This window comes from uncultured Winogradskyella sp. (assembly GCF_947501905.1).
GTDB lineage: Bacteria > Bacteroidota > Bacteroidia > Flavobacteriales > Flavobacteriaceae > Winogradskyella.
Genome location: NZ_CANMXL010000004.1, coordinates 1 through 115343, shown reverse-complemented (window position 1 = coordinate 115343; position 115343 = coordinate 1). Strand labels below are relative to the sequence as shown.

Here is a 115343-nt window from a genome sequence, read left to right as displayed (position 1 = left end):
ACAACTACTTTATTTATTTTCAATTAAAATATAAACAAAAACTAGGGCCGTTTACTCCTAGAATTTAATGTAAATTTGCTGCGTTTTTAACGCTATGGAAAAATTTAAAAAACGTTGGGAAATTACCCAAGATTGGCAATTATTATTTCCTTTTCTAGGAATTATTGCTTTAGCCTACACATCATATAAAATATCAAATGCTGTAATTAGTAAATTTGGGGTTATCGCTACAGTTATATTTGCAGCAGCTTTGTTTTTTGTATTACTTAAGTTTATACTATTTCTATTCAAAAAACTAGAAAAAAAGTGGATTCTTGACCAGAAATGGGAAATGATACGTGTTTTTATAGTCTTTGCCATTACTGGTAGTTCTTCAATGTTTATAGGCAGGCCAATTATAAAGCTTATAGGAATTACTAAAGAAAACCTAAACCCTTTTATATATTGGGTATTATTTATTATCATTGGGCTAATTTTTTACCAAATCCTTTTAGTTATCTTTGGGTGGTTATTTGGGCAGTTTCAATTTTTCTGGAATTTTGAAAAGAAAATGTTGAGACGCTTTGGTTTAAGTCGATTTATAGATTGAGAATAAACACAGAACATATCTGCTTCAAAATTATAGCTTTAACACTCGTTATTGCTATAATTACTCCTGCTTTAGTGAAATTCTCTCATGGATTTCAAAATCATGAGCACGAAGTGTGTTATGGTGAATCTACATCACATTTACACGAGTTAGATATAGATTGTGACTTTTACAAATTTAAACTCAATACACAATATGTTCATTTATTAAAGCCTATAAATGTTCTAGAAATTGAACAAGTAAGACTTGAGATAAAATCACAGTATACTTTTATAAGCGATTATCAAAGGCTTCAAACTTCTCTCAGAGGCCCACCTACTTCAGTTTAATTAAAAACTGAAATTCATTCTTTTAAAACATCATATTAGAGGTGTTTTAATTACACATTTATTATTTTTTTAATGAAGCGATTTTTTATAATAGTAGCTTTAACATTCTTTTATTCAGGATTTTCCCAAGACTGCAATAATATATTTCTTGGAGAACTTATTGATTTTCATGATAAGACACCAATCATTGGTGCGACTATATATATCAAAACTTTAGATAAGTATACGACGTCAGACATTGATGGAAAGTTTAAGATTGAAAATCTTTGCAATGGTTCATTGACATTAATTATTTCTCATGTAGGTTGTGAAACAAAAACACTTACATATGAGATTAATGGAGATATTTATAAACTTATAGATTTAGAGCACCATATTGAAGAATTAAATGAAGTTTCTATAAAGACGCAGGGAAATAAAAAAGAGACATTAACAGCTCAAGAAACCATAATAAATTCTGAAGCGTTAAAAAAATACAGTAGCTTAAGCCTTGGTGATGCATTAAAAGAAGTGCCTGGTGTTTCTTCTATTAATACTGGAAATACTATTGTAAAACCTATGGTTAATGGCATGCATAGTAGTCGTCTGCTAATTGTTAATAACAATGTGCGCTTACAAGACCAAGAATGGGGTATTGAACATGCACCGAGTATAGATATTAATTCTGCTAATCAGATTTCAGTTATTAAAGGTTCTGGTGCCTTACAATATGGTGGAGATGCCATTGGAGGTGTAATTGTTATAAATCCTGTTCGTGTAATCTTAAAAGACACACTTTATGGCAAAACGGCTATAAATGGACAGACAAACGGGCGTGGTTATAATATTACGTCTTCTTTAAACAAAACATTTCAGAGTGGTTGGTTTGCTAATGTTCAAGGTACTGTAAAGCAAAATGGTGACTTCGAAGCTCCAGATTATGTTCTAACAAATACAGGCATAAATTCTCAAGGATTTACTATTAATGGTGGTAAGAAAACTTTTGAATCTGGTTTTGAAGTCTTTTATAGTTACCTGAATAATGAAATCGGAATTTTAAGGTCAGCTCATATAGGAAATATTCGCGATTTGGTTGATGCCATAAACTCACAAGAGCCTTTTATAGTAGAAGATTTTAGCTATGATATTAATTCTCCAAAACAAGAGATTACACATCATTTAGCAAAAGCTTTATATTATAAACGTTTTAAAAATTTTGGAAAGCTAAATTTACAATACGACTACCAGAATAATCAACGTTTTGAGTTTGATGTTCGTGTAGGTGAAGATAGAGATACACCTGCATTAGACTTAAACCTGCAAACGCACACTATTATGGCAGATGTTGTGTTAGATGCTAATTTAAAACGAAAAGTCACTTTTGGTTTTATGGGAAGATATCAAAACAATTTTGCCAATCCAGATACAGGTGTAAGACGATTGATTCCAGATTATGATAAGTATGATTTTGGTGTTTACGGTACCACGGAATGGGTAATTAATGATGACTTGACTTTAGATGCTGGTTTACGTTACGATTTCAATAGAATAGATGCAAAGAAATTTTATCAAATATCTCGTTGGAATGAACGTGGTTATAATGCAGATTTTGCTGATATAATTATTGATGATTTAGGAACGCAATTACTAACTAATCCAGTATTTGACTATCACAATATATCGGCATCTGTTGGTGTTATGCATAACCTAAATGATGATAGTTATCTATTGGCTAATTATGGTTTATCTAGTAGACCTCCTAATCCTTCTGAGCTTTTTAGTGATGGTCTACACCACTCTGCAGCTCGAATTGAATTGGGTGATTTACGCTTAAACCAAGAAATATCCAATCGTATTTCTCTGACTTATAATTTATCGAAATCAAAATTCAATCTAAACATAGATGCCTTTTATAATAGAATCAATGATTTTATGTATTTAAGACCATCTGGGATTGAACAGACGATAAGAGGCGCTTTCCCTGTTTGGGAGTTTACACAAACGAATGCTGCTTTCTTTGGTATGGATTTGTCAACTAGCTATGCATTTACAAATAATTTTCAATGGTCTAACCTCTCTGCTTTTATTAAGGCAAAAGACACAAAAGAGAGTCAAGCCATAATTGATATTCCTGCGTTTAATACAAATAATACAATAACCTTTACTAAACCTGAATGGAATAACTTTTCGGCTAGCTTAAAGTCCGAATGGGTGTTTGAACAGAATGAATTTCCAGATTTTAATTTTGAAACCTTTATTGCTTCCACTAATGAAACTATCTTAGTAGATATCAGTACGCCACCACCTGCATATCATCTATTACATTTTTACAGTGAGGCCACTTTTCCTATATCTAAAAAAGTAGCATTAAATGTAGGATTAAGTATAAACAACTTATTAGATACTAATTACAGAACCTACCTAAACAGATTGCGTTATTTTGCAGACGATTTAGGCAGAAATATTATGCTACAATTACAATTAAATTATTAACAATCAAAAAAATACAAATATGAAAACTTTAAAAATATCTTTCTTAACATTACTTGCTTCTTTATTTATTGTCTCTTGTTCATCAGACGATGACAATCCAGATCCAGTAAACGAAGAAGAAGTAATAACGACCCTTCGTTTAACACTAACACCTCAAGGTGGTGGAGCTAATGTAGTAATGTTATCACAAGATTTAGATGGAGATGGTCCTAACCCACCAGTAGTAACAAATGCTGATTTAACTGCAGGTGTAACATACAATGGAACTGTTCAAGTATTAAACGAACTTGAAACACCTGCTGAAAACATAACATTAGAAGTTGCTCAAGAAGATGATGAACACCAATTTTTCTATGAGTTTACAGGATCTGCTAATTCATCATTTGCATACGCTGATACGGATGGAAATGGCGACCCAGTTGGTATTACTATTACATTAACTGCTGGAACAGCTTCTACTGGTAATACTTTAACAGTGACATTAATTCACGAGCCAATAAAAGATGCTGCAGGTGTTAGCAATGGTGATATTACTAATGCAGGTGGAGAAACAGATGTTGAAGTTACGTTTACTTACAATGTTAACTAATAACATATTTATATATAAAAAAGCACCTTCTAAGGTGCTTTTTTTGTTTACTTCCTTTTTATAATATAAGTATAAATCCACATGATAGTAAATGTTGGTATAACATCACTAAAAGGAAATGCTTCCTCTAAAAAAGCGATTACACCAGCAATTTTTCCTGCTTTGCCTTTATAAAGTTTTGTCATTATAAAGCCAGAAAACGGTGCCCAGATAACATCTGAAAACTCACCAATTCCTGGAATAATAAATGATAGATAGCCCATTGCATCTAGCAAAAGACTTAAGAATAGTTTTGGGTATTTCTTCATTAAAAAAATTAAATATTAACTAATAATCTTAGAACAATAAGTATTCCAAATTTGATGTTGTCAGATTTTTCAATAATGCATATTAACAACTCTTAAACCTTTTTAACTTTTAATTAAGAGCACCGCATATCATGAGAATGTAGATTTGTGCTGTTAAGGTGTAACAATCGCGTAATAATTACATCTTTTATACATTACTAACTATCATCAGTCAATCAATTATGAACGTACGTTCAATTTTTATTCTACTTCTTTTTATTAGTGTCTTTAGTTTTACTTTCTCTCAAGAAGTTAACATAGACCCAGAAAATAAAAAAACATTAAACATACAGCGAACAAGTACAGCTCCAAAAATTGATGGTGTTTTAGATGATGCTGTATGGGAAAACGCAGAGATAGCTTCAGACTTTACACAATTTAGACCAGAAATGGGTGTAAAACCATTAGATTATCAAAAGACAATAGTAAAAATGGCTTATGATGATAATGCCATATACATTTCAGCATATTTATATGACAAACCAGAAGAGATACAAAGACAGTTAACAAGCCGTGATAATTTTGGACAATCGGACTTCTTTTTAGTAGTTCTCAATCCAAATAATGATGCACAAAACGATACAGAATTTTTCGTTTTTAGTTCTGGTACACAAGCCGATGCTATTGCCAACCCTAATAATGGTGAGGATTTTGGATGGAGTGCTGTATGGGATAGCGCAGTAAAAATTGTGGACGATGGGTGGATTGTAGAGATGAAAATCCCCTACAGAACGTTGCGTTTCTCAAAAGATGTTAAAACATGGGGAATGCAATTCCATAGACGATTTCAGGTCAATAATACCCAATACACATGGAATCCATTAGACAGAACAAAAGGCAATATTGGCTTATATCATGGAGAGCTTAAGGGAATAAAAGATATTGAACCACCTGTAAGACTTAATCTTTATCCATTTGCATCTACAGTTTTTGACAACTTCGATAAGCCAACATTTAAGCTTGGAATGGATGTTAAATACGGTATTACAGAAAATATCACTTTAGATGCTACATTAATTCCTGACTTTAGTCAAGCAGGCTTCGACAATTTGGTACTAAATCTAGGCCCTTTTGAACAAACTTTTGGAGAACAGCGACAATTTTTTACTGAAGGTGTAGATTTATTTAATAAAGGTAATTTATTCTTCTCAAGAAGAATTGGTGCTGCACCAAGAGGTAGTATTGACATCACTGATGAAGAAAGTGTAAGTAATGTCCCTGACAATGTTAAAGTGCTTAATGCATTAAAAATTTCTGGAAGAAATGAAAACGGATTAGGTATTGGTATTTTTAATGCTGTAACCGAAAAAACAGAAGCTGTTGTTACTAATAATGTCACAGATGAGAGCAGAAATGAGATTATAGAACCACTTACCAACTATAATATATTTGTAATCGACCAGCAGTTTAATGGTAATTCTTCAATAGGTATTGTAAACACAAGTGTTTGGCGTAATGGGTCAGAGTTTAGAGATGCGTATTCAGGTGCATTAGTTGCAAATATTAACAACAAACGTAATACTTATAATATCAGAACTGACCTTAAAGTTAGCCAGACAGAGTTTGATTTAGATGGCGAATTTGGTTTTAATTCATTTTTTAGAATTGGTAAATCTCACGGAAAATTCAGATATAGCTTTGATCATAGTTTTTCTAATGATAAGTTTGATATAAACGATATTGGTTTAAATTTTAGAAACAACTTCAACAATTTTGGAATTGATATTAATTACAGAATATTTGAACCTACTGAAAAGCTAAATAGTTTCTTCGCGAATTTCTACGTCAACTACAGACGACTTTACAAGCCAGGTGAATTCTCAGGAACAAATTTTGGATTCTTTGTAAATGCACAGACAAAAAAGTTATTGAGATTAAGGGGAAGTATTAATTTTGAACCTGGCAAGCAATTCGATTTTTTTGAGCCAAGAGATTTTGAGAATAAGCGCTTTTTTGTGTTTGAGAATATTGGTTTTATTCGTGCTGACATTAACACCAATGAAAATAAATTACTATCTGTTGGATTAGGTGCAAATACATTCCATGCTTTTGATAGCGAAAGAGATCTTTTTGGGTATAGATTTAATGTCTCTCCTGCCCTTCGTCTGAGTGATAAATTTAGATTAGGTTTTAATTATTCGTATCAAAATAACAAAGGTAGTCGAGGATTTGCTAACAATTCTAATAACATTGATGGAGAAATCATTTTTGGAGAAAGAGACATCATAACAATAGAGAATTCTTTGTCTGGCAGTTACACTTTTAATCCTTTTCATACGGTATCATTAACCTTAAGGAACTTCTGGTCTACTGTGAATTATGATAATAACCCATATTTCTTGCAAGAAGATGGTACTCTTGTTGAGCAAGCTAATACATGGGATGAATTAGGATTAGGAGATTCTAATGTGAATTTTAATACATGGAACTTAGACTTAAATTACACATGGCAAGTTGGACCAGGAAGTTTTTTAACTGCATTATATAGAAATCAATTATTCAATGCTGGAACAAATTCTGAAGACAATTATTTTGAAAGTTTAGGTGATTTATTTGATCAAGACATTAATCACATTCTGTCTGTAAGATTGCAGTATTTCATTGATTATAACAGTATTAAAGGTATATTCAAGAAAAAAAATAATAGCACCAAAGCTCTTGGTTTGCAAACACAAATGCATAATGAAACTTTAAGACGTAACGCAATGATAGATAATTCTTATATTGACGGTTATAATTACAACTCATATCAATAATTAGTGACGCACTCAAAGTCTATCATTTCAGCTAAGCAAATTTTTAAAGCTTATAAAGAGCTACAAGTCTTAAAAGGTGTAGATATAACCATAGCGGAAAGTGAAATCATATCTATTGTTGGCGCTTCTGGAGCAGGTAAAACAACGCTATTACAAATTCTTGGCACCTTAGACAAACCTGATTACAAAGATGATACGCAGCTTATAATCAACGGTACGGCAATAAATCAACTTAATGATAAAGCTTTGGCTCAATTTAGAAATACTAATATTGGGTTTATCTTTCAGTTTCATCAGTTGTTACCAGAGTTTACAGCTTTAGAAAATGTTTGCATACCTGCTTTTATAAACAGAATACCAAAAGCTGATGCCGAAAAACGTGCAAAAGAGTTACTCTCCTATTTAGGATTATCAGAACGCATACATCATAAGCCAAATTCTATGTCTGGTGGTGAGCAACAACGCGTAGCTGTAGCAAGAGCGTTAATAAACAACCCTAAAATTATATTTGCTGATGAGCCTTCTGGAAATTTAGACAGTGAATCTGCAGAACAGCTACATCAACTCTTCTTTAAACTTCGAGAAGAGTTTAAACAAACTTTTGTTATTGTTACTCATAACCAAGAATTAGCAGCTATGGCTGACAGAAAACTAACAATGGTAGATGGTAAAATAATAGGCTAGATAAATTTAATTATCCAGCCCAATTTGTTGTAAAAAATTATTTAACTATTCTTTTTTTGTTGCTTTAAATACGCCATTTGGCTGTATAAACTTTACATCTGTAATTTTATCATCAGTTTCAATAAATTCAACTTTATAGCCATCAAGAATCTTAAGATTAAACTTATGCTCAGCAGTTGGTACAAGTTCATATTCTGGTTGACCTTCTAAGAAAGCATAGAGTACATTTTCGTCTTTGATATACATCTTGATTTCTGTACCAGCTAAATCATATTTACCAACATATTTTGCTAAAGTTTCAGTATCTACATCTATAGTATTTGGCGTACGCTTAAAAACAATAGCATCGGTAGTCGGTTCTATAGACGTTGATAATGATTCTATATCACCTGCTTCACTAGTCTTGAAATTGACCTTTAAAGAGTTACCAATTGCTGTTGAATCTACCTTGCCATCAGAGTAATCTATCATTTCAAATGTGTCGTAATGGAAATGATGAATATATTGACGTTTATTGTTCAAAGTCGTTACTAATGAATCATTTTCCAGTTTTATTTCAAACTTACCATAACCCTTATTTTCATAAAAACCTGTATAATCTAATTTTGCATGAGATGGTCTTGTGTTTTTTACATTAGAAAGTTCTTTATCTTCATTCACTTTCTCTTGAGCTTCAATAGCTTTAGCCATATCTTCTTTATGCTTTTTTGCCCATTCTGTTTTTTCAACTTTAAGCATATAATCTGCTACAGTATTTCTAACTAATCTTGGCACTGCTGACCCATTTTGATTGGTTAGGACGACAACTCCTATTTTATCGGAAGGATAGAAACCAACACTCGCTGAAAAACCATCAATATTACCACCATGTTCTACCATATAATGGCCTTTGTATGAATGCAAAAACCAGCCGTAACCATAATTCGCAAAATGCACTCCTGGCAACTCTTCACTTGGCCTTGCACTTGCAACTACAGCTTGAGAACTCATCGCTTCTTTAATATAATCTTCTGGGATAATTTGTTCGTCGTTATATTTTCCATTGTTTATCCAAGTGATTAACCACTTTGTCATATCATTAACACTACTATTTATGCTTCCAGCGGGTGACATACCTGATATATCATAATAGTCCATTTTCTCAATACTACGATCTTCATCAAGAGTATAGCCTATCGCAGCGTTAGAGCTTTCTTTCATACCAGAGATCATTGTCTTAGAACGATTCATACCAAGAGGTTTGAAAAATTTATCTTCTATATTTTCTTCCCATGACTTACCAGTAATCTTTTCTGTAATGACGCCTTGAAGTAAAAAACCAAAATTGTTATAATACCATTTTTGTCTAACCCCTGTAAATGGTTCATGATGCTTTAATCTTGTAATCAAACTGTCTTTATTTTTGCTTGGAAAAAAATACCACGCTCCGTCATGTCTTGGCAATCCTGTCGTATGACGCATTAAATCTTTAATAATAATACCATTATTCATTTCATCATTAAAAAACTCTAAATCTGGCACATATTGTCTTGGGCTATCATTAAATGAAAGCTCTTTATCTTCTCTCAGTAATCCCAATAACGAAGATGTAAATGCTTTTGTAGATGAACCAATAGCATATAATGTATTGGCATTTGCGGGAATTTTATTTTCGTAATCGCTATAACCAAAACCTTTGGCATAAATTACTTTATCTCCTTCTACAATAGCAACTGCAAATCCTGGAGCTTTTGTACTTTCGAGTATAGAGTTAAAATGTTTTTCAATACCTTTTAAGCGCTTATCGGTTTGCGTATATATACTTATTGTAAAAAGTAAAAGTATTAGACCTAGAATATAATTTTTCATTTTGGATTGGTTTAAGGATGTATGACAAGTTAGTATACAAAAACCATATTATGTTACTGAATATTGAAAATAAGAGTTTCTAAATTCTCTATTTTTTTAAAATTCCTAAATAAGCTTCCCATGGTCCAACATTAGATTTGTATTGTTTAGCCATGACTCTAGAGATTTGAGCAATATGTGCTAAATCATGCACTACCCAAGTAGAAAGTAATTGCTCTAGTGTGACTTCTCCTAACTCAGGATGCTCGCCTTTAAGTTTTAAATCTTCCGGTTTAATATTTAATGATTTTAATTCTATCAGGTTATTTTTTCTTAGAATTTTGAATTCATTAATTAATTCTGAAACAATTGTATTTTGGTTTTCATTAAACTGTGCAAATCGGTCAAATGGCTCAAATAACTTACGCTTTGATGGACTTAAAATTATCTTGGCTCTAACTATCCAATCGGTTTTTTCACCAAATATAAGATGTCCAAGAATATCATATGGACTCCAAGTTTTTCACCTTCATTAGACTTTAACCAATCGTTAGATAGATTTTCAAGGAAAGATTCTAGAATAACAGGAGTCTTTTCTAATAGTTCTATTGATTTATTTAAATCAAACTTCATTTATATTAACTTTTCAAGCTTATAAATATATAGCAAATCTACTCAATCTGCTCTCCATGCTGACTTAAGTCAAGACCTCTCTCCTCTTGGTCATCCCTTACTCTCATTTTTAGTAGCTTATCAACCATAAAGAATAATAGATAACTACCACCAAACGTAAATACAGCAGTTATAAATAAGGCTATTATATGGTAATAAAAAGTTGTCGTCTCACCATAAACCAAACCGACATTGGCTGCAAAAACAGCTGTTAAAATCATCCCTACAACACCGCCTATACCATGAGACGGAAAAACGTCTAATGTGTCATCTATACTGGTTTTATTTTTGAGATGTATCATCCAGTTTGATATAATAGCTGCAACAAAACCAATAAGGATAGATTGCCCGATGTTAACAAATCCTGCTGCAGGAGTAATCGCCACAAGCCCAACAACAGCACCTATGCATGCCCCAACTGCAGACATTTTACGACCCATAAAGCGCTCGTAAAATAACCACGCTATCATAGCAGTTGCGGAAGCCACATTAGTATTGGCAAAAGCAATAACGGCATCTCCATTAGCACCTAACGCAGAGCCAGCATTAAAACCAAACCAACCAAACCAAAGCAGTCCAGTACCCAAAATAACATAAGGCACGTTAGCATGACTTTCTTCAGCTTTTTTGCGCTTACCTAAATAAATTGCACCTGCCAATGCAGCAAAGCCAGCAGACATATGAACAACTGTACCACCAGCAAAGTCAAGTACTCCCCAATTTCGGAGTAAACCATCTGGATGCCATGTCATGTGAGCCAATGGACTATATATAAATAGGCTGAATAGCACCATAAATAGAATATAACTTCTAAATCTAATTCGGCCTGCAAAACTTCCAGTAATTAGAGCTGGAGTTATTATGGCAAACTTTAATTGAAATAAAGCATACAATAGAAAAGGTATCGTTTCAGAAAAATCCGGATTAGGTTCAATACCAACATTTTTGAAATTTAGATACGTCAATGGATTACCAATAATACCTCCCATACTCTCTCCAAAAGCTAAGCTAAAACCTACTAAAACCCAGAGTACACTTATAACACCCAAGGCTACAAAACTTTGAAGCATGGTTGAAATAATATTTTTCTTGTTTATCATCCCCCCATAAAAGAAGGATAAACCTGGTGTCATTAGTAGCACAAATGCACTTGCTACAAGCATCCAAGCAGTATCTCCCTTATCAATTGTAGAAGATAATTCTTGATAACTCGTAGCTGTAAATGCACAAAAAATAACAATAAGTGTTAGGACAATGAAGTTGATTTTCTTTCCCATTTGGAGTAATAAAATAGTTAGTTAGTGTTACGTCATATAGATGCTAGCAAATTACTTTTTATGTACTTGAAAATCAATGCATATTTCATAAAAATAGTTTCACTTTTTTCAGAAATCCATAATTTGCACTTAAATTTTTCAGCAGCTATTCGTGGTAAAAACATACGATTAGTTGTACCTTTGCATTAGTACAAAATAATCAACATCTAAGATGAGTTACAGAATAGAAAAAGACACAATGGGCGAAGTAAAAGTGCCTGCTGACAAACTTTGGGGCGCACAAACTGAACGCTCTAGAAATAACTTTAAAATTGGCACTCCAGCTTCTATGCCTTTAGAAGTTGTTTATGGTTTTGCTTATCTAAAAAAGGCTGCAGCTTATACAAATTGTGAGCTTGGCGTTTTAGCAGAAGAAAAACGTGATTTGATTGCTCAAGCTTGTGATGAAATTTTGGACGGGAAGCATGACGATCAATTTCCATTGGTAATTTGGCAAACAGGTTCTGGTACACAAAGCAATATGAATGTTAATGAGGTTATTGCCAATCGTGCACATCAAATAGCTGGCAACATTATAGGTGAAGGTAAAAAAACCATTCAGCCAAACGATGATGTCAACAAGTCACAATCATCTAACGATACATTCCCTACAGGTATGCATATTGCAGCTTATAAAAAAGTTGTTGAAACTACCATTCCTGGAATCATTCAATTAAGAAATACACTTCACAAAAAATCTTTAGAATTTAAAGATTGTGTAAAGATTGGACGTACGCACCTTATGGACGCTACACCTTTGACCTTAGGTCAAGAATTTTCTGGTTATGTATCACAATTAGACCACGGTATTATAGCTTTAGAGAATACGTTAAAACATTTAAGTGAACTCGCATTAGGTGGAACTGCCGTAGGTACTGGATTAAACACACCAGTAGGCTATGATGTTTTAGTGGCTAAATATATTGCAGAATTTACCAATTTACCATTTGTTACTGCTAAAAATAAGTTTGAAGCTCTTGCAGCACATGACGCAATAGTAGAGACTCATGGCGCTTTAAAACAAGTTGCCGTGTCTTTAAATAAAATTGCAAACGATATAAGAATGATGGCTTCTGGTCCACGTTCTGGTATTGGCGAAATTATAATTCCTGCTAATGAACCAGGAAGCTCAATTATGCCTGGAAAAGTAAATCCAACTCAATGTGAAGCTTTAACCATGGTATGCGCACAAGTTATGGGTAATGATGTTGCAGTAACTGTCGGAGGTACACAGGGGCATTACGAGCTTAATGTATTTAAACCTATGATGGCAGCTAATCTTTTACAATCTGCTCAGTTAATTGGTGATGCATGCGTGAGTTTTGATGAACATTGCGCTACTGGTATTGAACCAAACCACAGTGTTATAAAAGAACTCCTAAACAACTCTTTAATGTTAGTCACTGCTTTAAATACTAAAATAGGTTACTATAAAGCGGCTGAAATTGCAAACACAGCGCATAAAAACGGAACCACTTTAAAAGAAGAGGCTGTACGTTTAGGGTATGTAACTCCTGAACAATATGACGAATGGGTGAAACCAGAAGACATGACAGGAAGTTTGAAATAATAATCACTAAATATATAATTAAACTGCCATTTTAATCTGTATTAAAGTGGCAGTTTTCTTTTATAAGAATCCTAAAGAATTTTTGTAACTTTAAATCCTTTTCAAACCCTAAACTTCCAACCATTGTCTATACTCATCAAAAACATAAAACAACTTGTTCAAGTTCACGAGAACAGTGTAACCATTGTCAAAGGTGAGGATATGAAAAAGCTTCCAATAATTGAGAATGCTTATTTATATATACAAGACGATACTATTGTAGAATTTGGTACTATGGATTTTTGCAAAGGTATTGATGCAGAAACCATAATTGATGCTACTGGTAAAATTGTCTTACCATCTTGGTGCGATTCTCACACGCACATTGTTTATGCTGGTAATCGTGTTCCCGAATTTGTAGACAGAATTAATGGTATGAGTTATGCTGAAATTGCTAATCGAGGTGGTGGAATCCTTAACTCTGCAAAGCAACTTCAAGACACTTCTGAAGACGACTTATATGAGCAATCAATACAACGTTTAGATGAAATGATTGCCATGGGTACTGGTGCTGTGGAAATTAAAACAGGATATGGACTTACAGTTGATGCTGAGCTAAAAATGCTAAAAGTTATAAAACGTATTAAACAGGATAGTTTAGCAAAAATTGCGCCTACGCTTTTAGCTGCTCATGCTATTCCTTCTGAATATAAAGGCGACAAAGAAGCTTATATTAATAAAATCATTAAGGAGTTAATACCGAAAGCTTCTGCGCTTCGAGTTGCAAAATATATTGATGTCTTTTGTGAAGAAGGTTATTTTTCGGTTGAAGACACTAAGAAAATTCTGGAAACTGGGAAAAAGCACCATCTAATACCAAAAATACATGTTAACCAATTTAATATTCTAGGCGGTGTAAAACTTGGTGTTGACTACAAAGCTTTATCTGTCGACCATTTAGAAGAATTAAATCAAGATGATATTGATGCTTTAAAATCGAGCCATACAATGCCAGTTGCTTTGCCTGCATGCTCTTACTTTTTAGGTATCCCTTATACACCAGCAAGAGCTATTATTGATGCTGGACTGCCATTAGCTATAGCTACAGATTACAATCCAGGGTCTACACCAAGTGGTAATATGAATTTTGTGGTAAGCTCAGCGTGCATAAAATTAAAAATGACTCCAGAAGAAGCTATTAATGCTGCCACAGTAAATGGCGCTTACGCCATGGGTTTCAGCAATATGTATGGCAGCATTACACGTGGTAAAAAAGCCAATATCATTATTACCAAACCAATGGATAGTTATGCACAAATTCCTTATGAATTTGCACATAATCCAATTGATACAGTAATTATCAATGGACAACTCCTTTAGTTTTCAGCTTTCAAAAGATAAAACATTATCTAAGCTTGTTATTGATTTAGGTATTACTTCCTTTATTGATTTGTACAAGCATGTTCATCAATTACCTTATGGTCGCAATTCTAATAGGTCTGATTTAGAGCTTGTTATTAAAGAGAAAATGGGCACTTGTTCTTCTAAACATGCCTTTTTAAAACAAGTCGCTATTGAAAATGATTTTGATAAGCTATCACTATGGATTGGCATTTATAAAATGAATGCAAAAAACACAAAAGGCATAAATTCTGTATTAGATGAATACAATCTGGATTATATCCCAGAAGCGCACTGCTATCTAAAGTATAATAACAAACGTTATGACATTACTTTTCCTGAAAGTACAAGTCTAAAATTTGAAGATTCTCTTTTAATTGAAGAAGAAATAGTCCCTGAACAAATAGGCATTTATAAAGTGAAAATGCATCAGGAATATTTAAAGAAATGGGTAGAAACATCCAATATTCCATATTCTTTTGGAGACATATGGCAGATTAGAGAAAACTGCATTCTAGCTTTACAAAACAAAAAAGCCTGATGTGTTCATCTGCATCAGGCTTTTTCAATAAACTAACCAACCAATTTATAATTTCTATCTCAGTGTAAACTCAGATGTAGAAATTAATTCGCTTTCATTAAATACATTGACTACGTAGCGTCCTTTCTCGAATTTTTCATCACCAGCAGGGGCAACAAACTCGCATATATTTAAGTTTCTGTTTTCATAATTAAAACGACTAATCAAACTATAGTTAAGCACTTGCTCTTCAAATTCTACTTGATTATTAGCACCCAAAACATTGTCTTGTGGATCAATTATTTGCACATATAGTTCTTTATCTCCTGCATCTGCTAAAGCATTTTTTGCAACAGTATAGCATACTCTTATTTTGTCACTACGTCTTGCGCGCTCAGTAGGAATAAGTTTTCCACTGCTTCTTTCTATAACACCAAAACCTTTAAGACCAATTGTCTGTAATGCACCAGCATCTTTTACAACATCTGCCAATTCAGTATTTTGTACTAAAAGAGAATCTGTAAATGCAGAACGTTCTGCTAATTGAATTTGCGTACTATCAAGTGTAGTCGCTAATAATTCATTTTCAACTTTTAAACGGTCATTTTCTTCTAATAACACATCCATTTCTTCCTGTAAAGCCAAGTATTTTTTCTTATACCTCCATAAGCTTCCAACACTATTCTGAGACACTTTTAAAGAATCCATTAAGCCCTGGATACGCTCTCTAGCTTCAACAAGTTTACCGTTTGCAATTTCATTTTCACCAATTGCAGAGTCATACTGCTTAGCCATGACATTTAAGTCATTCATCACTTGTTTTTTCTCTTTTACAAGAGTAGCTTCAGTTTCCTTTTTTTCACTGTAAAGCTTAGAGGCATAAAATCCTGTTCCTAAAAATAAGGCGAGTAAAATCCCTAACCCTACTTTTAATCCTATGTTATTGCTTGTTCCGCTCATAATTCTAGTTTTTAAGTTATTTTAATTCTTGTTTTTTTAATCTTTAATTAAGGTCTATAACAGATTAAACTGTAATTTTATTTAAATTTTGAATCTTAAATGCAAAATCTAATTCAATTTAAATCAGAAGACCGTAATCTGTTTGTCAAAACTCGCAAAGGCGAGACCAAATTTGGTGAACATGTTCGGCTGATTAACAACCTCACTAACATATACGACGACATTTTAGCATTGGATGTTGACTATGTTATTTTTGGTATTTCTGAAGATATCGGAGTGATTGCAAATCACGGTAAATCAGGTACATACAAGGCTTGGGAAGCGTCAATAAAAATTTTGTTAAATACACAAAGTAATGCCTTTATTAATCCAAAACGTATCTTAATTTTAGGTCATTTGGATTATACAGAGCAATTAGAACAAGTAAAAGATGTGTCTTTATCTAATAAAAAACGGATTGCTCTTGCTAGAAAGCTGACAGAAACTGTAGATGCAGATGTATCTCATCTAATGTTTTCAATAATCAAAGCTGGCAAAACACCTATTATAATTGGTGGAGGCCATAACAATGCATATGGCAATATAAAAGGTGCTTCTTTGGCAATAAATCAACCAATGAATGTCGTTAACTTTGATGCGCATCATGATTTTAGACCAGAAGAAGGCAGACATAGTGGTAATGGCTTTAGTTATGCTTATAACGAAGGCTTTCTGAAAAATTACTTCATCTTTGGTTTACATGAAAACTATGTTTCTCAAAACAGTTTAAATACCTTAAACGAAACAAAATCTATTGCGTATAATACGTTCGAAGCTATTAATGTTAGGAAAGAAGTGCGATTTAAGTCTGAAATTACACGTGCATTATCTCATGTTTCCAAATCAAATTTTGGAATTGAAATCGACTGTGACGCTATAGAAAATGTACCTAGTAGTGCAATGACACCTAGTGGGTTTTCTACTACTCAAGCTAGACGTTTTGTAAATGAATTTGGTTCAAATAAAAATGCAACTTATCTGCATATATGTGAAGCTGCGCCAATCAAAAAGACTGAAGCTATGGTCGGAAAACTCATTTCTTATCTCATTACAGATTTTATAAAAGCTCATGGAGGTTGAAATAATTGGTTACAATACTAAATACAAACAGTACTTCTACGATTATAATATAGAATGGCTGGAGACTTTCTTTTACGTAGAACCCTATGATAGAGAAGTCCTTAGCAAACCTGAAATTTACATTATAGATAAAGGTGGACATATCTTTTTTGCGAAAAATGATGTGGCAATTCTTGGCACTGTAGCATTGATGCCAACTCATGAAGATGGTATATTAGAATTAACAAAAATGGCTGTATTACCCGAAGCTCGTGGGCAAAAGATTGGGCAAAAATTATTACAGCACTGTATAGATTTTGCTAAAGAACAACAATTAAAAGCACTACTGCTCTACTCAAATACCAAATTAGAAAATGCCATATATCTCTATCGCAAATATGGTTTTATAGAATTGGAATTGGAAAAAGATAATCCTTATGAACGTGCAGATATTAAGATGCTGCTGAAATTTACCTAATTACCCAAAGCTTTTAATGAATCTAACTTACGTTGTAAAGCTTCAATTTGCTCGGAGTTATCATTAATTTTTGGTTCTATCTTTAAAGAGTCAATGCTCTGCTGTAAATCTCGGTCATCTATAGGTTTCTCATTAAAATAATAACCAATACCTTCACTAGAGCGCCATGCTTCATTTAGCTGGCTATATACCATTTCGTCCCAAGTGCTAGGATGCTTTACATCTATCCATATAACATCACGATACTCGCTGTCAATTAATACTAAATCTGGAGTAGCAGAGCCATCAAATTGTTCAGCATTGGTATCGCTTATTGAAGAGATAGTTCCAAGAAAAAACATGCGTTTACGACCAGCTATCTCTTTAATGTAAGGTCTAAATTCAACAGGTGTACTTGCTTTCCAATCATATTCTTTACGAGATTCTTTAACCTTTAATGGCATCGCAGAAACACCCGCATAACCTTGTTTTTTACTCGCATGATCATAATAAAACAAATTATCAGAACCATCCGCAGGTATAAACACACTATAACTTAAACTTGTGCGCTCTAATCCAATTGGTTCTAAACCAAACCAATGGTATAAGCCACTGTAGGCATTTGTATTGCTCTCTACAAAGTCAAAATCTGTAACATAAGGCTGTTGATTTTGGTCTTTTGGCATGTCAGGAATTTTTACAGCTGTTTCCATGTTCCATGGCAATGGGTCACTAAAACCACCTAAAAACTTCAAAGACTCTGCTTGTAGCTGAGATACTTTTTCAGACAAGGTATTTTGCTTGTTTAAAAATGGGTAATTCTTAATGTCATCAGGACTCACAAAAGTACCTTTACCAATAGTAATACGCTCCAAATAATCATTAAAATCATGCTCACCATTATCTACAATCATCACACCTCCAAAGGTTGGATATGGAAAGAAAAAACCTTTCCATTTAATCAAACTTACCACTTGTACCCAATCGCCATTATCGTTCTTCATGTAAAAGGTATCACTAGGTTCATAATTGAATAACATCCAAGGATTAAAACGCTGTACCACAGCATTATAAGTATTCCTACTAAACTTTAAAGTTTCACCTATAGAAAATGTCACAGGTATTCTGTTTTCATTAGAAAAACGAGGAAACGGTGTTGTACTACTTACAGAAAATACTTCTTCAGTATTATCACTAATACGTTGCATGATATATTTTTCTGAAGGTTGTATAGCCATGGTCCATTTGTTCTCATCATCTACTCTAACTAAGTGAGGCAAGGACACATCTTTGGTCTCTCCTACACTTTCATTAGCCATAGAAAATATATTTCGCAATGGCTGTATACGTTCGTTTTGCGTAAGTGGTAGTTCGTGTATTTCAACTTTATTCAAATTATTGAAAACATTATACGTTTTCATATAATCGTACATACCATAATGCCATCCAAAAGCGTATAAAATTCCAAAAAAGACAATGAGTAAACCTAATATTCCTAAACGTCCACCAGTACTTGCTGTTTTACGAAACTTGCGTAAACCTAAAATCAATACCAATAGGCAAATAACAATTATGAAAATGTATTTTCTTAAAAAAAGCAATACAGGTTGGTAGTCATCTCGTAAAACAAAAAGCGCAATAAGTAGCACTAAGCTCAGTATTACAGTAATGATTTTTTGTTTTCGCCCTTTTTTCCAGTATGATTTTATCATAGTTTGTCTTTTGTCATTCTGATTTTTATTTCAGAATCTTGTACTAAACATTAACTTAATGAGATACTGAAACAAGTCCAGCATGACACTGCATATTACATTAAACCCTTATCCTTAAGGCGCTCGCGAGCAGATTTTTGGTCTACTTCTATATTCTCTTTTGATTCATTTACTTCTTCAACAACTTCTTCTTCAATTTTTGTGTCTTTCGATTTTAAATCTTCGATAAAGTCTTTTCCCTTTTCTACTGCGTCTCCAACCATATCGCTTATGGAGTCACTTTTCTCTTCAATAACTTCAGTAGATTTTATGACGAAACTTGCTAAATACGTCCCAATTAATGTTCCTACAGCAAATGAAGAAAAAGCAGAAATACCATTATAACTTGAAAAAACAGCTAAAGGCGTAAGAAACTCAACAATTAAAGCCGCTATTAAAACTAGAGTGACTACAAAAATAATTCGCGGTAAAATACTTTGCTTATATACAAAACCCTTAGGGTCATCTGCAGACATCTGCAATTCTTTGCTATTTACTATTTTATTTAATGCTCGATATAAACCATTGCCATTAGACTCTCTCCAGTACAGAAAAATACCAAAAAGAATTGCAACGATAAAAATTATAAGTTCAAGTCCCATAGGCTCTTTATTTATTTGACACCTAAATTAGATGAATGTTACGCGTCTAACAAATTTAATTATTTTATGTTTCTATATTAGATTATATTAGCGAGAAATTATTTGAAAATAAATCAAAATATTATGAAGAGAAAATTACTTTTTTTAGCATTCATTTTTAGTATTTTTATTAACGCTCAAGAAATATCAGCTCCACTAAAAATTGGTGATGAGGTTGAAGTCGACTTTACATCTAATAGTGAATACAACAATACAGATTCAGGAATAGTATATTCTAAAGAATTTAGATCTATTGGTTCTGGATATATAAAGGTGTATTTTGAAAATTTTGATTTAAATGATAATGACTACGTAAGAGTTTATGGAGAGTCTACTAATCAAGAGTTTATATACTCAGGTGCAGGTAAAATTATAAACCGTAATCAAGATACTATTGATAAGTTCTGGTCTAGAACAATTTTTGACGATCATATTATAGTAGAACTTCATAGTCAAAATGGAAATCAAAACCATTATGGATTTGATATTACTAAAGTAGCCTATGGATATCCTATAAATAAAATTACTGGTGCATTTGAAAGTAATAGCCAACAACTTGAAACTCTCTGTGGTGCAAATGACAGAGAACAAGCTGCTTGCTATGACGGTACAGAAATAGGTAGAAAATCTAATGCAATTTGTAGACTAGTAATAGGAGGTGCGAGTCTTTGTACAGGGTGGTTACTTGGTTCAGAAGGACATGTCATGACAAATAACCACTGTATAGGTAGTGCAGCTGATGCATCCAATACGGAGTTTTGGTTTAACTATCGTAATACAGATTGTACAGGGAATATTCCAGATGCTACCGATATTGTAGCTACCACAGCTACTTTTATTCAAACTAATGGTACTTATGACTATACATTAGTACAATTACCAGTTAACCCAACAGATACTTACGGGTATCTAAGTCTTGCCTCTACGCCTCCAGCTGTTGGAGAACGAATATACCATCCTCAACATCCAGGTGGTGTTAGAAATGAAATAGCCGTATTTACTGACGTTAACCCAGGACCTGGTGGATATACTACGGTTACTAATGCTGGTGATGGTGGTGCTAGAGTTGAATATTTTCATGATACTGCTGGTGGTAGTTCGGGATCGCCAGTATTGAGATTTGATGATCACTTAGTAATTGGACTTCATAATACTGGTGGTTGTCCAAATGGCGCTGCAGGTCGATCTGATGAAATAATAAATGACCTAGGTACTGTTCTTACTGCGATTGATGGTGCAATAGACGACCCTAACCCTGATTCACCAAGAATTAGCTTTGGTCTTACTCCAGGAGAAACTTCTGAAAGTACTAGTTGTGATTATCAAGAACTTACTTTTGATTTAAGGATTGCAATGCCTCCATCAGAAAATGCTGATGTAACTATTAGCACAACAGGAACAGCAACTGAAGGTAATGATTTTGAGATATTAAATGCAAATCCAATAACATTTTTAGCTGGAGAATCTGAAAGTAAACAGATTACACTTAGAATTTATAATGATGGCTTTATTGAAGGCAATGAAGAGTTTACACTTAACTTATCTTTAGATGCAAATGATGGAGATGCTATCTTAGCTGAAAATAGTAGTCTTACACATATTATAATGGATGACGATTTTACTCCTGATGTTGGAAGCGAATCCACAGTAATGTCAGATGACTTTGAAATAGACTTATCAAGTTGGGTTGTAACTGGAAATGGCGGTACTAATTTTGCAATTGGAAATGAAACAGATGCTTCTTCAGCAAACTGGAATGCTAATGGTAATAACTCTAGTTTTATTTTTGTTAATGATGATGCTTGTAACTGTGATATGAGTGAAGAACGCATTCAGTTTGCCACGCCAATAGATTTTTCTAACACAAACGATGCTTTTTTAAATTTTGATATAATATATCGTGATTCTAATGACCAATATGCTTCTGATGCATTTGTACAAACATCAATCGATAATGGTGCTACATGGCAAAATGCAGGTAATGAAATTCCTTCATTCAATAGTTGGGGTAGTATGAGTGTGGATTTATCTTCAGTTATTGGTCAACCTAATGTTCTTATTTCCTTTTTATATGACGATTTAGGAAATTGGGCATACGGAATGGCATTAGACGACATCTCTGTGACTGGTTTTGGAGAAGCGCAAATACAAACAAGTACTAATACAGATGATAACATGAATGAATTGCCTTTAAACGGCCCAGGAATTATGTATGCATACGGTTCTATGTCAGGCAATATTATGTCAAGTCTTACAAACAATAACAATGACGACTATGGGTGTACTACAATATTTGTTTCTAGAGAAGGAACTGGCGGAGAGTCATATCAAGGCTCAACAGGAGCAGATTTAGCAATGGACAAACAATTTAACATTAGCTCAACTGAAGATGTTACAAATGGAGATGTTAGTATCACATTCTACTTTAGTGAAGCTGAAATTGCAGGATGGGAAAATGCAGTAAGTGCAGCTGGGGGCACATACACTAGGGACGATTTATTTATTAACAGGAAGCCAAGAAATGGTACTGGAGAAAATACTTCTGCTACTTTAGGAACATATAATAATGGTGTAACTCTAACTGGTAATTTTACTAAGATAGATGGTGTATATACCTTTGCACCTCAAAAAGTTTTAAGCACTTCAGAAAATAATTTAGTCAACTTTAATGTATTTCCAAATCCAACAAAGGATATCTTAAATATAGAATCTAGAGTTGATTTTGATAAGATTGAATTATACAGTATTACTGGTAAAAAAATAAGAACCATTAGTCTCAATGAAAATAAGCGCTCTACTCAAATTAATATGAAAGATTTGAATATGGGTCTTTATTTCATAAAGCTGTTTCAATCGAATAATAGCCAATCTTCTGTCTTAAAAATAATGAAGAATTAGAGTACTAATAATATATAATTCAAAAAGCCGCATAAAATTACGCGGCTTTTTGAATTATATATTAGATGTTATTTCATTAATAACCCAATCTCTAAAAGATTCATCCCAAGTATCATAACTCTTATAAAACTGCTCTTTATCATACCAATATAAAAATAGCACGTCCTTCGGTGCTATATTAACTAAAAGCTTCCAAATTAAATCTTGATGCTGTACTGATAGTGAAGAATGAGGCTGATGCAAGGCAAAATACATCTGCTTGTCTACCATATCTTCTAGTTTATAGGCATTACTACGTTCCAGTTTTTCAAGATATAATTCAACACTCATGACCTGTTTACGCGATTTTATATCAATCTTATTAAGATAGCTCTTAAATAGCATGTTATCTGATAAAATATCATTAATAGGGTGCTGCGTATCAGTTAATATTTGCGCGAATTCATACCTTTTAATTCTCTCGTATTTACTTGTACTAACTATATCATCTAGGTTACATTCTATTATAATATGATCTCGAAGTTTTTCAACAAGTTCAGGATGCGATACATGATACATCAATACATCATGAACAGTATCTTTTATAGCTTCTTTGTAAGACGTCATGTCTTCAAAAACGACGATAGTCTTAATGAAATCTCTTAAAACATAAACACCACCATAAGCTTTGGTGTAAAAAGATTCAGATTGAAACTTAAGGTTTGGCAAATCCAAGTCTCTCCCTCTTAAATCACCATAAGCTTTAGCAGATTCTAGAATTTGAGCTTGTAATTCTTCATCAATAAAATTATGATTGGTTTTGAATTTTTCAATTAGCTGGAATTGCTCTCGTTGCTGATGGTACAAATTATCCATAAGATGAAAATTAATTGTAATCTCATCGTATTTAAGTACATCTAAAGGCTCATAAAATGTGTCAATTTTCTGGTCAAAATCTATAATTATAGCAGAATCTCGAGTAATATCATTAACCTTTTTTGAATACGTCTTAAAAATCAACTGCATCATGTCTCTATCAAAAGAATGATAAGGCGAATAGACAGGTTTTCTGTTCTGTAATGGTGAGATAATAATTCCGTGTGGATTAGATGGCCCGTTACAGAGATAATTATCATCTTTCTTCTCTTCAGCGACTTCTGGGCTCCAACCTACACCATCTATAGAGAATTTTTTGAGCTTAGTTGCTGTAAATCCTAGTTTAAGTAAACACTTGTTATAACGCTCAACGAGTTTACCACTTACCGGGATAAGCTCACTTCTATATAAATTTGCTGCTTTTAGTTTTTGCATCAGATTACTCTAATCTTTAGTCTAATTTACCAAACTGCTCACGCGCTTCGGTTTCAATATTTAACTGATTAACTCTTGCATCTACCTTGCGTTTAAAATCAGTATCAGCTATAGTGGCAACATTATCTAAATAGCGAATAACCTCTTGACGACGAATATCAGAGAAGTTTAACCCTTTCATGTTGGCCTTCATTAATTCTTGCAACATATTAAATTTGGTGTCGTAATCCTTTTTGAAATATTTGTCAGGATTTTCAAACCAATCTGGTTCCAAATCAAAATCTGTTAGGCGCAAAGATATTGCCGATTGTATGTTCCTAACATCACGCGATGAAAAGAATGGAAATATCTTCTGAATCTCTTTATACAAAGTCGCATAAAACATGTGATCTGTTGACTGATGCAATTTTTCGACCTTAGCAAATGTATCATGAACACGTTCTTCTGTTGGTTTTTCAACAGCATTTAAAATTTCTCCCATGCTTTTTGCCAAACCTTGGTCATCCAAATACTCATAGCCTTCAGGATTATTCATATTCACAAAGTCCGGCATGGTATCTTGAAGTTTTCGCCACCACAAATGGTCTTGATCTAAAAAATCATGTTCTGTACGCGCACCATCAATCTTAAAACGTCCTTGTACACGTGAAATCACAGCTTTGTCTAGCATTTCTGGTAAATTAGTAAATAATCCTACTGAACTATTACCATAGTTTACCGCATAAGCACCTTCGGTATATCTCAAAAACACACCAATAACTTCTTTTACACCAGCAGAAACACCTTGTGCCGTACGCTCTTGCAAATTATTTTCGGCATCATCAATAGGTGCAAAAATGAGTTTAGTTGGGTCTTGCAACGGTTTCATCCATTCTACCATTTTCTCAGCAGAACCACCTTGAAATGTACTAATCAACGTATCTGGCATTGGGTGAAATAAAAATGGAATATCAAGATTATCGCAGTGCTCTTTTAATCGTGTAGCTATTGCAGCAATAAGCATACTTTTACCTGTTCCAGGAATACCATACCCCATAAAAACTGGCATAAAACCGCCCAATTCCTGAAATGGATTTTTCTTAGCTTCAAAATCGTAACTCAGCATACGTTCTGTTAAACGACGTGCAAAATGCTTAGCATCTCTGTTACCAACAATCTGCTCGAACTGTATTTTGTTAAATTCTACACTTTTTGCAGTGCCTTCAAACGTATTGCTCCAACCGTCTATAGCAAAATCACTGTTTTCGAGCTTATATGCTCTATCACCTATAGTTTCTGTATACTCTAATGTACTTTTTCGTAGTTGAATTTCAGAAATTAAAGCTTCAAAATATACGACAGTGAAGTCTATAACATCTTTATCTGTCTTTATTATTTCAGGATGCCCAAGATATTTATCATAATAGAATAAGCTACACGAAATCCCTTTTAAAGGTGTCAAAAATGACACTTCTGGTATTCCAGCAAACTTCTGTTTCATCACACTTAAATCGTCTGAAGCAGTTGGTTTTAAATCATGTAAAATCTTATATGCTAACGAAAACAACATAAAAGCCGTTGCCGTATGCATCTTACTTTCATATTCCCGTTTTCCATTATTATCAAGTGCCGATTTATTCTCTATCAAAGATGATAATCCTGAAGCATCATAATAGCTATCTCTAATCCATAAACCCAAGCCAATACCTTCTTGAACAGCATAGAGTGTGTTATTAAGATGGACTGGAAGCGCAACAGACTCTGGTAACAAACGTTTTTTTAGCTCTAAAATGGTTTTTGAAACCGATGTCACTTCTAAACCACCATTACCTTTTGCTCTAGATAAGTACAATAAAATAGATTCATCCTTAGCATCTTTATCTTTGTTACGGGCACGCTCACCCTGCTCCCATTGAATACTTTTTATATAGGATGTTGCTTCATCACGAAGCATATCAAGTTCAGCTTGTTTTATAGGAAATGTTGAGTTGTGTTCCATATTCTAGATGTTGGCTTTTAGCTTATAAATCCGAAACTTGAATGGGCGGTTTAGCCAATTTGTCAATAACTTCGGGTGTTTTGTTATATAATAATTGAATAATACGATGTGGTGCCAAAACATATTTTTGCTTTATCACTTCACTCCAACGTTGAAAAGTTTGTTTGCTAAAGAAGCTACCTTCTTTAAACTCAGACGTGGATTTTATCTCATCTATTTTTAATGAAAACGCATAACTCTCAAGAGGAATTTCTTTTCTAGAAATGGCGTCTAAAATAGCATGTGTTATTTCATTTTCGTCTTTTGCAAAAACATTATGCAATGGTCCTAAATCAATTCGTTTTAAGTGCTTTGGTAGTATTTCTGGTAATTTTCTGTCTATAGCATATGCCATGGCGTCTAAATTCATTTTCCGATCAGCAGATTGCTTTATAGCTTGATAGATTTCAGCTTTTTCCTTATTTGGATCTCTTCCATCATAATTAAAGTACATAAAGCAAATAAAAGGTCTATTATGAGACACATCATAAAAGCTCCAACTGGTCATGTAATCTGCTATTTCAGGTTTTGGAGATTTTAGAATTTTACCTTGTACGAAACGATTAAAAATAAATTGCTGTTTTACATTAGTGTAATAAACAATTGATGCTGCTTGAAATAAACGCGATTTTTTAATCGGCTCTTTCTTCCGCATCAGCGTGTCTAAAAATTCATCTTGTAGAACATTGATATCTGTAAGCCTATTTAGATATTCTTCTCGAAGTGCTAAATCATTAAACAGATAACGAAACTCTAAATAATTAGGAAAACCTGAATCGGTTAAATCTATTTTCATGTTATCCTCATCATCATACATGTATTTTACACGCATTGCTTCAATGGAATACAGTAACAAATCACAATACTGCTTAAAAAACACCAATTCTTGCTCAGCACATAGCTGTTGCTGTTGCATTTTTACAATAAGCTCCTTAACTGTAAAATCTACCATCCGATGGTAAAACTCATACTGCTGTTTGGAGTCTAGTTGTGCTGAATCTAATGGGGTTACAATCATTTTCTTGTGTTCGGTAGACAGTAAATAGTAAGCAGTCTATAATATGCATTCATTAACATACTGTAAACTGCCGACTTAATTACTGAGTTACAAATTTATTATCCTAATAAATCGTCTTCTGCTTCTGGTTTTGGTTCTGGGTTATCTCCTCCAGAATTATCACCATCAGGGTTTGGCACCGTATTTTCGGAGTTATAGTACTCATCAAAGATTTCTTTCATATCAATCCCATAACGGTCTGCAAAATTTTTCTGCAATTCTATATCTTTATTTCTTATCTCTTTAAGTGCTTCTGCATAACTACCGTAAATACCTTGCATAACTTTCTCATGAACTGGAATGTTATCCATCATGTCCTGTCGTGCCTTAGCACTAGCTGTATGCATTGCGGCAAGCGTCTCTCCAATATGTTCATCGGTTTTAACACCTAAATGCTCTAATATTGCAGCAAACTCTTGGTCTGTACGAGCTTTTAACGCTACAACATAACCATCGTAGTATTTTAATCTTTCGTCAGTATCAGACTTTAATTTAGCACGATGAGTTTGTAGATTACTACGTAAAGACGTTAACACCTTAATTGTTAAGTTGTGTTTGTGTACAAAACTATCTTTTGATGCTGCCAATGTTGTATAGGCATTTTTAAGACCTTCCAATTCTTCAACAGATTGCTCTAACTTGGTAACTTTAGATAAAGCTTCTGAATATTCTGTAGATTGCTTATCTGCTACATCGGTTAATGCTTGACGCGCTTGTTTTAATAATGCATATTCTGCTTCTAGTTTATCTTCTACTTCTGCCTTCTTTTCTAAAGCCTTAGTGTGATTTTTACTAGCTTCGACAATTGCATCTTGTAATTTATCTTCTACTTCTTTAATTTCGACTTCACGATCTTTAAGACGCTTAATCGCTGCTTGACTTTTAAATGATAACTCATTTAGCAAGGTTTGTACATCGGCTGTCTCAATACGCTCTTGAAACATCGCTTTGGCTTTGTTATCAGCAGCGTCGCGCTCCTTTTGAGCAGATGCCAATTCACTTTCAGCATCTTTAATCTTTCCTTTACGTCCCCAAAGATTATTCCACCATGTATCTGGCTTATTCTTAGCATCTTCTAACTCGACTTTTGCACGCTCTAAACGTTTAATAGCGTCGTCAATGATTTTTTGTTCTGCTTTATTTAATGCTGAAAATCCTTCGAACATAATACCAACCTCATCTTGATAGTCAGTTAAGTCCTTTATAGCATCTAGAAGTGTAGTTCTATCTTTTTCTGCCATGTCAACAACATTATCTAATGTCGCATTAAGAATTTTTTGACGACTTTCTGGGTCATCTTCTTGAGCTAACTTAGATTTCATTTGGTCAATGGCTTTACCCCAATTGACATCAACTTTTTCAGGTTTTTCTTGTGAATTGGTTTCTAGTAAGTCAAAATCATCAGACATATTTTATAGTATGTTTTAAGGTTGTACAATTATGGTTAAGCAATTTCGTCATTTTTTATGATTATAAAAACTTTCCCAGCAAAATATAAGTATACCTATTATTAATATTGTTACATCTATTATAGATTGGCTAAATATCAAGTAAATACATGCTGTTTATCCCATATAGTAAACACTTAATCGTTAAAATGTTAATAAATAAATTGTAAAATATTTATTCTGAATAAGTTATAAATTCGACTTTTTTACTATATTCGCACTATATCCAAGTCTAAATTAATCAAAGATGAAAGGAATTTTCCTACTTAATTCTTCAGCTGTAAGTACTCATCAACTTACACTTATTCTCTTAACAGTATGCTTTGTTTTTATTGTTTTGATTGCTATTGCAGTAATTAAGATGTATAAACTTAAGGCTCAGAATAAGAAGCTTATGGAGACAAACGCTTTTAAAGAAGTTGATGAATCCTATAAAGATTTTACAAGTGGTCATCTATATGATGATGTATAAAAAATATTTTTAACAAAAAAACCAGCCTTAGGGCTGGTTTTTTTGTTTTTATGGTAAGCTAATTTATCTGACTAGTTTTTTATACTTAATACGCTTTGGCATTAAATCGCCGCCTAAACGCTTTTTCTTATTTTCTTCATAATCTGAAAAACTACCTTCAAAGAAATATACTTGTGAATCACCTTCAAAAGCTAAGATATGAGTACATATTCTATCTAAAAACCATCTGTCGTGACTAATTACTACAGCACAACCCGCAAAGTTTTCTAAACCTTCTTCCAATGCACGTAATGTATTAACATCTAAGTCGTTGGTTGGCTCATCTAATAAGAGTACATTACCTTCTTCTTTTAGAGTCATTGCTAAATGCAAACGGTTACGTTCTCCACCAGATAAAAGACTTACTTTTTTATTCTGCTCGCTACCAGAAAAATTAAATCGACTCAAATAAGCTCTAGAATTGACTTGCTTTCCGCCCATCATCACCAACTCTTGCTCATCACTAAAATTTTGCCAAATGGTTTTATTCTGGTCTATATTAGAATGTGATTGATCAACGTAAGCTATTTTTGCAGTTTCTCCCAAAGTAAACTCGCCTTTATCAGGAGTTTCTTCACCCATTATCATTCTAAAAATTGTAGTCTTTCCAGCACCATTAGGTCCAATGACACCTACAATACCTGCTTGAGGCAGATTGAAGTTTAAATCTTCATAAAGCAGTTTATCATCATATCCCTTACTAACACCTTTGGCTTCAATAACATTTGTTCCTAAACGTGGTCCGTTAGGTATATATATTTCAAGTTTTTCGTCAAGCTGTTTTTGGTCTTGACTCATTAATTTATCGTAATTCTTTAAACGTGCTTTTTGTTTCGTCTGACGACCTTTTGCACCTTGACGCACCCATTCTAACTCACGTTCTAATGTTTTTTGGCGTTTAGAAGCGGTTTTACTTTCTTGAGCCATACGTTTAGATTTTTGGTCTAACCATGACGAGTAATTTCCTTTCCAAGGAATACCTTCTCCTCTATCTAATTCTAAAATCCAACCAGCAACATTATCTAAGAAATATCTATCGTGAGTAACTGCGATAACTGTCCCTTTGTATTGTGCTAAATGATGCTCTAACCAATGTACAGATTCTGCATCTAAATGGTTTGTTGGCTCATCTAGCAATAGAACATCTGGTTCCTTTAATAGTAAACGGCATAACGCCACACGACGACGCTCACCACCAGAAAGCACTCCGATTTTTTTATCACCATCTGGAGTTCTTAAAGCATCCATTGCTATTTCTAGCTTTGTATCTAACTCCCAAGCATTTGATGCATCAATTTGGTCTTGTAACTCAGCCTGACGATTCATTAGCTTCTCCATTTTATCTGGGTCACTATATACTTCTTCTAATCCAAACTGATCATTAATTTTATTGTATTCATCAAGAATAGCTACAGTTTCTGCTGCACCTTCTTTTACAACCTCAAGTACAGTCTTATTTTCATCTAGTAATGGTTCTTGCTCTAGATAACCAACTGAGTAATCTTGAGAAAAAACAACATCGCCTTGATAATTTTTATCTACTCCAGCGATTATTTTTAACAATGTAGATTTACCTGAACCGTTAAGACCTAGAATACCAATCTTAGCACCATAGAAAAAGCTTAAATAAATGTTTTTTAAAACTGGTGTATTAGCAGATTGAAATGTCTTTGTTACACCAGACATTGAGAAAATTACCTTCTTATCGTCACTCATTATACTCTACCTTTTAATGCATTAAAAACCCACGCTATACAAAAGAATCCACCACCTACAGCCGCAAATCCCCAGCCAGCAACATCATCATATCTGAATGCTCCTAATCCAATTAAACATAATCCAACTATTATCATAATAACTGTAGCCCAAGCCAACACTGTATTTTTATTCATTGCCATATTTCAAAATTTTAAGGGAAAGACAAATATCGTATTTTTAGCCGAAAAAAGCATTCTTATTAAGAATGCTTTTTATCATTTAATTACCCTATTCTGTTTATATCATTGGTACCTCAATAATGATTACATCAGAAGTTACATTAGCCAGAATCTCTATATTTTCTATCTCATAAACACCTATAGCATCTCGTTTGCTCAAAGCTTCATTTGCCACTGTGATATTACCATCAGTATTGAAAATATAAAACCCATTCTGCTCTGATTTAAGCTTTAGCTCTATAGAATTACCAGGCTCCAAAGTAGCTCTGTATATATAAGCTTGCTGGCTTATTGGCAAAGCATCACCTTCTAATTTATCTTTAGGAGCAACAACCGTTTCGAGTAGATTCTTTTTACCTGTGTCAGAAAATTGACGTTGTTCATAATTAGGCTCAACATTCTTTTTTTCTGGCACAATCCATAATTGCAAAAAATTAACTTCTTCTGTTTTGCTGTCATTAAATTCTGAATGAGTTAAACCAGTTCCTGCACTCATAACCTGTATCTCTCCTACTTCAATTGCACGCTTATTACCCATACTATCCTTGTGAGATAAAGCACCTTTTAATGGAATAGAAATAATTTCCATGTTTTGGTGTGGATGCGTACCAAACCCCATTTTTGGTTTTACAACGTCATCATTTAAAACTCTTAATGCTCCAAAATTCATTCGTTCTGGATTCTGATAACTTGAGAAGCTAAAGGTATGATATGATTGTAACCAACCATGATCTGCATATCCTCTTGTGTTAGCTTTGTGGACTATTGTTTTCATAATATTACTTGTTTTTTTAGTTAAGAAGCTGGTAGAAATCCCATTTTTCCCATTTGGTAATCTCTTAAAGCTTCCATGATTTCAGTTTGAGTATTCATTACATAAGGGCCGTAAGTTTTCACTGGCTCATTAAATGGCTCTCCTGAAAGAAATAATAACAAACTATCCTCAAATGCTTCTATAGAAAACCCATCGCCATCTTGGTTAAACTGGATGAACTGATTTTCATTCAATTCTAAAACTTCTTTCCTATTAATCTTCGCTTTACCCTTTAACAAGTACAACATACCTTGATGCGAATTTGAAAAATGAATTGTCTCTGAACCATATGCCTTAGCATCAACTATAAAAGCATTAACTGGTGTTTGCGTTGCTATCTTTCCAAATTTATTATTAAGCTCTCCAGCAATTATTCTGGTTTCTATCATATCATCTTCAGAAAGAATACTATTAAAGTCATCATATTTTGCATGTTGATAATTTGGCTGAATCATTTTCTTTTCAGCAGGTAAATTCAACCAAAGCTGAATACCTTCTATAGTTCCGCCTTTTCTAACAAAATCTTTAGTTGGACCTTCTGCATGTATAATTCCACGACCAGCTGTTGTCCATTGTACATCTCCAGCTTTGACAATGCTTTCATTTCCTAAAGAATCACGATGTAACTGTTCTCCCTGAATAAGAAATGTAACTGGCTCAAAGCCACGGTGTGGATGTGGACCTAAATCAAATGGATTGCTTCTTTCATTAATTATATAAGGCCCATAATGATGCAATAATATAAATGGGTCTACCATATCTATCTGCTGAGTTGGTAATGGCTGACGTAAACGTATTGGTCCCATATTTACCATATCACTTCTCCCAACTCTTTTTATTGTATTTTGTTTCATGATGTTATGATTTAATATTTTCCATGGAAAATATATGATTAAAAAAATGCCTAACGCATTTTATCAAGAAGATTACTTAATTGCTCAGCTTCTGCTTCATTTAAATTTTTTAATAAATTTCTATTTAAATTTTTAGGAATAGAATTGAGTAATTGTAATCCTTTTTCTGTAATAACAATTTTAACTACTCGTCTATCGTGTTCTGATGGTAAACGATCTATATATTCTTTAGCACATAACTTATCCATTAGACGTGTAGCATTAGGTGAACGTTCTAACATTCTGTCTTTAATAGTCTGTACTTTCAACGGTTCATTTGCGCCTCTTAGGATTCTAAGAATATTATATTGTTGAGGAGATATCCCAAAGGGTTTAAAAAACTCATTTTGACAACTCGAAATCCAGTTTGCTGTATATATAATATTCAATAAAGCTTTCACTCTATTATTATCAAATTTTGAATTTATATCTTTTGATAAATCTCCCATTGCACAGATATTATAAACTATCTTTTAATTGCTTTACTTGTTCTAGTAATTCTGAATTTAATGCTACATCTGTAATTTTTCCATTAGAAAAGTTAGTTCCAAATGAAGGTAAAGAAAATTTTCCTACCACGTTTGCTCCCATATGCGGAAATGTGCTTGTTGCTGTTTGCAATACAGAAATACCTCCCCGACCTCCAGGTGATGTTGCCATTATAAGCATTGGTTTTTCTTGCCATAACTTTCCTTCTAAACGTGATACCCAATCCATTACATTTTTGAATGCTACTGCATAAGACCCATTATGTTCTGCCAACGATAATATTATACCATCTGAGTTTTTTAAATGATTAGAGAATGTATTTGCTTTGTCTGGTATGCCATTTTCATTTTCCTCATCTATACCATACATAGGCATTAGATAGTCATTTAAATCTAACTCTTCAATCTCGGCTCCGTGAACTAAACTAGATGCATAAACTGCTAACTGCTTATTTATTGATGCTTTACTATTACTTCCTGCAAAGGCTACTATTTTTTTCATGTCTTATTATTTTGATGATACAAATCTATGAAAAAAATATTTATATTCCAAGGAATATATTTCCATGTAATTAATATTTAACATTTCATTTGGAACTTTCAATAAAACAAAAGCATATTCTTTTGTAAATTCGCTTCAAACTTGAAAAGCACGATGGATATAAAATTCAATAAAAACGAAGACCATAATAAACTTCTAGTATCTGAACTTAAAAAGCGTTATGCGAGAGTAAAACTTGGCGGTGGGCAAAAGAGTATTGATAAACATCATAGTAAAGGAAAACTCACTGCTAGAGAGCGTATAAATTATCTTTTAGATACAAAAAAAGAATCTATTGAGATTGGTGCATTTGCTGGTGAAGATATGTATCCTGAATATGGCGGATGTCCTTCTGGTGGCGTTGTGGTTAAGATTGGTTATATAAAAGGCAAGCAATGTATTGTTGTTGCAAATGATGCTACAGTAAAAGCAGGCGCATGGTTCCCAATCACCGGAAAAAAGAATTTACGTGCTCAAGAAATTGCTATAGAAAATAGGTTGCCAATTATATATTTAGTTGATAGCGCTGGTGTATTTTTACCTATGCAGGATGAAATATTCCCTGATAAAGAACATTTTGGTCGCATTTTCAGAAACAATGCTGTAATGAGCAGTATGGGTATTACCCAAATTGCTGCTGTTATGGGGAGTTGTGTTGCAGGAGGAGCTTATTTACCTATTATGAGTGATGAAGCACTTATTGTGGATAAAACTGGAAGTATCTTCTTAGCAGGAAGTTATCTTGTAAAAGCTGCTATTGGTGAAACTATTGATAACGAAACCCTTGGCGGTGCCACAACGCATTGCGAAATCTCTGGTGTTACTGATTATAAAGCCAAAGATGACAAAGATGCACTTGACAAAATTAAGAATATCGTTGATAAAATAGGTAGTTTTGATAAAGCTGGTTTTAATAGAATTGATTCAAAAAAACCAAAAGAAAATCAAGAAGACATTTATGGTGTTTTGCCTAAAAGTCGTTCTGACCAATATGATATGAACGACATTATTAGGCGCTTGGTTGATAATTCAGAATTTGAAGAATATAAAGCAGGATATGGACAAACAATTATTACAGGATACGCACGTATTGACGGTTGGGCTGTTGGTATCGTTGCTAATCAGCGTCAGATTGTAAAAACAAAAGGTGCAAAAACTAAACCTGCCGAAATGCAATTTGGAGGCGTTATCTATAATGATTCGGCAGATAAAGCTACCCGTTTTATTGCTAATTGTAATCAGAAGAAAATTCCATTAGTATTCTTGCAAGATGTCACTGGTTTTATGGTTGGTAGTAAATCTGAACATGGGGGTATCATAAAAGATGGCGCCAAAATGGTGAACGCTGTTAGTAACTCTGTTGTGCCAAAATTCACAATTGTTATAGGGAACAGTTATGGTGCAGGAAACTATGCCATGTGTGGCAAAGCCTACGACCCAAATCTTATCGTTGCATGGCCAAGTGCAGAGCTTGCAGTAATGAGTGGTAAATCTGCTGCGCAAGTTTTGCTTCAAATTGAGAAAGCTTCATTAAAAAAGAAAGGTGAAACTATTACAAAAGAAAAAGAAGAAGAGTTATTTAATAAAATAAAGTCGAGATACGACAATCAAGTATCGCCATACTATGCAGCAGCTCGACTATGGACAGATGGCATAATAGATCCATTAGATACAAGGACGTGGATAAGCATGGGAATTGAAGCCGCAAATCATGCTCCTATCGAAAAACCTTTTAACTTAGGGGTTTTACAAGTATAGTATGAAAACCAACTCATCTCAAAAACAGCCTCTGTATGTTATCATCTTATTGATACTAGCTGCAGAGGCTGTTTTTATTTTGCCATTTGTTCTGCAGCGTATTTTTAGAACTACTTTTTTAGAATCGTTTTCAATTTCTCAAACTGAATTAGGTAGTTGTTTTTCGGCTTATGGTATTGTCGCATTATTTTCTTATTTATTTGGCGGACCATTAGCAGATAGATTTAAACCTAACCAATTAATGTCTGTGGCTCTTGTTCTAACAGGGTTGGGTGGTTTATACTTAGCTACTTACCCTAATCTTTTTAAGCTCCATGTTTTATATGGATTTTGGGGGTTTACAACAATCTTCTTGTTTTGGGCGCCAATGATAAAAGCTACTCGTATTTGGGGCGGCAAAAATAAACAGGGTATTGCTTTTGGGTTTCTTGATGGTGGTCGTGGCTTAGTAGCTGCACTTTTTGGCTCTGTAGGTGTTCTGATTTTTTCATTATTTATTACAAAAGATATTGAATTGACTACGATTGAAGAACGCCAAATAGCTTTTAAAGAAGTAATTACGTACACATCATATGCAGTCATTGTAGTTGGTATTATTGTTTACTTCTTATTAAAATTAAATATTGAGAATTCTGAAAAGACAGAACAAAATGCGAAACTCATTACTATTGAGAATTTTAAAATAGTTATGAAATACAAAGCCGTCTGGCTATTGATGATTATTATTCTATGCGCATACTATGGTTATAAGATGACAGATCTTTTTAGTCAATATGCGGAACAAGTAATGAATTATAACAAAATTGAAGCTGCTAAAGTTGGTACATACCTACTTTATTTACGACCTGTAATTGGAGTGACTATTGGTTTACTTGCAGATAGAACTAGAGCCTCATTATGGATTATTATTGGATTCTTATTAATGACCATAACGAGTTTAATTTTTTATCTAGGTATTATTGATGATTCTAAAACGCTTTTATTTACGCTTTCGATAGGAACTATGGCATTGGGGGTTTACTCAGCTAGAGTTTTATATTTTGCAACACTTGAAGAAGCTAAAATTCCATTAGCTGTTACTGGAACCGCTGTTGGCTTTATATCTATAGTAGGTTATACTCCAGATATTTTTGCAGGTTTACTAATGGGTTACTTCTTAGATGCCAACAAAGGCGCTATTGGCTTACAACATGCTTTTGGTATTATGGCACTTTTTACATTTGTTGGTTTAATAGCATCATATCTATTTTATAAACATTCAAAATCTAATTCCCCTGATGGTCTTTAACTCTAGGAATCGTTAATAGTTTTGTTTGCCGACCATTGACATATCTAAATCCATTTTCGTCCCAAAAACCAGCCTCTTCAAGCATAATACGAATGTCTCGCTTCCACTCAGGAATAGTAACAGTTGTATTTAATTCTATAGCATAAACCGTGTTTTCTTGCAGCGGATAATCGCCATTTACAGGAACACCTTCTTGCGAATCCCACATGCCTAGTGTTGTACCCGAGGAATGCCCATAAGTACCTAACGGATGTGTATATATGGCAGGTCTTAGACCTTCAGCTTTTCCTTCACTTAAAGATTCTGCTAATATAGCATTACCTGTTTTTCCCGTTTTAAAATTATCCGTAAAAATATCTTGAACTCTATTTCCGTCCTTTAATGCCTCTTGTAAGAATTTAGGAGCTGCTTTTTCGTTTGGTTTCAAAACATAAGCTAATTCTTGACAATCTGTATTTAATCGCAAATAGGTAATTCCAAAATCACAATGCAATAAATCTCCTGGTAAAATAACCATATCTTCAGGACGGTTAGAAAATGCATACAAATGATTCCCTAATTTTTCCGCAGTACGTTGCACATCTACGGTTGGATGAAACCAAGTCTCTAAACCTAATGCTGTTACTTTATCTCGCATCCACCACTCTACGTCTGTGGTTGTTGTAATTCCTGGGGTAATAATTTTTTCAGAAAAAGCTTCTGCAATAATATCGTGAGTGATATCTACCAATTGGTTATAGATTACCATTTCTAATTCTGTTCGTGTTTCTATCCAACTTATAGCCAATTTTTCAGCTGATTTTATTTTAGGTTTATAATTATCAGGCAAATTACTCATGAAGGCCTCATAATCTGTTTTTACAATACCATCACAGATATTAAAATTATTCGAGTAATTCAATCCAATAGTTTTGGGCTTTCGCTCTCCAATAATTTGCATCAAACGCTTCCATTGATTTGGCTCTTTATCTTTATCCCAAGCTGAAATTATATTTTCTCCAAAATTATAGCGTGTCACAGCTAATTTTTCGATAGTATTCTTTTCTTTGTTTCTGTAGAAAACTAAAATTGTTCTTCGTCTGGCATTTAACCATGTTGCTGGCAACATTGTCTTTAAAACTGGGTCTTCGTTATACTCTCTAGAAATCAATATCCACATATCAAAACCAGTATCATCCATTAATTGAGGCAATAGATTATTAAACCTGTCTTTTAGAATATTATCTACAACTTCAGCACGGGCTCTTTCAGGAAGAATCTGTTGAGCATTAATATTTATTGTGATTAATAAAAGTAAAGCAGAAAGAAATCTCATAGTAACAATTTAGATTACTAAATTACCGAAATAATAGGCATAAAAAAAGAGCTCCCATAGGAACTCTTAGCTATATATTATAAGTTTTTGGTGAAACTATGCTTCACGTTTAGCTTTTCTTTCTGCCATTATTTCTTTGAAACGCTCAATAGATGAACCAAACACCCAGTAAGGAATTACAAATGTTAATAAGAATATCATTAACCAAAATCCTATAGTAAGAATGGTTAAGAACGCTAAAAATCCTAAATACTGGTCAAATTCGAACATAATTGGGTTGTCTTTTATTTTAAGATACCGCAAAGATAAAACCAAAATATGTGTTTTACAATAGCAATATCAAGAATTATTAACAGAATATTAAAAGAAATACAATTATAAGTTTTTTATGTGGTAATCAACCAAGCCATCTATAGGCCGTCTTACAAAATTACCTACAGTATATCCATACTCTTTTGCAACTTCAATAATTTCATCCTTAGCAAAAAAGGCTATTGAACCAGCAAAATGTACTGGAGCAGTTTTAATCTCTTCTTTAAATTGAAGAATCATATTTTCTGAAAATACACGAATACCATTTTTTATAATATTTACAATGTATTCAGAATCTTTATTTAAAAACATAAACTCCGCAAAACTTGCTAAATAAGCACTTGGGTTTGCTTGTTTATATAAATTATACTTTATAAAATCTGCCTCTAGATTATGTTTATGTTCAAATGCTAGTCTTATAGTATCTGGCATCTTATTGAAGTAATAATCACGAATGAGTTGTTTACCATAATAGTTACCGCTAGCATCATCCATAAGCATATAACCCAAACTATCAATTTTTTGGTGTAATTGTCTGCCATCAAAATAACTACAGTTAGAACCTGTACCCAAAATACATACGATTGCCGCTTCATCTACTGAGTTTATAGAAGCTCTTACAGCTGCATAAGTATCTTCTCTAACTTCTACTAATGCATTTGGAAAATTAATTTCTAAGACACCTTTGAGCAGATGTCTTGGTTTTTCGGTACCACAACCTGCACCATAAAAGAAAATATGTGTGACCTCTGAAGCAATTTTCATCAAAGCCTTTTTCTTTTTAATAGTTTTATTAAGCTTTTTTTCTTCAATTATGGCAGGATTCAAACCTTTAGTTCTAATTTTTTCTGCTGCTTGATTACCATTACTATCTATTGCAATCCAGTCGCATTTAGTAGAGCCGCCATCGGTAATTAAAATCATAACTTATATTTTAAAAACAAAATTCCGTAGGTTAAGAAAATACGAATCCTACGGAATCTTATGTGAAGTATTCTTAAGGTTTTATAGTGAATTTACTTTTTGAGCTAAATCAACTAATTTATTAGAATAACCAAATTCATTATCATACCAAGATACTAACTTAAAGAATGTTGGGTTTAATTCTATTGAAGCTTCAGCATCAAAAACGCTTGTTTTTACTTCGCTAACAAAATCTTGAGACACTACTGCATCTTCTGTATATCCCATAACACCATCCATTGCACCACTAGAAGCTACTTTTATAGCAGCTTTTATAGCGTCAATAGATGTCGCATTTTTTGTCTTAACAGTTAAGTCTACTACAGATACATCTGCTGTTGGGACTCTAAATGCCATACCCGTAAGTTTACCATCTAATTCTGGAATAACTTTACCTACTGCCTTTGCTGCTCCTGTAGATGTTGGTATAATATTATTAATGGCACTACGTCCTAATCTGTAATTTTTACGTGATGGTGCATCAACAGTAAACTGTGTAGAAGTTGCCGCATGAATCGTTGTCATTAATGCTTCTTCAATACCAAAATTATCTTCAATAACTTTAGCTAAAGGCGCTAAACAATTTGTGGTACAAGATGCATTTGACACGATATTATGGTCAGATGTTAGTTTATCATCATTAACACCCATAACAAACATAGGTGCATCTTTACTTGGTGCAGAAATAACAACTTTCTTTGCACCACCTTCAATATGGTAATTTGCGGTATCCATAGTTGTGAAAATACCTGTACATTCTGCGACTACTTCAGCTCCAGCTTCGTCCCATTTTAAATTTTTTGGATCACGTTCAGCAGTAACTCTAATCGTTTTTCCGTCTACAACTAGATGACCATCTTTTACTTCGACAGTACCATCAAAACGTCCATGAACAGAGTCGTATTTTAATAAGTATGCTAAGTGATTAACGTCTAATAAATCGTTAATTGCAACGACATCAACATCTGCACGCTTTACTGTTGCTCTGAATACGATTCTTCCAATTCTTCCGAAGCCGTTAATTCCTAATTTTAAATTTGCCATTTTCTATCTTGTTTGTTTATTGTATTAAATTGTCATTATATCTGAAACTCTAATAAGTTCCATGTTAATTTTTGATTTTCCTTTTACAGCTTGATCAAATGGTGTTAAGTCCATAACATCATTTTTAAGACCAACCATATAGTTACTTTTACCATCGAGCAGACTCTCAACCGCCTTTACTCCCATTCTACTTGCTAAAACTCTATCAAAGCATGATGGACCTCCACCACGTTGCATATGGCCTAAAACGGATACTCTAACCTCATATTCCACCATATTTTCTTCAACATAATCAGCAAGTTCAAAAACATTCTTACCAATTTTATCACCTTCTGCAACTACAACGATACTTGATGATTTACCAGATTGCTTACTTCGTCGTAATGACTCTAATAACCTGTCTAAACCTAAATCCTCTTCAGGAATTAAAATTTCTTCGGCACCAGCACCAACACCAACATTAAGAGCTATATGACCTACATCACGTCCCATAACTTCAATAAAGAATAATCGGTTATGAGAACTCGCCGTATCTCTAATCTTATCGATAGCTTCGACTGCAGTATTTAATGCTGTATCATAGCCCAAAGTATGTGTGGTTCCAAAAATATCGTTATCTATGGTTCCTGGGATTCCCATTACTGGAAAACCATATTCTTGGTTAAACACCATTGCTCCAGTAAAACTACCGTCACCCCCAACAACTACAAAAGCATTAATTTCAGCTTTTTTAAGTTGCTCATGTGCCTTAGCTCTACCCTCTTTAGTTCTAAATTCTTTAGAGCGAGCAGACTTTAAGATTGTACCTCCTTTATTAATTATGCCTTTAACACTACGCGCGTCCATCTTAACAAAATCGCCTTCAATCATGCCTTCATAACCTCTATAAATCCCATAACATTCTATGTCATGAAAAGCGCATGTTCTAACAACAGAACGAATGGCTGCATTCATTCCTGGAGAGTCCCCTCCAGACGTCATTACGCCTATTTTTTTTATTGTATTGAGCATTTACATTTTTTATTTACAGTAAAATTAGGAAACTAAACACACAATGTTATGACTAAAATCATAAAAAAAAGATGCTGAAAGCATCTCAAACGTTATAGTTAATAATTATTTTAGTCTTTTACTGGTTATATGATAATTTAAGGGTCTTAATTTTGCTTTTTCTTCACTGACATGAAGTCTGGCATTACATCTTCCTCACTCTTTTTAGGGTCGTCTTTTACTTTGTTTTTATCTTTTTTATCCTTCCCTGAAAAGATTTTTTGTAAGAGTTCTTTAAAAGTGTCAAACTCTACATTATATGTTAGACCCAAACCTTGTGTGAACCCAATTTGGTCTCCAAAATTTTGAATAGTATTTTCTCTATTAAAAACTGTTGCTCTTAACGTACCATCATCATTTAATAGCCAATCTATCTGTACATCACCAGCTATAGTTGTTTGAGTAGTGCTACCAAAAGGCACCCCTACTTTACCATTTACAATAACCTTGTCTGAAAGCTTAGTCTGAAGTGTTACGGCAACCCGACTTTGAGTTTCAAAATTTGGGTTATTCTGTGCTAAGTCTAAATCTACGCCAACTTTAAAATTATCATTGCTCTCACCAAAAATACTACCTATTATGCCATTAAGACGTTCTGAAATGGTACCAGATATATTTAAATCTGCCAGACCACTTGCAAAGCCTCCAGTTGCTAACAGGTATAGTGCTTGATTATCTCTATCTTCTTTTGAAGACAATCGATAGTCTAACTCAGATTTAATCGTAGAACCGACATTTGGAAAATCGAATGTAAAATCTGGTATTGGTCGCTCTAATGGTCCTGTTAAGTTAATCTCTAGATTAACTGGGATTGAACGATTTATTGGCGCATCTAATAAAACTGATGGGTTAGTCGTTGTCGAATACAAAGCTTTTAAATTAATTTGAGCTCCTAAAGGCTCTCCTGACCACACAATATTTCCACCTGGTTCTACAGTAAACTTCTTTTCTGCAAGACCACGATACTTAAAATTATAAATGCCTTCAAAAATTGAGAAGTCACCATACATCTCAAACTTTCCGTTGGTATTAATAAAAATACCTAAAATACCTTCTCCTCTACCTTTAATAGTACTACCAGAGTCTTTATCGATAACTATTTCAATTTCAGCATTAGGTTTTACATCCAAATTAAATTCAAGATTTAAACCTTTTATTTCGGTTTGAGTACTTATCTCTCCTTTTGCTCGTTTAAGCTTTTCATCTGGGCTAAGAAACTTTATATATGAGTTATCTCCAAAGCTCTCCGCATCATTCAATGGAATATTAAATACTGTGCCGTCTTCTGTCCTTCCTTCAACAGCAATGGTAAGGTTATCTGTATAACCTTTTATATCTGCTTTACCAGAAACAAATCCTGTCCCGTAATATAGCTCATCTTCAGATTCTTCAGTGTCTAAAACCAATAACCTATCAGTGGTTAAATCCAGACCTAATTGCCAATCACTAAAATTGTTATGCTCTATAAACCCATTTAAAAAACCAGTAGAAAAATATCTAGAATCTGTAAGTGCTACATTATTAAAAACAAATTGTTGTTGTCTTAATGTCACTCGTGAATCAAAGTCGAAACTATAATCGACATTAAGATAAGGTATACCAAGACCTGCCTTGTCTAATAATAGTTCTCCATCAATACTAGGTTTTTTTAAGCTTCCGCTAACTTTTGCATTTCCAGAGACTAGACCCCTTATGTTACTAATCACACCTTCTCCCAATGGGTTAAGCGGATCAATTAAGAAATCTTCGAAAGCCACATTAACATTAATATTTGGATTTCTTTTATTAACATCTACAAAGCCTGTGGCATCTAATGTTTTTACATTTGTGTTTTGTAGCTCAACATCAATACCGTATTTAGTTAAAGAATTATCACCCTCAATAATAGCTTTTAGATTGCCTAAGTTATACTGATTGACATTAAATTGTTCTATTTCTATATCTGATTTTGGAAGGTAAATACCATCATTTTGCAATAATGCTAGCTTTCCATTTACACGACCTGCTAATGCTAAACTATCTATTCTTGGTGTAATTTTAACAAGTTGTACATTTTTAAAGTCTAGATTTAAATCTTTATAAGTAGAGTCTCTTAATACACCTGCTAGCAATATCTCTTCATCGCCTTGATTAACTCTAATATCATCTATCTTAAAATTATTAAAATCACTGTCAAACGTTATTTTATTAAGATTGTCTTTGTTAGAATTTACAAACCAATCGAAGCCTTTGAATTTAAGTTCTGATTTTTGAAAACCTACTACAGATTTATTTTCATCTGAAATCGTATAAAAAAGATTCATATCATAATCATCAGCATTATTCTCTCCGCCTTTAAACTCAGATTTTATAAAAAGAGTGTCACGTTTTGTAACATTAATCAGACTGAAATCTGAAACATTATAAATATCAGAATCTAATTTTTTAACTTCTAAGAATGTGTTATAAACAGGATTACTATTATCGACTTCTAGACTAACGTCAGTAGCTATATAATCTTTGAATGATATTCTAGGTGAGTTAAATTCAAGTTCAAAACCTTTTTCATCAGTCTCAACACGACCTTTAACTCTAGTATTTGGGCCTATATTGAGGTTTTTATCAAACACAGCAGCGATTTGATTGTAAATCTTAAAATTGAAATCTAAATACTGCCCTTCTGAAATATCATGCGGCTTATAATTGGTGTAAATACTACCTAGTGCATTTTCGGAAAGCTTAACAATCTCTTCAATATTAAATTTTCCTTTTACTTGGCCATTAATTATATCTGGTGAGTTAACTGCAATAGTTCTGATATCTTCATTAAAGGATGAGACAATATCAAAATCCTTGAAGCTATAATTTTTGTCTTGATTTATATACGTAGTGTTTTTTACGTTTATTTTTCCACGGAGATTGTCATAAGTAGAACCTGTGACAGCCATATCTACAAAACCTCGAAACTCTGAAACACTATCTCTAGTAACAAAATTTAAAGCTCTAAGATTGGCATAAGTTACATTCGCTTTAAAGTCAAATTTCCTTATCTCTTCGGACATATCCGCAAGACCATTAAAGTCCAAGATAATATTAGGGTCTTTGGTATTAAGCTTACCATTAAAAATGTTCTTTCCGACATCTCCAGATACGTCAATACCTGAGTATCTGTAGTTATTGTAATCTAAGTAAGAAACATTTCCCTTAATGTTAGTTTCAATATCTTCTAAAGCAAAATTCTTTCCTTCTACATCAAGATTTAATGATGTATCACCAACAAGTGGGTCGTTAAGCATACTACCAATATCAAAATCTTCGAGAATAATATTCCCCACATAATTAGCATTATCGATATCATCTATATTAGTTAATTTCAAATTAGACTTCACAAAGCCTAGTTCTGTAGTAATGTCTAAATCAGCATCAATAACTTCGTTTGTAATTACTGATGTTCCTGTTAATCTAAAGTTACCAACCTTAGTAAACACAGTAGGAATAGATTTTCCAAGCACATTAGGAAGCAATGCTGTTAAGTCTCGATAATTTGAAGACAGGTTTCTGTAACGTCCTTCTAATACAAAGTTATCTTCGGCACTATTAAACAAGTTCTTTAGCTTTATATCCCCAATTATTTTGGTATTTCTCGTAGTGCTAATATTCAGATTCTTGGCATATAAATCGTTTAATGTACCTGATAAGTCAACACTAAGACTGGCTTTCTGATTGGTGCCAAATTCATTATAAAAAGCATTTAGCTCACTCAATTGAACATGAGAATCTTTGAAATTAGCAGACACTTTTACTTTATCTGTGAACTCTTTAAAATCTTTTCTGTCATAATCAAAACGAAGATTTCCTATTAAGTTTGACGAGTTTGTTTTTATGTCTAATTGCTCAAAACTCATATGGTCGAGCGTATATTCAAAATTAGCCATGAGGTTTTCTACTCTAACATCACGAGCATCTAAAAAACTAAGTTTATTAATTCGTGTTCTTACTTCAGGTCCATTAATTAAAAAGTCTGTCGTATTTGCATTAAGCTCAGTAAATTCTATAATTTCTGGAGTCTCCTTATTCTCATCAATTAACCTAAAAACACCATCATAAATAGAAATATCACTAGATGACAACAAAAAACTACTTGGCCCTTGTCGAGGATTGTCATCCTCAAAACGCTCAACAAAAATATCTAAATTGGTATCAGTATCGTCTTTATATGTTTTAAGATTAAATACCAAATCTTCAATATCTATATCACCAAAAGTTAGTTTGCCATTATATAGATTATTAACACTGATAATTGATGTATTCAATTCGCTAATAGCAAAAAGCGTATCTAACTTATAGTCTTTTATTAAAATCTCTTTGAGTTCTACATCGCCATTGAACTGAAGCCCAACTTTACCAATGTTGATATTTGTTTTGTAATCTTCGTTTATACGTTTGGTAGCATACTTACCAAGTTTAGTCTGTACAGCAGGAATAGAAAGAATTAATACCAAAATAATAAAAAGCAGCACTATGATTGCTGCAATTTTCCCTATTATTTTTAAGACTCTTTTGATAGTTTCTCTTCTTAATTGATGTGTGTAAAACCTTTATATTTGCACTTGATTATACGATTTTGTTTAAGGTTTTGGACTATGTATTTCAAAATTAACAATTATTGTGCCTAATCATAATTAATGAGCAAAGAAAATATATACATTCTCGGAATAGAATCTTCTTGTGATGACACATCAGCTGCTGTACTTTGTAACGCCAAAATTTTAAGCAATGTTGTGGCTAGCCAAAAGATTCATGCAGAATATGGTGGTGTTGTACCAGAATTAGCTTCAAGAGCGCATCAATCTAACATCGTTCCTGTAGTTGACCAAGCCCTAAAACAAGCTAATATTACTAAAGATCTGCTGCATGCTATTGCCTTTACTCGTGGTCCAGGTTTAATGGGTTCTTTGTTAGTAGGTACTTCTTTTGCAAAGTCACTAGCTTATGGCTTAGATATTCCTCTGATTGATGTTAATCATATGCAAGGTCATATTCTAGCACATTTTATAGAGGAAGATGGTTACAGCAAACCGCCTTTTCCGTTTTTGGCAATGACTATTTCTGGTGGGCATACGCAAATTGTAAAAGTCAACAGTTATTTTGATATGAACGTTATTGGCGAAACTATCGATGATGCTGTTGGTGAAGCTTATGACAAAAGCGGAAAGATTCTTGGGCTTGGATATCCGGCTGGGCCACAAATTGATAAGTTAGCGCAAACTGGAAACCCAAAAGCATATCAATTTACCAAACCCAAAGTGGATGGCTTAAACTTTAGTTTTTCGGGGCTTAAAACAGGAATCCTATACTTTGCACAAAGAGAGACAAAAAACAATCCTGAGTTTGTAAAAGAGAACTTAGCTGATATCTGTGCCTCCATACAATACACAATTATTGGGATTCTTATGGATAAACTAAAGTCGGCTGTAAAGCAAACTGGTATTACACATATTGCTATCGGTGGTGGCGTTTCAGCTAATTCAGGTATTCGCGGCGCACTTAAAAATGCAGAGCAAAAACATGGGTGGACAACATATATTCCTAAATTTGAATACACAACTGATAACGCTGCAATGATTGCTATTGTTGGCTATTTAAAGTATTTGGAAAAGGATTTCTCGGATTTTAATGTGATGGCTACTGCTAGATTGAAGATTTAATATCATGAAAGTTTTAACAAAAAAACCACATTTTTATTTTTTCATAACATCAATATTCATTCTTACTTGTGGTTATTATAATTATATAAAATTAAGTGATTCAGCATTAGATATAAATGTTCACGACACCTATTTTGTAATTGCACATTTTCATTCTGTAATTGTTCTTTTTAGTTTTTATGGGCTAATAGGTATTATATACTTTGTATTTAAAGTTTTAAAAATACAGCTTAAGACATTGCTTACAACAATACATACTACTGTAACTGTAAGTGTAGTTTATATTTATCTCATAATCAATTATTTTTTATCAGATAGTATTGAAAAAGAACTCATTCATGGTAATATACAGAGTCAAAACAATTTAATTCTGTTTTTAAGTATTTGTGTTTTTGCTGCACAAATTCTATTTATATTTAACCTAATAATTGGTTCAATAAAACATTTCAGAAAGAGAAATGAAATTTGAATTAGACCTAAACTAAACATGAAATACTACTTTACCTTATTAATATTTGTTCCTTTTTTATGCTTTTCTCAAACAAAGCTTGAAGCTTCCATTGATAGTATTTCTACAAAAGAAGAAGCAAAAATTTTCTTGAAATCGCATAAAAATGAAACAAAAGGAAAACTTATAACTTTCAATAAAGAAAAGCATAAAACTAAGTTAGCAACAGAACTTTTTGAATTATCTAAAGGAGGAAAGAAAGTTATTAAATCTGAAAATGGAAAAACCATATACAAGCTCATTGATAAAAAAAATGCTTCCCATTACAAAGCAAGCATCATGTTGTTTGATAGTAAAAAAACTACTATTGCCGAAATAAATTCTTTGCGTTCATTTATATTAAAAGGCATACAAAATAAAGAACATAAATTCGAAAACCTAGCTCGTGTCTATTCTGCTCATCCAACTGCAAAAACTGGAGGTGACTTAGGCTGGATAAAGAAAGGGACATTCTCTAAACGTTTTGAAAAAGCTATTGCTGATAAACGTGTTGGGCAGGTTTTTAGTTTTGATGAGCACCGTGAGAAAAAACACTATGTTATTATGAAAACTCAAGAGAATCAGGATATTGAAGAAATCATTGTTCTAAAAATTACTGAGCTTAAATAATGCAACTTTTTTTTAATCCTAACATATCCGATAGTGATGATATCTTTACTTTTGACAAAGATGAAAGTCGACATATAGCAAAAGTACTACGCAAAAAAATTGGAGACACATTACACATTACAAATGGAAAAGGCTGGCTGTTTACTTCAGAATTAATTGTTGCTGACCAAAAGCAATGCTCAGCTAAAATCATTTCAAAAAAACTGCATAAAAAAAGAGATTACAAGCTTCATGTTGTTGTAGCACCAACAAAAATGAATGACCGTTTTGAATGGTTTTTAGAAAAAGCAACAGAGATTGGTATCGATAGCATCACTCCTATTTTATGTGACCATAGTGAGAGAAAGGTTATAAAAACAGAACGATTTGAAAAGATTATACAATCTGCAATGAAACAATCTCTTCAATTTTATTTACCAGAATTACATCCTTTAATTTCTTTTAAAGAGTTTATAAAGCAAGATACATCTGGACAGCGTTTTATTGCCCATTGTGAAGAAACCGAGCGTAAATCTTTAAAATCTGAGATTAAAACCAATTCTGATATCACTATCTTAATTGGACCTGAAGGCGATTTTAGCACAAAAGAAATTGAAACTGCAATAGCTGTCGGTTTTGTACCAGTAATCTTGGGGGAAACACGTTTACGTACAGAAACCGCAGCTATTGTGGCTTGCCATTCAGTGGCTTATGCCAATGAACAATTATTATAGTTTTGTTTGTGTTGCAGCATTAATATCTAACTCATCATTTTCTAAAATAAGTACCAACGATAAATTGTCTTTGTCTTCAACTATTTCAGGGATAATTATTGAGCCTTTACCTAAAGTTTTTTCAATTTTAAATTTTTGCTCGACTACAACAATATTACTATTGACCAGTTCTCTATTTCTATTCTCACCACGTTTTACAGACGTTTTTCTTTCGTCAATTACTAGCACGACTCTAAGGTTGCCATTTGATTGCAAACCATCAATCTTATAATCAAAACTGACAATAGCGTCCTCTTTCTTTACCTCTGATAAACTTATATTACTCTTAGACTTTTGTTTAGAATATTGGGCAATCTTTTGCTTTAGTTTTTGCTTATTAGAGCCCACAAAATGCTCTCTTCCGTTTACTACCAACTGAGGTGTATATATTGTACTGCTATAAAACTTAGAGCCATATTTACGTTGCTTATTTGTAAATTCCTCTTTACTAAAAGGGTCTTTCCATCCTATATAATTCCAATAATCTACATGATATGACAATGCAATAACATTATCTGATTTCACTTGCTTTAATAACTCATCTGCTGGCGGACAACTAGAACATCCTTGAGAAGTAAAAAGTTCTAAAACAATTGGATTTTCCTTAAAAATAGTTTCCTTTTCTGATTGAAATGTGGTGCCTAATAAAAACGGAATTATAAATAATGTTAAGACTGTAGATTTCATAAACATTCTTTTTTAAATTTGAACATATGAGATTTAGTACGCTTAAAAATAAAATGCTTACGCTTTCTGTAACTATTATGATAGGTTTAACAGTAGGTGTTGTTAACGCACAAGATGTTGCTGTATTAAAATATAGTGGCGGTGGCGATTGGTATAGTAATCCAACCGCTTTGCCAAATTTGGTGAAATTCTGCAATGATAACATTTCAACAAATATTAATGAGACAATAGTTAATGTAGAAGTTGGTAGTATTGATATTTTTCAATATCCATTTTTACACATGACTGGGCATGGCAATGTCTTTTTTAGTGAAGACGATGCCGAAAACCTTAGGAAATATTTAATGTCTGGTGGTTTTCTTCATATTGATGATAATTATGGGATGGAACCATACATTACAAAAGAGTTAAAAAAAGTGTTCCCTAATAAAGAGTTATTAGAAATTCCTAAAACACATCCTATTTTTAATTCGGCATATAGCTTCCCAAATGGTTTACCAAAAGTCCATGAACATGATGGCAAAGCCCCGCAAGCCTTAGGTGTTTTTCATGAAGAGAGATTATTATTGCTTTTTACTTTTGAAAGTGATTTGGGCGATGGCTGGGAAGACCAAGAGGTACACAATGACCCTGAAGATGTAAGACAAAAAGCACTAAAAATGGGCGCTAATATTATGAAGTATGTTTTTATAAATTAGTATTTGAATGAGAGAAATTGTCGAATTATTATATTCACTTCTTACTCCTCTTTTTGATTTCAACACACTAGATAAAACAAAAATGCAAAAAGTTAAAGATGCTTTTGTAGGATTAATAATTTTCTTTTTATGCATTAGCATTTTGATAATTGGTCTTATTTTGATAAACAAATGATAATTTAAATTTCTAACGTCTAAAATTGCAACTCAACCACTACAATTCAGCATTTAAAAAACAAAAATTTTCTATCACTTTAATTTGTGATGGTGTTACTAATGCACCAAATATTGGAAGTTTACTAAGAATTTCGGATGCATTAGGAGTTGAAGAACTTATTTTTTGTGGTGATAACGTTCAGCTTGGTAAACGGATAAAAAAAACATCGCGGTCTACAGAAAAATATGTGTCTCATAGAATTGAAACAGACATTCTTACAGTTGTTTCAGACTTAAAAAGAAAAAAATATTTTATCATAGCATTAGAAATTACTGATACTAGCATAAGATTAAATGACTATGAACTAATCACAAATCAACCCGTTGCATTAATTATTGGTAATGAAAATTTTGGTATTTCTGAAGAGGTTTTAAAACTTACTGATGCAATAGTGCATATAAATATGTTTGGTGAAAATACAAGCATGAATGTTGTACAAGCTACTTCTATTACATTATATGAACTAATAAAACAGATTCAAAAAATCGATGATTAAGCAAAGTCATTTGCCTTGCTGAAATTATTTCAGCATCTTTGAATAAAACCAACCAATGAATTCAAAAACTATAGCAAACGGTATTTTAAGAGCAATCGGTATTTTAATTGCTGTTGCTCTTGTTTTATACTTCTTATACCAGATACAATCAGTAATTGTATATATAGCTGTAGCGGCCGTTATATCACTTATAGGAAGACCTTTAGTTCTTTTTTTAAGACGGAAACTAAAGTTCAATAACACTATAGCTGTAGTCGTTACAATGATTTTATTTATTGGTTTATTATCAGGCTTAGTTGGTTTATTTATTCCTCTAATTGCAGAACAAGGACAGAATTTAGCTTTATTAAATATTGATGAATTGCAAGGCAATGTGCAGGATTTGTACAACCAGGTGGTTACTTATTTTGAATTTAATAATATTGATGTAGAACAATCCATTAAAGATTCTGGTCTATTCTCAAAAATTGATTTTGCGCTTATTCCAGATTATCTGAATAAGATTGTAAGTGGGCTTGGAAGCTTCAGTATAGGACTGTTTTCTGTTTTATTTATAATGTTTTTCTTTTTAAAAGACAGTAAATTATTTGAAGACGGTATAATGACATTTGTTCCTAACGGGAATGAAATGCGAACAAAGCGTTCTTTCAATAAAATAAAGGACTTATTATCACGGTATTTTGTAGGCTTACTTCTTCAGATATTAATTCTATTTGTAGTCTATACCATCGTACTTCTCATTTTTGGTATTGATAACGCCGTAGTTATTGCTTTTTTATGTGCATTGCTGAATCTAATCCCTTATGTTGGTCCTTTAGTTAGTTGCTTCTTGATGATTTTACTAAGTATGTCCAGTAATTTAGGGCAAAGCTTTAGCGAAGTCATATTGCCTAAAACCACCTATGTTATGATAGGCTTTGTAATTGCACAATTGATAGATAATTTTTTAAGTCAACCTATTATTTTTTCAAAAAGTGTAAAATCACATCCGTTAGAAATTTTCTTGGTTATTATCATAGCTGGAATTTTATTTGGAATAGTTGGTATGATAATCGCTGTGCCAACATACACAGCCATAAAGGTGATTCTAAAAGAGTTTTTATCGGAATATAAAGTGGTCAAAAAACTCACAAAAGACTTGTAATATCTTTTGAATTCTTCAATTTTAAATACTGACGTCCAAGATTACATCAATAATAATCTTAATGAGGATATTTCAAGATTACTTTTAAAAGGAATTTCTTTTCCAAATGTTGAAGCAAAATCTATAATAGAGCAAATTGAAGCTAAAAAGCGTTGTGAAAAAAAACTACCAACATGGTATAATGCTCTAGGAATATATTTTCCAAATAAGTTAAATATAGAGCAAACATCATCCGAAAAAGCTGCAGCATATAAGTCTAATTTGGTAAAAGGTGAATCACTTATTGATTTAACTGGCGGTTTTGGGATTGACAGTTATTACTTTTCAAAAAGAATAAATAATATCACGCATTGTGAAATTAACCGTAACCTATCTGAGATTGTAAAACACAATTATAATATACTAAGCGTTAAAAACATTACTTGTCTTAATGAAAGTGGAATTGATGCTTTAAAACGTATTGATAAGCCTTATGATTGGATATATATTGACCCTTCAAGACGTGATGATGCAAAAAACAAAGTATTTCTACTTTCAGACTGTACGCCTAATGTAAAGACATTTCAAAGTTTGTTTTTAAAGTATGCCAAAAATGTAATGATAAAAACATCGCCGTTATTGGATATTTCAGCAACGCTTAATCAATTAAATAATATGAAGACAATTCATATAGTGGCTATAAATAACGAGGTTAAAGAGTTGCTTTGGATTTTAGAAAAAGATTATGCAGGGTCAGTAGAAATAAAAACGGTAAATATTCAAAAAAATAATACGCAAGTTTTTGATTTCAAATATGAGGACGAACCAAACGTAAATGTAAGCTATAATTCCCCTCTTGATTATTTATATGAGCCCAACGCTTCTGTTTTAAAAGCTGGCGCGTTTAATTCGGTTTGTAATTTAAGTGTCCACAAGCTCCATAAGCACTCACATTTATATACTTCAAAAGAGCTTATGGATTTTCCGGGAAGGCAATTTAAAATTGAAAAAATAGTACCATTTAATAAAAGGGTGTTTTCCAAAGAAAAAATTACAAAAGCGAATGTTACCACACGTAATTTCCCTTTATCTGTAGGAGATATAAGAAAAAAACTTAAAATAAAGGACGGTGGAAATGTATACTTATTCTTCACTACCAATATAGATGAAGAGAAAGTAATTTTGGTTTGTATTAAATAAAAAACCTGTCAAACTTAATTAGTAGCTTGACAGGCTTATATTTTAATGTTGCATCTATTTATTTGTTATCTAAAATTGCTACATCATAATTCATATTCTTATTTTTTGACTCTAAAGCATAAATATAATCGCTTAGCTCCATTAAATTATCTTTCTTCTTTAAGTTAATTTTATTCTTCTTAATAAAGGTTTCTATATCCTTAGCTAAAGTTGGGAAGTTTTTTACGATGTCCTTTTTACGCTTATCGAGTTTAATTAATTGCTGGTTATAATTTCTGTAAAAATAGCTAGTTGTTTCTATATATTTTGCTGGAGAATCAGAGCCATAACTATTACTTGATCTTTTTGCAGCAACATATTTATAATCAGTCTTTTGAAAAAGATTTCCGTTGTTCTGATTACTAAAGTAAGCTAAACTTACACCTCCAGATTTATTTGTGTATGGCAGTATCTGATATACATTTTTGGAGTCGGGAAAATCAATAACTAAATCATTTACTTTTTTTAAATACATAATATTATTGTTACTGTCTTTTACTTCAATCTCATTGATATATGGATTGAAACGTGCCAAGTACGTTATAGATTCTCCACCACTAATAGAAATTTTTGCGCTTTGAAATGCTACATTACTTAACTTACTTCTAGACATATCTACATTGTCTCTCTGCGCTGCAGCTGCAGCACGAAAGTAATTATTACCATCATTTAATTGGGGACCTTGTATTATACCTGAAGGAATTTCACAACCGGTATGAACTTGCCCAAAACTATCATAATCCTGTCCGTAACTCAATAAACAAAAAGAAAAAGCCAAAAACGTAAATACATACTTCATAATTTCAAAAATTTTAAGATTCACATAAATATACAATGAATTCATTCACAACTTACAGATAAATAGGTATTTAACATAAAAAATAAATAATTCTGCAAATATTTAACAATACTTATCATATTATTAAAAAAAGGATTTAATTTTAATCATTCGTTAATTAAAATTAAGGCAATAAAACAAAAAACCCTTACTATTACTAGTAAGGGTTAATGTGAGCCCGATAGGATTCGAACCTATGACCGCCTCCTTAGAAGGGAGGTGCTCTATCCAGCTGAGCTACGAGCCCGTAACTCTAAATTTGTCGGGGTGGCAGGATTCGAACCTGCGGCCTCCACGTCCCAAACGTGGCGCGATAACCGGGCTACGCTACACCCCGAAACAGTTATCATTTTAATACTGCGGAGAGACCGGGATTCGAACCCGGGCAACACTTACGCGTTGACAGATTAGCAATCTGCTCCATTACCACTCTGGCACCTCTCCAATACAATAAATTAAGAACGTTCCTTAAAATTGCGGATGCAAATGTAACTTTTAGTATTAAAGAACGCAACAATTTTTTTGAGTTTTTTATAATAAATTTTAACTTATTGATTACATGAATTTAAGAGAGTTTACCTGTCTTATACATTACAAACAAAATAACAATAGGTACAGCTAAAAGTGCTACATAAGTTAAATTAGTTTCCAGTAAAGAAGGCTTAAGTAATAATGTAATAAAATAACCACCAATGGCGCCTCCAAAATGAGCATCATGACCAATATTTCCAATTCTTTTCTTCATTCCGTAGATGGAATATAACAAATAACCAATCCCAAATACATATCCTGGAATGGGCACTGGGACAAAAAACATATATAAACTCATATCTGGGTCCAAAAGTATTGCAGAGTAAAGTATTCCTGTAACGGCACCACTTGCACCTATGGCGCTGTACCAATATTCTTCCTTATGAAAATACAGTGACAGTAAGCTCCCAAAGAGTAAACTTGCAATGTAAATAATCACAAAATTGAAATTTCCTAATGGCTGGATTACTGCTTCAGCAAAAAAATACAATGTGAACATATTAAACATCAAATGCATCGTATCTGCATGCAAAAAACCTGATGTAAACATGCGTTCATGCTCATTTCGCCTTATACTTCCCACATTAAACTTATAACGCTCAAAAAAAGAACGATCCTCTAAGCCTTTAAGTGAGGTGATTACGTTAGCTGCAATGATTATAATAGTGACTAAACTTAAATTGAGCATATATGTTCCTGTTAAACTTCAAATATAAATATATTTGCACTTTAAAACTGAAATAAATGCAACTACTCGCTTACATCTTATTATATCCTGTACTATGGCTAATTTCAATTTTGCCATTTCGATTGCTTTATGGACTATCAGATGTAGTGCATTTCTTTATGTACAGAATTTTTAAATACAGAAAGAAAGTAGTGAAGTCTAATTTAAGACTTGTTTTTCCAGAAAAATCGGCACAAGAGATTGAAGATATTTGTTCTAAGTTTTACCACCACTTATGTGATATGATTTTAGAAGCTATAAAATCTATGACCATTTCTGAAGCCTCGATGAAAAAACGCTACAAGTTTACCAATCTAGAGTTGATTCATGATTTAGAGGCAAAAAAGAAAAGTATTATGCTTATGTGTGCTCATTATGGCAGTTGGGAGTGGATTTTTATCCTTCAGACACACATAAATCATAAAGGTTATGCCGTGTATAAAAGACTTGCCAATAAATATTTTGATAAATTGGTAAAACGAATTAGGGCAAAATACAACTCGCATCTTATTACTACTAAAGAGACATATGGCATTCTTGGTGAGTCTCAAAAAAAGGGTGAACTTACTATAAATGGTTTTGTATCAGACCAATCTCCGAAAGCGCACAAAGCATTACATTGGAATGAATTTATGGGAGTAAAAGTACCAATGTATGTAGGTGCAGAAACTATTGCTAAAAAATTTGATATGGCTGTTGTGTTTTTTAGTGTAAAACGCATTAAACGTGGTTATTATCAAACCACTTTTGAGACTATAACTGAAACGCCAAACGAGTTTAAAGATTTTAAAATTACAGATAATTTCTTCAAGCTTGTTGAAAAGCAAATTCACGAAGCGCCACAATATTATTTATGGACACACAAACGCTGGAAACATAGAGATAAAGTTCCAGCAGAGTTTCAATAGATGAGTTTTAATCTAAGTTAAACCAGTCCTCAACAGACGTTGCATTACACGGCTTGTCAATTTGAGATTTGTGAACAAACTCATTATTACATCTAGAATATTCGTAATCCAAAGCCCATTCTTCATGATTTAGAGCTAATTGAATAATACTATCACAAACAAATTCAATTTCTTGGTTTGTCGTAGTTGGATGAATAGACATACGCAACCATCCTGGCTTACGTACCAAATCGCCAATAGTTATTTCGTCTGTTAATTCTTTAGAAGTTTTCTGGTCTACATGCAATAAAAAATGCCCATACGTACCCGCACAGCTACAGCCACCTCGAGTTTGCACACCAAATTTATCATTAAGCAACTTAACACCTAGGTTGTAATGCAAATCATCAATATAAAATGAAATAACACCTAGTCTATCTTTATGCTGTCCAGCAAGGATATTTATGCTTTTTATAGGTTGTAGACGCTTAAAAATAGTATCAACTAATTCGTGTTCACGTTTCAAGATATTTGAGACACCCATTTGCTCTTTCAATTTAATAGAAAGCGCCGTTTTTATAGTTTGAAGAAAACCTGGTGTACCACCATCTTCACGCTCTTCAATATTATCTATATATTTGTGTTCTCCCCAAGGATTAGTCCAACTTACTGTACCGCCGCCTGGACAATCAGGCACCATATTTTTATATAATTTTTTACTAAAAACCAAGACTCCTGAAGTCCCTGGTCCACCTAAAAACTTATGCGGTGAAAAGAAAATAGCATCTAAACGTTTATCTTGATCTTCTGGATGCATATCAATATCTACATAAGGTGCAGAACAAGCAAAATCTACAAAACACACACCTCCATTTTTATGCATCAATTTTGCAATGTCATGATATGGTGTTTGTATACCTGTAACATTAGAACCTGCAATTACTGATGCAATTTTAATGGTACAATCTTTATGTTTTTCAAGAAGGCTTTCTAAGTTTTCTAAACTAAATAAGCCATCGTCTCCTGGAGGAATCACCTCAACCCTAGCCATAGTTTCTAACCATGAAGTATGATTAGAATGATGTTCCATATGAGAGACAAATACTATTGGACGCATCTCTTCAGGTATATTAGTATAATCTCTCAAGTTTTCAGGTACTTTTAATCCCAGAATACGTTGAAATTTATTAATAACACCTGTCATTCCATTACCAGAAACAATAAGCACATCATCTTCATTACAATTAACATGCTCTTTTATAATATTCTTAGCTTTATGATAAGCTTTAGTCATTGCCGTACCAGAAACCGTAGTCTCGGTATGCGTATTAGCAACAAAAGGCCCGAAATCATTAAGCAATTTCTCCTCTATTGGTCTATACAAACGACCAGAAGCTGTCCAATCTGTATAAACTATTTTTTGTTCACCATAAGGCGAAACAAAAGTTTGGTCATAACCAATAATATGCTCACGGAATTTATCGAAGTAAACTTCTAATTCTGTTTTTGATTGAGAAATTGGTGTTGATATCATTATTAAATTAATAATTATTTGATTGTAAAAGTACTAAATATTAGCGATGGCTTTAATCTCACCAATTATTCTATCAGCAAGTTTATCGGCTTCATTTTGAGAAGGTGCCTCAGTATATATTCTAATAATTGGTTCCGTATTACTCTTTCTTAAGTGCACCCAACTATCTGCAAAATCTATTTTAACGCCATCAATAGTGGTCAAATTCTCGTGACCATAATTAGATTCCATAGTATTTAAAATACCATCAACATCCAAGCCTGGTGTTAATTGTATTTTCTTTTTACTCATAAAGTAGTTTGGGTATGAAGCTCTAAGTTCGCTTACTTTAATTCTTTTTTCAGCTAATAAGCTTAAAAATAAAGCAACACCTACTAAGGCGTCACGCCCATAATGTGATTCTGGATAAATGATACCGCCATTTCCTTCTCCACCTATTATAGCGTTGTTCTTTTTCATTAAATCTACAACATTCACTTCACCAACGGCACTCGCTTCATAATTACCGCCGTGTTTAACAGTAACATCTCGCAATGCTCTAGTAGAGCTCATATTACTTACCGTATTTCCAGGTGTTTTACTCAAGACATAATCTGCACAAGCTACTAAAGTATATTCTTCGCCAAACATTTCACCTTTTTCATCCATAAATGCCAAACGGTCTACATCTGGATCTACAACGATTCCAAAATCAGCATGGTTATCTACAACAGATTTTGCCAAATCTCCTAAATGCTCTTTTAAAGGTTCTGGATTATGTGGAAAGTATCCAGTTGGGTCGCAATATAACTTAACAGGCTCCACACCTAAACGCTCTAATAACAGAGGAATGGCAATACCTCCTGTTGAATTGACACCATCTACTACAACTTTAAAATTTGCAGCTTCAATAGCATCTTTGTTTACCAATGGCAAATCTAAAACCTCATCGATATGCAAATCAATGTAAGCTTCATTTTTAGTAATCTTTCCTAAATCATCAACTTCTGCAAAAGTCATATTTGATGATTCAGCAATATCTAATATTTTTTTTCCTTCAACACCATTCAAAAATTCACCTTTAGCATTCAATAATTTTAATGCATTCCATTGCTTTGGATTGTGACTTGCAGTGAGTATAATGCCACCATCAGCATGTTCCATAGGTACAGCTACCTCAACAGTTGGTGTTGTTGACAAACCTAAGTCTATGACATGAATTCCCATACCAACTAAAGTATTCATGACTAAACTCTGTATCATTTCTCCAGAAATCCTAGCATCTCGTCCGACAACCACACGATAATTATCTTTATTGCGCTGTTGCTTAAGCCATGTTCCGTATGCTGCAGCAAATTTTACAGCATCAATAGGTGTTAGATTATCTTCAACTTTTCCGCCAATTGTGCCTCTAATTCCTGATATAGATTTTATTAATGTCATGTATTTTCTGTTTTAGGCAAATATAATTAGTTAATAGCATTTTGTGAGTATGAATTTGTAAATTCGAGCAATGAACTTTTTGGCCCATATTTACCTTTCTGGCAATAATAAGTTACTTACCATTGGTAACTTTGCTGCTGATGGTATAAGAGGAAAACGTTTTTCTAAATACCCAGAAGCCATGCAAGCGGGAATTATTTTGCATCGTTTTATTGACTCTTACACTGATAGTCATAAAACATTTAGGCAAAGCACAAAACGATTACATAAGGCTTATGGCCATTATAGTGGTGTTATTGTAGATATCTTCTATGATCATTTTTTAGCGAAAAACTGGAAAGATTACTCCGATATACCAATAGAAGATTTTATACAAGATTTTTATAGCAATCTTAATGAGAATTTTGAAATCCTTCCTGAACGATTTAAAAGATTATCACCATATATGATTGCCGATAATTGGCTGCTAAGTTACGCATCAGTAGAAGGTATTCAAAAAGTCTTAGATGGTATGAATCGTCGTACCAAAGGTCGCTCAAAAATGAATGAATCTACTAAAGAACTTAAACTTTATTACAAAGCGTTTGAAAACGATTTTATTCAATTTTTTAAAGATTTAATAGAAGCAACTAACGCTAAGCGAATTGCTTTAGAAAAAGAATATAATCTATGAAAAACCTATTTTTCTTAACACTACTGCTATTATTTTTTAATTGTCAGGAAGCATCTAAAAAGACTAAATCTATGTCTAATAATCGTGGACTTGTTACCGAAAAAGCAATGGTAGTCAGCGCTCGTGAGGAGGCCTCCAAAATAGGAACTCAAATCCTAGAACTTGGCGGGAATGCTTTTGATGCTATGATGGCTACAGAAATGGCGCTTGCTGTTTCTTACCCTTATGCTGGTAATTTAGGAGGTGGGGGCTTTTTAATTTACAGACTTGCGGATGGAGAAATTGGTGCCTTAGATTATCGTGAAAAAGCACCATTGGCAGCAACAAAAGATATGTATCTAGACAAAGATGGTAATGTTATTAAAGGCAAAAGTACAGTTGGTACATTGGCAATAGGAGTTCCAGGCACTATTGCAGGAATCTTTAAAGCACAAGAACGTTTTGGTAAACTCGATGTAAAAACAATATTACAGCCCGTTATCAATTTGGCAAATAATGGTTTTTATGTAACTAAGCAACAAGAAGAACGTTTTGCGAGTTATGATAGTATTTTTAAAGCAGTTAATGGACAAAAGCTATTGTATAATAACAATCTAAAAGAAGGTGATAAAGTCTTCAATTTTTCTCTAGCAAATACACTAGAAAGAATTGCAAATAACGGTAGAGATGAATTCTATAAAGGTGAAACTGCTAAGGCACTAGTAGATTTCCTTCAAGATAAAGGAAGTATAATTACTCTTGAAGACTTAGCAAAATATGAAGCCAAATGGCGAAAACCTATTCAATTTATGTATGATGATTTAACCATAACATCAATGTCACCTCCATCTTCAGGCGGTATTTGTTTGAATCAAATTATGACGATGATTGAAAGTTTTGATTTAAGTAGTTATGGGCATAATTCTTTAAAAACAATTCAGGTATTAGTAGAAGCAGAAAAACGGGCATATGCTGACCGAAGCTATTACCTTGGTGATCCAGATTTTGTAGATATTCCTATTGAAACTTTAACTAGCAGTGTTTATTTAGATGAACGTATGAATAATTTTTCATTTGAAATTGCAACTGCGGTTGACTCAATTTCTCATGGAAAAATTATTGACTATGAAAGTGAAGAAACCACACACTACTCTATTGTTGACCAATTTGGAAATGCCATTGCTGTAACCACAACCTTAAATGGTGGATATGGTTCAAAGGTCTATTCAGGTGACTTGGGTTTCTTTTTAAATAACGAAATGGATGATTTTAGCTCTAAGCCAGGTGAGCCAAATTACTATGGGCTTATCGGTGCTGAAGCTAATAGTATCGCTCCAGAAAAAAGAATGCTAAGCTCTATGACGCCTACTATAGTAGAAAAAGATGGTGAATTATTTATGACACTTGGTACGCCTGGTGGCTCTACTATTATTACTTCTGTTTTACAAACAGTTTTAAATGTTCATGAATTTAATATGACTATGCAAGAAGCCGTAAATGCTCCAAGATTTCATAACCAGTGGTTACCAGACGAAATTAGGATGGAACCGAATTCTTTTAGTCCAAATTTAAAAAATCAACTAGAAGCCAAAGGCTATATAATTAATGAAAAGCGTACTCCGGTTATAGGAAAAGTAGACGGTATCTTAATTTTAGAAAATGGTAAATTAGAAGGAGGTGCAGATAAACGTGGTGACGATACTGCAGTTGGGTTCTAAATGATTTAATATTATAATTTTATAGCTTAAAACCTATATATCGTGTTTAGATTTAAAAAAATAAAACCATTCAGTAAACTTACATTAAAACAAAAACTATTCAGAATATTAAAATTCATAGGTGGATTAGTCATTTTTATAACATTACCAACACTACTCTTTTTTGGTTATATCTATCTGAAATATGACGAAGAATTACCTAATGGCAAAACTGGAATCGAAGCCGATCAATTAGCAACAAAAATGTTAAGTGCATTGGATTATGAAGCTTATAAAAATACAGATTATTTAGAGTGGACTTTTAAAGGTCAGCATAGCTACAAATGGTATAAGTCAGCAGATAGTTGTGAAGTCTCATGGAAAGACTTTAAAGTAATGCTGAAATTAAAAACCCCTGATAAATCTAAAGTATTTGTGATAAATCAAGAATATAATGGTATTGAAAAACAAAAATATGTTGACAAGGCTTTAGCCTATTTTAACAATGATTCCTTTTGGTTGGTAGCTCCATATAAAGTTTTTGATACAGGAGCTGTTAGAAAGTTAGTAAAGATAGAAGATAACAAAGAAGCATTACTAGTTACTTACAGATCTGGAGGAACTACACCAGGAGATTCTTATTTATGGCATTTTGATGAAATTGGAAAACCGACTAGTTATAAAATGTGGGTTGATATCCTTCCCATAAGAGGACTTGAAGCTTCATGGAATGACTGGACAACTACTAAGAGTGGAGCACAATTACCCACTTTTCATAAGCTGTTATTTTTAGGATTAGAGCTAACAGATATAAAGACCTTATAACTTACATTGTTATTTATTAAATAATTATCCTAAAATCTTGTAAATTTATAGTTCTAAAATTTAATTCTCATGAAAAAGATTTACTTATTACTTTTAATTCTACCATTATTAGGCTTTTCGCAAGAAAAATCGTTTTGGTCAAAAACTGACACAAATAGAATTAAGCAAGACCAATTAGTTGAACGAAATTCTACGCCTTCAAAATTTGATGTTTACAACCTAAATTTTGAAGATATTAAAGGCACTTTAGGTAATGCTACTAGCAGAAATTCTAATGACGTTTCTAATGTTTATGTTAAGTTCCCCAACGCTAATGGTGAAATGGAACGCTATCAAATTTATGAAGCTTCAGTAATGGAGCCTGAATTTGCTGCTAAACACCCAGAAATACAATCTTATGTTGGTATTAACATAGATAATCCAGGTACAACAATGCGATTTAGTACAACAGTATTTGGTTTTCATGCTTCTATCTATACTATTGGAAAAACCTATTACATAGATCCTTATACATCTGATTTAAACACATATTTATTGTATGCTAAAGAAAACTTGTATTCGGATATAGATCGTATAGGATGCCAATTAACTGAAGATATTGATACTGGTAGAGTTTATGAAAGAGATTTAAATACAAATAGTTTAAGAAATGCAAATGACCAAACTTTAAGAACCTATCGTCTTTCTATATCGTCTACTCAAGAGTACTCAAATTTTCATATTGATGCTTCTCCTCAAACAGAAACCACTGATGCTGAAAGAAGAGCAACTGTATTGGCGGCAATGAATGTAACTATGACTAGAGTTAATGGTCTTTTTGAACGAGATATGTCTTTAACTATGCAGTTAGTTGAGATTATTAACCCCCCATTTTCTGGAATTAGCACTATATCTCTTGTCGAGCCAGATGGATTTACTGATAATGACCCCGGAGCTCTTTTAGGTCAAAACCAATCTATAACTGATACAAGAATTGGTACTGCTAATTATGATGTGGGACATGTCTTTACAACTGGTGGTGGAGGTGTGGCAATTTTAGGAGGTATTTGTTTTAGCAATACCAAAGCAAGAGCTGTTACAGGATTACCTAGTCCAGTTGGCGATCCTTACGATGTAGATTTTGTTGCTCATGAAATGGGCCATCATTTTGGCGCCAATCATACCTTTAATGGTAGCCAAGGAAATTGTTCTGGCGCTAATAGAAATGCTTCCACATCAGTAGAGCCTGGAAGTGGTACAACAATTATGGCTTATGCAGGAATTTGCGGAGGTGATAATATTCAACCAAACAGTGATGATCATTTTAGCGCTATAAGTATTGATGAAGTTTTTGCTAGAATTACTTCTGCACCAACATGTTCTGTTAATACATCTAATGGAAATACGCCTCCTACAGTAAATCCAGGTGCTAATTATACAATTCCATTCGGAACAGCATTTACTTTAACTGGTACTGGTAGTGACCCTGATGGCGGTACGGTTTCTTACAACTGGGAACAAATAGACAATGGAGCTATTATAGGTGCAGGTCAACCTTCTCCTGCTAATCAAAGTGGCCCAATGTTTAGATCTAGACCTTCTCAATCAACTGGTGATAGAACATTCCCTCAATTAAGTGATATTTTAGATGATAATCTTACGCCTCAATGGGAAGTGATACCAAATGTAGCACGCACTATGAATTTTGCCCTAACTGTTAGAGATAATCAATCTCCTAATGGTGGTCAGACCAATAGAGGTGATATGGTAGTAACAGTTGCAAACACAGGTCCTTTTCAAGTTACTACACAGTCAACACCTGTTGTTTTTGCAGAAAATTCATCAACAACTGTAGAATGGGATGTTGCCGGTACCACAGCAAATGGAATTAATACATCACAAGTAAATATTTTGCTTTCTACTGATGGTGGATTAAATTTTAATACAACTTTAGCCGCAAACACTAGTAATGATGGGACTGAAACAATTACTTTTCCTTCTGGAGTAACCTCTGGTGATTGTAGAATAAAAATTGAGGCTGTTGGGAATATTTACTTTGCAATAAATAAATCATTTTTTGCAATTGGTAATTACACAATAGTTAATAATGAGACGTGTGACGATTACACTTTTAATATAAATCAAGCAATACCACAAGATTCCGGAACATATACAGGTTATGGTTTAAATGTTAACGACTCTGTTACCATAACAGATGTAGATGTTACTGTAAATACAACGCATCCAAATAATGGAGAAGTGTTTACAGCAATAATAAGTCCTCAACAAGCTTCTGGTTTTCAAGAATTAAGTAATGGAAGTTGTACAGGAACTGCCAATACTGATTTTACATATGATGACGAAGCTGGAACCATAAACTGTGCAAATTTTAACTCTGGTGGTTCAGGTCAACCTGCCGAAACATTATCATTATATGACGGACAGGATTCTAATGGTCAATGGGTGTTTCTTATTACAGATATTAGTGTTAATGGAACTACTGGTACAATCAATACGGTAACAATAACTATTTGCTCAGGCACAACCGAAGCTGTACTAGGAGATAATGATTTCGAGTTGAATGACTTTGCCTTATTCCCAAATCCAAATAATGGAGATTTTACGCTACAGTTTAATTCTAATTCAGGTAAGGATATTAACTTAAACGTTTATGACATCTCTGGGAAACTTGTGTATAACAATAATTATGATTCAACATCTAGGTTTGATAAACAAATCAATCTCAATAATGTAAGTGCTGGTATTTATATCATGAAAGTAAATGATGGTGATAAAAGCGTTACTAGAAAACTTATTGTAGAATAAATATTCTTTGAATAGATAAAACAAAAACTCCGAAGCATTTAGCTCCGGTGTTTTTGTTTTCAGAAGAACCATTAATTATTTTGAAGACTGCCCTTTAAATTGCTGACTCTTCAGCTTAAACAATACATTAAAACTGGTTAAGCTACCATAACTACGTGTTATATATTGCTGCAAGTCAATCTTTTCTTGTTCATCCAAATTTTTACTAGAATTTATCTTCTGCTCCATAACACGAAGCCTATCTCTAACCATTGTTATTTTATGAAAGAACTTATCAATAGGCAATTCGCTAGACTTCAAATTCTCATCACCTGGTTGCATGATTAGCTTTCCGCCTTTCCATTTATCTCCAATAGAGATAACCTCGGAAACATCCGACCATTTTTTCAAAATATCTCTCAAGCTCTTCTCAACTTCATAAAAACTTACCGTATCAACATCATCTTCGGCAGCATCTATCACTTCAAAGTTGTCATCTATATCCAATGTTTCCAATCCATTATCTATAAAAGTTACCCAGTAATGTTGTGATGTCACATTGGTTACCACGCCTTTACCATATTCTGGGTGATTAATTCTTGAGCCTATTCCTAATAATTTCATAGTATTTCGTTTAAATTTCTAACACAATTATAATAATTCTCAAGCAAACCTTAGTACTAAATTAACAACTAAAAATTGTACCTTTGCAACTTTGCCAGTTTACGATTCAGATTAACTAATTTATGACAACATCCGACGATTCTATTGAAGTAAAAGGTGCTCGTGTTCACAACCTTAAAAATATTGATGTTACTATTCCTAGGGAAAAATTAGTTGTAATTACTGGGCTTTCTGGTAGTGGAAAGTCATCATTGGCTTTTGATACCATTTATGCGGAAGGTCAACGTCGCTATATTGAAACATTTTCGGCTTATGCACGTCAATTTTTAGGTAATTTAGAACGTCCAGATGTAGATAAAATTGATGGGCTTTCTCCTGTGATTGCCATAGAACAAAAAACAACTAGTAAATCACCGCGCTCGACAGTTGGTACAATTACAGAAATTTATGATTTCTTGAGACTCCTTTTTGCTAGGGCTGCTGATGCATATAGCTACGAGACTGGTGACAAAATGGTCAGTTACAGTGACGAACAGATCAAAGATTTAATACTTGAATCTTTTAAAGATAAACGTATTAATATCCTAGCGCCTGTGATTCGGTCTCGTAAAGGACATTATCGAGAGCTTTTTGAGCAAATTGCTAAACAAGGTTTTGTAAAAGTACGTACGGATGGTGAGATAGTAGACCTCGAAAAAGGTATGAAACTAGACCGTTACAAAACACACGATATAGAGATAGTTATAGACCGTTTAAAAATTGACGATTCTAAAGACAATGAAAAGCGTTTAACGGAGTCTATAAATACAGCGATGTATCATGGCGAAGATGTACTAATGGTTATTGACCAAAACAATCAAGAACCACGCTTTTTTAGTCGTAATCTAATGTGTCCATCATCTGGTATTTCTTACCCAAATCCTGAGCCAAATAATTTCTCTTTCAACTCACCAAAAGGCGCATGTCAAAAATGCAATGGCATAGGAGAATTATATGTGGTTAATGATAAAAAATTAGTCCCTGATGAATCTCTTTCTATCAAAAATGGCGCTTTAGCACCTCATGGCCCTCAGAAAAAAAGTTGGATTTTCAAACAGTTTGATACCATTGCGCAACGCTATGATTTTTCTTTAAATGATGCATGGAAAGACATCCCCGAAGAGGCTAGACAAGTTATTTTGTATGGCGGAAAAGACAAGTTTACAGTTGAAAGTAAATTGCTTGGTGTTGCAAGAGATTATAATATCGATTTTGAAGGTGTTGCTAACTTTATTGAAAGTCAATACAAATCTAACTCAACATCTTTAGTCCGTTGGGCTAAAGAATATATGGACAAAGTGGAATGTCCTACTTGTAATGGTTCAAGATTAAGAAAAGAATCATTGTATTTTAAAGTTGATGAAAAAAACATCGCTGACTTAGTTAAAATGGATATCATTGAACTTGGCGAATGGTTAGAAAACCTTACTGACAGACTTTCTAACAAACAACAGAAAATTTCTGCAGAGATTATTAAAGAAATAAAGAGTCGTGTTCAATTTTTGTTAGATGTAGGCTTAACGTATTTATCACTTAATAGAAGTTCTAAGTCATTATCCGGTGGAGAAGCCCAACGTATTCGTTTAGCAACGCAGATAGGCTCTCAGCTAGTAGGTGTGCTCTATATCTTGGATGAACCAAGTATAGGTTTGCATCAACGTGATAACGAAAAACTAATTAACTCTTTAGTATCACTTCGTGATGTTGGCAATTCGGTTATTGTTGTAGAGCATGATAAAGACATGATTGAACGCGCTGACCATGTTATTGATATTGGGCCTTATGCCGGAAAACATGGAGGCGAAATAATCAGTGAAGGCACACCGAAAGAATTATTAAAACATCATACACTTACTGCAGATTATCTTAATGGACAAAAAGAAATTGCCATACCAAAAAAGCGTCGTAAAGGCAATGGTAAAAAATTAGTTCTTAAAGGCTGCACAGGTAATAACCTTAAAAATGTAGATGTAGAGTTTCCATTAGGCAAAATGATTGGTGTTACTGGTGTTTCTGGAAGTGGCAAATCGACTTTAATTAACGAGACGCTCTACCCAATTCTTAATGCCCACTATTTTAATGGTGTAAAAAAACCTATGCCCTACAAAAGCATTAAAGGATTAGAACATATTGATAAAGTAATTGACATTAACCAATCGCCTATTGGAAGAACGCCACGAAGCAATCCTGCAACATATACAGGTGTTTTTAGCGAAATCAGAAGCTTGTTTTCAAAAATACCAGAAGCTATGATACGTGGTTACAAGCCTGGACGTTTTAGCTTTAATGTTGCTGGCGGACGCTGCGAAACCTGTCAAGGAGGAGGTCTTAAAGTTATAGAAATGAACTTCTTGCCTGATGTTTATGTAGAATGCGAAACTTGTCAAGGTAAACGCTTTAATCGTGAAACATTAGAAATAAGGTATAAAGGAAAATCCATTAGTGATGTATTAAACATGACTATTGAAGAAGCTGTAAATTTCTTTGAGCATATTCCTAAAATTTATAGAAAACTAAAAACTATCAAGGATGTTGGCTTAGGATACATTACATTGGGACAACAAAGTACAACATTATCTGGTGGCGAAGCGCAACGCATAAAGCTAGCTACAGAGCTGAGTAAAAGAGATACTGGAAACACCTTTTATATTCTAGACGAACCAACGACTGGCCTTCACTTTGAAGATATTAATGTCTTGATGAAAGTATTAAACAAACTTGCAGATAAAGGCAACACAGTATTAATTATTGAACACAATTTAGATGTAATTAAAACCGTTGATTATATTATTGATATTGGCTATGAAGGAGGAAAAGGTGGAGGTCAATTAGTCGCTAAAGGTACACCTGAGCAAATTATAAAAGATAAAAAAAGTTATACGGCAAAGTTTTTGATAAGAGAATTAAACTAAATCTCCTTATAATTGTCAAAATGAATAAAGACTAACAACTAAACACTATATGAGAAAAGAAAAACACTACAAAGGCTGGAACGAGATAAAAACAAATGACTCATGGGCAATTTTTAAAATCATGGGAGAATTTGTAAATGGCTATGAGAAACTGAGTAAAATAGGGCCTTGTGTATCAATATTTGGTTCTGCACGTACAAAGCCAGACCATGAATATTACAAATTAACCGAAGAAGTTGCTAGTAAAATTGTCGATAGTGGTTATGGTGTAATTACTGGTGGTGGTCCAGGTATTATGGAAGCTGGTAATAAAGGTGCCCACATTGCTGGAGGAACCTCAGTAGGTTTAAATATCGAATTACCTTTCGAGCAGCATGATAACCCTTATATAGACTCAGATAAAGTCTTAGATTTTGACTATTTCTTTGTACGCAAAGTCATGTTTGTAAAATACTCACAAGGATTTGTAGTTATGCCTGGTGGTTTTGGCACTTTAGATGAGTTATTCGAAGCTATTACTCTTATTCAAACTCATAAAATAGATACATTTCCAATTATTTTAGTTGGTACAAAGTTTTGGAGTGGTCTTATGGATTGGGTTAAGAATACACTACTCACTGAAGGTAATATCAGTGCAAAAGATTTAGACCTAATCCATGTTGTAGATACAGCAGATGAAGTCATATCAATATTAAATGCATTCTATAAAGAATCTGAATTAAGCCCTAATTTCTAATAAAAACTTGAATAGAAAACCGCTCATATTTTTTGGCTTCCTACTATTTGTTGTTCTTACTTATGGACAAAACACAATAGATGTTGTTGGTACTGTAAACCCAACAAAAAAGTCTATTAGTATTAAGCAAACTATTGTCTATAAAAATGTAACCAAAGATACATTAACTGTAGTGTTTTTAAACGATTGGAATAACAGCTATTCTTCAAAATCTACAGCATTAGCAAAACGTTTTGAAGAAGAATTTAGCACCAAGTTTCACTTAGCAAAAGATAGACAGCGAGGTTTCACTATTATAGATTATATAAAAGATAGCGGTAATAACACACTTGTATCTGAGCGACTTAAAGATCAAATTGATATTGTAAAAGTAAAACTGAAAAAACCTTTACTACCTAATGAATCCTATGAGATAAAATTAGAGTACAATATTGTCTTACCAGATGCGGTATTTACAAGTTATGGTTATACCAAAGAAGCTAATTTAGAATTAAAATATTGGTATCTATTACCCGCAATATATGATGGGCAGTGGCAATATTATAGCAATAAAAATATAGATGATTTATTTATTCCTAAATCTGACGTTTCAATAACACTTAGTTTTCCTAAAAATTATAACCTCACTTCAGAATTAAATACTGAAAGTGAAACTGAAAGCGGAACACTAAAAACAGTAACTTTAAAAGGCAAGGATAGAATTGACACCTATCTCTCATTAAATCAAAACAGAACCTATAATCAGGTTACAACTGATGATTTTACGCTAGTATCAGATATTGAAGAGAAGGGTTTATCATCTCAAGAAAAAGCAATAGTAACAGATAGAGTGACCAAGTTTTTAACTGATAATCTTGGTACATATCCGCATGAACGCTTATTAGTTAGCCAAATAGATTATGACAAGAATCCACTTTATGGACTTAACCAATTGCCAAGTTTCCTTAGACCTTTTAAAAACGATTTTCAATACGAGCTCAAATTACTTAAGACCGCATTAAACAAATACATCTCTAACACGCATTTAACAAATCCTAGAAAGGAACACTGGCTTAATGATGGTTTGGCTATTTATTTTTTAATGAAATATGTGGAAGATTATTATCCAGATACCAAACTACTAGGAACATTGGCAAATGTTTGGGGTATTAGATCGTTTCATCTTGCTGATTTAGATTACAATTTTCAGTATTTCCTATATTCTATGGAAGCTGCAAGGAAAAACAACGATCAACCCATAACTATCCCAAAAGATTCGCTTACTAAGTTTAATGCCAATATTGCCGGAAGATACAAAGCTGGTGTAGGTCTAAATTATTTAGACGAATATGCTGAGGATATCAATTTTAGAAACTTAGCTAAAGATTATTTAAAAGATAATCAGCTTAAAATAGTTTCCCTTGATAATTTTGAGAGCTTTATAAAATCCAAGACAAACAAAAATATTGATTGGTTTTTTACGGATTATATTAATACTCGTAAGAAAATTGATTTTAAAATCTCTAAAGTTAAAACTACTGAAGATTCAATTCAGCTTACTATAAAAAACAAACGAAATAATAGTGCGCCAATATCATTATTTAGCTTGCGAAATGATAGTGTGGTTAATAAATTATGGATAGATAGTATTGGTAAATCCAAAACCTTGACAATCCCAAATTATAATACAAAACGACTTGTCTTAGATTACGATAATGTGGTGCCAGAATTTAATCAAAGAGATAATTACAAATCTACAAATGGTCCCAAATTCTGGTCAAAACCTCTGCAATTCAGATTGTTTAAAGATGTCGAAGACCCTTATTATAATCAGGTCTTCTTTATGCCACTTGCTCAATTCAAAAATATATATGATGGCTTTACATTGGGCGCAAAAGTGTATAATAAAACCATACTTAGAAAGCGATTGAATTATAAATTCTCTCCTCAGTATGCATTAAATTCAAAAGCTATTACTGGTTCTGGTACACTTTTTTATACACATAATCTTGAAGACACAAATCTCTTTAACATCACATATGGTATAGATGCGAGCTACCAGTCCTTTGCCCAGGATGCATTTTTTAGACGTATAAGACCAAACATATCTTTTGGTTTTAGGGATAAGGATGACTTAAGGTCAGATAAGCGTCATCTTATTCGCCTACGATATGTAGATATCGCAAGAAATATTGGGCCAGATGCTATCTTAGAAGAGATTGAAGAAGAACCAGATTATGGCGTTCTTAATCTTAGATATGTAAGATCTAGCCCTGGAATTATTAACTTCTCGAGGTTCTTTGCAGATTTTCAAGTCGCTAGCAACTTTAGTAAATTTTCTATTAATTACGAATTTAGAAAGCTGTCAAAAAATAATAGAAACTATAACTTCAGATTTTTTGCCGGTACATTCCTTAATAATAATACTGACCCAAATTCAGATTTCTTTAGTTTCGCTTTAGACAGGCCAACAGATTATCTTTTTGATTTTAATTATTTAGGACGTTCTGAAGCTGCAGGGATATTTAGCCAGCAAATTATTATAGCAGAAGGAGGTTTTAAATCGCAATTAGACACGCCATTTGCAAATCAATGGATGACAACAGCAAACTTTAGTACTTCTATTTGGCGCTATATTCAACTCTATGGTGATGCTGGTTTGGTAAAAAACAAATTCAGTAAAGCAAAGTTTGTTTATGATTCAGGTATTAGACTCAATTTAGTTGAGGACTATTTTGAAATATTCTTCCCGCTTTACTCTAATAATGGATGGGAAGTTGGCCAGCAAAATTACGATGAAAAAATCCGATTCATGTTTACTGTTGACCCTCAAGTACTTCTAGGGCTATTTAGACGTAAATGGTATTAACATATTCTTACTGAAGTGTTAAATTTTAGTATTAATTTATAATATTCTTAAAATTAATTCGATTTACTAAGAATTATTCAACAATATAACACTTTTCTACATTGTGTAACTTCTTGAGATGTTGTACTTTTGCAAGGCAAAATTTCGATATATGAAGCCAAATACAAACACAAAAACTGAGATTACTTTTGAAGATTTTAAAACTGAAGTTTTAAATGATTACAAAACTGTAGTGACCAGTCGTGAATGTAGCCTTTTAGGACGTCGTGAAGTACTAACAGGCAAAGCAAAATTCGGAATCTTTGGAGACGGTAAAGAAGTACCACAAATTGCTTGGGCAAAAGCCTTTCAAAACGGGGATTTCCGTTCTGGATATTACCGTGATCAAACCTTTATGATGGCTATTGGTGAGCTAACCATTGAGCAGTTTTTTGCAGGATTATACGCCAATACCAATTTAAAAGACGAACCTATGTCTGCTGGCCGCCAAATGGGTGGTCATTTTGCAACGCATAGTTTAGATGAAAATGGTGAATGGAAAAATCTCACTGAGCAAAAAAACTCAAGTGCGGACATCTCTCCTACTGCTGGACAAATGCCTAGACTTTTAGGTCTAGCTCAAGCGTCAAAAATATACCGAAATGTAAAAGGTATTGATACCACCAAATTTTCTAAAGAAGGTAACGAAGTCGCTTGGGGAACTATTGGCAACGCCAGTACAAGTGAAGGTTTATTCTTTGAAACTATTAATGCCGCAGGTGTATTACAAGTCCCAATGGTAATTAGCATTTGGGATGACGAGTATGGTATTTCTGTACATGCAAGACACCAAACCACTAAAGAAAACATTTCTGAAATCTTAAAAGGTTTTCAAAGAGACGAAAATAATAACGGTTACGAAATTTTCCGTGTCAATGGCTGGAACTATGCTGAATTAATTGACACTTATCAACGTGCTGCTCAAGTGGCGCGTAAAGAGCATGTACCGGTGATGATTCACGTTAATGAGTTAACACAACCTCAAGGGCATTCAACTTCTGGTTCTCATGAGCGTTACAAAGATGCAGACCGCTTAGCATGGGAAGCTGAGTATGATTGTAATGCGCAGATGCGTCTTTGGATGATAGACAATAATATAGCAACTGACGAAGAGCTAAAAGCTATTGAGAAAGGCATAAAAAAGGCTGTAAGAGACGGTAAAAAAGCCGCTTGGTCTGCGTTTATAGACCCTATACAAGCAGAAAGAGCTGAAGCCGTTTCGCTTTTAGAGCGCATAGCTAATTCTAGTACTAACGGCGTTTTTATTTCAAAACTTAAAAATGATTTAGCGGCTATTGATGAGCCTATTCGTAAAGATATATTAACAGCAACGCGTAAAGCATTACGTTATGTGCTTTCTGAAAGTTCTGCTGAAAAAACAGAATTACAAAACTGGATTACAAACTATATCGAGACTATACAATCAAAGTATAGCTCTCACCTATTAAGTCATTCAAAGAAGAAAGCACTAAATCAAACTGAAGTTTTACCAACTTACGATGCAAATGCTGAGGATGTTGATGGACGTCTCGTCTTAAGAGATAATTTTGATGCTATTTTTGGCAACTACCCAGAAGCCTTAATTTTTGGTGAAGATGCCGGGCATATTGGCGATGTAAACCAAGGTTTAGAAGGCTTACAAGCCAAGTATGGCGAGCTTCGCGTATCAGATACTGGTATTAGAGAAGCTACTATTTTAGGCTCTGGAATTGGTATGGCTATGCGTGGCTTACGACCAATTGCTGAGATACAATATTTAGATTACATCTTATATGCTTTACAGTTAATGAGTGATGATTTGGCAACCGTACATTACCGTACCAAAGGTCGCCAAAAAGCACCACTAATTGTAAGAACCCGTGGTCACCGTTTAGAAGGTATTTGGCATTCTGGTTCTCAAATGGGAGGTATTCTTAATCTGGTGCGTGGTATACATGTGTTAGTGCCAAGAAATATGACTAAAGCCGCTGGGTTCTACAATACACTTTTAGAAAGTGACGAACCAGCACTTGTTGTAGAGTGTCTTAATGGTTACCGACTTAAAGAAAAAATGCCAAGCAACATTGGGAAGTTTAAAACACCAATTGGTGTTGTAGAGACTGTAAAAGAAGGTGAAGATATTACTTTAGTCTCTTACGGTTCTACATTGCGATTAGTTGAGCAGGCCGCAAAAGAATTACAAGAAGTTGGCATTAATGCCGAAATTATTGACGTACAATCACTTCTTCCGTTTGACATTAATCATGATATCGTAGAAAGTGTTGCTAAAACCAATCGCATGATGGTCATTGACGAGGATGTTTCTGGTGGTGCTTCTGCATATATTTTAGACGAAATATTGAACAAACAGAACGCTTACCAATATCTGGATAGCCAACCAAAAACCTTAGCGGCTAAGCCTCATAGACCTGCTTATGGTACAGATGGTGATTATTTCTCTAAACCTTCTGTAGAGGATATTTTTGAAGCCATCTATAATGTGATGCACGAGGCAAATCCTGTAGATTTTCCGAGACTGAGATAGTAAAACATTTATATATAAAACTAAGCGCCTTTGATTTTAAATTAGAGGCGTTTTTTATTATTTAAATAAAAACCCACCTGAAAACAAACGATTGAAATACTAAAAGCACATTTGAATAATAAAAAATCATTTATTAATATTGGTAGTCATTAGAAAAGAATAATTTATGCTGAGAAAACCTATCAATATCTATAACCTATTACTTATCACATTAACGCTTCTTTTTTGTACAGATAAACTACATGCACAATTCTATATTACAAGTAGAAGTCTAAAAAAAGAACAACCTAGAATAGTTTTTGATTCATTGACCTACACATCTCTTAATAATGAAACTGTATCAGGTTTTGGCTTTGTTAATCCTATAGATGCCAAATCAATAGTATTTGTAAAAGAAAAACCTGAAGAAAACGTTGTTAAAGATTGGAAAGATATAAAAGTGAAATCAGCAACAATATATACTTCAAAGCTCAAAGAGTTATCATATAGAATGCTTGATCTAGACCCTAACCTAGATGATATTCAGAAAAAAAGAATATTATCTAAAAATTATACCATAGATGATACTGTCAATGTGTTTTTTCTAAGAAACATAAAAGGTGCTATAGCAAATAATCTACGTACCTTATACTATGAAAATAACAAGGCTAGAATTTTTAAAGATATATCTTCAAATTATTATGCCACTTCGCAGATAGTTTACTTTCAAAAGCAAGAAAAACCAGTTTATGAAAGCGACACCTATTTTCTAAATTATAATAATCATAAAGCATTTAAAAAATCTGTAAAACGGTTCTTTAAAACCTGTTCAAGAATTGTTGAAAATGCTCAAAATGGGGATTACTTTCCAAGAAGTGGAAAAGCTTTTAGAAAAATAGCTGATGACTATGAAAGTTATTGTGAAAATTGATGGAATTACTTCCATAGTTTGGGTTTGAAACAATTTGAGCCATATTCATTTTTCAATTCTCTAAGAAAATAGATACATTTAGGTTTTAAACTAAACACATAATGTTTCCAGATTTTAACCGTTGGAGTTTACCACTTTTAATTTTGGCTTTACAAGGCCTTGTCTTCGTGTGTCTTTTATTCGGTAGGTATTTTAAAAAACGTCTTCTTTCAGATTTATTTTTGGGATTCATTCTGTTATTAACGAGTTACTCGCAAACATGTTACACGTTGGGTTTTATGGGCTGGTACGATGCTTTTAGAACTACAAAGATTAATTATTTTCTTATAAATATTGGTATTGCATTGGCACCATTAATTTACTTGTATGTTAAGTCTGTAACCACTTCAAATTTTAAGTTCAAAAAAAGTTATTGGTGGCATTTTGCGTTAGCCATAGTATTTGTAGTCTATAGATTTTCAATTTACACATACGACGCCTTACAACCGGGTTTTAATGATACTCAGAACGGTGTGCTAAAAATTTCTCTAGACGAAGAATACATTTTGGGCATTATGTCTTATATAGAACCGCCGTTTATGCTATTGTATTTGGCATTTACATTTCAGTTATTTTATAGTTACCGTAAAAAGATTATACAATATTTTTCAAATACCTATAAGCTAGAACTTAATTGGATTTTAACCTTTTTGGTACTCTTTAGTGTCTTGTTTCTCTACGGTGCCGTTCAAGATATTATTGGTTCGCGCTTTGTAGAATTAGGATATCAAGAACGTTGGTGGCTTAATCTACTAGTAGCTATGGTAACCCTGTTTGTTGGAATCAAAGGTTACTTTACAGACACCACAAAACTGAATAAATTAGATTTCAGTTTTTCTCCAAAAACCATCGGTATTCCGGAGGAAACAGATAATATAGAACACAAATCTGTTTCTGAAGAAGATATTGCTACCGTAAATCATTTAATGGTAGACCAAAAAGCCTATTTAAATCCTGAGCTTAACTTATCGGACTTAGCGAAAATGGGAAATATGACACGTGGTCAATTATCGGAAACTATAAACTCTGGATTTAACAAAAACTTCAACGACTTTGTAAATGGTTATCGTGTTGAAGCTTTTAAAAACATGCTCAAAGAAAATAAGCAACAACAATTATCCTTACTAGGTATTGCTCAAGAATGTGGATTTAATAGCAAAGCCACTTTTAATCGTGTCTTTAAAAAGCTTACGAGCTTCTCTCCTACCGAATATTTAAAAACGCAACTAAAATAAGACGTCTCAAATCGTATTTAGGACGTCCTTGTACGCTTTAAGTCGTCCACGGAACGTTTGTGTCGCAAATTTGTGTCATCAATCTCGCTGATGTATGTCAGCCTTTAAAACACAAATACAATGACACGTTTAAAGTCTTTCCTCAAATTTTTAATTACACCTACCGTTCAGAAAAACTGGCTTTCAGACTTCGTTTTCTTTATTATCAGATTCGGATGCGGCATTGGACTCTCTATTGGTTTTGGAGCCGATAAATTTGGTGTACCATGGACACCAGATAGTCAAAACTTAAATCTATTTGAAGTAGCCGCATGGTTCCCGGAAGACGTTAAAGCTTACGGAGGCATCTTTGCTATGTTCCCAATCTTCTTTGCTTGGATGGGTGCATTTAGTGAAGCTGTAGGCGGAATTCTATTGGCTCTAGGTATTGGTACTCGTATCTCTTCTTTCTTGATTATGTGTACCATGCTCGTTGCTATTTTTCTACAAAAATGGAATGGGCCAGCTTGGAATATGCTACCAGCAATGGGCTTTTTATGGGTGGCCATTTATAACCTAGCTCTTGGTTCTGGTCGCTTCGGACTTGACTTTCTCATCAGCAAAAAATTAAAATAATCATTCAAAACAACATATTATGAAAACTCTATTAACAACATTCGCTTTACTATTCATTGCAATATCTATCAATGCTCAGAATACCATTTCGCTTTCAGATTTTGAAAGTATGAACAATACCAGCTGGAAAGGCACTTTGACTTACAAAGACTACCAATCTGGCAAACAACAAACTATTGATGCCACTATGCAATTTAAAATTGAAGATGACAAAATAATTTCTAATGTACAATACACTTACGAGCCTAGTAAAAACCATAAAGGCTCTGTAAAAATTAAAAAAAATGGTAGCTACTTTGGCAATGAGAAAGTTCTAAGTTTTACTGAATATGATGGAGCTAAAACTCTCGTGACCACCTACCAAAGCAGAGATAACGGAAAAAAAGCCGACATGTTTATCACACATACTTTAACAGATTCTACATACACCGTGACTAAAGAAGTCTCTTATCTAGACAGCGATGAAAAATTTGTAAGAAACACCTATAGTTACACTAAACTTTAAAACATAGAAATTATGAAAAACTATAAATCAGTTCTCTTTCTAATCGCAATCTTAGTTATGACAAGTTGTGTGCAAGAAACCCATCTCAAAACCATTAATTTTAAAGTAGACATGCGTGGTCTAGATACTATTAGTAATCCTGGTGTGAGAGGTCAATTTACAAGTCCAGCTTGGAAAGAATTAGTATCACTTACAGATGAAAACAATGACAGTATTTATGAAGCAAAAATAGAATTCCAAGCAGCGCAATACGATATCAAATTCAAATTTGTAAATAATGATGAGTACGAATTACAAAATCAGCCAAATCGCTCCATAAAATTTGAATATCAGTCAGAAAACTTCACCTATGAAGTTGTTTACAATAATCCTGAAGCAAAAACCACAAAAAAATAATTCTCAAAATGAAAAAGTTAAGCTTATTGCTAGTACTTGTAGGATTCACAGGTATAGCACAAATCAAAGGAAACAAAAACATGGAAACACGAACGCTCCCGTTTGAAAATGTAGAAACCATCAAAATAGATTTATACGCCAATGTAACCATTGATAATTCTGCAAGTGAAAGTTTGGAAATTACCACAGAGTCTAACCTATTTAAATATATTGACACAGAAATTGTAGATGGCACCATTCACTTTAGTCAACTAAAATGGATTGAGCCTAGTCAAAAAATTACCATCAAGATTGGTGCGCCTAATCTAAAACGTGTAGTTCATGATACACACGATAAAACCGTCATTACCAATGTAAATAATAACGTTTTAAGAGTAAATGCAAATATTGGCAAGGTAATTATAGACGGAAAAACAAAAGAGTTACGTTTAGGCACGGAAATAGGTCACATAGATGCTTCAAGCATAGAAGCCGAAAAGGTATTTGTGAATCTTTGGGATTCTGGAACTATAAAAATTAACCCAACCAAATACCTATTGGCAGATGTCTCAAATGACGGAAAATTACTATACACCCAACTTCCGAAAGACAATAAAATAAAAACAAAGTCTGGTGGTATGGTAGAATCATCTTCAAACTACAAGATGAAAAAAGATGATATTAAATGGATTTCTTTCAAAATAAAGAACAATTCATCTAACAGAAACCAATTCATTGTAAAAGGTCCAAAAGCAGATGGTAGCTACTTTGGTTACGGCTTTCCTATGATGCCCAACTCCAAACGTAAAGAAAAGTGGTCTGTAGGCACAAAAGTATATAAACAAACGGCATTAGGTTTTAAAAAACTATTGGTGATTATTAAACCTGAAGACGAAGGCAAAATCGTAAATCTTTTCTAAAAAAATCAATTCTTTAAAATTTAAAACCCTCAATATTAGCCTATTGAGGATTTTTTATTGATTTTTTCAAAACCTCATTAAACCATTCTGTTTTGTTGTAGTCATATAACTACAATCAATTTAATCTATCTATGAAGCAATCCTTTCTCCTCCTTTTTGCTATTGCATTATTCTCATGTTCATCAGACAATAATGATCTGACACCTGTTGAAGCCAATAATCCAGATGCAGAATTCGATTTTTCTGAAACCTTCACTGCTAACTTCGACGTTTTACCAGATTATTCAAATCAAGTCATTCCAAATTACATTACACGTGATAATACAGGAAACAACAGTATTACAGATGAAGGTGCCATGCTTGGACGCGTATTATTCTATGACAAAAATTTATCTGTAAACAATAGTATTTCATGTGCAAGTTGCCATAAGCAAGAATTTGCATTTAGTGACGATGCACAAGCAAGCCTTGGCGTCAATGGTGTCACCGGAAGACATTCCATGCGTTTGGTTAATGCACGATTCTCAAACGAAGTAAGGTTCTTTTGGGATGAACGTGCTAATACTTTAGAAACGCAAACCACAATGCCAATACAAGATCATGTAGAGATGGGCTTTAGTGGCGAAAATGGAGATTTGGCATTTAGTGATTTAATTACTCGATTAGAAGCTATCGATTATTACCCAGAATTGTTTAATCGCGCTTTTGGAAACGAAACTATTAATGAAGCACGTATACAAGATGCCTTAGCACAATTTATACGTAGCATACAATCCTTTGACAGCAAGTATGACGAAGGCAGAGCCAATGCAAATAACGATGGGCAACCATTTGCCAACTTTACTCAACAGGAAAATTTAGGCAAACAGCTGTTTTTACAACCGCCCGTGTTCAATAATGAGGGGATAAGAACTAATGGCGGTATTGGCTGTGCTGGTTGTCATCAAGCACCAGAATTTAGCATCGACCCAAATTCTCTTAACAATGGTGTTATTGGTAGTATCGATAATTCTGGGGCAGACTTGGACGTCACCCGCTCACCTACGCTTAGAGATGTTGTAAAAACAGATGGTACAAGTAATGGACCATTTATGCATATAGGTAATAGCAATACAATGGCAACAGTACTCAATCATTATAATGACATAAGTCTGGCTGGTAATACTAATTTAGACCCTAGATTAAGACCAAATGGTAATGGTCAACAGCTTAACCTTACAGATGAAGAACGCAATGCCGTTATAGCTTTTATTAGAACCTTAGCTGGTAATGATATTTACACTAATGAAAAATGGAGCAATCCATTTATAAATCAATAGTTTACATACTCATAGTAAAAAGCACCTTTAGTAAAAGGTGCTTTTTTTATATCTTTAGACTATTACTAACCCAAATAATCAACAATTTTGAAAAAAAATTATAACGATTTAGCCTTATTAATTTTACGTTTAGGCTTTGGTGGGCTAATGCTTACTCATGGAATTCCAAAAATAAACAGATTATCAGACCCTTCAGGCTTTCCTGACCCTTTTGGTATTGGTTCTATGCCAACACTTATTCTAGCTTTAATTGGTGAAGTCCTAGCGCCTGTGCTAATTATTATGGGTTTAAAAACAAAATTAGCAGCAGTTCCAGCAGCTATAACTATGGCAGTTGCAGCTTTTGTAGTTCATGCAAATGATCCAATAGGTACAAAAGAAAAAGCATTATTATTCCTTTTTGCTTTTGTAGTTATCTTTTTAGCTGGACCAGGTTCTTTCTCTATAGATGGAAGAAAAGGAAGATAATATTTGTATAAAATAGCACTTTTAAGTGTTTGGCATGAGTTGCAACGTGTTTATCGAAATTCGTTGCAACTCATTGTCTTTTATATGAGTTTAGCTGAAACTTTTAAAACAAAGAATTATGAAATCAAGAATTGTAGTATTAGTAATGGGGTTTTTGTTATTCAGCTCATGTATAGTAAAATCTATTCAACCTTTTTATGTTAAAAACGAAATTAAGTATGATGCCGCTCTAGTTGGAAATTGGACGGATAACAAAAATGGCAATTGGGAAGTATTATCTTTTGAAGAAGAATTTAAAAAAGAGAATAAGGAAGGTATTAAACTATCAGCAGAAGATATTAAGCTATATGAAACCTATAAAAATGGGTACTTTATAAAGTACGTAAAAAAAGAAAGTGAAGCCTTGTTTATAGGTGTTCCATTCAAAGTTGACAATCATCTTTTTATAGATTTTGCACCTTTTGAATTTGATAGCGATGACATTAGTAAACTTGTAGGCCAACATCTTTTAAAAACACATTCTACAGCTTTGGTAGAAATTAATGTCGATGATTCTATCACTCTAAAATGGTTGTCCGAAAAAGCAATAAGTGCTCTATTTGAACAAAAGAAATTACGCTTAAAGCATGAAATAACCGGTATAGATGAAGACCTTGTATTAACCGCTAGTAGTGAAGAATTACACAATTTTCTTAAGAAATTTATGGCTTCAGATTTTGAAGACAAATGGGATAATGATGATATTTATACTTTAAAGCCAGCTAATGCAAAGCCTTAATATAAAGACCATTTTACAACGTAGCAATTACCACAGACCTCTATTATTTAATGGAGTGCTGTGGTTTTTGGCATTTCTCATTTTACTCTTTATTTTTTCAAAAGGGAAAATACCAATTACAGCAGATTACATCTATACTATAGTATTTTTAGTTATAGTAGCAATACCTGTTTCAATTAACTTCTATATTCTCATTCCTAAGTTTTTAAAGCAGGAACGCTATGCGATTTATAGTATACTTTTCATTCTGAATTTCTACCTGTTCTCATTCTTAAATACACAATTTTTTAATTCAATATTAGATACTTTATTTCCAAAATATTTCTTTGTCTCTTATTTATCAGAAGCTAATGTTTACTTGACTTATGGTATTATTTTAGTAGCCACAACACTATTTAAACTAACTGAAGATTGGTTCTATTATAACACCAATGAGAACAAGGTTTTAAAGCTTCAAAATCAACAAATACAAACACAGTTATCGGCACTACGCGCGCAAATAAATCCACATTTTTTATTCAATTCTCTTAATGTTATTTATGCTATGGCATTAGAAAAAAAGGAGGATATAAAAACAGCCATTGTAGAGCTTTCAGATATTCTACGATATGTGATTTACGATTCGGATACTGAGCGTGTGACACTAAAGAATGAATTAGAATTACTCAAAAACTATATTTCATTTCAAAAATATCGTGGTCACTCAGAAAATACGGTAGATTTAGTTGTGGAGATAGAAGATGAGAACTTCAAAATATATCCTATGCTTCTACTACCACTTATAGAGAATGCCTACAAATATGGCTTTTCAGGAGATAATACTTCAGACAAAATTCAGATAGAGTTCATCCAAAAAGCATCTGATTTTAAGTTTAGAATTGAAAATACAAATGGCAATGCTCAGAATAATCTAGACGACAACTATTCTGGTGTGGGATTAGAAAATTTAAGGAATAACCTTAATTTGGTCTATCCGGACAAGCATAATCTTAATATTGAATATACAGGCAAAACATTTGTAGTGACTCTGAATCTAAAAAATGAATAACTCTAAAAACATAAGCTGTATTATTGTGGATGACGAATTATCGTCTCAAAAGGTATTACAACATTTTATCTCACAAACCGAAGTTTTAGAGCTTAAACAGACTTGCAATAATGCTGCGGAAGCCTTTAAATATCTACAACTCAATACAGCCGTAGATTTATTGTTTTTAGATATTAATATGCCTAAGCAAACAGGTTTAGATTTTTATAAAAGTTTGCAGCATCCACCAGCTGTTATTTTTACAACCGCCTATCCGCAATATGCAGTGGAGGGTTTTGAGGTAAATGCCACCGATTATTTACTAAAACCTATTCCTTATGAGCGCTTTCTAACAGCGATTAATAAAGTTTTAAATGAAAAAGCACTACAGCCAAAACAAGATTTCTTGATTCTAAAAGAAAACAAGGCCTTACATAAAGTCTTCTTTTCCAATATTAATTTTATTGAAGCGTTTGGAGATTATGTTAAAGTGCATTTGGAAGATAAAACGATAATCACACACAGTACATTTTCAGGTTTTATTGCGCAATTACCAGCTCATTTTATTCGGGTTCACAAATCTTTTAGTATCAATTTAAATAAGATGAATCAACTCTCAGGTAATCAAATTACCGTAGATTCGCATAAGGTCCCTATTGGACAAACTTATAAAGCACAAGTTTTAAAAGCTTTAAATCTATAGCATGAAAGCAGCCACAATCGTCACCATAAAAAAGGAATTACAACATCTTCAAAAAGAAGATTTATTACAATTATGCTTACGATTAGGGCGATTTAAGAAAGAAAACAAGGAGTTACTTACCTATTTACTCTTTCAGGCTCGCGATGAAGAAAGCTATATCGAAAGCATTAAAGAAACCCTAGACGAGCATTTTGAAAGTATGAATACGGATAGCTATTTCTATATGAAAAAAACCATCCGAAAAATATTAAGACTTATAAAAACCTTTAGCCGCTATAGTATTACTAAAACTACCGAAGTAGAACTTCTCCTCTACTTTTGTCAACGATTAAATGAGCTTAAACCTAACATTCATCGAAACCGAACCCTTGATAATCTTTACCAAAGACAGATTGTTGCTATAGAGAAGAAAATCTCTACATTTCATGAAGATTTGCAGTATGATTACCACATGCAATTGGAAGAATTATATCTTTAGAGGATAACGAAATAGTAATAATTCCATAATTGAGTTTTCCTTAAAATGTTGGACAAATGTTATAATCATTATCTCGAGTTAGATTAATTAGCTTGCATATAATCATAAGTCCAAAAAGTATTGACACTACCTAGTCCAGACCAAATTATATTGTTGTCATTATCATATTCATAGTTATAGAATAATGTCGAATTTGATGCGGATATTGGTTCACCAGTATTTGTATCTACATCATATGTTGTAAATTCGTCCATTAGATTTGTGGAAATATATTTATTTGGAAAGTACCTTAAGTAAGAAAAAAAAGGATCTTTACTAAAGTTAAGTGTAAAAGGTTTAGAGTCTTCTATCCAAGAAATAATTTCTGTCCTCTCTACTCTATTAGGCACAAACCAGTCTTTAAATTCATCATAATGTGTTAATCTACCTTCATTATCATGATAATAAGTCAATTCTTTAATTGGATTATTCTCATCATTCGCATAAATTTTATATGATTTCAGTAAATCCCCTTCAAAACTATATTTTATATAGAAATCATTAAATACTATATTTTCATTATCGAAATATTCAAAGTATCCAACAAAATCATTTTCATTAGTATAAGAAAATGTTGTCTTTATATAACCATCCTCTTGAGTACCATCATCAAAAAAATTAGCTGGCGATTGAATAATTTCCACTAATCGACTTGTGTTATCATATGAATAAAAATAAGTAGTATTGGGATTATTATTATATATAATGCTTTCGACTTGATTATTTTCGTCGTAATTATAAGTCCAACGAGGTTCTTCGCTGGAACCAACGTATATATTCGATAATAAAAATTCTGAATTATTATTATTACTATTTAAAGTCTCTTGATTACATGAAGTTGTAGATATAATTCCTAATATTAAAAGTAAAGTAATTCTTTTCATAACAAATGTTTTTTGTTTAAAGGATTCATAATGTAGATGCTATAAAAATAAAATGGTTGCGCCGACTATCTAAAAAAAACTAACGCCAACATATGATATAACACATAAAAACGCAATCAAAAATAACCTATAACAATCTCTTAATTCAAATACACTTCCTCTAAAAAAATCCTTAATTTAGCACTTCAAATTTTGATTCGTATAACATGAAAAATACTGCATTATCTGCAACACACGAAGCCTTGGGCGCAAAGATGGTTCCTTTTGCTGGTTATAATATGCCTGTACAATACGAAGGTGTAAACATAGAACACGAAACCGTGCGACAAGCTGTTGGTGTTTTTGATGTCTCTCATATGGGTGAGTTTTTAATCGAAGGACCTAATGCACTAGATTTAATACAAAAAGTATCGAGTAATGATGCGTCAAAATTAGAAATCGGTAAAGCACAATACAGTTGCTTACCAAATGATGATGGCGGCATTGTGGACGATTTAATTATCTACAAGATAAAAGAGGAAACCTACCTCCTAGTTGTTAACGCTAGTAACATCGAAAAAGATTGGAATTGGATTGCTTCTAAAAACGATGTCGGTGCCGACATGCGTGATTTAAGTGAAGATTACTCACTGCTAGCTATTCAAGGTCCAAAGGCAGTTGAAGCTATGCAATCATTATCTAGTTATGATTTATCTGAAATCAGTTTCTACAATTTTGTAGTTGGTGATTTTGCAGGTATAGAACATGTGATTATTTCTGCAACTGGTTACACCGGGAGCGGCGGTTTTGAGATTTATTGCAAGAATTCTGAAGTCAAACAAATTTGGGATAAAGTGCTTGAAGCTGGTGCTGATTTTGGCATTAAACCCATCGGATTAGCAGCGAGAGACACACTTCGTTTAGAAATGGGTTATTGTTTGTACGGCAATGATATAGACGATACCACTTCGCCTATTGAAGCTGGTTTAAGTTGGGTTTGCAAATTCAATAAAGACTTTACAAATAGTGAAGCGTTACAAGCCGAAAAAGAACGCAAACCTGATAATAGATTAGTCGCTTTTAAACTTGATGAGCGTGGTATTCCACGTCACGGTTACGATATTGTTGATAGCTCTGGAAGAACTATTGGTCGTGTGACTTCTGGTACCATGAGCCCAAGTCTAGGTATTGGTATTGGTTTAGGTTATGTGCCGCGTGTATTTGCCTCAGCGGATAGTAAAATTAATATACAGGTACGTAAAAAAGCGATTCCTGCAACTGTGGTAAAATTACCATTTTATAAAGGCTAAATTTCTGTTCTTAGCGTTGTAAGATTAATGAAGAAGATAGAAAAGAAATACAGAATCTTGGTTCTTGGTGCTAGTGGTTACCTAGGCAATGCCATATACAAAGAGCTTTGTATGTATTTCAACACCTACGGCACCTATTTTTCACCTAAAAAGGAATTTGAAAATAATAAACACTTTTTCCAATACAATGTAGAAGAAGATGATATTTACGAAATTCTTGAAGCTACAAAACCAAACATTATCATTTCTGCATTGCGTGGCGATTTTCATGCACAAACCATAGCACATGCACATGTAACAGAATATGCTTTAGAACATGGTTCAAAAATTATATTTCTGTCTTCTGCTAACGCATTTGATGCCTATAGTAAATACCCAAGTTACGAAACGGATAAAACCTTAAGTCATAGTATTTATGGACATTTCAAAATAAAAATCGAAAATATGCTCATGCGCATGCCAAAGCGTCAAGTGGCAATTTTGCGTTTGCCCATGGTTTTTGGAGCTAACTGCCCAAGGATACAAGAAATAAAGCAGCTGATTTCAGAAAAAGAAGCTGTCGAGATTTTTCCAAACTTAATAATGAATGTAACGCTTGACAAAAAAGTAACACAGCAAATTCATTATATCATCAATAGAAACAAGTCTGGTGTATTCCACCTTGGAAGTACAGATTTGGTACATCATGATGAGTTTATTCAACAAATCATCTCTAACATTACAGAAACAAAAGTATCTTTAAAACAGGTTTATACTACTAACGAAGACCGTTATTTAGCTGTTTTGCCAAAGTATAATAAATTGCCAAAACACCTTCAGATAACCAGCGATATTGTTTTAAAGGAGCTGCAAAAGTAATTTTGTGATACTTATTGTAATTGGTTAATTTTAATACAAACTATTTCTCATGAAAAAACTTGATAAAGACACTATAGAAGCAAAATTATTACAACTTCCAGATTGGGATTATTTTGATAATGCACTTCATGCAGAATTTGAATTCGAAAACTTCAAAGATTGCTTTAGCGCAATGAGTCGCATTGCTTTTGAGTGTGAAGCCTTAGGTCATCATCCAGATTGGTCTAATGTCTATAATGTTTTAAAAATATCTATAACCACACATGATGCTGGTGGTGTGACTATTAAAGATTTTGAGCTTGCAAAAGCTATTGATTTTATTGTTGAACCAGAGGATTAAAATCATTTTCAAACCACACTTATTTTTTTAAATTTGTTTTGTCTATAAAATTGTAGACATTTCATATACTTTTTAACTTTTAACTACAAATTATGGGAAGAGCTTTTGAATTTAGAAAAGCACGTAAAATGAAACGTTGGTCGGCTATGAGCAAAGCCTTTACGCGTATTGGCAAAGATATTGTAATGGCTGTAAAAGAAGGTGGACCACACCCAGAAAGTAATGCACGTTTACGCGCCGTTATACAAAATGCCAAAGCTGTAAACATGCCTAAAGCCAATGTAGAACGTGCCATAAAAAAGGCAAGCGAAAAAGGTCAAGGCGATTATAAAGAAGTTCTTTTTGAAGGCTATGCGCAACATGGTATTGCTGTACTTGTAGAAACAGCAACAGATAATAATACGCGAACTGTAGCAAATGTTCGTAGTTATTTTAATAAAACAGATGGTAGCTTAGGTACATCTGGTTCTGTGGTATTTATGTTTGACCATACCTGTAATTTTAAAATTAAAGGCGAAGAATTAGATTTAGAGGAACTAGAACTAGAACTTATAGATTTTGGTGTGGAAGAAATTTTTGAAGATACCGATGAAGATGCTGATGGTAATGAACAAAACAGTGTCATGATTTATGCACCATTTGAAAGCTTTGGAAGTATTCAATCGTATTTAGAAGAAAACAATATCGAGATCATTTCATCTGGTTTTGAGCGTATTCCACAAGTCACTAAACCACTAACTCCTGAGCAAGCCCTAGATGTAGAAAAACTATTAGAAAAGCTTGAAGAGGATGATGATGTACAGAATGTATATCACACTATGGAAGAATCTACATAAGAATTATCTTTCCAAATTGCATACATATTTAATTTATTAACTACTCTAAGTTTTGAAGCATATAGCGCTTCTTAGCTTTAATTTTATATCAAAACACATGAATAAATACTTTTACCTACTAGCCTTTTTATGCCTATATATTACTGCTCATGCTCAAACAACCTCACTAAATGTTAGCGAAAGTATTGAATTTAAAGATAAAGTAAAGGCAGGTGGAGCCCTTGCCATACATACTACAGAAGATGGTAAAACAGGAATAATTAGACAAAGTAAAAAAAATATACTATTTGATGTCTTTGATAATGAGCTTAACAAAACATTCTCTACACAAATAGAGAGTAACAAAAAAGAAGTTTACAAAAGTAATGTCACTTATAAAGATGAAATAAAAATCTTTACACTCTTTTCTCCAAAGAAAAAGGAACGAATCATCTATTGCCACACATTTAATATCAAAACTAAAAAACACAGTAAAAAACAATTACTCAGTAAAACAATAGATAAGAAATTCCCACTGTTTTCTGGAGGTATGAAAAGAGAAACCAGCTTCTCAATTTCGCCAAACGGTTTATACATAGCAATGGCTACAGATGATGTAAAGAAAAACTCTAACTCTTATACTATTCATGTTTTTGATACAGAAACACTAGAACTGGTTTACAAAAAATCTTATAGTCGTAGCGAAAACAAGTTTTTTGAGTTTAATGATTTAGTGGTTACAGATAATGCAACTGCATATAGTTTAGGTAAGCTTTATAAAACTGGAAAATCCGAAAAAAATAAGGGTGATGCTAATTACCAATTTGTAATTTATAAAATCTCTAACGATAATGTATCAAGTAACCTAATTTCGCTAGAAAACGAACATATAAGCTCTTTAAATATTATTCAAAATAATGAAGGTCTTCAGTTAATTGGCTTCTATTCTGAAAAAAATTCTGGACAAATTAAAGGTGGATGTAGTTTTAATTTAAGTCAAGATAATTTAAATGTCATTGATAAAAAAAGTTTTGAGTTACCTCAACAAGTTTTTCAGGATTTATACAGAGATAAAAAAGCAAAAAGGAAAAAGAAGAAAGGCAAAGAATTTTCAAACTTTTATACCGACTATATCATTGAAGACGCAATAGGAAATACATACCTTGTTGCTGAAGAGTTTTTTGTTACTCAAACGTATGTTTCTAATGGAATGAATGGTGGCGGTTACTGGCAAACGGTTTACCACTATAACGATATCTTAATTCTTAAGTTTAATAACACCGGTGAATTAGATTGGGGAAGAAGTATTTTTAAAAACTCAAATATTCCATCTTATAATGTATTCTTAAAAGACGAAAAGCTTCATGTTATCTTAAACTCAGGTAAAAATTTAACAGAGAAAAAAGATGGGCGTACTAAAGTATCAAAGGGGTGGTTTGAATCATCTTCACTTTACGATATTGTATTCAATATAGACGGAGAAGTAAAATATGATAAAATTCAAGATAATAAAGGTAAAACCTACTATTTACCATACTTCGGAACATATAATGATGGAACATTTATAATGATGAGTGATAGGAGAAAAAGAAAGCAATTTATGAAATTGCAATAATCAAAAAGGCTATCAAACAAATGATAGCCTTTTTTCTTTTTAAATTAATCCATTAAAATAAAAAGGGGATGTTGTATATACGTCGCAAATCTGATTTTAGATTTTTTTAACAAATGATTTTAATTTTTGTAGCTTTAAAACATGGAAAAATTAGTGACAACTTTTTATACCGCATTTGCGGATTTAGATGCTGAGACCATGGCAAATTGCTATCATGAAGATATAGTTTTTGAAGATCCAGCTTTTGGTATTTTGCATGGTGAGCATGCTAAAAACATGTGGCGTATGCTTTGCGCATCTCAGAAAGGAAAGGAATTTATAGTCACTTTTTCTAATATTGAAACTAATGAAGATATTGGCTCTGCAAGATGGGAGGCAAAATATAATTTTAGTAAAACGGGAAGAAAAGTACATAATAAGATTTCTGCTCAGTTTCAATTTAAAGATGGGTTAATTATAAAACATGTAGATACATTTAACCTACATAGATGGGCTTCACAAGCTTTTGGTCTTAAAGGAAAAATAATTGGTCGCACTTCTTTTTTTAAAAAGAAACTACAAAAACAAACCAATACTTTACTTTCAAAATTTGAAACCAAAAACTAATCTTTTAACAATCGTTAACTTATAGAAAGATGCATATTTTATATATTGTTAAACTATTCTATTTCAGAATTTAAAATATCACTAATCTAAATTTATAATCATGAAAATGACATCAATCAGGGCCATTAAGTACTTTTCAATGGCACTTCTTTTATGCGTTTTTGTAATGCCGCAAAATGCTAACGCACAACGAAAGAAAAAAAGAAAAAAAGACAAAACTGAAGCTGAGGCTCCAAAACCACCTAAGAAAAAAGAGAAATCAATTAAGGAGCTCACAAAATCTAGCAAAAAGATTGAAGGTCTCTTTACAGTGTATGAAGATACTGTAACTGGGGCACTTCATATGATAGTAAAAGACGACCAAATTGGAAAAGAATATATTTATTTTAGTCAAGTATCTAATGGAAGTACGGATGCAGGTCTTTTCCGTGGTGCATATGGGGGTTCCAAAGTTTTTAAAATTAATAAACATTTCAATAAATTGGAATTTGAAGGTCAGAATACATCATTCTATTTTGATGATAATAATGCGATTTCACGTTCAAAAGAGGCCAATGTTACTAATGGTAAAATGGCTTCGTTAAAAATTGAAGCACATGATAAAGACGCCGGAGAATATCTAATCAAAGCAGGTGATATTTTTATGAAAGAAACTCTGAGGCAATTAAAACGCCCACGATTTCCTGGTCAATCTCCTTTTGCATTTACACTTGGAAATTTAGATAAAAATAAGACTACAGTAAAAGCCATAAATAATTACGAAGACAACACTAATCTAGAGGTAGAATATGTCTATTCAAAATCTTCAGCTATAAATGGCGGCTCATCTGCTATAGCAGATGGCAGAAATGTAAGTGTCCAAGTTTTCCATAGTTTTATAGCTATGCCAGATAATGATTATGAAATCCGTCTAGACGATCCTCGTGTAGGTTATTTCACAACACAAGTCAATGACCAAACAGCAACAAACTCTACACCTTTCAGAGATTTAGTTCACCGTTGGAATCTTAAGAAAAAAGACCCTAGTGCTGCTATCTCAGAACCTGTAAAACCTATTACTTGGTGGATGGAAAACTCTACACCAGTTGAGTGGAGAGAGACTATAAAGCAAGGTGTTTTAGAATGGAACAAAGCCTTTGAAAAAGCAGGATTTAAAAATGCAATGGTTGTAAAAATGCAACCTGATGATGCAACATGGGATGCTGGAGATATTAATTATAACGTTTTGCGCTGGACCTCATCTCCAAACCCACCATTTGGTGGCTATGGTCCTAGTTTTGTAAACCCAAAAACAGGAGAAATTATGGGTGCAGATATTATGCTTGAGTATGTACACTTTACAAATAGAGTAATGTATGACAAGTTATTTGAATTATCTGCAAAACCAAAAGCATTTGATGCATCAGAATTTTTAAGAGATAATAAAGTATTTTGTTCTTTAGGTCATGTCATGCATGAGAACACAATGTTTGGCCAAGCTGTTTTGGAAGTTGCAGGTGCTGATGATTTAGAAATGGCTAGAATGAAAAAAGAAGCCATGATTGCTTTAATTATGCATGAAGTTGGTCATACTCTAGGTCTTAACCATAACATGAAAGCCAGTCAGTTATTTTCTCCAGAACAATTAGCAGATGCTAGTTTTATAGAAGGCAAGTGCCTTACAGGTTCTGTAATGGATTATGCAGGCATTAATTTAACAAATGATAGAAGTAAGCAAGGTCAGTACTATGATACTTCAGTTGGTCCATATGATGTATGGGCTATTCAATTTGGTTACACACCTTTTAAAACTGGTGCAGAAAAAGAAGCATTATTGAATCAATCTACAAGACCAGAATTAATTTTTGGAAATGATGCAGATGATATGCGTGCTCCAGGAAAAGCTATAGACCCACGTGTTATGATTGGAGATTTATCTAACGACCAAATAAGCTACTCTATAGACCGATTTAAACTTGTTGATGAAATGATGGGTGATATTAAAAATAAGTTTGCAAAGCGTGGTGAATCATTTCAAGAGATGCGGCGAGCTTACTACATATTAAGTGGGCAGCGTGCTACAGCTGGTAATGTGATTTCTAGGTTTATTGGAGGTGTCTATGTTGATCGTGCCATGGTTGGGCAAGAAGGTGCCACAAAACCTTACACGCCTGTAAGTTTAGAAGATCAAAAAAGAGCAATGAATGCCCTAAAAACTTATGTTTTTGCTCCAAACGCTTTTGATGCGCCTAGTGATTTGTATAATTATCTAGCGATGCAACGTAGAGGTTATAATTTCTTTGGAGGTCCTGAAGATCCAAAAATCCACAGACAAGTATTAAACTACCAAAGAGGCGTATTGATACATATTCTTCATCCAAACACACTACAACGTATTACCGATAGTGAGCTTTATGGAAATGAGTATAAGTTATCTACGTTTATGTCTGATCTTAATAATGCTATTTTTAAGGCTGATATATACGGTAATGTAAATTCGTTTAGACAAAACTTACAACTAGAGTATACAAACATGCTTATAGATATGCTAACAGGTAAGCAAAGTGGCAGATTTACTAATAATGCAAAATCTATGGCACTTTATAATTTAAAGAGTATTAGAACTATGGCTGCGCCAAATGGAAATGTATCTTCAAAAGCGCATAAGCAGCATTTAAGAACTCTTATTGACAATGCTCTAAGAGAAGTAAAATAATTTAAATATGTAATGAAAAAGGCTATCAAATTTAATTGGTAGCCTTTTTTATTTTGCAATGTTTCTTTCTAGTGACGCTAGGGTTTATTTTATGTTTCATTGCTTTATTAATTATATATCAAAGCTTATGCCATAAATGATTGTTAGTTGTGAATTATTTATCGACTACTTTATAGTAACTATAAATTCAATTAAAAATGAAAAGATTAGCATTATTAATTATAAGCCTTTTAGCCTTTAATGTTTCTGCTCAAGAAATGACTAATGATAAGTTAGGTAAAATCATGAATGAAGTAAGCGATAAGGTTGAAGGAGAGAATGGAAGATGGCAATTTAATATTAAGGAAACTGTTTTCATCGTGCTTACCGATTCTACAAATAACAGAATGCGTATTATCTCGCCTATTGCAGAAACAATAAGCTTAGAGAAAAACATGCTAGAAAATGCATTGATTGCCAATTTTCATTCAGCATTAGACGTAAAATATGCCATTTCAGAAGGCATAATTTGGTCTGCATTTATACATCCATTAAGAGAATTATCTGAAAAGCAAGTAGAAGATGCTATAAGTCAAGTATATTATGCCAATACAAATTTTGGTACAACTTACGCGAGTACATCGTTAATATTTCCAGGGAACAAAAGAGAAGAGAAACCAAAGGAAAAGAAATTAAAAACTAGGAAAATTTAAGAGTACTCTGGTACCTTACCTACTACACCTTCAAAAAATGAACGCATAAATCTAAAATCGGCCTCTTTATCGTCAGTGGTATAAAAAGGTTCAGAAACTTTATTTTGCTTATTCTTAAAATCTAGTGTAAACATAATTATAGGAACTTGTGCTGCTTTTGCTATATAATAGAATCCTGTTTTCCAATCTTTAACTTTTTTTCGTGTTCCTTCCGGAGCTAAGGCCAATCTGAATTCATCTTCCTCTTCAAACAATTTCGAAATAGCCTCTACCTTATTCTGACCAGAAGTACGATCTAAAGGTTTTCCGCCTACTGCTCTAAAATAATAGCCAAACGGAAAAATAAAAAGCTCTTTCTTTCCAACAAAGTTAGTTTTAACTCCAGTAACTTTTCTAAGATATAAACCTATAAAAAAATCATGCCAACTGGTATGTGGCACAGCAATAATCACGGCTTTTTTCACGGTATCTTTTGAGAAGTTAGTATTACCAACGACTTTCCACCCAAGAAGTTTAAAGTAGATGAATCTTGCTAAAGCTTTCATGCTACATCTTTAAGTATAATTCTTGTAAAGTTTGTCGCGTAACTTTAGATTTCCAATTTTTACCTATAGCATTTTCCCAAAGTGGTTCTAAGCTTAGGGCTACATCTATCATAATATCTAATTGATGTTGATCTAAATCTACACAAATACCTGTTGGTAATATAATATTGTGTTTTTCTTTCATCTGCTTGAACAGTTTTACACCTTCTGGGTAAAATGCTTCTAAATGATCAAAAACTATACAATTACCAATACCATGTTTAATACCCAAAAGGTAACCTAAACCATAACTCATTGCGTGGGCAACACCAACTTGGGAATAAGCAATACTCATACCTCCGTGCCATGAAGCCATCATTAATTTATCTTGTGACTCCTCAGCAGATAAAGTATCTTCAAGAAAGACTTCTTTACATATCTCAAATGCCTTTTCACCATAACTTTGGCTAAAAGCATTTAAAAACGTCCCATTTAATGACTCAATGCAGTGTACAAAACAATCCATTCCTGTATAAAACCATTGGTCCTTAGGAACATCTTTTGTTAATTCTGGATCCAAAATAACTTGGTCAAAAGGTGTATAATCACTATTAATGCCTAGTTTACGTTCAGGCCCAGTAAGTATAGTCGTTCTTGAAACTTCAGCTCCTGTACCAGATATTGTAGGCACACCAACATGATAGATTGCAGGGTTTTTTACTAAATCCCAACCTTGATAATCTTTAGATTCACCTTCGTTTGTTAGCATAATAGAAACCGCTTTAGCGACATCTAATACAATACCACCACCAATACCAATAATACCAGAAGGATGCTCACTAAACTCAAGAATAATGTCTTCTACCATTTGATCTATCTGAGAAGTCTTCGGCTCTTCATCTGTTGGCACATAGATAATCTTATCTTTATAAGACAGAGAAATTCTAGATGTTAACCAGTGACTGCCTTTAAACACATCATCTACAAAGTAAATAAATGGTGCATCCCTACCTTGACGCTTTGGAGATATAATTTCATCTAGTTGATTGAAACTACCTCTGCCATAAACGACACGAGAAACCATTGGAAAGTTTTTAAAACTCATTTAATCTATTTCTAAAACAAAAATATAAATACTCTTGCGTTCTACCTATTGATTTAAAAAATATTGAAATTTTTCTGAAAATAGCCCCACATGATAACCATCTACTAAAGCATGGTTAACAGATACAGCTATATTCATCATCTGTTTTTTTTCTATTACTTCCGTCTTACTGAAAGCTATTTTAGGAACAGAATCCTTAGCGCCAAAAAATGGCTCTTTATGTCCTGTGAAATTCACCCAAGGCAAAGCTGAACAATGAAAGCAATCTAATGAATTTTTTGGAGGAAAAAGATTACTCGAATTAAAAATGCGAAATTTTTCTGCTTCATAATTATTATTGAATTGCTCAAAATTTTGCTCAAAATCTATAAACGAAAAGCCAAATGTATTATCTGGTCTTAAAATTGTCGCTGACGCATGAATCTTATCAAAGCATATAACATTGTTTTCTTCATCTATTCTATATCTAAAATTTTCTATTGCATTTAATGCTTGAGAACAAGCATATAAGTACAAAGCAAAAAATGATACGCCATTAGTTTTAGATGTTTCATAAGCTTTAGTCACCTCTACTTTAAAGCATACACTAAAATAGGGGTCATGAAACGTATTGAAAAATTCAAAATGCTCCTTTCTGTTCCAATTTGCAATATCAACTTTTGATTTATTCATCTAAATACTCTAAAATATCTTTAATAGAATTTAGTGTTAGATAGTCTACATTTGCAGCAGAACTATCAGAAACTGTCTCATGCTGCCAAGTTGTATGGAAAGGTACATGTGCAGCAAGAGCACCAATATTTACAAGAGGCAAAATATCTGACTTTAAAGAATTACCTATCATTAAAAATTCTGAAGGATTTATTTCTAGATGCTTCAATAATTTTGAATAATTAATACTCTCTTTTTCACTTAATACTTCTATATGATGAAAATAATCTATTAGACCGGATTTTTCTAATTTACGCTCTTGGTCTAACAAATCTCCTTTAGTTGCAAGTATGAGTTTATATCTGCCAAATAAACGCTTTAAAACATGCTCTACATCATCTAGCAGCTCTACTGGCTTGTTTATCATATCCTTTCCAATATCCAGAATCTTCTCTATAGTTTTGCTAGAAACAGTGTGATTAGAAAGCTCTAAAGCCATCTCAACCATAGAAAGCACAAATCCTTTAACACCGTAACCATAAAGTGGAAGATTTTTCATTTCCATTTTAAAGAGTTCTTGGTCTATTTTATTTGGTGTCTCAAACTGAGAAAGCAATTTTGCAAATTCTTGCTCTGCATCTCTAAAATAAGTCTCATTAACCCAAAGTGTATCATCGGCATCAAAGCCTATTACTTTTATGTTCTTAAAATTTCCCTTCACTTACTTCCAAAGTTTTTTTGCACGCTCTAAATCTTCAGGTGTATCAATTTCTACACCTTGAACAGAAGTCTCTACCATTTTTATTTTCTTACCGTACTCTAAATATCTTATACATTCTATTTTTTCCGTAGCTTCTAAAAATTGCATTGGCAGAACAGTAAAATCTAAGAGTGCTTGTTTTCTAAATGCGTATATGCCCTTGTGCTTAAAGTAATGAGAGGCAACACTTTTATCTCTTGGAAAAGGAATTGGGCTTCTGGAAAAATAAAGTGCAAAGTTATTTTGATCCACAATAACTTTAACTGTGTTTGGATTCTCAATCTCTTCCCAATCTTTAATTTCTACCATTAAAGAGGCTAAATCAATCTCATTGTTTTCATCATCATTAAACACACTTAAGACTTTTGCTAAACTTTCTCTTTCAGTAAATGGTTCATCTCCTTGAACGTTCACTACAATATCACAGTCTACATTTGCAACAGCTTCGGCAATTCTATCACTACCAGACTCATGCGCTTTAATACTCATTATAGCTTTACCACCATTAGAAATAATTTCTTTATAAATTATATCACTGTCAGTGACAACAAAGACTTCAGAAAATAATCCTGTCGCAACTGTAGCTTGGTAAGTTCTTAAAATAACTGTCTTACCTGCTAGGTCTTGCATTAATTTTGCCGGAAAACGTGATGCCGCATATCGTGCGGGAATCATGGCTATAATCTTCATTTATAACTGGGTTAGTTAATCAAAAATAATAGTTTGATTTGACATAAACTATTCTACAAACGAATCATCTTTAAAACCAATAAGATATAATTTTTCCTTGGCTCTAGTTACTGCAGTATATAACCATCTTATATAATCTCTATCTGGACCATTTGGTAAATAAGGTTGTTCAACAAAAATGGTATTCCATTGTCCACCTTGAGACTTATGGCAGGTAATTGCATATGAGAATTTTACTTGCAATGCATTAAAGAACTTGTTGTTTTTTACGCCTAAAAATCGTTTGTAATTAGACGTTTCATTTGCATAATCCTTTGCAACTTCTTGATACAGTCTATTTGACTCTTCGTATGTTAATGATGCACTTTCTGCAGAAATGGTATCTAACAGTAATACAGTTTCAAAAGCTCTCATCCTAGGGTAATCAACCATTTTTACTTTAACTTCTGCAAATCTAAAACCATACAACTCTTTAATACTAAAAATTTCTAGGACTTCAATAATATCGCCATTAGCAATAAAACCAGCTTCGGTAGTAGGTTTTATCCAGAAATAATTATTCTTAACCACCATAAGATAATCTCCTGCAGATAATTCACTTTCATTAAAAAGAATGCGATCTCTTATTTGCTGATTATAAAGGTTGGCGCGCTTATTACTCCTTACTATAATTGCAGTTTCTTCATAGCCATCGTTACTGTAAGAATCGTTTATAGCATCCATAATTTCATGACCATCAATAAGACGAACGATATCACTATATGGTTTTACATTAAATTTGAAGCTATCATAAAATGTAGTTTCTAAAACCGCTCTAAGCTCTGTGGCATTTTCTAATATTCCAGAATCTTGTTCTTGCCGCACCACTTCGTCTAACTCTACAGTTGTAACCTGCTTGTTATAATTTAAATCTAGTTTTGAAGCATCTAATGCTGGACTCAATTCAGATTTTACAGGTGGTAATTGCGCTTTATCTCCAATTAACAACAACTTACATTTATGACCAGAATAAACGTATTGCATTAAGTCATCTAGTAAAGAACCGTTTTCAAATAATTTAGAATCTGCTGGAATATCTGGTATCATTGAAGCTTCATCAACTATAAAAATAGTATTGCGGTGCTTATTGGGTTGCATTACAAATTTAACGCCACCTCCTTTTTCTTTTTTAGGAAAATAAATCTTCTTATGTATAGTAAAAGCTTCTTTTTTAGAGTAGTTAGAGATAACTTTTGCCGCTCTACCTGTTGGCGCCAATAAAACAGCACTCTTTTTAGCCTGCCATAAATTAGAAACTATTGTTCCAATAATACTTGTCTTACCTGTACCAGCATAACCTTTTAATAAATACAATGAATTTGGTTTAGAATCAAAAATAAATTCAGAAAGCTGTAACAAAACAATATCTTGTTTTTCAGTAGGTTGAAAAGGAAATTTCGACTTTATGAGCTTATAAAAATCTGATGTATTTTGAATCATTTAGCTTTAAAAAATTGAATGCCAATATACTATTATATCTCCACATTAAAGTGCTTTACTTCAACTCTAAAATACATTTTTCTATATTTTTATTTATTATGTTTTTGCGAACAAAAAAAAATTGTAGATTTGCGAAAGACCTTAATAAAATAAACTAAACATGTTAACAGTAATTATTGTAGTTGTTGCTATTATCCTCGCAACCATAGCCATTGTATGGTTAATAGATAAATTTGTGCCTAAAAAATTAAAGCCTGTATTAAATCTCTTGCTTTGGGCTATTGTTTTGTTTTTAGGATATATTACCTATGAATCAGTTGCTGGGGAACTAAGATTTGAGAAGATAAAAGATGAACGCTACCAAGTTGTTGTTAACCGTTTAATAGATATACAAAAAGCTCAAGTTGCATATAAAGATGTAAACGGAGAATATACTGATAAGTATGACAACCTTATCAAATTTATTGATACAGCTCAAGTTCCTGTTACTCAAAGAAGAGATAGTACTGGTATTGATAAAGAAAAAACACGCTTATTTGGTGTAGAGACACCAAAAACATTCGTAGTGATTGATACATTGAGATATTTTTCTGTAAAAGATTCACTTTTCAAGAATGTTGATTACAAAAACATGATGAATGTTGGAATAGGAGAAGAAGGCGCTAAGTTTGAATTAAAAGCTGGTAAATTAGATGACATTCCGGTATTTGAAGCTAGTGTAGACAAAGCTGTTATTTTACACGATCAAGACAAAAATTTAGTTTCTAACGAAAAGCAAACTGTTTCTGTTGATGGTGTTAATGGACCAAAAATAGCTGTTGGTTCTATGAACGAAGTTAAGACTACAGGAAACTGGCCAAAAAACTTCACAAATAAGGAATAGTTTGACTAACAAAATAATAAAAGACCTGTCCATTCAAGTAAATTTGAGTGGACTTTCTTTTTGCATACTTAATCGTTCTGAAAATAACAAAATTGAATACTCAAATGCAATTACATTTGGTGAAAAACTCACTCCTTTCCAAACGCTAAACCGTTTAAAAGAAGAGTTAGCTTCTAATACTATTTTCTCTGATGATTTTAATAATATAAAAATCATTCATCATAACGAATTATCAACCTTGGTCCCAGAATCGTTATATGACGAACCTAATAATGCGGAGTATTTAAAGTTTAATTCAAAGATTCTAAAAACAGATTTTATAGCTTCCGATAAAATTGAATCATTAGATTCTGTGAATGTGTATGTACCTTATGTAAACATAAACAACTACATCTTTGATACTTTTGGTGTTTTTACATATACTCACGCCTCATCGGTTTTTATTGACGCAATAAACCTTATAAATGATAATGAGGAAAAATGTGTCTATATCAATATAGAAGGCAATACAATGCAAGTTGTTGTTAACAGTAGTAATGCTTTTGATTTTTATAATTATTTTGAGTTTACATCTCCAGAGGATTTTATATACTACATTTTATTCACCTTTGAACAATTACAATTAAACCCAGAAAAAACACACGTTAAGCTTTCTGGAACTGTAGATGAAGATGATGATTTGTTTAAAATAGCATACAAGTACATAAGACATGTTAGTTTAGTCGACGGTCACAAGCTTTTTTTAATTAAAAATAGTTTTTAATGCGCATTGTATCCGGAAAATATAAAGGAAGACGCATAACTGCTCCTAAGCAATTACCCGTAAGGCCAACTACCGATATGGCTAAGGAAGCTTTGTTTAATATTTTAAATAACCAATACTATTTTGATGATATATCTGTGTTAGATTTATTTTCTGGCACAGGAAACATTAGTTATGAATTTGCATCCCGAGGTACTGAGCAAATTACTGCTGTAGATGCTAATTATGGCTGTATTAAATTTATTAATCAGACCGCGGAAAGTTTTGATATGCCTATTACTACCATAAAAAGTGATGTGTATAAATTCTTAGAAAAGTCAAAACTAAAGCACGATATCATTTTTGCAGATCCACCATATGGTTTTGAGGTTGAAGAATTTTCGAAAATACCAAAACTCGTTTTTGAAAATCAACTACTCCTGGACGAAGGTCTTTTAATTGTTGAACATTCTAAACATACTAAATTGGATGAGTTAGAATATTTCTCTTATTCAAAAAGTTATGGTGGCAATATGTTTAGTTTTTTTGAAAACGAAACTTCTGAATAAGTAAAACCACCCCATTTATGAGATGGCTTCTAATCTAGTAATTGTAATTGGGAATTCTATTGTTTAATAATCTTAACGGTGTCACTCTTTTTTGAAGCATAAAATGTTACAAAGTATATACCCGCATTAAGCTGACTCATATTTACAATTTCAAAGTTATCTTCTTGAGTAATCATTAAGCGTCCATTAATATCTAAAATATCTAACCTATTAATTTTACTGTTGCCTATGTCAATATTCATAATATCTTTTACGGGGTTTGGATACATAGATATCACGTTAAGATTGAAATTAGGAGCGTTTAATACTGCCGAGCAATCTTCAGAATAAACTGTACTAGTATCTTTTTGCCATGTTGAATAACTCCCTGTTCCATTTGAAGCAGCAATTTCATCATCAACTTCAATGCAATCAAGACTAGAATTGTTTTCAGCTCTAAAAGATGTTATAAACGCATTATTTCCATTCTTTACGTTTAACGATGTCAATTGATTATTAAATACTAATAAATCTTCTATATCTGGATTTCCAGAAACATCAATACTGATTAAATCATTATTTTGGCATTCTATTGTTTTTAATTCAGGATTACTATCTACATTGAGACTAGTTAAGTCATTTCCTCCACAAAAAAGCCTTTCTAATAATGGAAAAACACTTACATCTATTGAAGTAAAGTTATTTCCTGCAATTTGAAAAACTCTCAAGCTTGTAGAGTTTATTGAAAGTGTATAAAGATTGTTTGAATCTAAAATAGCTATTTCAAGATTAGGCTGATTATTTAAATTCAATACTGTCAAATTATTACGAGTGACCCTAAAAGTCGTTAAATTAGATAAAGTATTTAAATATATAGTTTCAAGATTGTTATCATTAATCTGTAGCGTTTCTATAGCTGTAAAAGACTCAATACCTATAGCGTCTATAATGCCCAGATTACCAATATTTAATGTTGTTATAACACTAATCAAGCTTTTATCTGCTCTATTATCATTATTAATACCGTTACCTAAGCTATTAGCTTCTAAATAAGCTTCAAAAGCATCATCGGGAACATACGCTTCATTAACTCCTAAAACACCATAAACAACATTTGTACTTGTTGAATATGTAGATGGCAAATTTATGTCATTATTCCAATCATCTGCGATGGTTTGGTTATCGACTTCTACATAAACTAAATTAGTATTAGAAGAAATATTAAAATGCGACATATTACTATTGTTGCCATTTGCAATATTGACACTAGTAAGCATCGGACATGCATAGCCTCTCAATTCAATTAACTGTGTATTATGAGATAGATCTAAGTTTATTAGCGGATTACTATAACTTCGAAGTCTTTGCAAGCTCACATTTTGGCTTAAGTCTACAGTCTGTATATCATTATCATTAAATTCTAATTGCTCTAAAGCAGTAAAATCTTGAATACCATTTAAACTCGTTATATTGTTATTTGAAACATTTAAAAAAGTTAAAGTGTTAATACTATTAGTAGGTACTTGTCCATCATTAGAGATGTCGTCATAGGCTGCTAATGCAGCTTCAAAATTAGCATCTGGTATCGCTGTGTATTGGGCATTTGCCGTAGTAGTTAAAAACACTACCACTATTAAGTAAAGGTTTTTCATTAGTAATAGATTTGGTTAAATTTTGGCGAAAAATAAATACTAATAGTGTTTGAAGCTATAAAAACAGGGTGTCAAAAGGTGTCAAGTAATTAAACCAACGACTGTATAAAATCCTCTATTAGCTGCTCTTTGGGTATTTCCATCTTTTTACGAATACGACGACGCATTGACTTCACAGAATCTTCAGAAACATTTCGTATTGTCATAATCTCTTTAATCGATAAACAGAGTCGCAATAAAGAAACAACTTCACGCTCACCTTTAGTTAATTCTGGAAATTCTGTTTTAAGATGATTATCGAAGTTTTTATTTACTAAATTAATCTTATCCTGAAGCTTAGAGAGTTTTGTCTCAGATTCTATTTGCAGTCGTAAATCTGTAGTTAAATTTTTCAATAATATATTAGCGTTGGTATTATCAGAATCAATTTTAATACGTTCTAACAAATCTTTTTTAAAAGCCAAACGCATGGTGTTGTCTGCTACTAATTGCTTAACATAAATCTCTGTATCTTCGAGCTCTTTAGACAAAAGTAAAGTTTCGTTTTTATGCTCAATCTTACTAATTTTTACTGTATTTTTATAATTTCGTCTTATTAATAAAGCAATTACAACAGAAGCAATAGCTGTTAAAATAAAAAGTATAAAATAAAGTTGCTTTTTTGAGGCTTCAGCATTAGATAAAAGCTCTATCTCTTGTTTTTCTTTTTCAAATTCGTATCGTAGTTCTAATTCCTGAATTTTCTTTACATTATTAGTATTAAAAACAGAATCTGAATATTTTTTATAACGCTTGTAATCTCTATAAGCTGCACCATAATTTTCTAACTTGTTCCATAACTGAGAGCGTTTTCTATAGCCCTTAGAAATATTACTTATAAACTTTTCTTTTTTTGCTAACTTTATAGAAGAGTCAATATATTTTCCAGAAATCTTATATTCTCCAAGCTTTTCGTAGATTAAAGAAGTACTATAATAATTATTAGTTAATGCTAGTTTTTTGTCTCTAGATTTTGAGTAACTAATATTTAATAAACTCAACTCAAGCGCTTTATCTAAATTGCCTTGTATTCTGTAAAAGCTTACCATATTATTATTAAGTTGTTGAATTTTTTCAGTTGCATTTAGAGATTTAAATATTCGTTCTGCTTCTTTAAAATTTATTATGGCTGAATCATATAGCTTTAGCCTAGAATAACTACTTGCAATCATATTCTTAGCATCTCCAACACCTAATTTATTATTTAAAGAATCATTTAGATGAATTGATTTTTTAAAATATTGAATTGATTTATTATAATCTTTTTGAGATCTGTGTACCATAGCAAGATTATGATAAATGTCTGCCATGTTTTTTTTATCATTTTCTATTTGAAATAATTTCAAAGCCTGGAGATAGCAATCTAGGGCTTCAGAATGTTTACCTAAACGTCTCTTAAGAACACCTAACTGAACAAGAACTAGAGCTTTTTCGAGATTAGTAAATTTAGTTGGCGCCTTATCAATCAAATCAAAAGCATCATTAATAATATATCTAGCTTTAGTAAAATTATGGTCTAATTCAAACTCACCTAATGCCAACATTGCATTTAATTTTTGAGAATCTGAATTAATTGCTTTTAAATTTATTTCCAAAGCTGCTCTAATACTATCTGTGTCTTGAGAAAACATAGAAAGCGTTAAAGAAAAAAATAGAATAAATAATACTTCAAACTTCATCTTATAAAACTAGTCATTCTAAAAAATCATTATTGGTAAAATAATTTTAGGATAGGTGTCAAAACGTGTCATAAAAAGAAAAAGCAGATCTATAAGCCGAATTCTGTACATTTTCTTTTTAGGAAATGAATTCTTAAAAAGAAAAGTCCTTATCATTTATCTACGTTTACTGTTACCAGTAAACTTTAGCTGCCTACCCTCTAGCAATCGCGCGTGTACGCTCAAACGCTAGTATACATGACATTGCACCATATAGAGTTTACCTGATTTCACTACAGCTTAACCTGTACATTCTTTCTGTTGCACTTTTCCTAACCTCTCGGTTGGTGGCTGTTAACCACTATAATTGCACTACGGTGTTCGGACTTTCCTACCCTAACTAAAGTTAGAATCGATAAGGCGATCTGCTTGCAGCAAAAGTAAACAAATTGTTAATAACTCCTATTAAATTATAGCATCTGAAAATGGCTATTTAATCCTTATTCTTAAATTTGTAATTCAGTAGTTTTCTATGGAACATTTTGTAGTATCGGCTCGTAAATATAGACCTCAAACATTTAAAGATGTTGTGGGACAACAGGCGATTACTAACACTTTACTTAACGCCATTGAAAACAATCATTTAGCACAAGCTCTTTTGTTTACTGGACCTCGTGGTGTTGGTAAGACTACCTGCGCGCGTATACTTGCAAAAATGATTAATAGTGATGGCAACACCAATGAAAATGAAGATTTTGCTTTCAATATTTTTGAACTTGATGCCGCTTCTAACAATTCTGTAGACGATATTAGAAGCCTTACTGACCAAGTCCGTATTCCACCTCAAGTAGGTAAATACAAAGTTTATATTATTGATGAGGTACATATGCTGTCACAAGCGGCTTTTAATGCTTTTTTGAAAACGCTAGAAGAACCTCCAAAGCATTGCATATTTATTTTAGCAACTACCGAGAAACATAAAATTATACCAACGATATTATCACGTTGTCAAATTTTTGATTTTAAACGTATAACCGTAAAAGACGCTAAAGAATACCTTAAATATATTGCTAAAGAACAAGGCATAACAGCTGAAGATGATGCTTTACACATTATTGCTCAAAAAGCTGATGGCGCCATGCGAGATGCACTCTCTATTTTTGATCGTGTGGTTAGTTTTTCAGGGGAAAATCTAACACGTCAAGCCGTTACAGAAAATTTGAATGTTCTTGATTACGAAACTTATTTTACAAGTACAGATTTAATTCTAGAGAATAAAATACCTGAATTACTTATTCATTTCAATACTGTTTTATCTAAAGGTTTTGATGGACATCATTATATCGCTGGACTTGCCTCTCACTTTAGAGATTTATTAGTCTGCAAAAATCCTTCAACCATAGAATTATTAGAAGTCGGAGAAGACACAAAACTAAAATATGTTGAGCAGGCTCAAAAATCCTCCCAAAGCTTTCTCATTAAAGGTATTGACATTGCAAACGACTGTGATTTAAAATATAAAAACAGCAAAAATCAACGATTACTTGTTGAATTAGCGCTTATGCAATTAGCCTCTATCACTTTTGATGGAGAAAAAAAAAATAGCAGACATTACATAATTCCGCCTTCTTTTTTTAAGTCAAAAGGTATTATTCCTATTCCTGTAACAAAACCAGAACTTAAAGAAACTGCAACAACTATTAGCGAAACTACTCCACAGAAAATTGAAGTAGAAAAACAAACTATAGCCCAAGTAGCAGAACCAAGTATCCCAAAAATATCAATTAATAAACCATCGAAAGTCACCTCTGGTCTATCATTAAAGAGTATTAGAGAGAAAAAAGAACATCAGATACGACAAATTGATGTTGTAATTGATGAAGAAAATCTTCCTAGAGAACCTGTAACGGAAGAAAAGCTTATTGAGGCTTGGAATAGCTATATAAAATCGCTACATAAAAAAGGTGAAAAAATTATGGCTTCTATTATGGAAATGGAAGTGCCAGCATTAAAAGACACTGCAATATGCCTGACCTACTCTAACCATACTAGTAAGATAGAGTTAGAACGTGCACAATATCCATTATTAGCACACTTACGTAAAAACTGTAAAAACTATGACCTACATTTAGATATTACAGTAAATGAAGAAGTTGCCAAAAAGTATGCTTTTACGCCACAAGAAAAGTATGAAAAACTGAAAGAGAGAAATGAAAACATTGAGCTTCTGAAGCGAACTTTTGGTTTAGATATTTAGTATTATGAAAAACGGACTTTATTTTATTTTAATTCTTGTTATAGGTTTCACAAGTTGTGAAGGACGAAAGACGCAAAGCAAATCCTTATCTGAGAGTATATCTTCTTTTAAGAAAAATAATGCTATTAAAATCAATGAGTTTATACCTGAAGCGTATTTTGAAAGTCGTATAGACACCATCCTCTCTAATGGTTTTAGAGTTAAAATACAGGCATCTACTGATATGACAAATCAGGTTGCTTTTACAAAAACTAAAGACAATATAGATTATGCAAACAATTATAGAAAATTCAACTTCAAAGTTACCATAGAAAAGAATGGAGAGAAATTATTTGATGAGAGTTTCAATAAGCAAAAAGTAAATAACATATTTGGTTATCTATCAGATATTGATTCAGAAGAACCAATTCATAATTTTAATACATTGGCTTTATTAAAATCAATACAACTTAACGAAGAGTTAAGTACAGAAAATGACTATATATATATTGATATTGCTTACGCTATACCAAATCAGGATTATATAGATTGGCATACTTTAAAAATAGATGGAGATGGGAAATCAAGTTTTATTCAATTGACAAATTAGTATGCTTGGACTTAAATTACCTACTGACCCAAGATGGGTGAATATTGTAGAAAAAAATATAGAGGATATACTAACTGACCATGCCTATTGCGAACAAAAAGCTGCTAGTACTGCTGTATCATTAATTGTTAGTTTCCCAGAATATACTGAGCTAGTCCAAGAAATGATAGAACTCGTTAATGAAGAAATGAGTCATTTTAAAATGGTACATGACTTAATTTTAGAAAAGGGATGGATTCTTGGTCGAGACCGTAAAGACGAGTATGTTATTCAACTACTAAAGTTTTTTCCAAAAGGTGGTAGTAGAACGACGCAATTGGTACATAGATTATTATATGCTGCGCTAATTGAAGCTAGAAGTTGTGAGCGTTTTAGATTGCTTTCAGAAGAGCTAGAGGACAAAAAGCTAGCCAAGTTTTACCGTAAATTAATGATTAGCGAAGCTGGACATTATACCATGTTTTTAAAATTTGCAAGAAAATATGGTGATAAAGAAGAAGTGGACAAAAAATGGAACGAGCTTTTAAATTACGAAGCCGATATTATGAAATCCCTTGGTAATAAAGAAACTATACACGGATAACAAAAAAAGCCTTTTCAGTTGAAAAGGCTTTTTTATTTGTATCTATTAAATTTATATCTTAATACCAATACCAGCTTGAATTACAAATTGCTTAGCTTCAAGTGGTGCAAGTACGTCATCTAACATGTTGGTAAAACCGTATATACCTCTTATCTCTATAAAATAATCTTGGAATATTTGATATTGCACACCAGCAACTCCTGAAAAATTAAATGTATCAAAGGCGTCTGAACTTTTCCAAGTTTTTACACCAATTTGTGGACCTGCTCCTACAGATAATCTATCCCCAAGGTGGAATTTTAATTGTATTGGTAAACTAAGATAATTTGCTCTCCAATTTTCATCCTTTCCTCCTTCTGCAGACCATAGCAGCTCTGTGTTTACCCATAATTTTTCAGATAAATAAAATTCGGCAAAACCACCAAAATAAAAACCATTTCTATGTAGGTTTTTTTCTGTAGGTCCAGGGTCAAAATCAAGGTTAGAAACGTTTACACCTGCTCTGATACCATATTTTGTAGACTCATTACTTTGAGAAAAACTCAAGCTGATAAACATTAACAATGTCGAAGTGAGTAAAACTTTTTTCATAAAATATTTAATTTATTATGCCACGAATATATATTTAAAATCCTAACAAACAATAATTGATAGATTTTTGATAAGAAAATGCGATAAACTGTAAACTAAAGGGTTGTACTGGTTATAGTATTGTAATAAATACTTTTAATGATGCCGTCTGATAATCCAATTTTTGGCACTAAAATATCTTTTGCGCTACTCCATTTCATAGCAGATAAATATATACGTAAGGCAGGAATTATAACATCAGCCCTATCTTGATTAAGATTTAATTCTGTAATCCTTTCCTCATAAGAGTACTCTTGCAAGCTTTTGTAATAACTAGTCAGATAAAAATATGATAATGGTTTTCCTAAATCTTTCCCAGATATCTTAAATATTTTATTAATATTTCCTCCAGAGCCAATAAGCTCAATTTTATCATAAGATTTGGTGTGATTTTTAATCCAACTCTCTAAAGATTTCCATGTCTCATTTGTAACGCTATCATTTAGCAAGCGTACAGTACCAATCCTAAATGATTTTGATTCGATTTTTTCAGAATTATGTATAACAGAGAATTCTGTACTTCCTCCACCAACGTCTACATAAAGATATGACTTATTAGGATCAATAAATCTATGAAGGTCTGTAGCTGCAATTATCGTTGCTTCTTCTTCTCCATCAATTATATCAATAGTAATTTTACATTTTTCATCAATCAATTTGCAGACATCTCTTCCATTGGATGCATCTCTCATTGCAGAAGTAGCACAAGCTTTATAATTAACTACTCCATTCGATTTCATTAAAAGATAAAATGCAGTCATAGTATCTTGCATTCTTTGTATGTTGTAATCAGAAATCTCACCTGAAACAAAAACATCAGCACCTAATCTTATAGGTACCCTTACTAATGAATTTTTCTTAAAGGTTACTGGTTTATCATCCTGCTCAATTATACTTGTAATTAACAATCTAACAGCATTAGAACCTATATCGATAGCGGCATATTTTTTTATACTAAGCATCTTTAACTTCTAATTTGTTCTTGTAATAATCATAAATATTGAATTGTGCCCTAACTTTTACTTCATTAGTAGAATTTTTATAGCTATTATCTTGATTTTGGTTAATTATTCGTGCCTTAACATTATCGTTCCAACATATATCAAAAATATCTTGCATCTCTTGCTTTATATCTTCATCATAAATAGGGCAGCTTACTTCTACTCTATTATCTATGTTTCTTGTCATCCAATCTGCTGAAGAAATATAAATTTTAGGGTCATTATTATTAGAAAACATATAAAGTCGTGTATGCTCTAAAAATTTATCTACGATACTAATGACCTCAATATTCTCACTCATATCTCTAACTCCAGGAACTAAACAGCAAATCCCTCTAATAATCATTTGAATTTTTACACCAGCTCTACTAGCCTCATAAAGCTTATCAATCATTTTGTAGCTACTCATGCTATTCATCTTAAGTTTAATAAATGCTGGTTTGCCTTCTTTAGCATTTAGTATTTCATTATCTATTAACATGAATAGTTTAGTCTGTGTATAATGGGGCGATGTTATGATATGCTTGTAGCGATACATCCTATAACTAACTTCAAAGAAATTAAAGACCTTATTAATATCCTTTAGTATTCTCTGATTTGCAGTAAATAAAGTGAAATCTGTGTATATCCGCGCAGTAGACTCATTAAAATTACCAGTACTTACAAACCCATATCTTTTTATTTTTTCGGCTTCTTCTCGTTCTATAACACACATTTTACTATGCACCTTAAGTCCTGGTACACCAAAAAGCATATTTACACCTTCACTCTGCATTTGTTCAGCATAATTAATGTTAGCTTCTTCATCGAAACGAGCTCTGAGTTCTATTGAAACCGTTACTCTTTTTCCGTTTTTAGCAGCATTTATTAAAGAACTTGCTACATGAGATATTTGTGCAAGTCTGTATATGGTGATTTTTATAGTTTTAACCTTTGGGTCTAATGCGGCCTCTCTTAGAAACTTAACGATGTAAGAAAAAGTATGATATGGTGTATGTACCATATAATCCTTAATAGCAATTGAGTTAAAAATACTTTGTTCTAAACTTAAACTTTTAACGGGAAGTGGTTTTATCTTATTATACAACAAATCTTGACGTCCTAGACTGGGAAAACCCATATAATCTCGTCTGTTATGATAACGCCCACCAGGTATAACACTATCTTTTGAGTCAATACCCATTTTCGCCATCAAATAAGTTAGTGTCTCATCATCTAACGTTTTGTCGTATACAAATCTTACTGGCTCACCAATTTTTCTATCTTTTACACTATCAGATATTTTTTCAATAAAACTTTTACTTAAATCACTATCAAAATCTAACTCGCCATCTCTTGTGATTTTAATCATGTGAGCAGAAATAGACGTATAATCAAAAATGTTGAAAATATCTCCTAAACAACATCTAAGTAAATCATCAATTAATATGATGTAATTTTTACCTTCTCTTTCTGGTAGCACAACAAACCTATCCATAGACTTAGATATTTCTATCAAAGCATATTGATTGGTATCATTTTTTAAGCACATTTTTACTACCAAATATGCAGCACTATCTTTCAGTAATGGTAGCTTTATATCATCATTAAGTATTATTGTAACAAGTGCTGGACTAACGGTTTGAAAAAAATAATTTTTTATAAACTCATAATGAAGCCCCTCAATCTGTGTTTCATCAATGATATAAATATCTTCATTTACTAATTGAGATTGAATACTTTTTAAAATACCTAAACTAGTACTTTGATGCTCTATGACAATCTCTGTTATACGTTGCAACAAATCACTGGCTTTAATACCTCCAAGCTGACTCTTACCGCCTTTTCCAGCCTGGTCAATTCTTTTTACAGTAGCATATCTGACCTTGAAAAATTCATCTAGATTATTTGAAAATATGCCTATAAAACGTAGTCTTTCAATTAGAGGTACATTGACATCTGCAGCTTCTTGTAATACTCGAGCATTAAATTGTAACCAACTTAATTCTCTATTTATATATGTATAGTTATTTTTAGTCATCAACTTGTTTTTACAAATATATTGTATTGAAATGCTTCACAAAATACTATTGCCCTTTTTATAACCTATAATCTTTCGGAAACATTATCTTTTTAGTTTGACCAAACTTCACATATTCCCATGAATCTACATTGAAGTCTATAATGACAAGGCCTGATGTAGGTAAATTATCAATAATTTTATCTCCCAAAATATTTACTAACGATGTAAAAGCATGATTATGACCAAATAACATTACAGAATTTAGTTCATTATCAATAGATTTAATAAATTCTAAAACACATTCTCCTCCGAAATCATATAAATCTTCAGTTATACTAAGCATGTTCTCCGAATGGTTCAAGCATTTTTGAAAAATTTTACATGTAGACAATGCTCTATTTGCTGGGCTTGAGTATATAAAATCTATAGACAAACTTAATTTTTTAAATTCTTGTGAGATAATACCCGCATCGTCGATACCCCTATTCTTTAATGGCCTATCCATATCAGAAACATTATACTTCCAAGAAGATTTTGCATGTCTTACGAATATGATTTTCTTTATATTCATCGTTTAAATACGTTTTTTTTCGATTAAATGTTTGTTTTATCGGTTTAAAGTCATAAATTGCGAGCTAATTGTACTTAATTATAGCTGAATAATTTGTTTTTAATTATGAAAATAATATTAAAACATATTAATTCAAGCAGTTTTGTATAAAAATTGAAATAAATGAGATATATACTGACTAGTACGTAAGAAGTTTAAAACAGAATGTACTATTTAATAGATAAAGTGCACTTTTAACCGATAAAACATAGACAATTGTCGCTCAACGAATATATAAGTATTTAAAGTACTTTTTTTGTTAGTATACTTTGTTGTGCGTTGATTTGCATTGCTATTAATATATAAAAATCATTAATTTTTCCATTTATAGTACTCTAAAAAAGTACGGTCCCTCCCTTAAAATATAGAAACGAAAGATGCTGTTGGTGAGTATTTAGAATGTAGACTTATAAGATTTAAGTCAGTTCTTGTACACACTTTCTGCATAGAAATATTAAGATAATCCAAATCAATATGGAAAACAAGTACAATTGTATTTCAATCATTAAAGTAATTAGAGCAATATTAATTCTCGGACTACTTTATTTACCTAGTAACATAGATGCTCAAGTTGGTACGCAATCACCCTCTATAAGAGGACTAGTAGGTCAACCTCCCTCAGCTCAACCCGTATCTTTCCAATGGTCTGATGAACAAGACGATAATGGAGATGGAGTTATAGATGGTACTGAAAACAATGATCCAGCTACTATTAAGTCTATTACAATAAACGGTGTTGTGTATGATGCTTTTGCTGTTCCATTTGGCTACGAATTAACCAGACTTGGACCTGGCGGTAACAGTATAAACGGTATTAGACAAAATAATGCCAATGTTATCTTTGGTAGTGCTACTTCCACTGGAGATGAATTTAGTCCTTGGAACTCTGCTGCTAGAAATGCTTTTCGAGACCCAAACTTAAACCACTACTTTACTTCCAATGGTAATGGAGATGATATATGTCTTGATTTTGATGAAGCAAATGGTACCAATGGAGAGGATGAAACTGATGCTCAAATTCAAACTTTATCATATATTCCTGCTATTCCATCTAATGAAGGTGGAATTTTAGCAGTTACTGAGCGTGGTGGTAATAATTGTTACTACATAAGGTTTAGGGGATTTTTACCTGGGTCTACAACAGAAACAGTTTTAGGAGATACCTTTGTTAGAACTAATGGTGATTTAAGAGGAAGTAACGTTCTTCCTCCAGATAATGGAAATGGTGGTCCTAATGATGGCGACGAATCAGATTACTGGCAATCTGGTAGAAAGATTGATAACGGTCAATCAATTGCCATAGCACTTTTTGAGCTTAATAGTGTTGCGCCTACTGGTTCTAAAATTAGTAAAGTTGAATTCATCGCTGCTTCAAATGATGATGGTGATGGTAAACTTTTTATATTACAAAGATATGCACTACCACAAACTGGTTTAGGTTGTATTGATGGTATTTTTAATGGCCAGATAGATAATTCATCTTCTGTACCTAGTGATGGTGAATATAGCTTAGTTGCAAATAGTCTACAAACATCTCCTTCAAACCTTGGTACAGGTACGCTTAATTTTAGTGAACCAGATGGTGCTTTCACATACACTCCTCCTACTGGCTTTACTGGTACTGTTACTTTTGAATACGAAGTATGTATACCTTCAATTGGTAATATTTGTGAAACTAATACTGTAACACTTACATATAATCCTAAACCAGATAATCCAACTTTGGATGTATCTTGTAATGCTGATGGAACTTATGACGTCACAGTTACTGATCCAGTTGGTGGTGACTTTCAATATAATGTTGATATTGTAAACGGTGGTGCTTTTCAATCATCTCCAGTTTTTGGTAATCTTGGACCTGGTACTTACGTATTTGGTATTAGAAATAGAGCTACTGGATGTGAAAATGTTCCTAGTACTACTCAAATAACGTTAGAAACTTTAGAGGTTGAAATTGCTTCAACTACTGACATAGACTGTTTTGGTAATGCAAATGGTGCTATAGATCTTAATGTTACTGGAGGTTTCCCTCCTTACACATATTCTTGGACACAAGATGGAAATCCAATACCACAGATTACTCAAGATTTATCTAACATACCTGCTGGTATGTACAATGTAGTTGTATCAGATACCTCTGGTTGTTCATTTACGTTTGCAACCGGTATGGAAATTATTATTGATAGTCCTACTGCAGAACTATCAATTACTGATTCGATTATAACTGATGCTCAATGTTTTGATGAAGCTTCAGGCGCTATTGATATAACAGTAAGTGGTGGTACTGCACCTTATGACTATTTATGGGTAAATAATGCAAATACTCAAGACATATCTGGTGTAATTGCCGGTAATTATGCAGTAACTATTACTGATGCAAATGGTTGTACTTTTGCTGAAAGCTTTACTATAAACCAACCTGATGCAGAACTTACTGCTAGTGCTACTGTAGCTTCTGAAATCTCTTGTTTCGGTTTAACCGATGGGTCGATTACTATTAGCTTTGCTGGTGGAACTA

The 115343-nt window shown here is 32.8% G+C and carries 103 protein-coding genes, 3 tRNA genes and 1 other RNA gene (1 of these 107 running past the window's edge); 60 read left to right on the top strand and 47 right to left on the bottom strand.

Going from position 1 to position 115343, the window contains the following annotated elements; genetic code table 11:
• The 5 genes from Q0770_RS10375 to Q0770_RS10355 all read left to right on the top strand — a co-directional run.
• On the top strand, positions 1-68 hold the 3' end of the coding sequence (locus Q0770_RS10375; protein ID WP_299116649.1) for a DUF6146 family protein. The gene continues 370 nt to the left of window position 1, outside the view; 68 of the gene's 438 nt are visible here — the last part of the coding sequence; its start codon lies beyond the left edge, outside the window; it ends in the stop codon at positions 66-68.
• 26 nt (positions 69-94) lie between these two features.
• Positions 95-589 (top strand): DUF6787 family protein, encoded by a 495-nt coding sequence (locus Q0770_RS10370; protein WP_299116647.1) that lies wholly within the window; start codon positions 95-97, stop codon positions 587-589.
• On the top strand, positions 586-918 hold the full coding sequence (locus Q0770_RS10365; protein WP_299116644.1) for a hypothetical protein: 333 nt from the start codon (positions 586-588) through the stop codon (positions 916-918). The genes Q0770_RS10370 and Q0770_RS10365 overlap by 4 nt, the downstream gene beginning before the upstream one ends.
• Before the next feature lie 72 nt (positions 919-990).
• Positions 991-3390, top strand: coding sequence for a TonB-dependent receptor (locus tag Q0770_RS10360; protein ID WP_299116643.1), 2400 nt, complete (start codon positions 991-993; stop codon positions 3388-3390).
• A 19-nt stretch (positions 3391-3409) separates the two neighbouring features.
• Complete coding sequence (locus Q0770_RS10355) at positions 3410-3979, top strand: type 1 periplasmic binding fold superfamily protein (RefSeq protein WP_299116641.1); 570 nt, start codon at positions 3410-3412, stop codon at positions 3977-3979.
• A 47-nt stretch (positions 3980-4026) separates the two neighbouring features.
• On the opposite strand, the gene Q0770_RS10350 is transcribed toward Q0770_RS10355, so the two are convergent.
• On the bottom strand, positions 4027-4287 hold the full coding sequence (locus tag Q0770_RS10350; RefSeq protein ID WP_299116639.1) for a hypothetical protein: 261 nt from the start codon (positions 4285-4287) through the stop codon (positions 4027-4029).
• A 221-nt stretch (positions 4288-4508) separates the two neighbouring features.
• Here Q0770_RS10350 and Q0770_RS10345 point away from each other — a divergent pair, with 221 nt between their 5' ends.
• Together Q0770_RS10345 and Q0770_RS10340 are read left to right on the top strand one after the other, a co-directional pair.
• A complete protein-coding gene (locus tag Q0770_RS10345) occupies positions 4509-7082 on the top strand; it encodes a DUF5916 domain-containing protein (protein WP_299116637.1) in 2574 nt (857 codons plus the stop codon).
• Between the two features lie 21 nt (positions 7083-7103).
• Positions 7104-7766 carry an ABC transporter ATP-binding protein gene (locus Q0770_RS10340; RefSeq protein ID WP_299117456.1) on the top strand — a complete coding sequence of 221 codons (663 nt, stop codon included), beginning with the start codon at positions 7104-7106 and terminating at the stop codon, positions 7764-7766.
• A gap of 45 nt (positions 7767-7811) precedes the next feature.
• On the opposite strand, the gene Q0770_RS10335 is transcribed toward Q0770_RS10340, so the two are convergent.
• The 4 genes from Q0770_RS10335 to Q0770_RS10325 form a co-directional block, all read right to left on the bottom strand.
• On the bottom strand, positions 7812-9614 hold the full coding sequence (locus tag Q0770_RS10335) for a serine hydrolase (protein ID WP_299116635.1): 1803 nt from the start codon (positions 9612-9614) through the stop codon (positions 7812-7814).
• Between the two features lie 88 nt (positions 9615-9702).
• Complete coding sequence (locus Q0770_RS14725; protein WP_368667009.1) at positions 9703-10056, bottom strand: hypothetical protein; 354 nt, start codon at positions 10054-10056, stop codon at positions 9703-9705.
• Positions 10053-10226: a hypothetical protein gene (locus tag Q0770_RS10330; RefSeq protein ID WP_299116633.1), complete on the bottom strand. Its 174-nt coding sequence runs from the start codon at positions 10224-10226 to the stop codon at positions 10053-10055. The genes Q0770_RS14725 and Q0770_RS10330 overlap by 4 nt, the downstream gene beginning before the upstream one ends.
• A gap of 38 nt (positions 10227-10264) precedes the next feature.
• Positions 10265-11542, bottom strand: coding sequence for an ammonium transporter (locus tag Q0770_RS10325; protein ID WP_299116631.1), 1278 nt, complete (start codon positions 11540-11542; stop codon positions 10265-10267).
• A 211-nt stretch (positions 11543-11753) separates the two neighbouring features.
• On the opposite strand from Q0770_RS10325, the gene fumC reads away from it, so the two are divergent.
• The 3 genes from fumC to Q0770_RS10310 all read left to right on the top strand — a co-directional run bounded on the left by fumC (position 11754) and on the right by Q0770_RS10310 (position 15072).
• Entirely contained in the window at positions 11754-13151 is a 1398-nt protein-coding gene (gene fumC, locus Q0770_RS10320; RefSeq protein WP_299116629.1) for a class II fumarate hydratase, read from the top strand.
• Between the two features lie 123 nt (positions 13152-13274).
• Complete coding sequence (hutI, locus tag Q0770_RS10315; protein WP_299116627.1) at positions 13275-14510, top strand: imidazolonepropionase; 1236 nt, start codon at positions 13275-13277, stop codon at positions 14508-14510.
• Entirely contained in the window at positions 14494-15072 is a 579-nt protein-coding gene (locus tag Q0770_RS10310) for a hypothetical protein (protein WP_299116625.1), read from the top strand. The genes hutI and Q0770_RS10310 overlap by 17 nt, the downstream gene beginning before the upstream one ends.
• Positions 15073-15126: 54 nt before the next feature.
• On the opposite strand, the gene Q0770_RS10305 is transcribed toward Q0770_RS10310, so the two are convergent.
• Positions 15127-16011: a chromosome partitioning protein ParA gene (locus Q0770_RS10305; protein WP_299116623.1), complete on the bottom strand. Its 885-nt coding sequence runs from the start codon at positions 16009-16011 to the stop codon at positions 15127-15129.
• A 99-nt stretch (positions 16012-16110) separates the two neighbouring features.
• On the opposite strand from Q0770_RS10305, the gene Q0770_RS10300 reads away from it, so the two are divergent.
• Complete coding sequence (locus Q0770_RS10300) at positions 16111-17130, top strand: formimidoylglutamase (protein ID WP_299116621.1); 1020 nt, start codon at positions 16111-16113, stop codon at positions 17128-17130.
• Positions 17120-17587: a GNAT family N-acetyltransferase gene (locus Q0770_RS10295; RefSeq protein ID WP_299116619.1), complete on the top strand. Its 468-nt coding sequence runs from the start codon at positions 17120-17122 to the stop codon at positions 17585-17587. The genes Q0770_RS10300 and Q0770_RS10295 overlap by 11 nt, the downstream gene beginning before the upstream one ends.
• On the opposite strand, the gene Q0770_RS10290 is transcribed toward Q0770_RS10295, so the two are convergent.
• Positions 17584-19278, bottom strand: coding sequence for a hypothetical protein (locus tag Q0770_RS10290; RefSeq protein WP_299116617.1), 1695 nt, complete (start codon positions 19276-19278; stop codon positions 17584-17586). The two genes, Q0770_RS10295 and Q0770_RS10290, sit on opposite strands and share 4 nt — an antisense overlap.
• Positions 19279-19373: 95 nt before the next feature.
• Positions 19374-19919: a hypothetical protein gene (locus Q0770_RS10285; RefSeq protein ID WP_299116615.1), complete on the bottom strand. Its 546-nt coding sequence runs from the start codon at positions 19917-19919 to the stop codon at positions 19374-19376.
• Between the two features lie 123 nt (positions 19920-20042).
• Here Q0770_RS10285 and Q0770_RS10280 point away from each other — a divergent pair, with 123 nt between their 5' ends.
• Entirely contained in the window at positions 20043-22856 is a 2814-nt protein-coding gene (locus tag Q0770_RS10280) for a trypsin-like peptidase domain-containing protein (protein ID WP_299116613.1), read from the top strand.
• A gap of 54 nt (positions 22857-22910) precedes the next feature.
• Here Q0770_RS10280 and Q0770_RS10275 read toward each other — a convergent pair whose 3' ends face one another.
• From Q0770_RS10275 to Q0770_RS10260, 4 genes are all read right to left on the bottom strand, one after another.
• Positions 22911-24146, bottom strand: a complete 1236-nt coding sequence (locus tag Q0770_RS10275) for a DUF6638 family protein (protein ID WP_299116611.1) — start codon at positions 24144-24146, stop codon at positions 22911-22913.
• Positions 24147-24162: 16 nt separating this feature from the next.
• Entirely contained in the window at positions 24163-26124 is a 1962-nt protein-coding gene (locus tag Q0770_RS10270) for an AAA family ATPase (RefSeq protein WP_299116609.1), read from the bottom strand.
• 22 nt (positions 26125-26146) lie between these two features.
• Positions 26147-27181 (bottom strand): hypothetical protein, encoded by a 1035-nt coding sequence (locus Q0770_RS10265; protein WP_299116607.1) that lies wholly within the window; start codon positions 27179-27181, stop codon positions 26147-26149.
• Between the two features lie 98 nt (positions 27182-27279).
• Positions 27280-28629 (bottom strand): microtubule-binding protein, encoded by a 1350-nt coding sequence (locus tag Q0770_RS10260; protein ID WP_299116605.1) that lies wholly within the window; start codon positions 28627-28629, stop codon positions 27280-27282.
• A gap of 286 nt (positions 28630-28915) precedes the next feature.
• On the opposite strand from Q0770_RS10260, the gene Q0770_RS10255 reads away from it, so the two are divergent.
• On the top strand, positions 28916-29140 hold the full coding sequence (locus Q0770_RS10255; RefSeq protein ID WP_299116603.1) for a hypothetical protein: 225 nt from the start codon (positions 28916-28918) through the stop codon (positions 29138-29140).
• A gap of 63 nt (positions 29141-29203) precedes the next feature.
• Here Q0770_RS10255 and ettA read toward each other — a convergent pair whose 3' ends face one another.
• The 6 genes from ettA to Q0770_RS10225 form a co-directional block, all read right to left on the bottom strand.
• Positions 29204-30895 carry an energy-dependent translational throttle protein EttA gene (gene ettA / locus Q0770_RS10250; RefSeq protein ID WP_299116601.1) on the bottom strand — a complete coding sequence of 564 codons (1692 nt, stop codon included), beginning with the start codon at positions 30893-30895 and terminating at the stop codon, positions 29204-29206.
• Positions 30895-31077 carry a CAL67264 family membrane protein gene (locus Q0770_RS10245; protein ID WP_188374275.1) on the bottom strand — a complete coding sequence of 61 codons (183 nt, stop codon included), beginning with the start codon at positions 31075-31077 and terminating at the stop codon, positions 30895-30897. Before Q0770_RS10245 ends, ettA begins: the two co-directional genes overlap by 1 nt.
• 97 nt (positions 31078-31174) lie before the next feature.
• Complete coding sequence (locus tag Q0770_RS10240) at positions 31175-31891, bottom strand: pirin family protein (RefSeq protein WP_299116597.1); 717 nt, start codon at positions 31889-31891, stop codon at positions 31175-31177.
• A gap of 20 nt (positions 31892-31911) precedes the next feature.
• Positions 31912-32784: a pirin family protein gene (locus Q0770_RS10235; protein WP_299116595.1), complete on the bottom strand. Its 873-nt coding sequence runs from the start codon at positions 32782-32784 to the stop codon at positions 31912-31914.
• Positions 32785-32834: 50 nt separating this feature from the next.
• Positions 32835-33272, bottom strand: a complete 438-nt coding sequence (locus tag Q0770_RS10230) for a MarR family winged helix-turn-helix transcriptional regulator (RefSeq protein WP_299116593.1) — start codon at positions 33270-33272, stop codon at positions 32835-32837.
• Between the two features lie 10 nt (positions 33273-33282).
• Positions 33283-33813, bottom strand: coding sequence for an NADPH-dependent FMN reductase (locus Q0770_RS10225; RefSeq protein ID WP_299116591.1), 531 nt, complete (start codon positions 33811-33813; stop codon positions 33283-33285).
• Positions 33814-33966: 153 nt separating this feature from the next.
• On the opposite strand from Q0770_RS10225, the gene Q0770_RS10220 reads away from it, so the two are divergent.
• Entirely contained in the window at positions 33967-35610 is a 1644-nt protein-coding gene (locus Q0770_RS10220) for an acyl-CoA carboxylase subunit beta (protein ID WP_299116589.1), read from the top strand.
• A gap of 1 nt (position 35611) precedes the next feature.
• On the top strand, positions 35612-36898 hold the full coding sequence (locus Q0770_RS10215) for a nitrate/nitrite transporter (protein ID WP_299116588.1): 1287 nt from the start codon (positions 35612-35614) through the stop codon (positions 36896-36898).
• Here Q0770_RS10215 and Q0770_RS10210 read toward each other — a convergent pair.
• The 6 genes from Q0770_RS10210 to Q0770_RS10185 form a co-directional block, all read right to left on the bottom strand.
• Positions 36876-38213 (bottom strand): M24 family metallopeptidase, encoded by a 1338-nt coding sequence (locus tag Q0770_RS10210; RefSeq protein ID WP_299116587.1) that lies wholly within the window; start codon positions 38211-38213, stop codon positions 36876-36878. The two genes, Q0770_RS10215 and Q0770_RS10210, sit on opposite strands and share 23 nt — an antisense overlap.
• A gap of 96 nt (positions 38214-38309) precedes the next feature.
• The gene (locus Q0770_RS10205) at positions 38310-38483 is read right to left on the bottom strand and encodes a hypothetical protein (protein ID WP_299116586.1); all 174 of its coding nucleotides are present in this window, start codon (positions 38481-38483) and stop codon (positions 38310-38312) included.
• A gap of 105 nt (positions 38484-38588) precedes the next feature.
• The gene (locus tag Q0770_RS10200; protein ID WP_299116585.1) at positions 38589-39449 is read right to left on the bottom strand and encodes an N-acetylglucosamine kinase; all 861 of its coding nucleotides are present in this window, start codon (positions 39447-39449) and stop codon (positions 38589-38591) included.
• Between the two features lie 81 nt (positions 39450-39530).
• Positions 39531-40532, bottom strand: coding sequence for a type I glyceraldehyde-3-phosphate dehydrogenase (gap, locus tag Q0770_RS10195; RefSeq protein ID WP_299116584.1), 1002 nt, complete (start codon positions 40530-40532; stop codon positions 39531-39533).
• A 24-nt stretch (positions 40533-40556) separates the two neighbouring features.
• Positions 40557-41543: a 6-phosphofructokinase gene (gene pfkA / locus Q0770_RS10190; protein WP_299116583.1), complete on the bottom strand. Its 987-nt coding sequence runs from the start codon at positions 41541-41543 to the stop codon at positions 40557-40559.
• 146 nt (positions 41544-41689) lie between these two features.
• The gene (locus Q0770_RS10185) at positions 41690-46063 is read right to left on the bottom strand and encodes a translocation/assembly module TamB domain-containing protein (RefSeq protein ID WP_299116582.1); all 4374 of its coding nucleotides are present in this window, start codon (positions 46061-46063) and stop codon (positions 41690-41692) included.
• A gap of 183 nt (positions 46064-46246) precedes the next feature.
• On the opposite strand from Q0770_RS10185, the gene tsaD reads away from it, so the two are divergent.
• Genes tsaD through Q0770_RS10165 form a run of 4 tightly spaced genes read left to right on the top strand, consistent with a single transcriptional unit; the run spans position 46247 to position 49099 of the window.
• Positions 46247-47269 (top strand): tRNA (adenosine(37)-N6)-threonylcarbamoyltransferase complex transferase subunit TsaD, encoded by a 1023-nt coding sequence (gene tsaD / locus Q0770_RS10180; protein ID WP_299116581.1) that lies wholly within the window; start codon positions 46247-46249, stop codon positions 47267-47269.
• A 4-nt stretch (positions 47270-47273) separates the two neighbouring features.
• Positions 47274-47738: a cbb3-type cytochrome c oxidase subunit I gene (locus Q0770_RS10175; RefSeq protein ID WP_299116580.1), complete on the top strand. Its 465-nt coding sequence runs from the start codon at positions 47274-47276 to the stop codon at positions 47736-47738.
• Between the two features lie 18 nt (positions 47739-47756).
• Complete coding sequence (locus tag Q0770_RS10170) at positions 47757-48386, top strand: peptidylprolyl isomerase (RefSeq protein ID WP_299116579.1); 630 nt, start codon at positions 47757-47759, stop codon at positions 48384-48386.
• Positions 48386-49099, top strand: coding sequence for a 16S rRNA (uracil(1498)-N(3))-methyltransferase (locus Q0770_RS10165; RefSeq protein WP_299116578.1), 714 nt, complete (start codon positions 48386-48388; stop codon positions 49097-49099). Before Q0770_RS10170 ends, Q0770_RS10165 begins: the two co-directional genes overlap by 1 nt.
• Here the strand turns inward: Q0770_RS10165 and Q0770_RS10160 are convergent.
• A complete protein-coding gene (locus Q0770_RS10160; RefSeq protein ID WP_299116577.1) occupies positions 49094-49825 on the bottom strand; it encodes a thioredoxin family protein in 732 nt (243 codons plus the stop codon). The two genes, Q0770_RS10165 and Q0770_RS10160, sit on opposite strands and share 6 nt — an antisense overlap.
• A 77-nt stretch (positions 49826-49902) precedes the next feature.
• Between Q0770_RS10160 and Q0770_RS10155 the strand changes: the two genes are divergently transcribed.
• The 4 genes from Q0770_RS10155 to Q0770_RS10140 all read left to right on the top strand — a co-directional run bounded on the left by Q0770_RS10155 (position 49903) and on the right by Q0770_RS10140 (position 53559).
• Positions 49903-50523, top strand: coding sequence for a DUF4159 domain-containing protein (locus Q0770_RS10155; protein WP_370454717.1), 621 nt, complete (start codon positions 49903-49905; stop codon positions 50521-50523).
• A gap of 200 nt (positions 50524-50723) precedes the next feature.
• Positions 50724-51236 carry a TrmH family RNA methyltransferase gene (locus Q0770_RS10150; protein ID WP_299116576.1) on the top strand — a complete coding sequence of 171 codons (513 nt, stop codon included), beginning with the start codon at positions 50724-50726 and terminating at the stop codon, positions 51234-51236.
• Positions 51237-51291: 55 nt separating this feature from the next.
• Positions 51292-52380 (top strand): AI-2E family transporter, encoded by a 1089-nt coding sequence (locus Q0770_RS10145; RefSeq protein ID WP_299116575.1) that lies wholly within the window; start codon positions 51292-51294, stop codon positions 52378-52380.
• A gap of 6 nt (positions 52381-52386) precedes the next feature.
• Positions 52387-53559, top strand: coding sequence for a class I SAM-dependent methyltransferase (locus Q0770_RS10140; protein WP_299116574.1), 1173 nt, complete (start codon positions 52387-52389; stop codon positions 53557-53559).
• A gap of 58 nt (positions 53560-53617) precedes the next feature.
• On the opposite strand, the gene Q0770_RS10135 is transcribed toward Q0770_RS10140, so the two are convergent.
• The 5 genes from Q0770_RS10135 to Q0770_RS10115 all read right to left on the bottom strand — a co-directional run bounded on the left by Q0770_RS10135 (position 53618) and on the right by Q0770_RS10115 (position 55655).
• Entirely contained in the window at positions 53618-54397 is a 780-nt protein-coding gene (locus tag Q0770_RS10135; protein ID WP_299116573.1) for a hypothetical protein, read from the bottom strand.
• A 212-nt stretch (positions 54398-54609) separates the two neighbouring features.
• A tRNA-Arg gene (locus Q0770_RS10130) sits at positions 54610-54683 on the bottom strand.
• Between the two features lie 15 nt (positions 54684-54698).
• Positions 54699-54773 (bottom strand) — tRNA-Pro (locus Q0770_RS10125).
• 23 nt (positions 54774-54796) lie between these two features.
• Positions 54797-54880, bottom strand: a tRNA-Ser gene (locus Q0770_RS10120).
• 121 nt (positions 54881-55001) lie between these two features.
• A complete protein-coding gene (locus tag Q0770_RS10115; protein WP_299116572.1) occupies positions 55002-55655 on the bottom strand; it encodes a rhomboid family intramembrane serine protease in 654 nt (217 codons plus the stop codon).
• Between the two features lie 56 nt (positions 55656-55711).
• Here Q0770_RS10115 and Q0770_RS10110 point away from each other — a divergent pair, with 56 nt between their 5' ends.
• Positions 55712-56602: a lysophospholipid acyltransferase family protein gene (locus Q0770_RS10110; RefSeq protein ID WP_299116571.1), complete on the top strand. Its 891-nt coding sequence runs from the start codon at positions 55712-55714 to the stop codon at positions 56600-56602.
• Positions 56603-56609: 7 nt separating this feature from the next.
• On the opposite strand, the gene Q0770_RS10105 is transcribed toward Q0770_RS10110, so the two are convergent.
• Complete coding sequence (locus Q0770_RS10105; RefSeq protein ID WP_299116570.1) at positions 56610-58115, bottom strand: aminotransferase class V-fold PLP-dependent enzyme; 1506 nt, start codon at positions 58113-58115, stop codon at positions 56610-56612.
• A gap of 33 nt (positions 58116-58148) precedes the next feature.
• Positions 58149-59537: a phosphoglucosamine mutase gene (gene glmM / locus Q0770_RS10100; protein ID WP_299116569.1), complete on the bottom strand. Its 1389-nt coding sequence runs from the start codon at positions 59535-59537 to the stop codon at positions 58149-58151.
• Between the two features lie 70 nt (positions 59538-59607).
• Here glmM and Q0770_RS10095 point away from each other — a divergent pair, with 70 nt between their 5' ends.
• The 4 genes from Q0770_RS10095 (at position 59608) to Q0770_RS10080 (ending at position 65516) form a co-directional block, all read left to right on the top strand.
• Positions 59608-60210: an acyl carrier protein phosphodiesterase gene (locus Q0770_RS10095; RefSeq protein ID WP_299116568.1), complete on the top strand. Its 603-nt coding sequence runs from the start codon at positions 59608-59610 to the stop codon at positions 60208-60210.
• Positions 60207-61907, top strand: coding sequence for a gamma-glutamyltransferase (gene ggt / locus Q0770_RS10090; RefSeq protein ID WP_299116567.1), 1701 nt, complete (start codon positions 60207-60209; stop codon positions 61905-61907). Before Q0770_RS10095 ends, ggt begins: the two co-directional genes overlap by 4 nt.
• Before the next feature lie 42 nt (positions 61908-61949).
• Complete coding sequence (locus tag Q0770_RS10085; protein ID WP_299116566.1) at positions 61950-62711, top strand: hypothetical protein; 762 nt, start codon at positions 61950-61952, stop codon at positions 62709-62711.
• Positions 62712-62780: 69 nt separating this feature from the next.
• Positions 62781-65516, top strand: coding sequence for a reprolysin-like metallopeptidase (locus Q0770_RS10080; RefSeq protein ID WP_299116565.1), 2736 nt, complete (start codon positions 62781-62783; stop codon positions 65514-65516).
• A 75-nt stretch (positions 65517-65591) separates the two neighbouring features.
• Here Q0770_RS10080 and Q0770_RS10075 read toward each other — a convergent pair whose 3' ends face one another.
• Complete coding sequence (locus Q0770_RS10075; RefSeq protein ID WP_299116564.1) at positions 65592-66119, bottom strand: hypothetical protein; 528 nt, start codon at positions 66117-66119, stop codon at positions 65592-65594.
• Between the two features lie 122 nt (positions 66120-66241).
• Here Q0770_RS10075 and uvrA point away from each other — a divergent pair, with 122 nt between their 5' ends.
• The 16 genes from uvrA to Q0770_RS09995 all read left to right on the top strand — a co-directional run bounded on the left by uvrA (position 66242) and on the right by Q0770_RS09995 (position 84589).
• Complete coding sequence (uvrA, locus tag Q0770_RS10070; protein WP_299116563.1) at positions 66242-69070, top strand: excinuclease ABC subunit UvrA; 2829 nt, start codon at positions 66242-66244, stop codon at positions 69068-69070.
• A 49-nt stretch (positions 69071-69119) separates the two neighbouring features.
• Positions 69120-69806 carry a TIGR00730 family Rossman fold protein gene (locus tag Q0770_RS10065; protein ID WP_299116562.1) on the top strand — a complete coding sequence of 229 codons (687 nt, stop codon included), beginning with the start codon at positions 69120-69122 and terminating at the stop codon, positions 69804-69806.
• A gap of 7 nt (positions 69807-69813) precedes the next feature.
• Positions 69814-72654, top strand: a complete 2841-nt coding sequence (locus Q0770_RS10060; RefSeq protein ID WP_299116561.1) for a metalloprotease — start codon at positions 69814-69816, stop codon at positions 72652-72654.
• Between the two features lie 151 nt (positions 72655-72805).
• Positions 72806-75217, top strand: a complete 2412-nt coding sequence (locus tag Q0770_RS10055; RefSeq protein ID WP_299116560.1) for a thiamine pyrophosphate-dependent enzyme — start codon at positions 72806-72808, stop codon at positions 75215-75217.
• 166 nt (positions 75218-75383) lie between these two features.
• Positions 75384-76127 (top strand): hypothetical protein, encoded by a 744-nt coding sequence (locus Q0770_RS10050; protein ID WP_299116559.1) that lies wholly within the window; start codon positions 75384-75386, stop codon positions 76125-76127.
• A 101-nt stretch (positions 76128-76228) separates the two neighbouring features.
• Entirely contained in the window at positions 76229-77401 is a 1173-nt protein-coding gene (locus tag Q0770_RS10045; protein ID WP_299116557.1) for an AraC family transcriptional regulator, read from the top strand.
• 120 nt (positions 77402-77521) lie between these two features.
• A complete protein-coding gene (locus Q0770_RS10040; protein ID WP_299116555.1) occupies positions 77522-78016 on the top strand; it encodes a DoxX family protein in 495 nt (164 codons plus the stop codon).
• Between the two features lie 19 nt (positions 78017-78035).
• Entirely contained in the window at positions 78036-78521 is a 486-nt protein-coding gene (locus Q0770_RS10035) for a hypothetical protein (protein ID WP_299116553.1), read from the top strand.
• Between the two features lie 12 nt (positions 78522-78533).
• On the top strand, positions 78534-78917 hold the full coding sequence (locus Q0770_RS10030; protein ID WP_299116551.1) for a hypothetical protein: 384 nt from the start codon (positions 78534-78536) through the stop codon (positions 78915-78917).
• An 8-nt stretch (positions 78918-78925) separates the two neighbouring features.
• Positions 78926-79816 (top strand): GIN domain-containing protein, encoded by an 891-nt coding sequence (locus Q0770_RS10025; RefSeq protein WP_299116549.1) that lies wholly within the window; start codon positions 78926-78928, stop codon positions 79814-79816.
• Between the two features lie 131 nt (positions 79817-79947).
• Positions 79948-81135, top strand: a complete 1188-nt coding sequence (locus tag Q0770_RS10020) for a cytochrome-c peroxidase (RefSeq protein ID WP_299116547.1) — start codon at positions 79948-79950, stop codon at positions 81133-81135.
• Positions 81136-81222: 87 nt separating this feature from the next.
• Positions 81223-81603: a DoxX family protein gene (locus Q0770_RS10015; RefSeq protein ID WP_299116545.1), complete on the top strand. Its 381-nt coding sequence runs from the start codon at positions 81223-81225 to the stop codon at positions 81601-81603.
• 118 nt (positions 81604-81721) lie between these two features.
• Complete coding sequence (locus Q0770_RS10010) at positions 81722-82381, top strand: hypothetical protein (RefSeq protein ID WP_299116543.1); 660 nt, start codon at positions 81722-81724, stop codon at positions 82379-82381.
• Positions 82368-83429: a sensor histidine kinase gene (locus tag Q0770_RS10005; protein ID WP_299116541.1), complete on the top strand. Its 1062-nt coding sequence runs from the start codon at positions 82368-82370 to the stop codon at positions 83427-83429. Before Q0770_RS10010 ends, Q0770_RS10005 begins: the two co-directional genes overlap by 14 nt.
• The gene (locus Q0770_RS10000) at positions 83422-84111 is read left to right on the top strand and encodes a LytTR family DNA-binding domain-containing protein (RefSeq protein ID WP_299116539.1); all 690 of its coding nucleotides are present in this window, start codon (positions 83422-83424) and stop codon (positions 84109-84111) included. Before Q0770_RS10005 ends, Q0770_RS10000 begins: the two co-directional genes overlap by 8 nt.
• 1 nt (position 84112) lies before the next feature.
• Positions 84113-84589, top strand: a complete 477-nt coding sequence (locus Q0770_RS09995; protein WP_299116537.1) for a hypothetical protein — start codon at positions 84113-84115, stop codon at positions 84587-84589.
• Between the two features lie 83 nt (positions 84590-84672).
• Here Q0770_RS09995 and Q0770_RS09990 read toward each other — a convergent pair whose 3' ends face one another.
• Entirely contained in the window at positions 84673-85512 is an 840-nt protein-coding gene (locus Q0770_RS09990) for a hypothetical protein (protein WP_299116535.1), read from the bottom strand.
• 206 nt (positions 85513-85718) lie between these two features.
• Here Q0770_RS09990 and gcvT point away from each other — a divergent pair, with 206 nt between their 5' ends.
• The 8 genes from gcvT to Q0770_RS09950 all read left to right on the top strand — a co-directional run bounded on the left by gcvT (position 85719) and on the right by Q0770_RS09950 (position 94422).
• A complete protein-coding gene (gene gcvT / locus Q0770_RS09985) occupies positions 85719-86801 on the top strand; it encodes a glycine cleavage system aminomethyltransferase GcvT (RefSeq protein ID WP_299116533.1) in 1083 nt (360 codons plus the stop codon).
• 27 nt (positions 86802-86828) lie between these two features.
• Entirely contained in the window at positions 86829-87659 is an 831-nt protein-coding gene (locus Q0770_RS09980; RefSeq protein WP_299116531.1) for a sugar nucleotide-binding protein, read from the top strand.
• Between the two features lie 49 nt (positions 87660-87708).
• Entirely contained in the window at positions 87709-87999 is a 291-nt protein-coding gene (locus Q0770_RS09975) for a 4a-hydroxytetrahydrobiopterin dehydratase (protein WP_299116529.1), read from the top strand.
• Between the two features lie 92 nt (positions 88000-88091).
• Entirely contained in the window at positions 88092-88835 is a 744-nt protein-coding gene (locus Q0770_RS09970) for a YebC/PmpR family DNA-binding transcriptional regulator (protein WP_299116527.1), read from the top strand.
• 97 nt (positions 88836-88932) lie between these two features.
• Positions 88933-90429, top strand: coding sequence for a hypothetical protein (locus Q0770_RS09965; protein ID WP_299116525.1), 1497 nt, complete (start codon positions 88933-88935; stop codon positions 90427-90429).
• A gap of 141 nt (positions 90430-90570) precedes the next feature.
• On the top strand, positions 90571-91035 hold the full coding sequence (locus tag Q0770_RS09960) for a nuclear transport factor 2 family protein (RefSeq protein ID WP_299116523.1): 465 nt from the start codon (positions 90571-90573) through the stop codon (positions 91033-91035).
• A gap of 100 nt (positions 91036-91135) precedes the next feature.
• Positions 91136-93730 carry a zinc-dependent metalloprotease gene (locus tag Q0770_RS09955; RefSeq protein WP_299116521.1) on the top strand — a complete coding sequence of 865 codons (2595 nt, stop codon included), beginning with the start codon at positions 91136-91138 and terminating at the stop codon, positions 93728-93730.
• A gap of 197 nt (positions 93731-93927) precedes the next feature.
• The gene (locus Q0770_RS09950; RefSeq protein WP_299116518.1) at positions 93928-94422 is read left to right on the top strand and encodes a hypothetical protein; all 495 of its coding nucleotides are present in this window, start codon (positions 93928-93930) and stop codon (positions 94420-94422) included.
• Here Q0770_RS09950 and Q0770_RS09945 read toward each other — a convergent pair.
• Genes Q0770_RS09945 through Q0770_RS09920 form a run of 6 tightly spaced genes read right to left on the bottom strand, consistent with a single transcriptional unit; the run spans position 94419 to position 99631 of the window.
• Complete coding sequence (locus Q0770_RS09945; RefSeq protein WP_299116516.1) at positions 94419-94967, bottom strand: 1-acyl-sn-glycerol-3-phosphate acyltransferase; 549 nt, start codon at positions 94965-94967, stop codon at positions 94419-94421. The two genes, Q0770_RS09950 and Q0770_RS09945, sit on opposite strands and share 4 nt — an antisense overlap.
• Position 94968: 1 nt before the next feature.
• Complete coding sequence (locus Q0770_RS09940; RefSeq protein ID WP_299116514.1) at positions 94969-96051, bottom strand: iron-containing alcohol dehydrogenase family protein; 1083 nt, start codon at positions 96049-96051, stop codon at positions 94969-94971.
• Positions 96052-96096: 45 nt separating this feature from the next.
• A complete protein-coding gene (locus Q0770_RS09935) occupies positions 96097-96723 on the bottom strand; it encodes a CatA-like O-acetyltransferase (RefSeq protein WP_299116512.1) in 627 nt (208 codons plus the stop codon).
• Positions 96716-97423 carry an HAD family hydrolase gene (locus tag Q0770_RS09930; protein WP_299116510.1) on the bottom strand — a complete coding sequence of 236 codons (708 nt, stop codon included), beginning with the start codon at positions 97421-97423 and terminating at the stop codon, positions 96716-96718. Before Q0770_RS09930 ends, Q0770_RS09935 begins: the two co-directional genes overlap by 8 nt.
• Entirely contained in the window at positions 97424-98152 is a 729-nt protein-coding gene (gene kdsB / locus Q0770_RS09925; RefSeq protein ID WP_299116508.1) for a 3-deoxy-manno-octulosonate cytidylyltransferase, read from the bottom strand.
• A gap of 48 nt (positions 98153-98200) precedes the next feature.
• Complete coding sequence (locus tag Q0770_RS09920; RefSeq protein ID WP_299116506.1) at positions 98201-99631, bottom strand: ATP-dependent RecD-like DNA helicase; 1431 nt, start codon at positions 99629-99631, stop codon at positions 98201-98203.
• Positions 99632-99791: 160 nt separating this feature from the next.
• Between Q0770_RS09920 and Q0770_RS09915 the strand changes: the two genes are divergently transcribed.
• The 3 genes from Q0770_RS09915 to Q0770_RS09905 are packed head-to-tail and all read left to right on the top strand — an operon-like array spanning position 99792 to position 101825.
• Positions 99792-100514: a hypothetical protein gene (locus tag Q0770_RS09915; protein ID WP_299116504.1), complete on the top strand. Its 723-nt coding sequence runs from the start codon at positions 99792-99794 to the stop codon at positions 100512-100514.
• A 1-nt stretch (position 100515) separates the two neighbouring features.
• Positions 100516-101277 carry a DUF3822 family protein gene (locus Q0770_RS09910; RefSeq protein ID WP_299116502.1) on the top strand — a complete coding sequence of 254 codons (762 nt, stop codon included), beginning with the start codon at positions 100516-100518 and terminating at the stop codon, positions 101275-101277.
• Positions 101277-101825 (top strand): RsmD family RNA methyltransferase, encoded by a 549-nt coding sequence (locus Q0770_RS09905; RefSeq protein WP_299116500.1) that lies wholly within the window; start codon positions 101277-101279, stop codon positions 101823-101825. Before Q0770_RS09910 ends, Q0770_RS09905 begins: the two co-directional genes overlap by 1 nt.
• Before the next feature lie 56 nt (positions 101826-101881).
• Here the strand turns inward: Q0770_RS09905 and Q0770_RS09900 are convergent, their stop codons facing one another.
• From Q0770_RS09900 to rnpB, 3 genes are all read right to left on the bottom strand, one after another.
• On the bottom strand, positions 101882-103456 hold the full coding sequence (locus tag Q0770_RS09900; RefSeq protein WP_299116498.1) for a T9SS type A sorting domain-containing protein: 1575 nt from the start codon (positions 103454-103456) through the stop codon (positions 101882-101884).
• An 89-nt stretch (positions 103457-103545) separates the two neighbouring features.
• On the bottom strand, positions 103546-105174 hold the full coding sequence (locus Q0770_RS09895) for a tetratricopeptide repeat protein (RefSeq protein WP_299116496.1): 1629 nt from the start codon (positions 105172-105174) through the stop codon (positions 103546-103548).
• A gap of 76 nt (positions 105175-105250) precedes the next feature.
• Positions 105251-105585, bottom strand: an RNA gene (gene rnpB / locus Q0770_RS09890) — RNase P RNA component class A.
• Between the two features lie 100 nt (positions 105586-105685).
• Between rnpB and dnaX the strand changes: the two genes are divergently transcribed.
• Genes dnaX through Q0770_RS09875 form a run of 3 tightly spaced genes read left to right on the top strand, consistent with a single transcriptional unit; the run spans position 105686 to position 108582 of the window.
• Positions 105686-107410, top strand: a complete 1725-nt coding sequence (dnaX, locus tag Q0770_RS09885; protein ID WP_299116494.1) for a DNA polymerase III subunit gamma/tau — start codon at positions 105686-105688, stop codon at positions 107408-107410.
• A gap of 4 nt (positions 107411-107414) precedes the next feature.
• On the top strand, positions 107415-107999 hold the full coding sequence (locus Q0770_RS09880; protein ID WP_299116492.1) for a hypothetical protein: 585 nt from the start codon (positions 107415-107417) through the stop codon (positions 107997-107999).
• A 1-nt stretch (position 108000) separates the two neighbouring features.
• Positions 108001-108582 (top strand): tRNA-(ms[2]io[6]A)-hydroxylase, encoded by a 582-nt coding sequence (locus Q0770_RS09875; protein ID WP_299116490.1) that lies wholly within the window; start codon positions 108001-108003, stop codon positions 108580-108582.
• A 51-nt stretch (positions 108583-108633) separates the two neighbouring features.
• On the opposite strand, the gene Q0770_RS09870 is transcribed toward Q0770_RS09875, so the two are convergent.
• The 4 genes from Q0770_RS09870 to Q0770_RS09855 all read right to left on the bottom strand — a co-directional run bounded on the left by Q0770_RS09870 (position 108634) and on the right by Q0770_RS09855 (position 112786).
• Complete coding sequence (locus tag Q0770_RS09870; RefSeq protein ID WP_299116488.1) at positions 108634-109173, bottom strand: porin family protein; 540 nt, start codon at positions 109171-109173, stop codon at positions 108634-108636.
• A gap of 95 nt (positions 109174-109268) precedes the next feature.
• Positions 109269-110174, bottom strand: coding sequence for a Ppx/GppA phosphatase family protein (locus tag Q0770_RS09865; protein ID WP_299116486.1), 906 nt, complete (start codon positions 110172-110174; stop codon positions 109269-109271).
• Positions 110167-112233, bottom strand: coding sequence for a polyphosphate kinase 1 (gene ppk1, locus Q0770_RS09860; protein WP_299116484.1), 2067 nt, complete (start codon positions 112231-112233; stop codon positions 110167-110169). Before ppk1 ends, Q0770_RS09865 begins: the two co-directional genes overlap by 8 nt.
• Before the next feature lie 58 nt (positions 112234-112291).
• Positions 112292-112786, bottom strand: a complete 495-nt coding sequence (locus tag Q0770_RS09855) for a histidine phosphatase family protein (protein ID WP_306420468.1) — start codon at positions 112784-112786, stop codon at positions 112292-112294.
• A 513-nt stretch (positions 112787-113299) separates the two neighbouring features.
• Between Q0770_RS09855 and Q0770_RS09850 the strand changes: the two genes are divergently transcribed.
• Positions 113300-115343, top strand: a 2044-nt coding sequence (locus Q0770_RS09850) for an Ig-like domain-containing protein (RefSeq protein WP_299116482.1), incomplete at its 3' end; no start/stop codon positions are given.

What these genes read in the sequence shown, in the direction of transcription:
- Q0770_RS10370 (WP_299116647.1), top strand. Translation starts at nt 95, where the DNA reads ATGGAAAAATTTAAAAAACGTTGGGAAATTACCCAAGATTGGCAATTA.
- Q0770_RS10360 (WP_299116643.1), top strand. Translation starts at nt 991, where the DNA reads ATGAAGCGATTTTTTATAATAGTAGCTTTAACATTCTTTTATTCAGGA.
- Q0770_RS10355 (WP_299116641.1), top strand. Translation starts at nt 3,410, where the DNA reads ATGAAAACTTTAAAAATATCTTTCTTAACATTACTTGCTTCTTTATTT.
- Q0770_RS10350 (WP_299116639.1), bottom strand. Translation starts at nt 4,287, where the DNA reads ATGAAGAAATACCCAAAACTATTCTTAAGTCTTTTGCTAGATGCAATG.
- Q0770_RS10345 (WP_299116637.1), top strand. Translation starts at nt 4,509, where the DNA reads ATGAACGTACGTTCAATTTTTATTCTACTTCTTTTTATTAGTGTCTTT.
- Q0770_RS10335 (WP_299116635.1), bottom strand. Translation starts at nt 9,614, where the DNA reads ATGAAAAATTATATTCTAGGTCTAATACTTTTACTTTTTACAATAAGT.
- Q0770_RS10330 (WP_299116633.1), bottom strand. Translation starts at nt 10,226, where the DNA reads ATGAAGTTTGATTTAAATAAATCAATAGAACTATTAGAAAAGACTCCT.
- Q0770_RS10325 (WP_299116631.1), bottom strand. Translation starts at nt 11,542, where the DNA reads ATGGGAAAGAAAATCAACTTCATTGTCCTAACACTTATTGTTATTTTT.
- fumC (WP_299116629.1), top strand. Translation starts at nt 11,754, where the DNA reads ATGAGTTACAGAATAGAAAAAGACACAATGGGCGAAGTAAAAGTGCCT.
- Q0770_RS10310 (WP_299116625.1), top strand. Translation starts at nt 14,494, where the DNA reads ATGGACAACTCCTTTAGTTTTCAGCTTTCAAAAGATAAAACATTATCT.
- Q0770_RS10305 (WP_299116623.1), bottom strand. Translation starts at nt 16,011, where the DNA reads ATGAGCGGAACAAGCAATAACATAGGATTAAAAGTAGGGTTAGGGATT.
- Q0770_RS10300 (WP_299116621.1), top strand. Translation starts at nt 16,111, where the DNA reads ATGCAAAATCTAATTCAATTTAAATCAGAAGACCGTAATCTGTTTGTC.
- Q0770_RS10295 (WP_299116619.1), top strand. Translation starts at nt 17,120, where the DNA reads ATGGAGGTTGAAATAATTGGTTACAATACTAAATACAAACAGTACTTC.
- Q0770_RS10290 (WP_299116617.1), bottom strand. Translation starts at nt 19,278, where the DNA reads ATGATAAAATCATACTGGAAAAAAGGGCGAAAACAAAAAATCATTACT.
- Q0770_RS10285 (WP_299116615.1), bottom strand. Translation starts at nt 19,919, where the DNA reads ATGGGACTTGAACTTATAATTTTTATCGTTGCAATTCTTTTTGGTATT.
- Q0770_RS10280 (WP_299116613.1), top strand. Translation starts at nt 20,043, where the DNA reads ATGAAGAGAAAATTACTTTTTTTAGCATTCATTTTTAGTATTTTTATT.
- Q0770_RS10275 (WP_299116611.1), bottom strand. Translation starts at nt 24,146, where the DNA reads ATGCAAAAACTAAAAGCAGCAAATTTATATAGAAGTGAGCTTATCCCG.
- Q0770_RS10270 (WP_299116609.1), bottom strand. Translation starts at nt 26,124, where the DNA reads ATGGAACACAACTCAACATTTCCTATAAAACAAGCTGAACTTGATATG.
- Q0770_RS10265 (WP_299116607.1), bottom strand. Translation starts at nt 27,181, where the DNA reads ATGATTGTAACCCCATTAGATTCAGCACAACTAGACTCCAAACAGCAG.
- Q0770_RS10260 (WP_299116605.1), bottom strand. Translation starts at nt 28,629, where the DNA reads ATGTCTGATGATTTTGACTTACTAGAAACCAATTCACAAGAAAAACCT.
- Q0770_RS10255 (WP_299116603.1), top strand. Translation starts at nt 28,916, where the DNA reads ATGAAAGGAATTTTCCTACTTAATTCTTCAGCTGTAAGTACTCATCAA.
- ettA (WP_299116601.1), bottom strand. Translation starts at nt 30,895, where the DNA reads ATGAGTGACGATAAGAAGGTAATTTTCTCAATGTCTGGTGTAACAAAG.
- Q0770_RS10245 (WP_188374275.1), bottom strand. Translation starts at nt 31,077, where the DNA reads ATGGCAATGAATAAAAATACAGTGTTGGCTTGGGCTACAGTTATTATG.
- Q0770_RS10240 (WP_299116597.1), bottom strand. Translation starts at nt 31,891, where the DNA reads ATGAAAACAATAGTCCACAAAGCTAACACAAGAGGATATGCAGATCAT.
- Q0770_RS10235 (WP_299116595.1), bottom strand. Translation starts at nt 32,784, where the DNA reads ATGAAACAAAATACAATAAAAAGAGTTGGGAGAAGTGATATGGTAAAT.
- Q0770_RS10230 (WP_299116593.1), bottom strand. Translation starts at nt 33,272, where the DNA reads ATGGGAGATTTATCAAAAGATATAAATTCAAAATTTGATAATAATAGA.
- Q0770_RS10225 (WP_299116591.1), bottom strand. Translation starts at nt 33,813, where the DNA reads ATGAAAAAAATAGTAGCCTTTGCAGGAAGTAATAGTAAAGCATCAATA.
- Q0770_RS10220 (WP_299116589.1), top strand. Translation starts at nt 33,967, where the DNA reads ATGGATATAAAATTCAATAAAAACGAAGACCATAATAAACTTCTAGTA.
- Q0770_RS10215 (WP_299116588.1), top strand. Translation starts at nt 35,612, where the DNA reads ATGAAAACCAACTCATCTCAAAAACAGCCTCTGTATGTTATCATCTTA.
- Q0770_RS10210 (WP_299116587.1), bottom strand. Translation starts at nt 38,213, where the DNA reads ATGAGATTTCTTTCTGCTTTACTTTTATTAATCACAATAAATATTAAT.
- Q0770_RS10205 (WP_299116586.1), bottom strand. Translation starts at nt 38,483, where the DNA reads ATGTTCGAATTTGACCAGTATTTAGGATTTTTAGCGTTCTTAACCATT.
- Q0770_RS10200 (WP_299116585.1), bottom strand. Translation starts at nt 39,449, where the DNA reads ATGATTTTAATTACCGATGGCGGCTCTACTAAATGCGACTGGATTGCA.
- gap (WP_299116584.1), bottom strand. Translation starts at nt 40,532, where the DNA reads ATGGCAAATTTAAAATTAGGAATTAACGGCTTCGGAAGAATTGGAAGA.
- pfkA (WP_299116583.1), bottom strand. Translation starts at nt 41,543, where the DNA reads ATGCTCAATACAATAAAAAAAATAGGCGTAATGACGTCTGGAGGGGAC.
- tsaD (WP_299116581.1), top strand. Translation starts at nt 46,247, where the DNA reads ATGAGCAAAGAAAATATATACATTCTCGGAATAGAATCTTCTTGTGAT.
- Q0770_RS10175 (WP_299116580.1), top strand. Translation starts at nt 47,274, where the DNA reads ATGAAAGTTTTAACAAAAAAACCACATTTTTATTTTTTCATAACATCA.
- Q0770_RS10170 (WP_299116579.1), top strand. Translation starts at nt 47,757, where the DNA reads ATGAAATACTACTTTACCTTATTAATATTTGTTCCTTTTTTATGCTTT.
- Q0770_RS10165 (WP_299116578.1), top strand. Translation starts at nt 48,386, where the DNA reads ATGCAACTTTTTTTTAATCCTAACATATCCGATAGTGATGATATCTTT.
- Q0770_RS10160 (WP_299116577.1), bottom strand. Translation starts at nt 49,825, where the DNA reads ATGAAATCTACAGTCTTAACATTATTTATAATTCCGTTTTTATTAGGC.
- Q0770_RS10155 (WP_370454717.1), top strand. Translation starts at nt 49,903, where the DNA reads ATGATAGGTTTAACAGTAGGTGTTGTTAACGCACAAGATGTTGCTGTA.
- Q0770_RS10145 (WP_299116575.1), top strand. Translation starts at nt 51,292, where the DNA reads ATGAATTCAAAAACTATAGCAAACGGTATTTTAAGAGCAATCGGTATT.
- Q0770_RS10135 (WP_299116573.1), bottom strand. Translation starts at nt 54,397, where the DNA reads ATGAAGTATGTATTTACGTTTTTGGCTTTTTCTTTTTGTTTATTGAGT.
- Q0770_RS10115 (WP_299116572.1), bottom strand. Translation starts at nt 55,655, where the DNA reads ATGCTCAATTTAAGTTTAGTCACTATTATAATCATTGCAGCTAACGTA.
- Q0770_RS10110 (WP_299116571.1), top strand. Translation starts at nt 55,712, where the DNA reads ATGCAACTACTCGCTTACATCTTATTATATCCTGTACTATGGCTAATT.
- Q0770_RS10105 (WP_299116570.1), bottom strand. Translation starts at nt 58,115, where the DNA reads ATGATATCAACACCAATTTCTCAATCAAAAACAGAATTAGAAGTTTAC.
- glmM (WP_299116569.1), bottom strand. Translation starts at nt 59,537, where the DNA reads ATGACATTAATAAAATCTATATCAGGAATTAGAGGCACAATTGGCGGA.
- Q0770_RS10095 (WP_299116568.1), top strand. Translation starts at nt 59,608, where the DNA reads ATGAACTTTTTGGCCCATATTTACCTTTCTGGCAATAATAAGTTACTT.
- ggt (WP_299116567.1), top strand. Translation starts at nt 60,207, where the DNA reads ATGAAAAACCTATTTTTCTTAACACTACTGCTATTATTTTTTAATTGT.
- Q0770_RS10080 (WP_299116565.1), top strand. Translation starts at nt 62,781, where the DNA reads ATGAAAAAGATTTACTTATTACTTTTAATTCTACCATTATTAGGCTTT.
- Q0770_RS10075 (WP_299116564.1), bottom strand. Translation starts at nt 66,119, where the DNA reads ATGAAATTATTAGGAATAGGCTCAAGAATTAATCACCCAGAATATGGT.
- uvrA (WP_299116563.1), top strand. Translation starts at nt 66,242, where the DNA reads ATGACAACATCCGACGATTCTATTGAAGTAAAAGGTGCTCGTGTTCAC.
- Q0770_RS10065 (WP_299116562.1), top strand. Translation starts at nt 69,120, where the DNA reads ATGAGAAAAGAAAAACACTACAAAGGCTGGAACGAGATAAAAACAAAT.
- Q0770_RS10055 (WP_299116560.1), top strand. Translation starts at nt 72,806, where the DNA reads ATGAAGCCAAATACAAACACAAAAACTGAGATTACTTTTGAAGATTTT.
- Q0770_RS10050 (WP_299116559.1), top strand. Translation starts at nt 75,384, where the DNA reads ATGCTGAGAAAACCTATCAATATCTATAACCTATTACTTATCACATTA.
- Q0770_RS10045 (WP_299116557.1), top strand. Translation starts at nt 76,229, where the DNA reads ATGTTTCCAGATTTTAACCGTTGGAGTTTACCACTTTTAATTTTGGCT.
- Q0770_RS10040 (WP_299116555.1), top strand. Translation starts at nt 77,522, where the DNA reads ATGACACGTTTAAAGTCTTTCCTCAAATTTTTAATTACACCTACCGTT.
- Q0770_RS10035 (WP_299116553.1), top strand. Translation starts at nt 78,036, where the DNA reads ATGAAAACTCTATTAACAACATTCGCTTTACTATTCATTGCAATATCT.
- Q0770_RS10030 (WP_299116551.1), top strand. Translation starts at nt 78,534, where the DNA reads ATGAAAAACTATAAATCAGTTCTCTTTCTAATCGCAATCTTAGTTATG.
- Q0770_RS10025 (WP_299116549.1), top strand. Translation starts at nt 78,926, where the DNA reads ATGAAAAAGTTAAGCTTATTGCTAGTACTTGTAGGATTCACAGGTATA.
- Q0770_RS10020 (WP_299116547.1), top strand. Translation starts at nt 79,948, where the DNA reads ATGAAGCAATCCTTTCTCCTCCTTTTTGCTATTGCATTATTCTCATGT.
- Q0770_RS10010 (WP_299116543.1), top strand. Translation starts at nt 81,722, where the DNA reads ATGAAATCAAGAATTGTAGTATTAGTAATGGGGTTTTTGTTATTCAGC.
- Q0770_RS10005 (WP_299116541.1), top strand. Translation starts at nt 82,368, where the DNA reads ATGCAAAGCCTTAATATAAAGACCATTTTACAACGTAGCAATTACCAC.
- Q0770_RS10000 (WP_299116539.1), top strand. Translation starts at nt 83,422, where the DNA reads ATGAATAACTCTAAAAACATAAGCTGTATTATTGTGGATGACGAATTA.
- Q0770_RS09995 (WP_299116537.1), top strand. Translation starts at nt 84,113, where the DNA reads ATGAAAGCAGCCACAATCGTCACCATAAAAAAGGAATTACAACATCTT.
- Q0770_RS09990 (WP_299116535.1), bottom strand. Translation starts at nt 85,512, where the DNA reads ATGAAAAGAATTACTTTACTTTTAATATTAGGAATTATATCTACAACT.
- gcvT (WP_299116533.1), top strand. Translation starts at nt 85,719, where the DNA reads ATGAAAAATACTGCATTATCTGCAACACACGAAGCCTTGGGCGCAAAG.
- Q0770_RS09980 (WP_299116531.1), top strand. Translation starts at nt 86,829, where the DNA reads ATGAAGAAGATAGAAAAGAAATACAGAATCTTGGTTCTTGGTGCTAGT.
- Q0770_RS09975 (WP_299116529.1), top strand. Translation starts at nt 87,709, where the DNA reads ATGAAAAAACTTGATAAAGACACTATAGAAGCAAAATTATTACAACTT.
- Q0770_RS09970 (WP_299116527.1), top strand. Translation starts at nt 88,092, where the DNA reads ATGGGAAGAGCTTTTGAATTTAGAAAAGCACGTAAAATGAAACGTTGG.
- Q0770_RS09965 (WP_299116525.1), top strand. Translation starts at nt 88,933, where the DNA reads ATGAATAAATACTTTTACCTACTAGCCTTTTTATGCCTATATATTACT.
- Q0770_RS09960 (WP_299116523.1), top strand. Translation starts at nt 90,571, where the DNA reads ATGGAAAAATTAGTGACAACTTTTTATACCGCATTTGCGGATTTAGAT.
- Q0770_RS09955 (WP_299116521.1), top strand. Translation starts at nt 91,136, where the DNA reads ATGAAAATGACATCAATCAGGGCCATTAAGTACTTTTCAATGGCACTT.
- Q0770_RS09950 (WP_299116518.1), top strand. Translation starts at nt 93,928, where the DNA reads ATGAAAAGATTAGCATTATTAATTATAAGCCTTTTAGCCTTTAATGTT.
- Q0770_RS09945 (WP_299116516.1), bottom strand. Translation starts at nt 94,967, where the DNA reads ATGAAAGCTTTAGCAAGATTCATCTACTTTAAACTTCTTGGGTGGAAA.
- Q0770_RS09940 (WP_299116514.1), bottom strand. Translation starts at nt 96,051, where the DNA reads ATGAGTTTTAAAAACTTTCCAATGGTTTCTCGTGTCGTTTATGGCAGA.
- Q0770_RS09935 (WP_299116512.1), bottom strand. Translation starts at nt 96,723, where the DNA reads ATGAATAAATCAAAAGTTGATATTGCAAATTGGAACAGAAAGGAGCAT.
- kdsB (WP_299116508.1), bottom strand. Translation starts at nt 98,152, where the DNA reads ATGAAGATTATAGCCATGATTCCCGCACGATATGCGGCATCACGTTTT.
- Q0770_RS09920 (WP_299116506.1), bottom strand. Translation starts at nt 99,631, where the DNA reads ATGATTCAAAATACATCAGATTTTTATAAGCTCATAAAGTCGAAATTT.
- Q0770_RS09915 (WP_299116504.1), top strand. Translation starts at nt 99,792, where the DNA reads ATGTTAACAGTAATTATTGTAGTTGTTGCTATTATCCTCGCAACCATA.
- Q0770_RS09905 (WP_299116500.1), top strand. Translation starts at nt 101,277, where the DNA reads ATGCGCATTGTATCCGGAAAATATAAAGGAAGACGCATAACTGCTCCT.
- Q0770_RS09900 (WP_299116498.1), bottom strand. Translation starts at nt 103,456, where the DNA reads ATGAAAAACCTTTACTTAATAGTGGTAGTGTTTTTAACTACTACGGCA.
- Q0770_RS09895 (WP_299116496.1), bottom strand. Translation starts at nt 105,174, where the DNA reads ATGAAGTTTGAAGTATTATTTATTCTATTTTTTTCTTTAACGCTTTCT.
- dnaX (WP_299116494.1), top strand. Translation starts at nt 105,686, where the DNA reads ATGGAACATTTTGTAGTATCGGCTCGTAAATATAGACCTCAAACATTT.
- Q0770_RS09880 (WP_299116492.1), top strand. Translation starts at nt 107,415, where the DNA reads ATGAAAAACGGACTTTATTTTATTTTAATTCTTGTTATAGGTTTCACA.
- Q0770_RS09875 (WP_299116490.1), top strand. Translation starts at nt 108,001, where the DNA reads ATGCTTGGACTTAAATTACCTACTGACCCAAGATGGGTGAATATTGTA.
- Q0770_RS09870 (WP_299116488.1), bottom strand. Translation starts at nt 109,173, where the DNA reads ATGAAAAAAGTTTTACTCACTTCGACATTGTTAATGTTTATCAGCTTG.
- Q0770_RS09865 (WP_299116486.1), bottom strand. Translation starts at nt 110,174, where the DNA reads ATGCTTAGTATAAAAAAATATGCCGCTATCGATATAGGTTCTAATGCT.
- ppk1 (WP_299116484.1), bottom strand. Translation starts at nt 112,233, where the DNA reads ATGACTAAAAATAACTATACATATATAAATAGAGAATTAAGTTGGTTA.
- Q0770_RS09855 (WP_306420468.1), bottom strand. Translation starts at nt 112,786, where the DNA reads ATGAATATAAAGAAAATCATATTCGTAAGACATGCAAAATCTTCTTGG.